The organism is Cohnella herbarum, from assembly GCF_012849095.1.
In the GTDB taxonomy this organism is placed as follows: Bacteria; Bacillota; Bacilli; order Paenibacillales; family Paenibacillaceae; genus Cohnella; species Cohnella herbarum.
Genome location: NZ_CP051680.1, coordinates 5,695,344 through 5,810,686, shown reverse-complemented (window position 1 = coordinate 5,810,686; position 115,343 = coordinate 5,695,344). Strand labels below are relative to the sequence as shown.

Below are 115,343 nucleotides of genomic sequence, written 5' to 3'. Positions count from 1 at the left end.
GGAGACCGAGGCGCGCGACGCCTACTCGTTCAAATCCCCGTATTCCCTTTCGACTTTGCATATTCTTACTTTATAATCCCGATACCACTCCCGTTTGCCTTTTTCTTGAGCAACTCTGTGGTCTTCGTTTCGTTTCCAATTCCTTATCGCCTCTAAGCTCTCCCAATAAGAAACCGTGATACCGTACCCGGAAGAATCCCTGACGCTCTCAACGCTAATAAAACCAGGCTGCTCCGAAGCCATTCGCACCATTTCGTCAGCCATGGCGCCATAGCCGTTATCGCCTTCCGTTCGCCGACTCGAGAAAATAACCGCATAATACGGCGCGTTCGCTTCCCGTTTCATTTCATACAAACCGATCGGCCCCTTTCATTGTAAAACATCTGCTCAACAATGGATTAAGATGAGGAAGGTAGAAGATAGACACCTCTTGGGTTACCATACCCGAAACAAGATAGTATAATCAACAGTGTGAAGGGAGCGTGCCATTTCCATATGAAAACATTAATCTTGGCAGAGAAGCCATCCGTCGCAAGAGAAATCGCGCGAGTGATGGGGAGCCATAATAAGAATAAAAGTTTTATCGAGGGGCCTAAGTATGTCGTGACCTGGGCGCTTGGTCATCTGGTAGGACTAGCCGAACCAGAGGATTACGATGCTAAACTCGGAACATGGGCGTTGGAAGATCTTCCGATCCTCCCGGGCCAGATGAAACTCAAAGTATTGCGGGAAAGCAGTCATCAATTCAAGGCCGTACAAGCCCTCATGCGACGGCCGGATATCGGAGAGCTGATCGTGGCGACCGACGCCGCTCGCGAAGGTGAACTGTTGGCCAGATGGATTATCGATATGGTCAAGTGGAAAAAGCCGTTTCAACGGCTGTGGATTTCTTCGCAGACAGACAAAGCGATCAAGGAAGGCTTCGCTTCCTTGAAACCCGGCAGCCAATTCGATCGCCTGTTCCATTCCGCGCGCTGTCGCGCCGAAGCCGACTGGATGATCGGTCTCAACGTGACTCGCGCCCTTACGTGCAAATTCGGTTCGCCGCTCTCCGCCGGCCGCGTCCAGACGCCGACCTTGGGCATGATTATGCAGCGGGAAAGCGATATTCTGGCTTTCCGCTCGGAAGAATACGGCGTTCTTCGCGTCAATGTAGGAACGTTCGAAGTGATCTGGAGAGGACCGAACGGCGACTCGAGAATATTCGACGCGGCAAAAGCGAAAGAACTGCAAGAGAAGCTTGCCGGACGTACCGGCAAAATCACCAAGCTCAAGAAAAGCGAAAAATCCGTACCTCATCCGCTCGCCTACGATCTGACCGAATTGCAACGGGATGCGAACCGCCTGCTCGGTTTTTCGGCAAAACAAACTTCGAATGTCCTGCAGAAGCTGTATGAGCAACATAAGCTCGTCACCTATCCCCGCACGGACTCCCGTTATCTGACTTCGGATATGACGGATACGCTGAAAGAACGTCTGTCAAACATCGCGATCGGCCCTTATGCACCGCTTGCTAGGCCTCTGCTTCGGGGAACGTTACCGCTTAGCAAAAGAATCGTAGACGACGGCAAGGTGACCGATCATCATGCGATCATTCCGACGGAGCAAGCCGTGCATCTAAACCTGCTTAGCACGGAAGAACGCAGATTATATGATTTGATCGTTAGACGGTTCATTAGCCTATTCTATGCACCGGCACGTTACGATCAAGTGGCCGTAACCGTGAACATAGCGGGAGAAGATCTGTTCGCCAAAGGCACGACGATCAAGGATAGCGGATGGCGCGCCGTCTATGACGGTAAAGTAATGGATGACGATGAGACGGATGAGGACGCGGAGGAAAGCACGGCGGTTTTGCCGGAGCTGCGCGAGGGGGAATCCCTCACCGTGAAGCAGTGCCGAATTCAAAGCGGACGAACGTCGCCGCCGAAAAGATACACCGAAGCGGCTCTCCTGACGCAGATGGAGAAACACGGGCTAGGCACTCCCGCGACGCGCGCGGACATCATCGAGAAGCTAGTAGGCTCCGATACGATTGAACGGCAGAGCAATCTGCTCCATCCGACGGGCAAAGGAAAGCAACTGATCCAGCTAGCGCCCACTGAATTGCGTACACCGGAGTTGACCGCTCGCTGGGAAGCGGAGCTGGAACGGATCGCCCGCGGACAAGGCAAGCCGGAGCCCTTCCTGAACGGCATACGGGAAATGGCGCAAGGTCTCGTATCCGGAGTCAAGAAAAGCGAAGCTTCTTACGTGCCGCACAACGTCTCCGGCAGCCATTGTCCAGAATGCGGCACTCGGATGCTCGAGAAAAAGTCGAAACGCGGAACCATGCTGGTCTGCCCGAGCGAAGACTGCGATTACCGTCGTTCCGACCAGAAACAGCTGTCCGGCCGCCGTTGCCCGCAGTGCCATAAGAAGATGGAGCTGAAGGACGGCAAAGCAGGGAAGTACGTGCAGTGCTTGCCTTGCGGCATTACGGAAATGATGAATAAAGATAGCACGCATATGAACAAGCGCGAGCAGCAACGTCTCGTCAGCCAATATGCCAAGAAACAAGAAGAACCGCTCGGTTCCAACCTTGGGGAATTGCTCAGAGCGGCCATGGAGAAGAAGAAAGATTAAGGTTGCGATAACTTTCGCCGGATTGGTCCAGTTTGATCGGACTATTCCGGCGATTTTGGGGTTTCAGAGCAGCGGGAGTGGTTGGATGGACCATCATGAGGTATCGTGATTTCCAATAACGGCACATCGTGCCGTTATTCTCCAATCATTCGGTAGTCTGGAAGCGTTAGCGGCATGGGGGAGGCTGTCGATTAACTGTTCATAACATCGAAAATCTGCAGGAGACCACAAGATATATGCGAAATATCATACATAATGAGCAGCGCGCACATCGAATCAGTCGATTCAATGCGAAATTTCATACACAAATCGCGATTTGAGCCCTGATTCTGTAATTTTATCCGAAAAATCACTTACATTCTATATGTGTCCTTTAAAGTTAAAAACTGCATATTTAATCGACAGCCTCCGAGGTTCCGTTATTCGATATTACAGCGGTGGATGTCAGTCCTCTACCACAATCTTCGCCAGTCACCCAGCCTTCCAACCCATCCGACCTTCCACTCTCTCGCTCGCCCAGTCACCCAACCTCAGTTTGAACATTAGAACGGGCTGCCCTCGCACCCCTACCAATAAGCCGCTACCCCTTCTCCCGTAAATATTCGGACAACCCCCTCGCTCAAAGCAACCACTCCTCCCCACTTCTTATCCCAATCCCAATTAAAACGTTTCATGCGCAGTCAAAATAGCAATCGAAAAGAAATAAATCCCATTCGAATCTGCTAAAGTTAAGCTGTCTGAAAAAATGTGAATAAATGGGATTAAATTCAGGCTTAGAGAGGGGTAAAAATGAGGAACTTAGGTGCTTCTAATGAGTTTGCGATTGAAGCTGACCGTCTGGTGAAGAAATTCGGAGATCTCCGCGTCGTCGATGGCATATCTCTGAAAGTTCCGCGAGGTTCGATTTATGGATTTCTTGGACCGAACGGTGCCGGCAAAACGACGACTATCCGAATGCTAACGACATTGTTACGTCCCGATGAGGGTTCGGCGAAGGTCATGGGCTATGATTTGGCCAAAGAAGCGAATCAAGTCAGGGAGCGCATAAGCTTAACCGGCCAGTTCGCATCCGTGGACGAGGATTTGTCGGGTATAGAAAATCTGATCCTCATTGCCCGCCTTGTCGGCTTTTCTCGAAAAGGAGCGCTATCCCGCGCGAATGACTTGTTGAGGGCATTCGAACTTGAGGATGCCGCCAAACGCCAAGTGAAAAAATATTCGGGAGGAATGCGAAGACGCATCGATATTGCCGCCAGTATCGTGACGTCTCCGGACTTGCTATTCCTAGACGAACCAACGACCGGACTCGATCCCCGAAGCAGAAATCAGGTATGGGACATCATTCGGGCGCTTGTCGATAACGGAACAACCGTTTTTCTAACGACGCAGTACCTAGAGGAAGCCGATCAGCTAGCGGATCGCATCGGAGTCATCGACCACGGTCGAATGATAGCCGAGGGAACCAGCAAGGAATTGAAAGCATCGGTAGGCGCAGGAAAACTGACGGTTCACATTCAATCCCTGGAAGGTCTGGCCAAAGCATGGCGAATTCTACAGGAAACAACGACTGAGCTTGTCGAGAGGGATGAGAGATTGCTTAAGCTAGTCGTCCATATTGCCAACCATGGCGAAGCCGCCTCCGCCATCGGCAGACTCGTAGCGGAAAATGTGCAAATCTCGGACTTCTCGATGGGACAGCCGAGTTTAGACGAAGTCTTCTTGACGCTGACGGGCAAGACAACCGGTCAATCCGAAACGAATGAGGAGGAAGCCAATGTCGGTCAAGCAGGATAATCAACCCGATTATAAAATATTGATACTGTCGCAGCGACCTAGTAAGCCCGGTCCGTTAAGCGCCTCCTTAACGCTCGGTTGGCGTGCCTTATTGAAGATCAAATACGTTCCGGAACAATTATTCGACGTTACCGTTTTTCCGGTCATCTTCTTATTGATGTTCACTTACTTGTTCGGCGGGGCAATCGCAGGATCCACGGGCGAATATCTGGACTTCGTTCTGCCGGGAATTCTTGTCATGTCGGTTACGATGATTACCATGTATACGGGAATGGATCTGAACAAAGATATCCAGAAAGGGATCTTCGACCGATTTCGAACGTTGCCCTTCTGGCGTCCGGCCGCATTAGTCGGGGCTTTGCTCGTAGATGTCGTACGCTACTCGTTCGCCTCGGCCATCATGATCGCGCTCGGTTATATTCTTGGCTTTAGTCCTGATAACGGATTCGGAGGCTTAGTTGTAGGCGTATTGCTCCTCTTAGTCTTTGCTTTCAGCTTATCTTGGATTTGGACCTTCTTAGGTCTCATAGTACGCACGGAAAAAGCATTAATGGGCATTAGCATGCTGCTGCTGTTCCCGCTTACCTTTCTGAGCAGCGTGCTGGTGGATACGTCGACTATGCCGGGTTGGCTGCAAAAGGTCGTGGATCTTAATCCCATTACTCTTGTCGTGGATGCCGTAAGAGGATTGACCCATGGTACGGTGACGAGCGGGCAGATCTCCGTCGTTCTGATCGTCTCGTTAGGCCTGGTTGTCGTTTTTGCGCCGCTGACTATGTACTTGTACAGGAATAAAAAATAACGCGCGATGACGGAGGGGAAAGTCAGACCGACCACCCCGGGCCGTCCCATCCTGACCACGAATTATTGGAGAGTAGAATCACTTTCACGCTTGAAGAGATGGGCAAAATGCGTCAAGCTGACGGTGGTCAACGACAATTGGACGGAAAACCATCCGATGATCGCGACAAGCGACGGTGCTTGGTGGATGATTCTAAGCAGCATTAAGACGTTAGTCGAGACGGGGAAAACGTTGGACTTGGGTTTCTGAAATTAGCAGTAAGATTGGAAAGTGCGAGTACTTCGAAAAAAAAGACCTGTCGCGCCAAGTTAGAGGCGGAACAGGTCTTTGATTCTAAAGGATATGTTTCTTACATTTCCATCCCGAAAACAGAGCGTTTCTCCTCTTACGTGGTGAGAGATAACGCTATGACATAACGTTAATTCGGATCTCCAGATGGCTTCGGGTCAATTTGCGGTATAGTATAACGTTATTTCTTTGAAATCTGTCCTTTTCCTTCTTCTGATGAGAGCTAACGTTATGGCATAACGTTATTGCGGCTCTCTGGGTAACTTTGGGGACGATTAGCGGTACGAGATAACGTTATTTTTTCTTTTCGATTTCTGCGCTCTATTCCACCATTTATTGAGCCCACTCATCCAAAATATGATAGGTTGAAGCATCCACCGCAATGCCGTGAGATTGTTTCTTGCCATCGCGAAGATCGAACAAGAACTGCTTCCGGTTCTCGTCGTAATCTACCGGAACGACCTTGGTCGTCCCTAGGTCTAGCTTCCCTTCGTAAGCTTGAAGCAATTGCCTGACAACGGATTTGGCTTCGTCCGTAGATTCGTCCATACCCAGGTGAATCGCTACGCTATCCCCGTCCTTCTGCGCCAAAGCCTCCACGTACTTACCCGCGTCTCTCACCATATAAGGATATAGACCGATAAGCGGGGAATCGAACAAAGGCTCACGGTTATTATCGCTTTGCACGGCGGCGAAACCGCCTTTCTTGGAGTACTTCACTTGGAAAGGAATAGAGCGTTCTTTCCCTGACTTCAACCCTGAAATCACGAAGTTCTCAACGTAATATTCCTCGGTCTGTTGATTCGAATCGAAGTTAAGCTTCAAGTCGGCTAGTTTATCGAAATACAATCGGAATCCTTCAATGACGGTTTTCATCGTATCAGGCCCATATTCATTCTCCGCATGCACCATAAGGCCGGACAATTTCTCCGTATCCTCCTTCTTCAGCACACCCAGGAATTTCTCCGCGTCTTCGGTCGCGATTACCTCCAAAGACCGGGGTTCGCTTGACGCTTGTTCCTCCGATTGACCGGGTGGCTGTACCGTTGATTCCGTCGATTCCGTCGCTTCCCCAACTTCGCCTGTTTCCTTCCCCGATTCCGAAGGAGACGCCGATGGCGATGGTTGCGAATTTTCCGTCTTGCTGCAAGCCGCTAAAGTCATCGCTAGCGTAATCCCTATAGCGAGGGCAATAATCCTTCTCTTCATGTTGTTTCCCATATCCTCATCCACCTCTGTCCATTCTTCTCTTTACCCATTAGACAGGGATACATGTCGAATGGTTCCCTTTTTCGCAAAAATATTTCTAGAAAATGGGTTCATAATATCCCACTATCCCTTATACTGATTCATTAAGAGCCTTGCGGCAGTTAAGAGAATCGGGAGGAAAGAACCGTGTCGAGCAGCATCGGAAATCCTTTTGCCCTGATTGCGAACCAATATCGGTCCGATCGCGCCGAGTATACGAAGATCATTCTTCTATTCGGCTATTTATTTTTCGTCGTTTCCGCTTCGACCCTCAGCCGCACGGCCGCGGACACCTTATTTCTGAGCCGATTCGACGCTTCCGCTTTATCTTATATGTATTTACCCCAAGCCCTAACTCTTCTCGTATCCGGATTTATCTATCAGAAATTATGCGGGCGCTACCGCACGGACCAGTTGGTCGTAGGGGTAATCGCCATGGCTTCCCTATTGGCGATCACGTCGCGAGTTGCCGTCGGGATCGGTTATGATTGGGTATTCCCCGTCATCTACGTCGGCTACGACGTATTGAACTTCCTGATGATCGTCTGTTTCTGGCAATTCGCAACCTCCATCATGGATCAACGCAAAGCCAAACGCACGATCGGCTGGGTCGGAAGCGGCGGTCTAGTCGGAGGCATCCTAAGCGGCTTCGGACTGAAGTTGCTTGTGCAACCGCTCGGAACGGAAAATTTAATTATCATTTATGCGGTCGCCCAACTGCTGTGTCTCGTATTCGTTCTCAAACTTATGCGAGGCATTAAGAACCCCTCCGAGACATTCGCCATTAAACCAGCTTCCAAGACTACCTCTTCCAAGACGAAGGTCAAAGAGAACCAAGAGCGGCAAGGCTTGTTTCGCAGCGTCCCCCATCTCAAATACGTCGCCATTATGGCCGGAACGTTAGTCATCTCCTTAACCCTCATCGACTACCAATTCAAAGTCATCCTGAGAGGCTCCTTGCAGAACGAAGAATTGGCCGGATTCATGGGAAGCTTCTACGGCTTCGCCGGGATACTGGCGCTTATCGTGCAATTATTCGTGTCCGGTAAATTAATTACTCGTTTCGGCGTCATGACGGCTATTCTCGTCTTCCCCGTCCTGCTGTTCACGGGAAGCCTCGCGCTATTGATTATGCCCGTCCTCGCCGTCGCGACGGCAGTCAAAGCGAGCGACAAGGTGTTGGGAGATACGATCTATTCCTCCGTTAGCCAGCTCATCATGTTCCCGATCCCTCCGGAATGGAGAGGCAAAGCCAAGGGTTTCCTTGATGGCATCGTGCGGAATGGCGCCAAAGGAATCGCCGCGATCAGCCTGATCGCGTTATCGCAGTGGTTTGCCGTCGAGCAATTCAGTTATTTTATTTTGGCATTGATCGCAGGCTGCATCTTCGCGGCGGTCAAGATCAAGAAAACCTACTTAACCATGCTGTTGTCCACTTTGCAATCCAAAGGCATGGACCTTCAAGACGAGCCCGACTTCGTCGATCCTGCCAGCATTCAGATCCTGACTTCCGCCATGTATAGCAAGGAGAAGCAGGAAGCACTGTACGCCTTCTCTATCCTAAGCGGAATTCGCGAATTCGATATGTTTGCGCAGTTGGAGCGTTTATTGGAGCATCCGGTTCGGGAAATGCGGATCGAAGCCCTGAAGTTCGTTCAGTCTTCCGTTCCTATCGGGGGAGAGCTCAAGCTTGAGCCCCTTCTTGCCGATCCTGTCGATACGGAAGTTCGCGCCCATGCCATCTTGGCGTTGTCCGCTTATGCCCGGGAAGAGCAACTGGATCGAATGATCGCCTATTTGGAACATTCCGAAGTCCCGATTCGCGCGGCTGCAATCGTCGGCTTAGTCAAGTATTACGGGATTGAGGGGATGTTCCATGCGGTCGGAGTATTGAAACAGTTGCTGGAAAGCGACCATGAAGAAGAACGAAAAGCGATGGCAAGCCTATTCGGGCAAATCGGAATCCAAAGCTTCTATAAGCCATTGATTCCCATGCTGCGGGATTCGTCCCCTTTCGTTCGGATCCGGGCATTGGAATCCGCCGCCCTGCTGCGCGTACCGGAACTGGTCCCTTCTATCGTACCGCTTCTTAGAGATAGCAAAGTCCGTCAGCAAGCCGTTGCCGCGCTGCAGGCCTACGACGAAGCGGTTATCATTCCGCTTCTTGAGCCCTATTTAATAGCCGCGGAATCTAATCTGCATTTGCCGCGCGTGCTGGAGAAAGTAGGAACGCAAGCCGCGTTGGATTCGTTGTTGCGGCATTATAGGGTCATGTCCGCCGAGCTTCGGGAGAAGATCCTCGAATCGGCCACCCGGCTCCATGCCGGCCTTGCTAAAGTAGACATGCAACAAGCGGAACAATTGATTTCCTTTGAAATCACTACCTACTGGGATTGGACGGGACACAGCCAAACTCTCGCCCGCACGACCGTGACGGCCGAACTAAGCGAAGCATTAGAACAAATGAGGATGCGCCACATCGGAAGGATCTTCCGATTGTTGGCTTTCTTGTACGACGCTAAAGCCATTAACGCCGTCTATACCAGTTGGACCAACGGTAACGCGAGGCAACAAGCCAATGCGATTGAAGTCGTCGACCAGCTTCTCGCCGGGAAATTAAGGGCCGATATCACTAGAATTATCTCGTCTCCTATCGCCGGAAGGAACGAATCCTCTTCGCCGGCGCTAGCGAATCAAGCCCTCGACTGGTTTTATGAACTCGGCGATTCCTGGATCAATCGAAATATCGAGTATTTGCGGGCATCCGAGGAACAACGCGTTACCGATAAACTAATGAACCAAGTCCAGCTTTTGAAGAAAGTGTCGCTGTTCTCCGAATTAACGGGACGGGATTTATTCAACATTGCGCAACAGCTGCAAACCGTAGAGAAGATCAAGGGGACGACCATCGTTCGCCAAGGCGATATCGGAGACTCGCTGTATCTGATCGAACGGGGGACCGCGGGCATCTACATCGACTCGACCTGCGTCAAGGTGCTTGGCGCCTATGATTATTTCGGCGAAATGAGCGTCATCACGCACAAAGCGAGATCAGCGTCCGTCATCGCGGAAGAGGATGTCACGCTCTACGAGCTGACGTCTAACGCCTTTTACGAGATTATCTTCGACCGCACGGAAATCGCAATGGCTATGATGAAGCTATTATCGCTCCGATTGCGCTCTACGAACGAGAAGATCGCTTCAACGGCCGCGGAGGCCGATCGGGAGATCGCCGCCGCGGACGGCGCCGCTCTGGATTCGCTAGATGCCAGCGGAAAGAACGAAACGATGATCAGGCGAATACTGGTGCTGCAGAAGATCAGCCTATTCGCCCATTGCTCTCAGGAGGACTTCGTCGCGCTTGCCCAGATGACCGAAGAATCCGTCTACGAACCCGGGGAGAAGGTTTGCTCGGTCGGCGATGACGGGGATACCCTGTACGGAATAATCGATGGAGCGATCCAAGTCCATAAAGGCCCCGAGAAACTGGCAATGCTTGGTATCGGTCAAATTTTCGGCGAAATGGCCCTGATCGACGGGCAACCTCGTTCTGCGGATTGCACGGCTATCCGACGGACCGTACTGCTGGAACTGACGAGAGAGCAAGCATTCGCTTTCTGCTTCCAGAAGATGCACATTCTGAAAGGGTTAATGCGAGTTTTAGCGGAACGGACTCAAGATACGGAGCGTCTGGCGTAACCGGGAAACGTCCGATTAATGGACGACATATAGACTTGTCTTCATATCGGCGGGACTTTATCATGAAGGAAATAGCCAGCGTCGCTGAGAAAAGAGGACGTCAAATGTCGGAGCAAAACCTGAGATTGGGTTTGATCGGCTTGGACACTTCGCACGTAGTCGCATTCGCGGAAATCTTGCACGACGAGTCTCAACCTTATCACGTTCCCGGCGGGAAAATCACCGCGGCCTACACTAGCGTTTCGACGGATTTCGAAATGAGCTATTCCCGCGCGGAGGGCTTTACGAAGCAATTACAGGATTCGTATTCCATTCCGTTGCTCGCTTCCCCGGAAGCCGTCGCCGAGGCATGCGATGCGATCTTGTTGGAATCCGTGGACGGCCGCGTGCACTATGAACAGTTCCAACGAATCGCAGGCTTCGGCAAACCCGTCTTCATCGATAAGCCGCTAGCCATTAGCTCCGAAGAGGCCAAAGCCATTATTGAACTAGCCGCCCGCCATCATGTGCCGGTGATGAGTTGTTCCTCGTTACGATACTCGCAAGCCTTGTTAGAAGCAAAAGCCGACGAGAGCAACGGAGCCATTATCGGCATGGACGGTTACGGCCCGATGGTTATCCAGCCCACGCAGCCGGGCTTGTTCTGGTATGGCATTCACGTGGTCGAAATGTTGTACGCCGGTCTAGGCAGAGGGTGCAGAAAGGTCACGGCCGTATCGAACGAGGACGGGGATTGCATCGTCGGGGAGTGGTTCGACGGAAGGATGGGAACTCTCCGCGGCAATCGAATGGGCAACGGTCAGTTCGGAGCTTTGCTGCATAGAAGGCAAGGTACTCAGTTCATTGACGTCTCCGGGCACCCTAAGCCTTATTATTCCGGATTGTTGGAGCATATCCTAGGGATGTTCCGTACGGGAATTTCCCCGATCGAACCCGAAGAAATGCTGGAAATCGTTCGTTTCATGGAAGCAAGCAATGAGAGCAGGGCTACGGGAAAGCCCGTGACCCTGTAAGATTCGGAACGAAAGCTCTAACTTACCCTGAAATAAACTACGGGGCTCAAACCCCCGCCTTTAGTTCGTCCAAAAGGCGGGGGGTCTTTTGTCTTTCGCATTAGTCGCCCGTATGACGATCTCGGCAAGAAGAAGCAGAAGTACGATCGACCCATAGACTCCGATCGTATAACTGGCAGGATACTCCATGTTCAATCCTTCGTGGACAACAAAGGTAATCGCATGAATGAACATATTCGTGAAGCAGAAGGCATAGCTTCGAATCATCCATTTCCGATGCTTATTGACTCGTTTCTTCTTAATCTGGACAATCGCCGCGATCGTCACGGATGGCCACATGATATTCAATAGATTAAACGCCATGCTGCTCGGCTTCCCCCCGGTCGCGTACGGGGCCATATATCCTGACGTAACGACGACTACCAAGACGAAGAGCACATAAGCGTAACCGTTGATTCTGTGGAACTTCCGGTGTTTCGCCGAGATGCGTTCCGCGAAATTAATCGCCCCCGAAATCATGGCCAAGCAGGCAAACGCAACATGGATATTCATCACGTTTAACCATACCGGGACGTTAACGGTCCGATCCAAGCCGGATTTATGGCTTAAAAATCCCTTAGCCTGAGGATCGCTAACGAAATTGGCATATACGACGTACAAAATAAAGGCAATGATAACCGCAAACATAATTAAATATAAAGATTTCGTTTTTGGCATATGCTTTCCCTCTCTCCGGATATCCGGCCTCTACCTGACAATTGCCAAGCAAGTTGTGCTATGATTTATGAAACGAAAAGCGGGATAACGACGGTTTCAACGAATCCGCGAAAGGAATTGGACCATGCGCAAGGGAGAAAAAACAAAAATTCATATCATCATGAAATCGGCCGAACTGTTCAATCGGAAGGGATACGCGGCCACTACGATGCAAGATATTATGGACGCCACCGGATTGACCAAGGGCGGGCTCTACCGGAGCTTCTCCAGCAAGGACGACATAGCGATCGAAGCGTTCAAATACGCGGGCGAAGTGTTATGGGCTCATTTCTCCGCCGCGATCGAAGGACCCCCAACGGCGACCGGCAAGATCCTCGCAATGTGCGGCGTATACAGCGATACCGTGCATAACCCTCCCATCCAAGGGGGTGCCCTTTCCTGAATACCGCCGTCGAGAGCGACCATTCCTTCCCCTTGTTGCGTAACCAAGCTCTTGAGGCATACGAGCAGATGCTGTCGTTTATCAAGAGCCTGCTTGCGCGGGGTGTAGATACCGGGGAATTCCGCCCCGACATGGATCTCGAATCGACGGCTTCCTTCATATTCTCGTCGATCGAGGGCGGAATCATGGCAAGCAGACTGACACGGGATAACAAGCACGTCGGCTTCGCAACGAATCAGATCGAGCGTTGGCTAGCCACGTTCAAGAGCGTTTAGGCTCGCTTGCTCCTAGGCTTGATGTGCGCTCGCCCGTCACCTTCGAAGCAGGAAGCATGCCTGCTCTGGCAATCCCGATCAATTCGTTGCCCTGCAGGGACATTTCGAACTTCAGATTCAAGCGCATCGGCTTTTTCACGCGCTGAGACCATAAGAGCCGGTTGCCCTTAACGACAGGATCGACGAGTTCCGCGACTTCGTCCCCTTGAACGGCTTTCCCCCATATACGGCCGTTTTCCTCGGAAATATGCAACGTCACGTTCTGTTTGCCGATCGGCGTTAAGATCACGATACTCCACACGCCTTCGAAGAGAGAAGCATTCGACGATAGGTTATCCGCAAGTCCCATGGGCGCTTCGTTAAGAGACTGTGCCGCGGCCGAATCGGAATTTGCCGCTTCCCTCAACGGGGGAATCCCGCCTGGTTGCCAAACTGTTCCCCGCCTTTCATACTCGAACAGCTTCTCAACCGCATGCGCGATTCTCGGGCCCAGTTCCCGTTCAACCAAATACAAGGCAACGTCAAGACCCGAAGTCACTCCCCCGCCAGTCACGAGATTACCGTCATCGACGACTCTTGCCGCAACGGGAATGGCTCCCATCGCCCCAAGCGCATCCATGCCGAGATGATTCGTAACCGCATGGCGACCCTCCAGTAATCCGGTCATGGCCAGCATCAGCGATCCCCCGCATACCGTCGCTACGGTAAAGCCGGGTTTCTCTAGCGCCTCGCTAACGAGCCCCGTCAGCCGAGTCTCGGACGCCCGTTGCAGTATGGATACCACGGAGTTCGGTCCATCTCCGGCGACGTCCCCTGAAGCTCCCGGCACAAGGATGATTCCGGCCCTCTCCAAATCGATCCCTCCGCTTGCGGGGATCGGAAGCTTGTTCGTTCCGCTGGAGACTTGCCGTCCGCCTTCCGCCGTTACGAGTTCAACCCGGATCGCTCCTCCCGAGTACATTTCTGCAGCCACGAATACCTCATACGGAGCTAAAGCATCCATCAGATCAAATCCGTCGAACAACACGATTTGCGCGAGCATGGGATCCCTTCCTTCTGCTATTTTGAGACCGTACGGTTCGGTCTCTTTTATGTTATTCCAGGAAAGGTACTCCTGTAAACCTTATAATTTGACGTTTCTGTGGATGGCTCCCTTTTTTTCATGCGCCGCGTATAATACCCGTCCAGTGGGAAATCACAAGAGTACGTCATTCGCGCATTCAAAGACGAACCTTGAAAATACAAACATCTTCTCCTAAGTAACTTCATTGTCCGCATTCCCCATTCATCGCATAATGAGAACATTCCAACCTCAAAGGGGACCTACAGATGAATAAGACTAGCAAAAGAGTGATTGGTACGATCTTGACCGGCGCGCTTGCCGTTAGCTTGGCCGCGTGCGGAAACAACGGAAACAATACTTCGAGCCCCGAAGCTTCCGGCACGAACGGCAATGCAGGCGGAAAAGAGAAAGTTACGATTACTTTCCAGAACATCTATCCCGACGCAACCGATCCGAAACACCAAATGATGAAAAAAATCGTCGCGCAATACGAAGCCGATCACCCGAACGTGAAGATCGAGCTCGATTCGCTCAATACGGACCAGCAGAAGCTGAAGTTGAAAACGCAAGCCGCTTCGAAGGAAATTCCGGATATTACGATCGTTAACCCGGCTGCTCAAATGAAGCCGTTCGTAGATGCCGACCTGTTCGCCCCGCTGAACGAAATGGTCGAGAAGAACGGACTTAAAGATACGTTCCAAGAAGGCATCCTCGATTACTATTCGTTCAACGGCAACCTATACGCCTTGCCTGACGGCAACAACGTCGGCCTGGTTTATTACAACAAAAAGATGTTCGAAGAAGCCGGCGCGAAAGTGCCGACAACGTTCGAAGAAATGGTCGAAGTCGTTAAACAACTGAAAGCCAAAAAAATTCAACCGATGGCGATCGGAGAAAAAGATACTTGGACCGGTTCGTTCCTGTTCATGAATATGCTTCTTCGCACGAACGGCGGCCCGGGCTTCCTGCAAGACGTCGTAGACGGCAAGAAAACGTTCGAAGATCCGGCGTTCGTCGAAGCCGTAGACGCATTCCAGTCGCTCGTACAAGCAGGTGCCTTCCAAGAAGGCGCGACTTCCTTCGACTATAATGCCGGCGAGAACTTATTCAAGACCGGTAAAGCGGCCATGTACTACATGGGCAGCTGGGCAACCGGAGGAATCGAGACTTCCACGGTCGGTACAAGCGGCGACGTAGGCGTCTTCAAATTCCCGACCATCAACGGCAAAGGCAACCCGGACGAGTTCATGCTGGCGCCGGGAAGCGGATTCGCCGTTTCCAAGAACAGCAAACATCTGGCGGAAACGCTTGATTTCTTGAACTACTTCATGCTGAACTACCCGAAAGAAACGTTCACGGCCAAAGGCGCCGTAGGTATCGCTCAGAAAGTAGAAGGCGACTTCAAAGCAGCCGGATATTCCGACATGGCGATGGATGTGCTCAGCATTTTCAAAGATGTTAAAGGCGGCGACCTGGCATTCGACAATACGATGAACCCGGGAACGGCTCAAGTTCATCTTTCCAGCATCCAAAACCTGTTCGTCGCTAAGAAAGACGCGGCTAGCGTAGCCAAAGAACACCAACAAGGGTACGAAGACAACAAATAATAACGATCGTGGATATTTCGGTACGAAGGGGGCGCCCAGCGGCCCCTTTCGTTATCGCAAAGAGAAGTTCGAAGGAGGCGCAGGCCTTGAAAGTATTAAAAGTATCCAGTTGGACGATCGCGGCGTTCGTGTTGCCGTGTTTGCTTCTATATGTATGTCTCGTGTTTGTACCGATAATCGTCTCCGTATACAGCGGTATGTTGGATTGGAACGGAATTGGCGCTTCCAAGTTCGTGGGGTTAGCGAACTTCGAGAAAATGTTCACGAACGACTCCGTATTCTGGCCCGCGGTCGGACGGACTTTCCTGCTTGCGGGATTCTCGATGCTTATCCAATTGCCGCTCGCTTTGTTCGTGGCTATTCTGATTAGCCGCTACGTTCGCAGAACGAGTTTTCTCGTATCGAGTTATTTTCTCCCCGTCATCCTTTCCGTTGCCGTTATCGGCCAGTTATGGAAGACGATTTATAATCCGGCTTCCATGGGCGGGATGATCAACCAGATCCTGATCAAGCTCGGTTTGGAATCGTGGACGCATTCTTGGCTGACCGAACCGAAGGTGGCTATCTACGCCATTATCGTAGTCGGCTTATGGCAATACTTAGGGTATCATATCCTCATTCAATTCACCGGCATTCAGAACATTCCGGCCGACATCTACGAAGCCGCCAAGATCGACGGCGCCGAAGGCTTTAAGGCCGATCGATATATTACGTTGCCATTGATCGTTCCGATTTTCAAAATATCCGTCGTGCTCTCCTTCATCGGCTCGCTTCAATCGTTCGATCTGATTATGGTCATGACCGGCGGCGGACCGGCGCATGCTACGGACGTTATCTCTAGCCACATGTACAACATGTCCTTCCTATCGATGAAATACGGATACGGAAGCGCCATCGCTTCATTCCTGGTCGTAGTCTGCCTCGCGGCTACAGTCATTATCAATTTCTTGTTCAACCGGTTAGACAAACGATTCAACTAAGGAGGAGGCGCTCCCCATGAGCCAATCCGCAAGCATGAAGATGAAACCGGCCGTCGCCCCTACCCGGCGCCGCCGCTTCTCTATAACGAAAGCCATCGTGTTCGTCATATTCGGCATCCTGCTCGTCACTCAGCTATATCCGCTCGTCTGGCTGTTCATCTACTCGCTGAAGACGAACGAAGAAATCCTGTCGGGCAATTTCTTCGCGTTGCCCGCCGTATTCCAATGGAGCAACTACACGGCCGCCATCGAGAGCGGCAACTATTGGAGGTATCTGACCAATAGCTTGCTCGTTACCTCGATCACGATGGTATGCGTCATTTTGTTGGCTTCGTTGACGGCATTCGCCATTACCCGATTCCGTTGGAAATACGGCCAAGTCGTACTTCTCGCCTTCTTGCTCGGCATGATGATTCCGATGCAGGGAACTTTGCTTCCGCTCATGATTATTTTCAAAAACATCAATATTCTAAACACGCATCTGTCGCTCATACTGCCTTATATCGCTTTCCAGACGCCGATCGCCGTTTTCATCCTGAGCGGCTTCATGAAAGCTATTCCGCAAGAGATCGAAGAGTCGGGAATCGTAGACGGGGCCGGCGTATTCCGGATATTCCGTTCGCTCATTCTTCCGATCTCGGTTCCGCCGATCGTAACGGTATGTATTCTAGCTTTCATTAACATCTGGAACGAATACATTCTGGCGGCTACTTTTATTTCTTCCGAAAAGCTCAAAACATTACCGTTCGGAGTCAACAGCTTCGTCAGCCAATATTCCGTCAACTACGGCGCGATCGGGGCTTTCCTGGTGCTCGGTGCTTTGCCGGTCATCCTGATTTATTTCTTGCTCAGCGAGAAAATAACGAAAGGAATGGTAGCCGGTGCCGTAAAAGGTTAAGCGGCTCGATCGGCAACCGATATGACTCGTTTTCGCACGATTCGCAGCCGGATTTTCCTCATTTTCTTATTCAGCATGTTAGGCTTGTTATTTATCGTTAGCTTGGTCTATTACGAAAGAACAACCGATCAGATCCGGGATAAAATCGGCGTAATCGCCGAGAAAAACATTTCCCAAACGGTCGGTTTGTTCGAGTTGATGCTCAAAGGGTACGACACCGTAACCAAGTCGCTGAATAGCAACAACGAACTCATGAAGCTGTTGCAGAGTCCGTCTTCGAATCCGGTAGAACGCGTGAATATCGATCGGCGAATCACCGACATTCTCGGCGCTATCTTTTACTCCAGGACCGATATCGTCGGTATCCATATCGTGACGTACCAAGACCAGGTATTCAGCTTCGACCGTTCCGCGGGCGCCGCCGTTCGCGGGTATTCGGAGAAAGAATGGTTCACGGCGCTGAAACAATCGACCGGCGAAATGATATGGCTCGGCGTATTCCCCGAGTCGCTAATGGGCAGCGGCGCTAATCGCCCCGTATTCGCGTTCGGGCGTCAGCTGTTCGAGCTGTCCGCATTGAAACCGATCGGTATCGTTCTCATTGAAACCGATGCGGATGCGATCGGCTCAGCGTTGACGAACGCCAGTCTCGGACCGGGAAGCAGCGTCATTATTCAGGGGCCCGAAGGCGATGAAATCATTCGAACGGGGCCTTCCGAAGAGGAAGTCACGGAGATACCCGCAGGTTGGCCCGGCCGATTGAAGAACGATGAGGTGCTTCTTCGGGAACGAGAGGATACGTTGATCAGCGCAGCGAGGATCAGCGTGGCGGATTGGACGGTCATCGGGATTACTCCGAATAGGGATTTCAAGCTGGAACTGAAAGAGACGCAGCAATTTCTCTTATCCGTCTCGATCGTTCTCGTAGCGGCGGCCATCGCGTTAGCGACCCTTATCGCCCGCTCCTTCTCGTTACCGTTCAAGCGGCTCATTAAACAGATGAAGCAGGTCGAGCTCGGTAACTTCAAGAGCCAAGTTCGGGTGCAGTCCTACCAGGAGCTCAACGTTCTCGTTGGCTCTTTCAATCATATGGTCGGCCAGATGGATGAATTGATCGAACGGATCAAGCTTGCTTCCCTAAGCGAGAAGAACGCCCAGCTTCAAGCTCTGCAATCCCAAGTGAATCCTCACTTTCTGTTCAATACGCTGGACATGATCTACTGGATGTTGGACGAGAGGGAGAATGACCGGCTCGGCAAAATGATCTTGGCTTTATCCCGCTTATTCCGGTACAGCAGCGAATGGAAAGAGGCTTCGCGCGTCCCCATTCGCCGAGAACTCGACCAATTGCGCCATTATTTATCTATTATAGAGGTACGGCTCGGGGGACGGGTTCAAACCCGAATCGAGGTAGAGGATCGTTGGTTGGATATCGAGGTTCCGAAGATGATTTTACAACCCATCATCGAGAACGCCGTCAAATACGGGCTGGAACCCGTTAATCGTCCGGGACTTCTGCGCATTCGTTCGGAAGAGCAGGACGGGAACCTAACGATAATCGTGGAAGATAACGGCGTCGGAATGGATAAGGACACTCTCGATTCGCTCGATCGGGCTCTCAATGATTCGAATGCGACCGAGACTAGACAAGAGGAGATTTCCGACGCGCATTCCAAGAGAGGCGGAATCGGTTTATTAAACGTCCACCGCCGTCTCCGCTTAATGTTCGGGGAAGGCTACGGCATTCGACTTGAGAGCAGGCAAGATCTCGGAACGACAGTCATCATGACGATACCGATTCCCACCGAGAAAGAAGGTCTGACATGAACATCCTTGTCGTCGACGACGAAGACATCATTCGGAGCGGCATCGAAAGGACGATCAGAAGAAGTTTCCCCGAGCATCGGGTGCTTCTTGCCACCAGTCCGGAGGAGGCCGTCCATTTGCTCCGAAGCGAAGCGATCGATCTCGTCCTCACCGACGTGCTCATGCCCGGAATGACCGGCCTCGAGCTCATGGAAATCTCCCGCAAAAATCATGCCCATGTGAAATGGGTCGTAATTTCCGCGCATTCCGAGTTCGCTTACGCCCGAGAGGCGGTTCGTCTCGGAGCCAGGGATTATTTACTTAAACCGATCGGAAAAGAAAGTCTGATCGACATGATCGGAACGTTAGGAGAAGAAATCGCCAAGGAGAACGAATGGTCCAAGGATGCTCATCTCCTGAAATCCAATCTGCGTTTCCTCAGAGAGGCCGTATTCTCCCGTTGGGCATCCGGTCTGGACCTAGGCGGCATCGATCCCTCTCCGTTCGCCGAGCATCACCCTCACTTCCATCTCGTCTTAGTGAGAATGGAGAGCGACCGCCCCGTCAAGCTGGAGCATTTTATCGTAGAGAACGTTCTTTCCGAACTTATCGAAGGCGCAGGAACAGGGTTCGTGGCCAGTATCGACGCGAAGAGTTTAATCGGCCTCATCACGTTGGAGGATGAAACCGGTCTGCATCGGCTCATAGAGCAATTGCGAACCCATCTCAAGAGATACGTTAAGATTCCGTTCCAGATTCTTCATACGGACCGGATCTCCGATTTCAACGAAGTACCCGCGAAAGTGCAACACATGCATAAAGCCGCGGCCTCTCAAGTGTACGAGCACTATGCGAGCAGCGGCGACCAATCGATCGCCGTCGCGCTCCAATATATCAAGGCTCATTTCCAATCGGAGCTTTCCTTGGAGAAAGTAGCCGCCATCGTCTATTTGAATCCCGTTTACTTCAGCCAATTGTTTAAGCAGAAGACGGGCACCGGATTCAAGGATTACGTTACCCATCTTCGGTTGGAACGTTCTATGGAGCTGCTAAGAACGACTGAGCTGAAGATCAGCGATATTTCCGAACGCGTCGGATATCCCGACGTACGCCATTTCTCGCAAATTTTTCGTAAGAAGACCGGCGTCACCCCGTCCGAATACCGTCATAATACTGGCGGAAAGTCCGACTCATGAGGCATTGTTCAGGAATAACGTTACGGCATCGCTCTATTCCGAGTCACGGAACCAAATGAACGTGGTATAGAGTTACGCCATCACCTTATTTCCTCCGGCACCTTCATTTTCGATCGTTTCGGGGGAAATAGCGTTATTCCATCACTCTACTCCGAGTGGCGGATCCTAATAAACGTGGAATAGAGTTACGCCATCATCTTATCGCTTCAACAACGATTCTAATTATTCCATAGCCGAGAGTCCCCCTTATGAAGAACGCTCCGTCATTCCGTCGGGGGCGAAGCTTTAATCAGGTCTTTCCTCCAGAAATCGATCACCGTATGATCCGCCAGCTCCATCGACGCCCACGAATTCTTATACTTCAAACCGAAACCGTCCATCAGCTCTATCGTGCTTTTAACTTCCGATTTCTCCACTCTCAGTTCCATGGAAACCACGTTTTTCATTATATTTTTTAATACTTCAATCTCGTTCGTTGCCATCGCTTCTCTTCAATCCTTCGCTTATAGGTTATGAGCTTACTATTCCACGATCGGCCGTTCATTCATCCCGAACACCGAATCTGCTCGCGTTCCTGGCACGGGCCCGCTCGGCTTCGACTTCCCGGTTGCGGGATTCCGCATTAGTGACGAGCGACTCCAACAAAGTTTTCGCGACCGAAGTCACTTCGTTAACCGCGTTATCGAAAGCGAGCTTATTCGCCTTGGAAGGTTCGTTGAACCCCGAGAGCTTCCTTACGAACTGGAGAGACGCCGCCCGAATCTCATCGTCGGTCGCCGGCGGTTCGAAATTAAATAGCGTCTTAATATTTCTGCACATGGTTCAAGTCTCCTTTGGATTGGCGTTGGAACTTTCGAGACATCGCCTAATTAACATTTCGAAGGCCAGCACCCGTTGAGGTACTGGCCTATTACGCAACTAGGAGGATCGAAATGCGATTTACGTCGGTCCGTCGACCTTACTTATGGCTTGCCTTCGCTTAACGAGACGACCGCCTTGGCAATTCTCTTCTGCCGAGTCTCCGCCGTCTTAGCTTCTTCGATAGAGAGAACGATCCTCCGTTTATTGCTGTAGGATAATCCTTCGAAGAACCGCTTCGCGTCTTCTTCCCGTTCGAGCGCTTCCGAGAAATCTACCGGCACGGCAACTTCGCGAGGTTCAAGATCCAGTTCGATGTCGACGTCCGCTTCATCGCCCGCGGCGACGCCGGCGCTTGTCCGATTTTCCGCGCTAAGCGGGATCATAAACCTGCCGCCCATGCTAGCCACCGTACTTCGATAAGTATAATTCCCAATGGTAATGCGGACTGCCGGCTTCTTACCGGAACCGAGGCTTGCCACGACTTCTTCCGGCACTTCGAATCCGGTTGCCGTCTTGCCCCTAAGTTCGATTTTCGTCCGAAACTTCATTCCGTTCCCTCCCGCGAAATGTAGCCAGCCTTGTAGACGCTAACCCGCTAAGATTTGCATAAGATCTATACCCCTATTATAAACCTTAACTTCGCCGTCTATAAAGCTAAGCTCCCATTATTTCCTTATTCTTAATATTTCTTAATTACGATAACCGCGTTATGTCCGCCGAAGCCGAAAGAATTGGACATCCCGACCTTGAGATCTGCCGAACGGGCCACATTCGGAACGTAGTCCAGATCGCAGCCTTCCCCTTTCTCCTCCTGGTTAACCGTTGGAGGGATGATGCCGTTCTGCAAGCTTTTTACCAGAGCAATCGCCTCTATGCCGCCCGCGGCTCCGAACATATGCCCCGTCATGGATTTATTGGCCGTAATGGGGATACGATAGGCCTCATCGCCGAATAATCTCTTGATCGCGGCCGTTTCCGACTTGTCTCCGAGCTCCGTGCCCGTGGCGTGCGCGCTGATAACGTCCACTTCGCCCGGAGCGATCTTGGCTTCATGAAGCGCTAATTTCATGGCCCGGTATGCTCCATCGCCTTCGGGGTGAGTCGCCACCATATGATACGCATCGGAAGTTGCTCCGTAACCGATGACCTCCGCATGTATTCTAGCGTTGCGACGCAACGCATGGGACAGCGATTCCAAGACCAGGATCCCCGCTCCTTCCGCCATGACGAACCCGTCCCTGCCCGCATCGAAAGGCCGGCTAGCCCGCTCCGGCTCGTCGTTCCTCGTCGACAACGCCGTTGCGTTCGAGAAGCTGGCCAGCGAGATTTCGGATATCGCCGCATCCGATCCGCCGGCGAACACGATATCCGATCGTCCCGCTTGAATGTGATAGAAGGCTTCTCCTATAGCCGTATTTCCGATGGAACATGCCGTCACCGGCGATAACGTGGAGCCTAACGCCCCCAGCCTGATGCTGATCAACGCCGCGGCCATATTGGATATCATCATCGGAACCAAAGTAGGACTTACCCTATCCGGCCCCCGTCCGCTTAGCAGGTCCTGCTGTTCCATTAAAGTTTGAATGCCGCCGATTCCGGAACCGACATACACTCCCAATCGTTCTTTGTCTATTCCTTCAAGATCGATTCCGGAGTCGCGCAAGGCTTGATCCGTCGCCTCCAACGCGAACTGGCTGAACCGGTCCATCCTTCGAGCTTCTTTGGTGCCGAACAATGTCTTCGCATCGAAATCCCGTACGACTCCCGCTATTTTCACCTTAAATCGCGAAGTATCGAACGCATCTATGGCGGATACCCCGGAATCGCCGCGTACAAGCCGCTCCCAGAAAGTATCTACATCGTTTCCGAGCGGCGTGATTGCGCCCATTCCCGTAATGACGACTCTTTCCATGTCGATGCCCTCCTTGAACGTTCTTGAATAAAACCCTATAATCATCATGTCACGTCGATTATCCTATTACAAGTTGTCGTTTATCCTATTATAAATAGTAATACGATATTTTCCCGCAAGGACGGTGACCTATGAATTCGCAAACCAGGCTTCAAGCGTTGTCCCAGTTCTTAAAAGCTCAGAGAGCCAAGCTCACCCCCCAATCCGTCGGGCTCCCGGAAGGTAGCCGCAGAAGAACGCCCGGCCTTAGAAGAGAAGAAGTCGCGCAATTGGCCGGCGTTAGCCATACCTGGTACACCTGGCTGGAGCAGGGACGGGACATTAAAGTATCGTCTTCCGTATTGGATAACGTGGCGATGGCGTTGCGACTGACCGTCGACGAACGGAAATACTTGTTTTCCCTGGCCTTGGAGACGACCTCGGGCACAAGCGCCCTTCGGGAAGAGCTTCCCGAAATCAGCCCGTCCCTAACAATCATTCTTCGAGAATTGACCTACTGCCCCACGATCATATCCGATCGCAGGTGCCGTATCGTCGGCTGGAACGAGGCGGCCGCCCACGTCTTCCTGAACTTCGAGCTCGTTCCGCCCGATCAGCGAAACATGATTCGTCTGTTATTCACGAGAAAAGAGTTCCAACGGCTAGCCGTGAACTGGGAACAATTCGCCAGCGGGTTTCTGGCGATCTTCCGGGCGTATTACGGGCAATACGTCGAGGACGAATGGTACGAGGAGTTTCTCGGAGAGATGAAAGCGACCCACCCTGATTTCAACCGGTTGTGGGAGCAGAGCAAAGTGAGCTCCGCGCCGGAGGTACTGCTCGAGTTCAGGCATGCCAAAGCACGGAAGATGCTATTCCAGCTCACGTCGCTGCAAGTTCACGGAGAAGCGGATTTAAGATGCAGCATCTATACTCCGGCTTCGGAAACTTCAACGAGATCTAAGCTCAAGCAACTCATGCAGGATGGTCTTTCTTCCGGGGGAGAAAACGATTGATATGCAAATCCCCATCTACGAGCGCATTGAAATTGCATATCAAGTCGGCCTTATTTTAGCAAAGAGAGCCTAGAAAAACGATGACAAAACGGTAGAAAAATAGCATGCGGAATGGCGAATCAAATGAAGGGAGGCATCCTAATAATGATATGGGGTACAGCGCTCTTGGCTGCCGTTCTTTTGGTTACGGGATGTTCAGCTCCGGCCCAAGTCAACAATCCAATAGAAACGAGCGTGAACGATATGAATGAGCAACTTATCGCGGCGGCGGAACGGGGAGATACGGCGACACTCCGGACGTTGGTGGAAGATGGCGCCGAATTGAACGCGCAGGATATGCAAGGAAGAACAGCCATTATGGCTGCGGTATACGAGAACAAAGTCGATGCGGTACGGGTACTGATCGAGGCGGGAGCGGATATCAATAAGCAGGACAATAGGCTGAACAATCCGTTCCTATACTCCGGAGCCGAAGGTCAGCTGGACATCTTGAAGCTGCTGATCGAGGCAAAGGCCGACACGAAGATGACTAACCGTTACGGGGGGAATGCGCTCATTCCCGCCGCGGAAAAAGGACATGTCGACAACGTGAGAACGCTGCTCGAAACGACGGACGTGAACGTCAATCATGTTAACCATCTCGGTTGGACGGCCCTGCTCGAAGCGATTATCTTAACCGACGGCGGAACGAAACACCAGCAAATCGTCCGGCTGCTCATCGACCACGGCGCGGACGTGAACATCGCCGACAACGACGGAGTAACTCCGCTCCAGCATGCCAAACGGCAAGGCTACACGGAGATCGAACGTATGCTGAGTGATGCGGGCGGGCGTTAATAACCTCGAGCGAGCCGTTCATTCTTCATGGCTACCCCAGTCTGCGGATTTAAAATAAAATGCCGATTTTACCGAAGTACGAATCTTCCCCGAGATGCCGAAGAGCGTTCACCGATTGCGCGAACGGGAACTCCTTATCGACTACGGGACGTAAGCCATGCCTTTCTATCGTCGCGTTCATTCTCTCGAACATCTCGCGGCTGCCGACATTAATCGCTTGAAGCCTGGCCCTCCTCAGGATCGCCGGGACAATGGACAAGCCTTCGACGCTAGCCCCCGATAGAATGCCGACGATACTGATTTGCCCGCCGACCTTTAATGCGGAGATGGAGCGATTAAGCGTGGTTCCGCCCCCAAGGTCGACGATGTGATCGGCTCCCTTGCCTTCGGTGATTTCCAAGACGGACTTGTCCCATTCGACGTTTTTCTTGTAATTGATGCCATAGTCCGCACCTAGAGCTCGCGCGCGTTCCAGCTTCTCGTCGCTACTTGACGTGACGATAACCTTAGCGCCTTGTAGCTTGGCGAACTGCAGGGCGAATATCGAGACGCCGCCGGTACCTTGGACGACGACCATATCTCCCGCTTCCACTTTGCCTTCCTCCACGATCGCGTGCCAAGCCGTTACCCCGGCGCAAGGCAATGTCGCCGCTTCGACGTCCGTCAAATATCCGGGTACTCGAACCAACCCTTCTTCGGGCAGTACGACATACTCCGCCAGCATTCCGTCGAGCGGGCTTCCTAGCGTGGATACCCAATTGTCTTGCGTAGCTTCGCCGGTCTTCCAGCTTTGCGTAAAGATTCCGCTCACGCGCTCTCCTAAGCGAAACTTAGCCGCTTGCTCTCCTAAAGCCACGATCTCGCCCACACCATCGGATACAGGGATAAGGGGCGCTTTGAGTTCGGGATTGTAAAATCCGGTAATAACCCCGATATCCCGCGAGTTCAAAGATGCGGCCTTCATGCGAATAAGTACTTCACCCCGCGCGGGGGTTGGAATCGGACGATCGACTTCTACGACGTGATTGAGTCCGAAACCGTCTTGAATCACGTAAGCTTTCATTGTGCATCTCTCCTTGTCGGGGGAATAGACACACAATAATCCATATAATAAGATGTAGCTAGACGGCACTTTAGAGTCGGTTACGAACCCAAAGGTGCGTAAGGAGGACGGATAAGCATGAAACCATCGGACATATCCATAACCGCATGCAGTTATAGTCATGTTCTCGAGATTTTATCCAACAAGTGGTCGGCATTGGTCATCTACGCCCTAGAGAGCGGCACAATCCGATATAGCGAGATTAAGAGGCGTATAGATGGCATATCGCAGAAAATGTTAACCCAAACCTTAAGACAACTGGAACGAGACGGATTGGTCAGTCGAAAGGTGACTCCTTCGGTACCGCCTATCGTAGACTATACGCTGACCCCGCTTGGGAACACCTTAATTCCATGCATGAAGATGCTTAAAGAATGGGCTTCCGAACATTACTCCGTCGTGAGGCAGGCAAGGGAACAGTACGACCTCGGGGAAGACGGCGCCGCCGTTCGGTAATATCGGGTCCGCCTTCCCTCTAGTAACGACTCTCATACCTCAACGAATCAATTCCTCAGTTCCTCATTTCCTCAATCCCTCGAGGCCTCGTATAGCCTTTTAGCTAGAAGGGCGGGTTCCGATCTGAAAAAGGTCATATGATCGCCGTGCGACTTAATCAGCCGGAATAACCCCAAGCGACCGGACATGTGGGGATGCCAGCCGTACCCTTCACCCTGAGGCAATACGTTGTCTTCCGTCAGGTAGAGATAACTCTTCGGGGTGTTAAGGCTATAAAATTTCTTCAAATCCAACTTCTCGAAAAGCGGCTTGGCCGGTTCGGGGCGGACTTCGCTATACAATTGCCGCGCTAATCCGAGATCTGCCAGGTTGACGAACAATTCACGAAAAAACGCGAAAGGCAGCAGGATCGTATCGTCTTTCGAATTCTGCCTAAGCTGCTCGAATGTCTGCTTTACGGATGGAGGAAGCTGATCCGCTACGGATTGCCCGTCGCCTAGCACGAAGCCGTCCATGAAGACAAGCCTTTTGATTCGATCCGGCACGAGCTCCGCCGTTTTCTGGATGACCGATCCGCCGAAGCTGTGTCCGACGAGCACGATATCGCGCAAATCATGGGCGACGATATAGTCGGCAACCGATTTTGTTATCATGGCGTGAGTTACGTTCTTATTCGGATCGTTTCCATGCCCTGGATATTCGGGGGCGTATACCGTATGGCCCATTCTTCTCAGTTCGGCGGCGACGCCATTCCAAAAGCTTGCGTCCGCCCACGAGCCGTGAATAAGCACGAAAGTGAGCGGCTGCACATGACCTTCATAGGCTTGGACGCGAGGATAACCGTAATAACCGGGAACGACCCAATAGGCACCGTTAGCAAAGTTTGAATACATCACTCATATTCCTCTCTCGGAAAAAGCGGATATAAGCCCAGTGTATGATTTCCCTAATTATTCGGTTCTCCTCCCAATACACGCCGAAGTGCATTTCGTTACCCAGCTTTTCCCAAAATAATTCTATTCGATAATATGGATATAAGTTACAATAGAGCAATGCATAACCATCGCGCCCATTAGAGAGGATGTCCGTGAATGTATCGCTATCTTCAAAAGAAAATTGTCTTCCTTTGCATGATCGTAATCGGGGTATCTTGCTTTATGCCTAATGCTATTTCCATTCAAGAAGCAGCAGCCTCTACTCCAGTCTTAACCGATGTATCCCTGAACACCGGCTCTAGGGTAGGCGCCATGCGGATTGATGAACAAAGAGGTTATTTGTATGCCACCGCACCCGAAACTAATGAACTGTTGTTTATCAGTATAGAAACGATGCAAATCGAGAAAAGACTTGCGATCGGGTCAAATCCGAGAGGCATGGATATTGTCGACAACAAATTATACGTGGCTTTAGGCGGTGCGACTTTCATCGCCGTAGTCAACCTTGATAGTCGATCAGTTGAGACTACTCTATCTACTGTTATTCAACCAACACAAGTCGCTGTTGATGGTAACAGTTTATTCTATACCGGTGGTAACCAGTGGACTGAAATCTATCGTAAGGATTTGACTACTGGTCTGGATTCGAAAATAGAGCAAAGCATATATCAACCTTTGCTGGTAGCAGACCGCATTACGCATCGGCTCTATGCAGGTGAGACAGGCACTTCCGGGCTTAACGCGTACAATACAAACGATGGAAGTAGGTTATGGTCCATCGAGCCTAATATGGGATTTCCCGCCTCGCTCTTAGTCAATGAAGGGGATGTTTATTATGGTGCAGCACGTATAGACCCGGAAACAAAACGGATTATCTCTACTTCCTCTACAGGTGTAGTAGTATCCGTTGACGATACCTACCTCTACACGCAGAATGGGATCCTTACTAAAGACGAAGGGATACTTGTTGCAACCTATGATTCGTTGTATCAACAAATCCAAGCTAAAGTCGACGGAAACCGTAATTTATACACCAACGAATTGGGAACGTCCGTCATTCGTAAACGTGCCTTCGATATACCTCCAGCACCTCAACCTGCAATTGAATACGAGAATGGCGAAAAGCAAATTACATTAAATCGCAATCTGGATTCATGGGCCGTAGGGAAGGACGAGAAATATTTATATGCCATTTCACGCGAGGTCAATCGCCTCCTGCAGATCGACATGGATACATTCGAGGTAATAGCCGATAGATACATCGGTTCTCTGCCTTCGGATGTAGACATTCGCGATGGTATTCTTTATGTCTCGTTAAGTGGCAGCACGCACATTGCTAAAATCGATACGAATAACGAAACCAATTTCATGGCACCCATAACCGAAATTGAAGTCGGATCCTTAACGGAGGATATAGCAGCTGGAATTGGGAAGGCGTATTATATTAAATATGGAAGTTTTCAAAATATTGGCGTGACGGACTCTGTATATTCAACGGAACGGGCAGACTACTACAAGCCAAAACTTACAATGAGTCCCGATGCATCTATCTTATACATAGGCGAGACCGATTCCTCTGGTGGTAAGCTCTATAAGATGAATACAAGTAGTGGCCAGATTATTGAGAAGACTGCAAATGGTTACAGTTATCCCTCAAAAAAAGCCATCCATGATGGTGATTATGTCTATTATGCTGCGCATAGATTTTCAGCTAATAACTTAAATCAGATCCACGGAGAATATAAGAACGGGTCCTATTCTGCCAAACTATTATCCGCTCGAGGAAATCACGTACTTGCCAGCAACGGCATATACGACCGGGATACCTTCAACCCGATACTCAAGTTCCCTATTTCGGTTTCTAATGGATATATACAAAGTGACGGCTCCTTCATTCTATTAATCGAAAACAAATCAGTAAGCAATGCACAATATTCTCTTCATAAATTCGATAACCTCGCTAGTATGAAGCAGAAATTCGAAGACGGAATACGACCTCAGGCAGCTTATTTCTTCGATGAGAATCCAGAGCCTCAGAAGATAAAAGGTAATCTTACGTTCCTACCTGGACTAATGGAACAGGCTGTTAGCAGCTATCAAATCCGATATTATGATGCCGCAGATCAAGTAGTCGAAAACGTCAGCTATGATTCTGTTTATTTAATCGAACCTGATGGTTCCTACTCACTTACGTTAAATAAGTCCCTTCCCGCTTCGGTGAAGAAGATCGGAATTATTCCTATCGTATCTCTAAATTACGAAATCATGGAAGACTATAAATTAATGATTCGGTTATGGGATGAAAGCACCTATTACGTTGATAATGCCTTACTAGTGGATACCGATACTTCCCCCAACTCAATCGGCGGTAAGGTAACTTTCGATGCCGCCGTCGGGGAAATTGCCGGTGACCGCTATGCCGTATATTTCGGAGGGGACAGCAATGTCATCGGGAACCCTATCGGTTTCGTAGCAGCCTCTGGACAAGCTCATTACGAGCTTACTATTCCGCAGGGCACATTAATTCCTCAAGATGCTTTTCTAATCGCAGTGCAACTGGTAAGCGAAGATGGAAGTGAAGCACCGGGTTACTACTTAACAGAGATTCCTGATCGAATGACCGTTGCCCCAGCCCCTAGTCAAATCCTAGTCGCAAATACGGTTGGCGGCGCTTCGGATTCAGTTACGGTAAATGGACTTAAGGCCGGCGACACTGTCAGAGTATACTCCGACGATTCAACGCTTTATGGACAACAGACCGTACCCGCGGGTTCGACTAGCGCCGTCGTTAAAAATCTGAATCTTAATGATATGGTAAAATATCTGTTCGTTACGGTTACATCCCCAGGTAAAAGAGAAAGCTTTTACGTCTACAAGAACTACCCTACGTCCACCGGTGGCGGTAGCAGTGGTGGCATCGTTGGTGGCGGTGGCGGTGGTGGCGGTGGTGGTGGTGGCGGTGGTGGCCAACTAGCCTCTACTCAAACCTTCAAAACCTCAAATGGATCTTCCTTAACTGCTGTGAGTCTAAACGATTCCGCTCTAGACGCTGAATTAGCCAAGTGGAAGGGCTCCTCAAATAAAATCGTAATCAAGATCGATAAGCAAACAGATCCAATTTCAGTGACGCTAAACGGCGCCCAAATCGCTAAAATAATCGGCAAAGACGGGGCGGCTTTTATAGAAATCGTTGGAGTTCAATCAGGGCTGGTTATTCCAGTTAGCGCCCTAGGATTGTCTGGCACCAATGCCGAAAAAACTAAATTTATTCTCACGATTGCACCCGTGAACGCTCCGGACTCCGATACGGTAAATAAGCTGATTAGCTCACAACTCATTCAGCAGGTAGGTCAATCCTACGAATTCTCCATTCGCAAAGAAACGGTGGGCGCATCACCCGTTGATATTCACAATACCGAAGAGTATATCGGACACATTATCGTGATCATGAAACCGAGTCAGTCCATTGAATCATTGTCGGCTGTTATGATCGATCCCACTAGCGGTGCGATTGTGCCGGTTCCGGCGACATTCCAAAAAGTAGGAGACAACATAACCGCGACAATCTATCGCAAAGGAAATTCTATATACTCCATAGTTTCCCAAGATAAGAAATTTAGTGATGTGAACTCGGAGGATTTTGCTAAGACCTCGATAGAAAAATTGGCCGTGAGAATGGTTGTGAAGGGATATGTAGACGGCACTTTCAAACCTAACGGACTTGTTACTCGTGCCGAAGCAGCTTCCCTATTGGTCAAAGCGCTTGGAATAGTACCATCGTCGGCAGCTTCTAACTTCAAAGATGTCAAGAATTCCGCTTGGTACTCCGATTCGGTGTCGGCAGCCGTTAGCGCCGGCCTCTTCAAGGGTTATACCGATGGAACGTTCAGACCGGATCAAACGATTACGCAGGAAGAAATGGTATCCATCATTTATCAATCCCTTCTCTATGGGGGATACAAGTCGAATACCTCCGATAATTCCATGCAATTTGATTCATCCGCGGGGTATAGAGCCTGGTCAGCGAAAGCCGTTCATGCAGTTATTCAGCAAGGCATTGTAAGCAACGATGATTCCTTTACGATTCAGGCAGATAAACAAACAACGCGTGCCGAAAGCGCCGAGCTTATCTATCGGATGCTAATAGCACTAAAATTGATTTAACTTAGGATATCCTAAGACAAGGCAAGGGCCGGCAAACACCGCTTACCTGGTGATTACCGGTCCTTTTTAGATAGTCATTCTTGCGATGTACAGATTCCGGCATGCTTGCGGATCTGAACAATCTATTAGAGGGGTTGTACTGCAGGATAAACGAAATTATGATAGATAAAGTGAGACGTTCACGGTTTTAGGAATAAAACGAATCGAAGGTGATCCTATTTTGTTTGAAAAACAAGATTATTCCACACCCTCTCTCGACAATAGCCGCCTAAGCCTGCGAGCCGACTGTGAGAGCTGCTTCGGCTTGTGTTGCGTCTCGCTGCCCTTCGCGGCTTCGGTAGACTTCGCAATGGATAAGGATGCCGGAAAGCCCTGCCAAAATCTGCGAGAGGAATTCCGTTGCGGCGTTCACGACAGCCTTAGAGAGCGCGGTTTTCGAGGCTGCACCGTTTACGATTGCTTCGGCGCTGGACAGCAGGTTTCCCAATTTACCTACAATGGCCGAGATTGGCGACAAGCCCCGGAATCCGCGAAGCAAATGTTCGAGGTATTTCCGATCATGCGGCAGCTTCATGAATTGCTCTGGTATCTGTCCGAAGCGCTTGCATTACAGCCCGCCCAAGCCCTGCACGATTCGATCCGAGAAGCTCTCGGCGAGACGCAACGGCTCACCCGCCTCCGTCCCGCCTCCTTAATGAATCTTGACGTGGCCGCGCACCGCGCGAACGTCAATTCCCTGCTCATGCAAACAAGCGAGCTCGTAAGAGAAGACGCCCGCCGCCGGCACAAAGGCCCTCTGAAGCAACGAAAAGGACTTGGCAGGGGAGTCGACCTTATCGGGGCCAATCTTAAGGGAGCCGATCTTCGATATGCCAATCTAAGAGGCGCATATCTCATTGCGGCCGATCTTAGAGGAGCGGATCTTAGAGTTTGCGACCTCATCGGAGCCGATTTCCGAGACACCGACCTTAGAGGTGCCGACCTTACCTCGTGCCTCTTCCTCACCCAATTCCAACTCAACGCCGCGAAAGGCAATGCCGATACCAAACTGCCGCCTTCGTTCGCTCGCCCGGATCATTGGTCCGCCTAAGGCTGCCCGGCAGAGGAGGAAGCGCCGTTGTCCCTTGCCTGATAATACGTACCGAGTTGCGAAGCGAAACGTTCGAGGCACCGGTCGATGCTCTCAGACATCCGACCGTCGCCCGCGTCTACGCCTTCCTCCCACCACCAGTTGCGGATCGTCAACGGTGCGTTCTTCCGATGCTTAACCGGATCAAACCGGGCGACGATTCGGTCGCCGTAGACGACGGGCAGCACATAATATCCGTACTTTCTTTCTGCCGCAGGCTTGTACACTTCCCAGCGGTATTCGAAATCGAACAGCTCCCGAATCAACTGCCTGTCCCACATCAGATTGTCCAGCGGAGCAAGCACGCTTGCCCGATCGTTCGGCCGATCGTCCGACAGGACTCTATCCATGATCTCCCGATCCGAGCTTCGCATGTAGAGCGGATGCTGTAGCCCTTCGACCTTCACGGCCAAGATTCGCCCCTCCTCCGCAAGCCTTGCGAACGCCTCGCTCCTCTCGAGACTCTTCATCCCGCGGATTCCGAGCCAAGCATCACTTGGCCTATTCCACAATAAACCAACGCTTCCGATGCGCCGCATGACGAACCAAGCGTAATATTGTCCTTCCGTCTCGAAAGGATCCTGTTCGGCGAGCAGCTTTTCCGGAATCAGACGTTCCGTCAGGTCGTAATACTTGCGGGTATGCGCTTTATGGTGGACGCTAAGTCTCCCGGCATGGTACATGCCCTCTAACGCGGCACGGGATAATCTCGTCGGCCCCCACGCCCAGTCGACTTTCTCGTTGTCTTCCAAATCCCCTGAACAGAGCGCTCCCCTGCTTTCGATTTCCGCGCGAACCCGTCCAGAGACCGCTTCATTCGAGCGACACCATGCACCGTAATGCTCACGCATCCGCGAGAAATAAGGCCAGTCCTCCGTCGGAAAAATCGACATGCATTTATCCCAATAATCGACGAGCTTCCGATCGGTATACAGTAGCTCCGAGAGCATGCCGAGATCGAAGTCCTCGACTTTCGAACGCAGCACGAGCTCCGGATTCGTTCCGACGACGTTAAGCGGATCGTACTGGATGCAACCGACTCTCCGAACGTAAGCCAGAACGCCCTCTTTACCGCGAAATTCGAACTCGTCGCTTAACCCGTGGTATTTCAGCAGAAATCTTCTTGCTTGAAGCTTCGTAATCGAGATTGTATCCATGTACGCGACTCTCCCCCTCTATTAACCGTTCGATTTTTATTTTAACGTAATTCCGCATCGTCTACCAAAAAAATACAGAGCCCCGAGGATATCCTCAAGCGCTCTGTATTTCTATTCCATATTAAATATCGGTCAATTACGATGGCAGCTCCAACCACATTCCCGGAGAAGCGGCGGCCTTGCGGGCATATTCGATGATGGTGATGACCGCAATCGTCTCCGCCGGATCTACCGGAGATTGACCGGTTTGGAAAAATCGTACGAGACTACGGACGAACGGCGCGAAGAAATCGGCCTCAGCCGTCGCTTGTAAGGCGACCCCTTCCTCGTACTGGTACGTCAATCGAAACGGGGAGCCCTCTAAGTGATGCATCGTTGCCCTGCGGCCGTCCGAGTATTCGATGACCAACGCAGGCGTCCTCTCCGTCCCGATGAATTGAACTCGCCGTGCATCCGCGCCCATGATCGACACGATCGGTTCGATCTGATGAATCGCATAATTGCCGAATTGACCCGGCCCTTGGCTGCACAACGTATCGATTCGCCGCCCCCCGGAACGGTTAAGCTCGTCGGTATATTCCGAAGCGAATCTCAGCGCCGATGAAGAGAATAGCGGAGTACCGGATCGACTTGCCGCGTCGAATAACCTAATCGCTGCAGCACGATCCGGCGCGAACGTCTTGTCGACAAACGTCGGTTTGGCCGATTGTAGCGGCAAGGCGGCTAGCCGTTCATGGAATTCAGGATGGTCCGGCGACAACACGGCAAGATAGTCGCTCCGTTCCACGACCTCCTCTATCGAGTCGAGCAATTCGATGCCGTGCTTGCGGCACCACTCGGCATTGCTGAGCCCATGCGGCGAATCGATCAGACCGTATGCGAATTTGACCTGCATGCCGTCGTTCGTAGCTTCCGCTATCCAGCCGGGAAGATTGTCCGCATGCCATTCGTCCAAGTAATAATCAATGAAACCGATCGTAGCCATAACACCCTCCGATTAGTCCAACGTGATTTCCTTATGCCGATCCGACGAGTCGTAGATTGCTTGAATAATACGGGAGGTCAGGATAACCGTGTCGATATGGGACGGCAGCTTCTCGCCCGTGCGAATACAGCGAAGGAAGCCGTCGATCTCGTTCTGGAACATATCGCTTGCGCGATATTTCGGGGTCGATTCCATCAAGGAGCCGTTGCGCGCGCTGAACAACTGAAATTCCTGGCCGTACTGAAGGCGGATGCCCGACTTGTCGCCCAAGAAATCGATATACATCTCGTCGATACCAATGTTCTGAGCCCAAGCTCCGTTTAACGTAACGGTCGGCCCCTCCGTCCGTATGAGCGCCGTAACGAAATCATCCACGTCGTAAGTCCCGTCAAGCTTAGGAGGGCCGGCCCACATATTGAGATAGGTGTACTCGTTCATGTCCTTGCCCAGCTTGCTATAGGCTTGACCCGTTACCGTCTTCGGCAGCGGATCGCCGAGGCAATACATCACGATATCCAGAAAATGCACTCCCCAATCGATCAGCGCGCCTCCGCCGGCTATCGCCTTCGTCGTGAAAGCTCCGCCTAGTCCGGGAATCGACCGATGCGCGCGGAAACTGACGTAGACATGATAGACTTCGCCCAACTCTCCCGTTTCGATCATGTCTTTAATGACGTTGACGCCGGAGTTGAATCGATTCACGACGCCAATATTTAAGACTTTACCGCTCTCCCGCTGCGCTTTCTGCATCTCGAGCGCTTCGGCATAAGTCCTTGCTGCCGGCTTCTCGCATAATACGTTCTTTCCGGCTTGCAAACAGGCGATCGAGAGCGACGCATGAAGGTGATTCGGCGTACAAATAGACACCGCCTCGACCTCGGGATCCTCTAGAATGATCCGATAATCGGTTATGGCTTGCCCGGTTCCGACATCCTTGACGGCCGCCTCGGCACGAGCCATATCAATATCGCATAAATATTTGATTTCTGCGTAGGGACTGTTCTTGTAAGCCTTAATGTGCTGACTGCTGGCGATAGCTCCGCAGCCGATCACCGCTACTTTGATCTTATTCATCATTGTTCACCGCCATCAATTGAGTGTTTATCCTTTAATTCCGGTCAACTTAATTCCTTCGATGAGCTGCTTCTGAGCGAAAAAGAACAGGATGATAATCGGTACGGTGAACATCGCGGCAGCCGCCATCAGTTTTTCCCACATAATATAATGCGTCTGCATGAACGCGTATAAGCCAAGGGACAACGTGTAATCCTTCTCGCTGTTCAGGTAGAGCAGAGGTCCGAGGAAATCGGACCATGTGGCCAAAAATAGCAAAACGCCTACCGTCGCGATGATAGGTCTGCTAAGCGGCAACAAAATTTGTATATAGATCCTTATCTCCGACGCACCGTCGATCTTGGCCGCTTGAATAAGCGACGCAGGCAGCGTCATGAAAAATTGCCTGAGCATGAAGATGTAATACCCGGCTCCCGCGCTTAAGAACGCAGGCAAGATAAGCGGTACGTACGTACCTATGAGTCCAAGCTTCCCCCATATGATATAAGTTGGAATCATCGTGACTTGGTAAGGAAGCAAGAGCGTACCGATGACGATCGCGAATACGATATTTTTCCCTCTCCACTCGATGTGCGAACAAGCATAGGCGACTAGCGGCGCCGATATGAGGACGCCGATAACGGACAACGCCGACACGAAGAAGGTGTTCCAGGTCATCCCCGGAAAATCGATCACTTTGAACACGTCGGCATAATTCTCCCACCGCGGATTCTTGGGGAAGAACACCGGAGGAACGGCGTACAAATCCTTGTCCGACTTAATAGACGTCACTAACAGCCACAGGATCGGAGTCACGAACACAAGACTGAACGCCGACAATAACACATGCGATACGAAGCGTCTATATTGGCCTCCCGTACGGAAACGACGGGAGAATGCACTTGTTGCTGAACTCATGTCAATCCCCCCCGTAAGTAACCCATCTGTTCGAAGTGCGGAAAATAAAATACGTGACGACGGACGTAATGACGAACAATACCCACGCCATTGCGCTCGCGTGTCCCATTCGGAAGTCCACGAAAGCTTCCCGGTAGAGCAGAATCGCATAGAACAGAAGCGATTTCTCGGGGCCGGCCATCGTCTGGACAGAACCCGAGTTAGACATGGAGGCGACCATGAACGCTTGCGCGAAGTATTGGAAGTACGTAATCAAACCCATAATCAGTTGGAACAAAATAATGGGAGATATCGTCGGTAAGGTGATGCTCATGAACTTTCTGATTTTACCCGCGCCATCGATCTCCGCGGATTCGTAAAGGCTCTTCGGCACATCCTGAAGCGCGGCGAGGAAGATGATCATCGTGCCTCCCGCACCCCAAGCTCCCATCATAATCAGCGCCGGTTTCGTCCACACCGGATCGAGCAACCAGTTAGGTCCGCGTATGCCGATATAATCGAGAGCCGTATTGATAAGTCCGCTCTTCGGATTAAGCACCCACATCCACACGAGCGAGGTAGCGATTGCGGGAACGATGGACGGAATATAGAACAAGGTGCGATAAATCGATTGACCTCGCACCTTAATATTCAGCATTTGGGCGAGCAACAACCCAACGATCAGGCTGACCGGCGTGGCGAACGCAACCATGTACAACGTATTCCGAATGCTTTTCCAAACTTCGTCTTCCTGGAATACCCAACGATAATTATCGAAACCGACCCAGGTAGGCGACTTGAACATATTGAAATCGGTGAAGCTGTACACGAGCGAAGCTCCGATCGGGTACAAAGTGAACAACGCGAAGCCGATAAGGAACGGGCTCGAGAACAACAGCCCGGTAATCGTCGCTTTCTTGATCATGCGGTCACCTCCGGTTCATGGAGTAGAGAGCCCCTCCGTCCATAGACGAAGGGGGCCTCTAAGCTGGTTTTTCCGATTTTCGGAAGTTGGGTTACTTCAAAGTCGCGGAGAGTACGCTTTCGAGCTTAGTCATCGTCTCTTCGGGCGTTTTCTTTAGATTGTACATGAGCTCTAGTTCTTCTCCGAGCGCCTTGTCGAAATCGCTGCGTTTCGCGAAGTGCGGAATGGATTTCAAGTTCGGGCTTTCGGTTAAAGGAATGACGAGATCGGAGTCGACCATATCCTTCATCGCCGGGCTAGCCATTGCGCTCTTGGTCGCCGGAACGTTGCCCATAAGGGATAAGAACTTCGCCAACGGTTCCGCGGAGTACAAATATTTCATGAACTCCCAAGCGCCGTCTACGTTCTTGGACGTCTTAGCGATGTAGAAGATCGAACTTCCCGTCAGCCCGCTGCCAGCCGTTTCCGGCTTGCCTTCGAGGTAAGGAAGAGCCGCGATGCCGTAGTCAATGTCGATTTGCTTGCTTTTGATCGTAGCGGAGAGCCATGGACCGTCGAAACGGATCGCTTGCTTACCGGTGAGGAACGGATCCGTCGGATCCAACCATTTGCCGGACGCTTGAATCTGACGAATGTTATCTACGCCGAATTTGGTATTGTAATCGCGGATCATATTCATTGCGGCTACGGTACCTTCGTTGTTGAAGGTAAGGGCTGACGCATCTTCGTTCACGTAAGTAGATCCGAACCCGTACGCAAGAGCGTTGAATAGGTAAGCCTCAGAAGGGTAGGAAGGCGAGCCCAGCACGTCAATCGTTCCGTTGTCGTTCACTTTCGTCGTCTTGACTATGACGTCGTACAGCTCTGCGCTGGTTTTTGGAGGTTCTGCAAATCCCGCATCGGATAACAGCTTCTTATTGTAGTACATTACGGAGAAATTAACGTTTAACGGCAGCGCATATTGTTTACCGTCGAAATTACCGGAAGAGAGCGCGGCCGGCACGAAGTCGGATACGTCGTATCCGTCCCTGGCAATCAGATCGTCAAGCGGCAATGCGATTCCTTGTTGCGCATACTGGGGAACGACGAAATCGAACGAGTCCGTAAGATCGGGGCCTTTGCCTCCGGCAATCGCAACTTTGATCTTCTGCTCGTCAGGTACGGATAGTCCTTCCACGACATACTTGTCTTGGCTTGCGTTGAAATCCTTGATAATCTGTTCAAGCGCTTCGCCTTCGGCGCCGCCCCACAAGTACCATACGGATACTTTAGACTTCTCGCCTGCCGGCTTGGAGGTTTCGCTCGCGGTTGTTGATGGTGAATTGCTGGCTCCGCCCTCTTTGTTGCCGTTGTTGTCGCTACATGCGGCTAACACCGTCGACAACATCGTCACTGCAACTAATACACTCGCCGCTTTTTTACCGTTCTTTGCTCGCATACTTTTTTCACCCTCGCCTCTTAATGTTATTTTATCTAACATATAACCTTGAAAACCCCCGCTCCAACACCTCCCTAAACTAGTCCACGTTCGATAATGTCAATATTACTCACATGCAATTAAAAATGATATATCTTTTTTGAAAATAATTAAAAAAAATAATTCCACCATATAATGTCATGATAACCCTTACATTTAATCGTTTGCCGCATTGGCAGACACCTCCTCGTTACGAGTCGTCTGCCAAATCGCTTAGGAAGTCTGCTTCTGACGGGCTGCTTCCAGTATCGCGGTCGCAAACCTGCGAGTGATTTCCTGAGGTCGCGTAATCGCGGTTCCGACGACGACGGCATACGCTCCCGCCTTCAGACACTCCGCCGCTTCGGATGGGGTCCATATACGCCCTTCCGCCAATACGGGAACGCCGCCCAACGCGGATAAGCGACGAACAAGCTCAATATCCGGCCCCTCGTTAGTCATGCTTTGCGGCGTATAACCGGACATGGTCGTCGATACAAGATCAACGCCAAGCCCCATCGCCGTTACGCCTTCTTCGTAAGTAGACACGTCCGCAACGATAAGCAATCCCGGACATTCTTCTCTAATGGACTGTACGAAATGCTCAAGCTTTTCTCCGCCGGGCCTTGTCAACGAAGTCGCGTCAATAGCGACAAACTCTGCTCCTGCCTCCGCGATCTCCTTGACTTCACGAATCGTCGGAGTGATGTACACGGCCGAATCCGGATAGTCCTTCTTGTAGAGCCCGATGATCGGAAGCTTACATTTCCGCTTGATCGCCCGGACATCCTGCGGGGTATTCGCCCGAATCGCGATAGCCCCTCCCTCTTCCGCGGCTACGGCCATAACGGCCATATGTTCCGGACCGTAGAGCGGTTCATCTTCCAGTGCCTGACAAGAAACGATAATGTTTTGCGCCAATTGTGCAATTAGATTTTGAGTCATTCCATCACCTGTTATCCTGAGTTTGCTCACGATTTGTTGTATCGTTATCGATGTGATGGGCTCATTATAACAACAGTTTTCGAATAAATAAAGATATTTTTTATTTACAAAAATAAAGTGGATTTATTCTCTAAAATTTATGATATACTTTGAGCATTCCTAATTCGACCACGCAGGAGGCTTGTACATGCCCGCAATCGTTTACGTTCCATTGGATGAAAGACCTTGCAATGCCGGTTATCCGGTTCAGATAGCCGCGGCTAGCGATGTCGACATGATCTCTCCGCCTCCGGAGCTGCTCGGCAACAAGAAGCAGCCCGCCGACACGGCTAAGCTAAGCTCTTGGCTGCTCGAGAACGCCTCAACGGCCGATAGGTTAATCCTATCTATCGACATGATCGTCTATGGCGGCATCGTGCCGTCTCGCCTCCATTCCTGGAGCTTCGAGCAATGCGCCGATCGTCTTCGGACGATTGCCGAATGCAAACGAATCAATCCTCATCTCCGTGTATACGCTTTCAACCTTATTATGCGCGCGCCATCTTATAGCAGCAGCGAAGAGGAGCCCGACTACTACGCGGAATACGGTGCCGAGCTGGCACGCAGCGGTTGGTTGCAAGACAAGCTGCAACGAGAGGGATGGACGGAGGAGGAGCGAGCGGAGAGCGTACGCATCGCGCAACGGCTTCCCGTCGAAGTACGGGATGATTTTATCAGTCGTCGGCAGACTAACGCTTCCGTTAATCGCTTGTCCGTCGATCTGGCGCGCGAGGGCGTTATCGACTTCCTGATCATCCCGTTGGACGATAACGCCAAGTACGGCTATACGGCGCAAGAGCAACGCAAGCTGCTCCAGATCATAGAACGGGATAGATTGATGGACCGCGTTCATATGTATCCCGGAGCCGACGAAATCGGATGCACGATGTTCTCTCGCGTTTTCTGCGAACTTAAAGGATACCGCCCCGAGGTGTTCATCCGACATGCCTCGACGAACGGTCCGTTCATCATCCCGAAATACGAGGACCGCTCTCTCGGCGAGAGCCTCAAGTCGCACTTAACCGCGGCAGGAGCCTTCATCTGCGATGGGTCCGCCGATGCCGATGTCGTGCTGATGGTCAATTCCCCACCCATCGGCGCTTACGACATGGCGGAGACGGATTCCGGCTACGAAGCCCGTCACGCCTCCTACTTCTCCGAAGTCGGATTGCGCGAATTCGTGCAGGCCATCCGCGCTTATTCCGACAAAGGCAAGCTGGTTGCCTTAGCAGACGTAGCCACCTGCAATGGCGGAGACGAGTCGCTCATGAATCTCGTGTCCGATTCCGGGCTTCTGCCTCGACTGTCGGCCTATGCCGGATGGAACACTTCAGGCAATACGCTTGGCACTGTCATCGCCCACGCCATCGTGGAGTCTTACTACCGACTTCCCGATCGCCAGCCAATTGAAGGCAGGGAACATAGCAGCAAGCTATTCTATTGGTCGCGACTGCTCGAAGATTGGGGTTACCAAGCAGTCGTTCGTACCGATATCGTCAAGAACGATCTAGAAGCCTTAGGCGGCAGCTATTTTCATATCGCCCACATACAGGATACGGTAATCGAATTGATTGACGAGAAAATGAAACGCTTCTTGGCAAAGAATGCAGCGGATTTGCCTCTAGAACGAATTCGGATCCGCGATATTCGACTACCTTGGGACCGAATGTTCGAAGTCGGATTCAGACTGGAAGCCGATCCCATCAAGCAAAGTTAATGAGCCAGGCCCCTTGCGCATGAAGCCATCGCTTCTCGTAAGGGGCCTGACTATTGCCGTACTGCCGTTGCATTAACCGTTCTCGTAAAGCCATACTTGACCGGCGGCTCCGATTACGCCCGCGTCATTCCCGACATACGCCGGAAGAAGGCGATATGCGGACCTGACGGCTGCGGACGTGCGGCTCTTGATTTCTTGATCCAACGCGTTCAAGAACGGCGCACCCGCCTCCGATACTCCGCCGCCCAAGATCACCGCTTGCGGATTGCACATATGAATATAGCCCGCGATCGCTGCCGCTAACGCTCGAATAGCAATATCCATCACTTGCGAGGCGTATCTCTCGCCCTGTAGCCATGCTTGCGCGATCTCCTTGGAATCCGGCTGCCAAGGAACCGCCCCGCCGCCCTCGGCTATTATTTTCCGGCCTATTCTCGCTATTCCCGAACCGGAAGCATAGAGCTCTACGCAACCGTTGTTGCCGCAATTCTCGCAAGTCGGGCCATTGAAATCTACTGATACATGCCCTAGTTCTCCCGCGCAACCCAACGCACCTCGAACAACGCGTCCCGCTTCCACGATGGCGCCGCCGATTCCCGTGCCCAGAGCAACGACGATAAAGCTGTTCATTCCGCGCCCCGCCCCGTACATTTGCTCCGCGACGGCAATCGCGTTCACATCGTTATCGGCATACGCCGGCAGATGAAACTTCTCTTTCAGAATCCTCGTAATCGGAGTTCCCGTCCAGCCCGGAAGTTGGGAGCCCGCATACTCCACCGTTCCCGTCTCGAAATTAATCTGACCGGCACTTCCTACGCCGATTCCCGTAGCTATCGCACCGCTGGGCAGTCGTTTGATCGTAGCGTCGACGCCCTTCAGCACGACGCTCATCACGTGATCCGCGCCTAATTGCGCTTCACTCGGCACCCGGTGACTATCGACAATACGCCCCTCTCGATCCACGGCTGCGAAATGGATCTTCGTTCCGCCGATATCCACCCCGATTGCGTATTCCATTCTTATTCACCTTCCATTGTAGGCAGATGCGATCTAGGTTGTTCAAGCACGATTCCCGCGCTCGCATTTCTTCCGATCAATATAGCTTATCCGCAACGGAACGGGCAGTTTTCTCCAAAGCTTGGCCCGCACCCTCCATCTTCAAAGACAAGATCGTCGTCAGAATGCTCAGCATATGAATCTGCATGAACTTCGTCGACAGAGCACCGCCTTCCGTAGGCATTTCACGAGAAGGAACCAGCAGAACCAGATCGGCATAAGCGACGATCGGGGAACGATAGTGGCTCGTCATACAGATGACGGATGCGCCGTTCTCCTTAGCCTCTTTCACGGGATCTACCAAGTCGCGCGTACTCCCGGACGTAGAGATGACAAAGACGAGATCGCCCTTCTTCAATAGCGAAGCCGACATGGCGATGATGTGCGAGTCCCGATGAGCTTCTACGTTAAACCCGGTCCGCATAAGTCGATAATGAAGATCAAGCGCCGTAATCCCCGAAGAACCTACCCCGTATACGTAGATTTTATTGGCCGCCAACATCAAGTCGACCGCAAGCCCCAAGCTATCCTCGCCGAGCAACTCGATCGTGTTCTTCAGCATCGTTTCGTGGTACATCGACACCTTGCGAGCAACGGTCATCATGTCATCCGCTTGATCGATGACCGCATCCGACAACGAAGACGGACGATCTACCAAATTTTGCGCGACGGATAGTTTGAATTCGTGATAGCCTCGAAATCCGAGCGTACGACAGAACCGAATGACCGAAGTTTCGCCCACTCCCGCCTGTTCGGCTAAATCCGTTACCGTAGCTAGAACCGCTTCCTCCGGATTGCTCAGGACCGCGTCAGCTACCTTCTTTTCGGCTTTCGATAAAGAAGAATACACGCTTGATATCATCAGCAATGTATTCGATTGATTAAGCTTAGGACCGACTCTAGCCAACCGTTACCCACCCGCTTCTAAGTTAAGATATAGATTAAGAATAGTAGATTCCAGACGTGATGACAAGCATAAAGGCAATTTAATTCTTTTTAAACGTATCTATCGGAGAATTTTTCCTTCAAAGTGAAGCCGCACTTTACCCTCGAGGCTCTGTTCCGTTTTGAAGTTACCTGAGCAAAGTGCACATATCGTTATCAACAAATTCCCTTCGAATCCCTCCAAGCTGGTACTGTAAATATATCACAATTCGACCTTTTACCAGATCACAAAAACGATCCTAAACTCAGCCTCGACCTCCCTTGAACTATTTTCCATGCTCGGCTACGATGTACTAGAGGGTCAATCGCCCCGACCATCCATGGGAGGAATATTCATGACTAGAATCGGCATTATTATCGGCAGCACCCGTCCGGGTCGCAAAGCCGAAGAAGTTGCGCGTTGGGTGTACGAGATTGCCGCCAAACGAAGCGACGCGGAGTTCGAGATCGTAGATATCGCGGATTACAATTTGCCTTTATACGACGAGCCGATTCCACCGGTTATGGGCAACTACAAGCACGAGCACTCTCGGGTTTGGTCCGCGAAAATCAAAAGCTTCGACGGTTACGTGTTCGTAACCCCAGAATACAATCACTCTACTTCGGCGGCGCTTAAGAATGCCATTGACTACCTCTACCACGAATGGAACGACAAAGCCGTCGGTTTTGTAAGCTACGGCAGCGCTGGAGGAACCCGCGCGGTGGAGCATCTGCGCCAGATCGCCGGAGAATTGAAGCTAGCCGACGTGCAAGCGCAAGTGTTGCTGTCGTTGTTCAATGACTTCGAGAATTACAGCACGTTTAAGCCCGGCCCCAAGCAGGAAGCTTCGGTCAACAATATGCTCGGCCAGGTCCTTGCATGGAGCGGCGCGTTGAAGTCTTTAAGAAGCTAACCTAGCATTCATATCGCAATGCCCGCCTCTGGCTCAACCTAGGGCGGGTTTTATTTTTAAGCGCGTGTCGATCTCTTGAAACCAACATATCCTCGCAACGTATTTATTCCCTGAGATGCTTTTCCACTAACCGCATAGAAATCCCCAACTCCAAAGGGAGTAGCTGCAACATAAAGCCGTCGCGAGAACCCGCAAAGGGCCCGGCTTTATACTCCGTATTACCGATACGGCGTTATCAGCGAGACCTTTGTCCTCATGGTTGAAGGTCTTTTGCGCATTTTGGGAAACACTAGGCAATAAAGTCAATATTTCAGTCCAGGGGGATGGCTTATGGATTTCGGTTTACTGTTGGAGTATGGTTGGGTACTGCTTGTACTAATCGCGCTCGAGGGGTTGTTGGCTGCCGATAACGCTCTTGTGCTTGCCATTATGGTCAAACATTTACCGGAGAAAGAACGAAAGAAAGCTTTATTCTACGGTTTGGCGGGTGCGTTCTTGTTCCGCTTCGCTTCGTTGTTCGTGATCTCGTTCTTAGTGGACGTATGGCAGGTACAAGCAATCGGAGCCTTATACCTACTGTTTATTGCCCTAAACCACATTTTCCGAAAGGTTCTCGTGAAGAAAGGCGAACAATCCGCGGACCCGAAATCGGAAAAGAAAAAGAGCGGATTCTGGATGACGGTTATCAAGGTGGAAATCGCGGATATCGCTTTTGCCATCGACTCCATTCTAGCCGCAGTAGCTCTCGCCGTTGCGCTGCCGACAACGACCTTACCTAATATTGGCGGGATGGACGGCGGACACTTCATCGTGATCTTCTTAGGAGGGTTTATAGGCCTTCTCATCATGCGATTCGCCGCGAATATGTTCGTGAAGCTGCTGGAAAGCAGACCTTCGTTGGAAATTGCCGCTTTCGTAATCGTCGGATGGGTGGGAGTCAAATTGGCCGTCCATACGTTGGCACATCCTTCCCTTCACGTGATCCCTCACGATTTCGCGGAATCGACGACTTGGAAACTGATTTTCTACGCCGTGCTTCTGATTATTGCCTTAAGCGGTTGGTTCTTATCCGGTAATAAGAGTAAGGATAGGGAACCATCCAAAGTCGCTTAACCGAGTAAAATAATCATTCGAATAACCTGCCCTTTCCGGGCAAAAAATAAAGCAACGGCGATCGTTCTCGCCGTTGCTTTTGTTATCTGGCTATGTGACTACCATCAAGATTCGGCGAATACGAACTCTACTTCATCGCGTTTGAGGTACAAATTCCAATATTCCTCGGCGATTCGATCCGGGTCGAAGAAAGTGCCCTTGGACACGTAGCCCCCGATCGTGACCGTACCTACGTAGACGTTATGCGGCTTCAGCTCTTGGGCTAAAGAATACGCAAGGGAACGAACCCCTGCTTTGCCTATCGACAACGAAGCATAATCCGGATTCGGATGAAGCGCAAGGCCCCCGCCCGTGATGAGAATCGTCCCTTCCTTCCGTTCCGCGAAATCCGCCGCGACCTGCTTAACGCTCGTCAACGCTCCGACGACGCTCACTTTGAAATCGTCGATCAACCGTTGCTCATCCAATTGGGTCACCTTAGAGGCAGAGATGGCGGCCGCATTATAGAGCAACGCATCCGGTACGCCGTATTGCTCGCGGATATCCTTGAAAGCTTCCTGGATCGATTCCGTCTTCGATGCATCCGCCGTGACGCTATACGTATCGATATCCCGATCCCTCAGTTCTTTCGATAACGCATCCAACGAAGCTTGATTGCGCGCGATAAGGGCAATCCGAAATCCTTCGGATCCGAATTTTCGCGCGACCGCCGCGCTCACTCCGGGTCCCGCTCCGACGATGACCAGCAACTGCTTGCTCATTTTAACCACTCCGTTTCCCTACCTTATTTTCCTATACTTTACTATACCTATCGGAATTTAACAATATGGAATTTGAAACTAGCGATTACCATTGCCAGGCGTCCAATTAACTAAGAATATTCCGACGAAAATACAGAGCCCTCCCACGTAAACATAGCTATGGATGACCTCCTCGAGAATAAGCCATCCTGAAAGCACCCCAAAGAACGGGGCTAAGAACAGAAAAGCGCTAGTTTTACCCGGATCGCCTCGGCTAAGCAGATAGTACCATGTAGCGAACTGTACGATGGAGCCTAGAATCGCAAGATACAGGATAACGCCGATAGAGGTTGCGTTCAGCTCTAACCGTGGCGACTCCGCAATCACGCTCAACAATAATAGAAGCAAACCGCCGAACAACATTTGATAAGCCGTAAGCACCCAATGATTGAACCGGGCTCCCCACTTTTTGACCATTAAGGTCGCAATTGCCCAAGAAAGCGCGGACCCCAAACCCAACAAGGTGCCCGTCGATAATTGCAAATGGAATCCAAGCGTGACGAATACGCCCGCGAAACCGACGAAAACTCCGATCCACTGTGACCATCGATACTTTAAGCCTAGAAATGCGGTACCCAGAATGACAACCAGCAACGGATTAACGAAAGTCAGTATGGAGGTTTCTCCTGACGAAATCGTTCGCATGCTCAGGAAAATGCATCCCATGACGATCGTCGTTTGGAATAACCCTATCAGCAATAATTTCATCCAATCTTGCTTCGATGCAGGTAGACGTTTCTTCCCGATCCATAATGACATGATTATCCCAGCCAGAGTAAATCTAATCCCTACGAGCAGCAGCGGCGAGACATGGGATAATCCGATCTTGCCGATCGCGAAAGAAGATCCCATCAAAGATGTGGCAAGTACGACAAGCATTCCGAATACGTAACGGTTCATTATTAACTCCTCTTCCAAACGGTATATCGCTATGATAGCATGGGAATACTTCGTTTGCCGTCGAATGATCTATGTTAGGAGATCTCGTCGATCTTCTTTAGAGGCTTGAATACTTAGAGATTTAGAAGTTCAGAGGCTACCCCCTGCAGAATGGAGGAAATAAGGTGAAAGCACTCCTGTTCGAGCATTTCGGAGAACCGGATGTTCTTCGTTACGCGGACATTCCCGATCCTGCCGAGCTAGCGGGTACCGTCCGGGTTCGGACGAAGGCCATCGGGTTGAACTTCGCGGACGTATATCGTAGACGGGGAAATTATCACCTTGTCGGCGATCCCCCCTACATCGCGGGATATGAAGGCTCGGGCGTCGTTGAATGGGTATCCCCGGACGCCGCGGGTATCCAGGTCGGCGATCGAGTCGCCTTCGCGGACGCGCCGTTCGCCAATGCCGAGCTAGTGTCCGTTCCAGCCGATAAGATTATCCCTCTGCCGGAAGACATTAGCTTCGAGCAAGCCGCGGCGCTATTGTTGCAAGGCTTAACGGCGCACTATCTGGCGCATGACAGCTATCCAGTCGGCCAAGGTGACGAAGTGCTCATCCATGCCGCCGCGGGAGGAGTCGGACAACTGCTGACTCAATTGTGCAAGAACCAAGGCGCGCGAGTACTCGGAATAACCTCATCTTCCTCCAAAAGGGAAGCAGCTCTGCGAGCCGGAGCGGACGAAGTGCTGCTCTACGGCAACGATTGGGTACAGGAAACGATTCGCTGGTCATCGAACGGACAAGGCGTGCGGGTCGCTTACGACTCCGTCGGTTCGACGCTCCTCGATAGCTTCGCCGCTACGCGGATTCGAGGCGCCGTCGTCTTCTACGGCATGGCCGGAGGCGATCCTCCGCCGATCGACCCTCGCATGCTGATGGACACCTCGAAAACGTTGACCGGCGGCGATCTATGGAATCATGTGACGACCCGAGAGAACCGAATCGAGCGTTCGAACGCGCTCTTCGAAGCGATACGCCGCGGCGAGCTGCGGTTGGAGACGCCGAAGCGGTTCGCGCTTGCAGAAGGCGCAGCCGCTCATGCTTTGCTGGAAAGCCGTGCCCATGCGGGAAAAATCGTGCTCATCCCGTAGGATCGACGAGTAAGGCGGTCTTGCGGTACGAAGTCTATATCCGTTAACGGAACCCAGTTCCGTTATCGCACTTGTCAGTATAAATTTTCACATCATAACGGAAATCAGTTCCTTTATTCTTACAAAAAACTCGACATTATCGCGATTTCATAAGATTTAACGGATCTCAGATCCGTCCCTCGTATTTAAGGGTTTTTCTCACGAATGCTCACTCATTCGCAGGATTTCAATGACTTAGATGTCAGGTGGGTCGATAGGGGCGTAGGGCTGACGGCCGTCGATGACACGTTCGGGGATGCGGGAACAGAAGTCGCGTTATATCGCACTTCGCATTAACGCTCTGCTGCACGCTCCACTTGTCCCCTTGGAGGTTCACCCTCCCATGACTCAACGGGTCTTTGCCCTTACATTCCTTCGTTGTACCTGTCCAAGGCGTGGAGACCGATTACGTTTAGAAGACGGGTCAATTGCCCTGACGGAACTGATACTCGGTTCTCTGTGCGTTCTTTGTCATTGAAGTCCCACGAATGGGTCAGTATTCGTAAGTTGTTCGGTGTGCTGGGTGTTGCTTGTGACTACGCGACCAACGTATCTTGCGATCCGCTGCTATACATTTCTCCACGTTGAATCATGCCAATTAAAATGCGTGCGAGCTTTCCAATGAGCTTGAAGATGGAATACATCTTCGACATGCCTTTAAGCTGGTTACGGGCGTGCCAATGTTTGAAGTCTGAATTCTGCCGCACTAAGCTCAGCATCCCTAAGTACAAATACTTGCGCAGCATGCTGTCGCCCCGCTTGGAGAGCTTAATCTGGCCCTTGTGTTTTCCCGATGTTCGTTCCGCCAGATTGAGACCGGCTCGGCGCAGCAGTTGCCTTCCATGGGCGTAGTGATGCAGACCGCCTGCGCAGCCAAGCAAAGAGGCAATGGTGATCGTGCCTAGACCGTGTAAGCTGCGGAGTTGCTGCACAACGGGCACCTGCTCCAAGAGCGCCTCTATCTCTCGCTGCATCTCTTCGAGTATGAGTTGCGTCTCTTTGTAGACATGCAAAAGGCGAAAGATATCGTGCCGCGCGGCATCGTTTGTATTGGATTTCCCAACACTGTGTGCTGCCGCGTTCAGCAGTTCTACAGCCTTTGCTTTGCCACTGGCTCCAGCTACGCGTCGCATCCCCTGGCTTCGCCATCCCTCCATCACCTCGTCAGCATTCAGTTGCTGTAGATCGACAGGCAGTGGAAAAGCCTTTAATGTTGCTAACGACCGGACACCGTCCCATTCTAGGAATACGCTTCGGAACTCAGGAAAGTACAAGTCTATCCAACGCACGATGCGATTACCTAAGGCGATGGACTGCCCCACCCAGTATTCCCGAGCGCTCATCGCGGCCTTGATTCCGTCAAATACAGGCTCTTGCGGCGCGTAGTTTGTGTAGTAGCCTCGGCTGACGACATCGGCGATGACGAGCGCGTCCTTCGGGTCGTTCTTAGATGGACTGTTGTCGCGGTTTTCCTTATTGCGATGCGTCGTTACCGGGTTCACCAGCACGACCTCGATGCCTTGCTTTAGCAGCCAGTCAGCGAGATTATGCCAGTAGTGGCCTGTAGGCTCCATGCCGACAAGGAAAGAAGTTTTGCCATGTTTGGCCCCCGCCTCCTGCATCCAATGGAGCAGCTTCTGGAATCCGGCTTCTGTGTTCGTAAAGGAAACGTGGCGCGGCGTTAGCGTCCGCCCGCGAAAATCCGTAACCTGTGCGGCATGTACATCTTTAGCGATATCGATCCCTACGATTGCATGATGACTGGTAATTCGTTCAATACGTTGATTTGTAGCGTCGTTTCGAGTAGACTTCATTTTAAGCGCCTCCATGATGGGTTTTAGGGCATTGACCCGTGACACCCCCATCATACGAGGCGCTCCTGTTTTTGTCTAAGTCCAAATCCTAGGCCCTACAGGAATGTTTATTAATCCATCTTACCGGTATAGTAATCCAGATAAAGGAACAGCGTTCCGTTAAATTCAGATACATGGTTACTCTCGGAGTTTCAGATGTGCAAAATCATACGACTTCGAACGATCGCCGAATCTTACAGTTTAATACCACCCTAAGCAGTAACGATTTATCCCGTTTATTCCCTTCCGAAGATCGTTATCCCTAAAATAAATGGAAAAATACAGTTGTTCTATGAGTTTGTTTCAGTCCGAATGAGAAGGGGAGCGAAATAACTGTACTTTTCCGCCTATTTGCTTATATTTGGGTCATCGCCCCGAATGCCCTGCGGCAGCAAGCTTCCCGCACCCACAACTATCTATGCTGCGAATACCGATTCGGCTTACTGAGACTGCGAATGAGCTTAACCTCTTCCTCCGACAGCTCCGGCACATCCGCGGCCTTCAGGTTCTGCACCAGTTGCTCGGGCGAACTGGCTCCCGGGATGGCAACGGCGACCGCCGGATGGCTAAGCGAGTAACGAATCGCAAGCGAAGTGAGACTCCGTCCAGCGTTCTCCAAAGCATGCAACTGCTCCCGAAGCGCAACCAGCTCGGTCAGCTCATAATCCAGAAAACCCTTGACGGGTTGCCTATTCGCCGCAAGCGATCCCCCGGCCAACGGCCCTCTCGCGATGATGCTAATTCCGTTCTCCTGAAGCAAGGGGATGACGGTCTCTTCGGCTCTACGATCGACGATGCTATAGGGATTCATAACGCTGACGATAGCGGACCGCGCAGCATATTCCCTTATGACGTTAGGCCGGATCGAGGAGATGCCGTATTCCCGAATCACGCCTTCCCGCTTCAACTGCTCGAACGCTTCGATCGTTTCGTCGATGGGATCGTCCAACGTTCCCCCATGGAGCTGATACAAGTCGATATAGTCCGTTCCAAGTCTCTTCAGGCTCTCTTTAACCGCCGATAAAATATATTCCCGGGAAGGATCCCATACCCAGCCGTCTTGCCCCGGAATCCGTCGGTTACCTACCTTGGTCGCAAGTATCACGCTCTCTCTGCGCCCCCGGATCGCCTGTCCTACAATCTCCTCGTTACGTCCGCCGTCATAGAGATCGGAGGTATCCAGCAGATTAACCCCTTGATCCAACGCCTCGTGGATCAGCCCGACCGCTTTCCCTTCTTCCGTTCCAAGCGACATACATCCGAGCCCGATCTCGCCGACAAGCAATGCCGATTGACCTATGCGGTTCTTTTTCATCTCATTTCTCCCCCGTTCTCCTCACGATTTGCCTTTATTATGAATCGTTTGGAATTCGTCCTGATTCCTCTATCGCTTCGATTCTGATCGATGAATGCGCTAAGAATCTCGAAATCTTCCCGAGCGTGCCCGAATCCGGGAATAATCGGAGTATGTTTCAACAAGAAAATCAAATCTTCGGGCGTCTGATAATATTCCGTTGAATCATATTCCAACGCCTGTATTTCGGTAAATCCCGCTGCCGATAAGTCTTGAACATACTTCCTCATTAATTTCCCGTCCGCATCCCCGTAGCTCTGGCCTCTTCCGAACGCTTGTTTTAGATTTGATTTGTCCCCTTCGCTCACTTGCTGGGTAAGAAATACCCCACCCCAGGATAGAACCTTTGCCACTTGGATTGCGCTAAACCCCGAGTGCCGGCAAGAAACCACGTCGAAAAACCGTTTCGGAAAATCGAGATTCTCCGCATCCATTTGCATGAATCGTACGTTTAGAGCTCCGGACTCCCTCAAGTTGGATTCCGCGGTCTGAACCATTCCGGCCGACAGATCAATTCCGACTAGGAGCAGCGCGGCTTCGCGCATGGCGAGAATAGCCTCGCCGCCGCCCATGCCGATATCGAGCCACAGATCCGAGCGTTTACAATGCTTCTTAACCTCCCCATATAAATCCGCCGCTTCTCCCTCGACCCGACATTTTAGCTTGCTGAAATCCCAACCGTTCGATTGTCCGACCCGGTCGTAGAAATCTCTATATTCTTGTTCATTCATCGCTAAGCCAGCCCCCCATTATGCTCTTATTGTACACCTATTGATGGCTTGATCATAAAAAATACAGAGCAACGGCGATAACCTCGCCGTGCCCTGTATTGTCGCAATCGTATGTATACTGCCAAGACGCCATCTTACGCTGCAATGATTCCTTGCGTTTGCAATGCGGCTTGAGCATGATCATCGGCTGGGTGATAACCCTTTTCCAACAATTCTTTGATGTACATTTTGTTGTAGATGAAGGAAAAGATTATGCCTGGGATCCATGCTCCGAAGCCTGCCGTAAAAATCGCGAATGCAACCGAGGTAATAAACATGATGACTGCCCACTTCAGATCTCCTCTGAATAAAGCCGGGAAAAACCCGAAAAAGAAAGTTGTCCAACTAAACCCGACTTTCACTTCTTTTAAGCCACCAGCAGCATTTTTCAATCGTACGCGCATACCGACAAACCTCCACGTCTCATAATTTTCCAGTTACAAGACAATTATAGGTACAAAGTATTATTTTGTCGATATTAAAATTATTGTGGAGATTCAGGATGATTTTAGGATGCTTGAGGATTCCGCAAAGGGAATGTCCCCTCCCATTTGCTACTCATCTTTTAGACCGGATAACCATTGGGCCAACTCTTCGGTTTGAGCAAGAACGGCGAGCGGATCATAATACCAAGACCGCGCTTCTGCGAATCCGTAACAGAGTCAAGTGAGCGCTGAAGGTACGGCCGGTATGCCTTCGGAAAATTCTCGAGAAATGCTCCGGGCTTACGTTGGCGTATTCGGCCATCCGCTCGCGCGTTAGTTCCTTGTTAAAGTGGGTTTCCATGTAATGAAGGACCTGCCCGAGCCACGAATCTGCGGGTCGCTGTCTGACATTCATCTCATTAATAAGCTCGGCGAGCCATTCAATGAATAGTTGTTGAGTCCGAACCGGATCGCCGGGTTGCGGCGCCTTCCAGGCACTCTCCAGTTCGGCGGCTAATCTTAATATCCCGGAAGCACATCGCTTAAGCGGGACAGGATGTTCCAATCCCCGAGGTTTGGAGCCATCGGCGGTTAGGATTCGATATTCGATTTGGATTCCGCGCAAGGCGGATTGAGGATCGGACCTCAGCCGCGGCATGGCATCGCATAGAAACACGCTTCCCCGGGACAGCTCATGCGGGACGTCGTTTACATAAAGCAAACCCTCTCCGCCCCACACGAGAATAACGCGGTAAAAGTTACCGGGCTCCTCCCGGTCGTTGAAAACCGATATTTTATCCAATCCGCTTAAGCGGACGGGCATGTATAAGGTATTAGGCGCCAAGAAGACTCCTTCGTTCGCGGAGGGGGGCTTAGACATCTTCGTCCTCCTATAGACTCTGCTCGCTGATTCCCGATACCGGGTCGAACGTGAGCATTTTGGTCCCGATTTTGTCGATGAAGAACCGATCATGGCTGACCGTAACGACGGCGCCCGGAAAATGGATCAACGCTTGCTCCATAACCTGAATGCTCGTGAGATCCAGATGATTCGTCGGCTCGTCCAAAATAATAACCGCGGCGCCCGAAAGAAGACATTTCGCCAACGCGACCCGGGCCATCTGTCCGCCGGAGAGGTGACCGATCGTCTTGCTTAGATCCATTTCCGAGAATTGCAGCATGGAGAGGAATTTGTTCACCTTTTTCCGCGGAGCGTCCAGCCCTAACCCATAAGTGTTCACCGCATGGCTGACGGTATCCTTAGGATTAAGCTCCTCCCACATCCGGTTAAAGTACGCGTAACTTACGCCCTTCTCCCAAACGACCTCGCCGGATTCGGGCTTCTCCTGCCCCGTAAGCACCTTAATAAGCGTGGACTTCCCGCTTCCGTTGGGACCTACGATCACTAAGCGATCTTCCTTCTGTATATCGAAGCTGACGTTCCGGAAAATCGTCCGACCTTCGTAGACTTGCCCGATCTTCTTCACTTCGCACAGCTTGTCCGGAAATCGCAGCCTCTCGTAAATGTCGGTGATCAGAACGTTAACGGGATGCGGCTCGATCCGTTTCTTATTATCCGCCAGTTGGCGGGAAAGGCGATCCTTGGAGCCGGATTTTCGCGTCGCCCGGCTGTCGATGGCTTCCGACTCCATAAGGAGCAGCTCTTCCTCCCACTCGAACTGACGGTCCAGCTCCTTCTTGCGCATCTTTTTCTTGCGGACGTAGTCGGTATAATTCCCTTCGTATTCTTGAAAATGATAGTTCTCGATCTCGATCGTTCGCGTAACGACCTTATCTATGAATTGCCGGTCATGCGATACCAGAATCATAGCGCCCTTGAATCGGTACAGCCATTGCTCCAGCCACGCTATCCCTTCGATATCCAAGTAATTCGTCGGCTCGTCGAGCAAGACGACATCCGGCGCCTCGATCAGCATCTTGGCGAGCGCCGCGCGGTTTCTCCATCCTCCGGACAACTCGTCGATCGGTTGATGCCGCGATCTATCGTTGAACCCGAGTTTCGTAAGCACCGTGTCGATCTCGACGGATACGTTCCACCCGTCCAAATGCTCCATTAGTTCGAACAGCTCCGCCTGTCTCGTCAACAGCGCGTCCATCTCGCCGCCATCGGTAACCGTTCCTAGCTTTTCCCCGACTTCCTGAAGTTCCCGTTCGATAAGCGCTACTTGCTCAAAGCACTTTTCCAGCTCTTGCTGAACGGACAGGTTTCCGCGCATTTCCGAAAATTGCGAGAAGTACCCTATTTTCACCTGAGGATCGATTTCCACTTTTCCGGACGTAGGCTCCTCTTTCCCCAAAATTAGCTTAAATACCGTCGATTTACCGGCACCGTTCCTTCCGATTAATCCGATACGCTCCTCTTTGCTTACGCGAAAATAGATATCCCGAAAGATCATTGAATCGTCGTATTTCTTCGTCACGTTCTCTAAGCGAATTACGCTCACGGCTATCACCTCAAGTTCAATCTATCTAGCGTGATTATATAAGAATATCGTTTGTTACGCGAACCTAGCACAATTCCGGAGCTCTCTTAAACCATGTTTAAATATGGGGTAAATGACAATATTGTGTACTTTGTTATTTTTTTCTTTATAAATATGATCTTTTGGGTTTTTATGGTGTATAGTTATTACATGACTAGAGACCTATATTTTCCACGCTTACCAGACAAAAAGTCCTATGACTATATATCTATGAATATTACACGTTAGAGGGAGAGCCTTATGAGATTAATAGTATTATCCGGCGGATCCGGAAAGAGGCTGTGGCCTCTGTCCAATGACTATCGTTCCAAACAATTTATCAAAGTGATGGATAGCGATACCTCTTCCGACGAATCTACCGATGAATATCGGACATCCATGATCCAACGCGTGTGGGCGAAATTACAGGAGCACAATCTTGCCGAATCCGCAGTTATTGCCGCTAGCAGGGCACAACAAGAAATCATTCAATCGCAGATAGGAGCAGAAGTTCCGCTTGTTCTTGAACCTACTCGAAGAGATACGTTCCCAGCAATCTGTCTAGCCTCTAGCTTCCTGCACTCGAGAATGAGTGCGGATGACGATGAAATCATTGTCGTAATGCCTGTCGATGTCGAAGCGGACGATAGTTTCTACTCCTCGATTAAACAACTAGCCCAGCTATTCCAAACCTCCTCCGCCAACTTAGGACTTATAGGCTTAAAGCCAACGCACCCTTCGGAAAAATTCGGTTATATTCTAACAAACGCAGCCCAAGAACAAGCAACTTTGCTTAACATAGATCGATTTGTAGAAAAGCCCTCTATTGAGGAAGCATCCGAATTAATCGAAAATGGCGCATTGTGGAATTGCGGCGTATTCGCTTTTCGATTAGGTTACATTTTACGTTTGTTGGATGAAAGATCTTTGCCCAAGGAGTATGGGAGACTCTCGTCGCAATATCATCTATTGCCTGCGATCAGCTTCGATTATCAAATCGTAGAACGCGAGAACAATATCGTCGTTCATCCCTATCAGGGGAATTGGAGCGATCTGGGCACTTGGAATGACTGGACGGAAACGATGCCGAATCGAATGAACGGCAAAGGCATCTTAAGCGACGATTGCGAGAATACATGCGTGATTAACGAGTTGCAAATTCCTATCGTTGTGATGGGAGTATCCAATGCTATCATTGCCGCCAGTCCCGACGGCATACTGGTCGTAGATCGGTCGGTTAGTTCTAAGATTAAAGACGTCATCCAAGATATATCGGCGCGCCCGATGTATCAAGAAACCGAATATGGCTGGTGTCGCGTAATCGATGAGGATAATCAACAGATTAACAGGCAGGTCGTAACAAAGAAAGTTCAAATATGGGCCGGCAAACATATTAGTTACCACGTCCACGCTCATCGCAATGAAATATGGACTCTAATTAGCGGTAAGGCCGAGATTGTCGTCGACGAACGGCAGTTCATCGCGCGTTCCGGAGACATTATCCACGTTCAGGCAGGGTCCAAACACGCGATAAAAGCCATCGAAGCCGTTAACCTGATAGAAGTTCAAATTGGAGAAAAGGTCGACGAAGAGGATATCACGAGATACGACATCGACTGGAACGATTACAAGCTAAGTTGGGAAGGATGACTACCGAATGAAGGCAGTACGAATTGGGGATGCCCTGTTAAAGGAAGGTCTCATTACAGGAAACCAATTACAAGCGGCCATTGAATACCAAACGAAATATGGCGGAAGACTTGGCGATATCATCGCCGAATTGTTTGGTCTCGATCGAGATACGATCCAAAGGGTAACTCAGAAGGTGGCTTCAAAAGGACGGCTTGGCGAATTCCTGGTCCAAACGAATGAAATTACGCAAGATCAACTCGACCAAGCGCTAGCATTCCAGCAAAAGAGCGGCGGCATACTTGGGGATATATTATTGTCTTTGCGTTTTATAGAACCCGATAGATTGTATCGCGCGATCGCAACGCAAAATCAAGTGGGACGAATCGGCAGCGAGTTCTCCTTCGAACAGGAAACCAAACTCCCGGAAGCGATGGCCCGTTCGTATAATGCAATCGTAATTAACAATGATAAAAAGCGCATTTTGTTAGCCGTAGGTTCCATCTTATCCGCGGAACAACTCGCTGAACTTGAACAACATCTAGGTCAAACGGTCGAACAAGTGCTGGCCACTCGCGAAGAGCTGGAATTTCTATGGAAAACCGCTTACGAGCATGAACTTATGCAAGAAAGCACAACGAAGCTGATGGTAGCGCAGCCCGAAAACTCGGCGCATATTACAATTACTCTAACTCAGTGGCTTACGTTTTTCATCTTCCTGGCCATACTGATCGCCGGATTCGTATGGGACTGGTTGTGGACGCTCATTATTGCGAATATCGTGATACAAGTCTCCTATATCGGGATGTCGATTTTCAAATTTATGATTATCCTATTCGGGATGAAGAAGACGGCCCAGCTTCGGTTTACCCAGGAAGAAGTAGACGCGATCGATGAACGCACCCTTCCCATCTATACGATTCTCGTTCCAATGTACAAAGAAAGCGCGGTTATTCCGCGGTTACTTCATAATATCGAGGGCCTGGACTATCCGAAGGCGAAATTAGATGTCCGGTTACTCATCGAGGAAGATGATACGGAAGCGCAGGTTATGCTCAAAGCCATGAATTTACCTGCTTATTATACGGTGCTTATCGTTCCGCACAGTCTTCCCAAAACAAAACCTAAAGCTTGTAATTATGGTCTCATCCGCGCATTCGGCGATTATGTCGTCATTTACGACGCAGAGGATCGACCCGATCCCGATCAATTAAAGAAAGTTCATCTCGCCTTTCTACAAGAGCCGGAGAACTGCTGTTGCATCCAAGCAAAGCTAAACTACTTTAACAGCGACCAGAACATCCTAACCCGATGGTTTACGCACGAATATAGCATGTGGTTTGAGCTGCTGCTCCCTGGAGTCATGCAGTTGGATATCCCTATCCCGCTCGGCGGTACTTCTAATCATTTTAAGATGAGCGTCCTTAAGAAACTAAACGCATGGGATCCATACAACGTTACGGAAGATGCGGATCTTGGCGTTCGGCTCTACAAAGAAGGCTACAAAACCGCTATCGTGGACTCCCGTACTTGGGAAGAGGCCAACAGCCGCTTGGGCAACTGGATTCGCCAACGCTCCAGATGGATTAAAGGGTACATGCAAACGTGGCTTGTTCACATGAGGAATCCCATTAAATTATGGCGGGAGATCGGCACCAAAGGATTCATCGGATTCCAAGTCATGGTTCTCGCGACGCCGTTGCTTCCCTTATTAAACCCTATATTCTGGGCGATGCTCGTCCTATGGTACTTAACCAAATCGGATATCATCTCCACCTTTTTCCCGGGACCGATTTATTACTTTGCCGCTATCGAGCTATTCTGCGGTAACTTTCTTTTCGTTTATAGCAATACCATGGGAATCTACCGAATTACGCAAGAACTGCAGAACACCGGGAACAAGGCTTTCTCGTTCGGCAATGTAAAGTACACGCTATTAACGCCGATTTATTGGATGTTAATTAGCATAGCCGCGGTGAAAGCCGGAATTCAATTAATTACCAAACCCTTTTATTGGGAGAAAACGACGCATGGTCATGATACCGTTCACTCAACGCCTACGAACATTGGTAAAGATATAAGCATGTAGGAGGAGCCTAGAACCAAATGATAAGTTTATCATCAAAACAGAGCACATTTAATAAGCTCATAGCTTGGGTATTGTTTTTATTTATAAGCATTTCCGCTTTTGCGATCGGTTTTTATGTTAGTTATATCGAAGGATATATGCATCTTGACTCAGCCAGCCGAGTAGCTAACGCTTTTTATGTTCTATACAGTCGTGATCCCCATTTGGCGGCAATCGGATTCGTATGGACCCCTCTTCCGAGCTTACTAGATCTCATTGTTCTCATCCTGTATCCGATTATTCCGTCGTTAGCTTCTCATTCGCTTGCTGCCGTCGTGGTAAGTAGCGTATTTTCCGGACTAGCTTCCGTGCTTCTATTTAAAACAGGCATTCGGTATGGGTTGCCCAGATGGTTAATCTTGAGCATCGTCATCTTATATTCCTTAAATCCGTTTATCTTTTTGTTCGGCGTTAACGGTTTAAGCGATTCCCCTTATCTGTATTTTCTTCTTTACGCTATGATTAATTTTACGTTTTGGATGGAAGAGCGGGATCCTACAAAATTGGTGAAATCAGGTTTCGCATTGGCACTTGCCTTCTGGACCAGATATGAAGCCGTTCCGGTAGGCGCTGCCCTTGCGTGCGCCGTGTTCATAATTATATGGTTTGCTGTTGGAAAGGCCGCTAATGCAAAACAAGAAAAACTCCTTCTTAAAGAACAATTAAATTATATAGAAGCCACATGGACACTTTTGCTGCTTCCTGTCGTTTTCTCAGGGCTCATTTGGATCTTTTTCAATTACACTACCATGGGTAATCCGTTATATTTCTTGAATTCCGAATATTCTAATGTGGCGCAGTCTGAATCGTTAAAAGCAGATGCTAATTTTGAGAGGGTTTTTACAAGTCCTCTTCTTGCCTTGATTCTCTGTATTAAGAAAACGCTATGGTTCTCTGTACCGCTCCTCGGGGTCCTATTACTTAGAATCATGAACAAGAGACTATTCAAATGGGACATACTGGTCATTATACTTGTATTTTGCTCAGTGCCCGCATTACAACTGCTGTTACTTATGAATTCCTCGTCATTCGCATGGTTCAGATACTTTATGTATGTATACCCGATAACGATAGCATGGCTTCCATACGAATTAAGCAAAGTTAAAATAAATTTTCGTAACTGCGCAGTCGTGTTAAGCAGTTTAGTTGTCACAATAGGGCTCCTCAGTTATGCATTAACAAATCCGATTATCGCGCCCGATGAAAATGCGTTTATTAACTTTAAGCAAGGGAATGACATCAAGAGAATTGAATTATCTCGTTCTGTAGCGAAGTGGCTGGATGAAAATGTTCCTCATGGAAATATTTTAACAGATAGTGCAGCGTCCTTTATGATCATCTTGAATAGCGACTATCCTAAGAGGTTTATGATTACGAGCGATTACGACTTCAAAGATGCCGTTAAAGATCCGCCGAGCAGCGATATTGACTACATCCTAGTTCCCCGGCTCCCCGTATACAGCACGATTAATAAATCGTATCCGTACTTGTTCGAACGCGGGAGCGACTGGGCTACTCTTTATAAAAGCTTCGAAGACCCTAAGCATCAATATGAATGGCGCTTATATAAAGTAGAGAAGAAAGAGGTGCCCGTGAATGAAGGAAATTGAAATTTCGGTCATTATTCCGGTCTATAATGAAGGAGTTCATATTTCTCGTTCTCTCTGCTTAATCGAAGAGGAGCTGCAAAACATTACGTCTTCCTTCGAAATCATCGTTATCGATGACGGTTCTAAGGATGCAACTTGGAGCCAACTCGTGCAGCTTAGTCAGAGATTGACCCGTTTGAGATCCTTTCGGCTTAGCCGTAATTTCGGCAAGGAGCATGCGCTCTGCGCTGGACTTGAACATGCGGAGGGACGAGCCATAATCATTATGGATTGCGATCTGCAGCATCCCCCAAGCTTGCTTTCCCGAATGGTCCATCTCTGGCGGCATGAAGGCAAAGAATTAGTGGAATGCGTGAAGATAAACCGGGGGAAGGAAAGATTCGACAAGAAGCTTAGCGCCTCGTTATTCTATAATGTTCTAAATAAGCTGTCAGGACTTGACCTTCGCGGGGCTTCGGACTTTAAGCTGCTTGATCGCAAAATCGTGCAAGCTTGGCTGCAGATGCCCGAACGCAATACGTTCTTTCGCGGAATGACGGCGTGGGTCGGATTTGAACGCGCGCAAATTCCGTTTGAGGTGCCCGAACGCGTTGACGGAAACACGCAGTGGAGTCTATTTAGCCTATTCAAGCTGGGAATTAAAGCGATCGTCGCCTTCTCCTCCCTCCCGCTTCGAATCGTAAATTTTTTCGGTTTCATCTTTTTGGTCGGCTCTGCTATTCTAACCATTCAGACGCTGGTTCGCTACTTTATGGGAACCGCCGTCAGCGGGTTTACGACCGTCATCTTGCTCTTACTCTTTACCGGCAGTTTGGTCTTGATCTCGCTTGGCATTATCGGCGAATACATGGCATCGATCTATCAAGAGGTCAAGGGCAGGCCTCGTTACTTAATTCGCGATCAGGCGCATGGGCAAATTCGCAACGAAAATTTTGAAGTTTACGCGGAAGTCGCCGCGAGCGCGGAGAAGCTATGAAATTCAAAGTGGTTATGAAGTACGGAATGGTAGGCGTTGTCGGAACGGTTATTCATTTTCTCCTGCTCATTCTATTGGTTGAAAGATTTAATATGAATCCCGTGTTGTCATCCGCTTGCGGTTTCTTGGTCGTTCTGCTCGTATCCTACTTATTGAACAAGTATTGGACGTTCCCCTCCTCTCAGTCGGGTTGGCGTTCCATAACGAAATATACAGTCGTTTCCGTAAGCGGATTATTATTAAACACGGGGATCATGTACGTCGCTGTCGAAAAGCTGCATTGGCGCTACACCGTTGGACAGGCCCTTGTGACATTGATTATTCCGGCGTTCAACTTTGCTCTGAATTATTATTGGACGTTTCGAAAGACGCCTGCCCGAACCTACAACGGATGATAGACATCGCGACCAATTGAAAATCCCGCGCTTTACCTCCTTGTCAGTTCAAGACGCGAATGAGCCGAACCTCTTCTTTAGACGGCTCCGGCACATTCGCGGCCATAATTTTACCAGCGTTTCTCCCGTTAAACCCCTCTTTACACACGCGAAAGTAATTATCCCGACAATCATCCAATCTCGTATTTCTTCATCAAGTTCTCCAACCGAATACTCCCATGGCTATCCCCCTTCTAAATCCGTTCAGGTTGATTCCTCGTATTTCATTGTACCCATTAAATATTTATGTAAAATAAAATTACATTATTGGTGGATTATGTCCAAAAACTTATAGGTCTTAATACTTATGTTATATTAAGTAACATTAAAGTACAATAAATTCAGCTTACGAAGCCAAATAATCACACATGGAGGTAATTATTATGACATCAACTAGAAAAGGATTAAAACAGCTTCTAACGACCTGCCTCGCCGCTACAATGCTCCTTACTATGGCAACGGGCGCATACGCGGCGGATCCGACTACGACTCCAACTGCTCCTGCGCCCGTTGTTGCCCCAGCTCCCGCTCCGGCGCCTCCTACTATTCCTGACGTCAAATTAAAAGACTTGTCCGCCAAACCTAACGTTATCGTCATCGCCACGGGCGGAACGATCGCAGGCCAGGTTGCCGACGGCGACCCGACGAATCTGCAAAACTATCGGGCGGGTACATATAAAATGGAAGATATGGTCGCCCAATTGCCGCGCAAAGATAAAATTGCGGACGTGTCCACTTACCAATTCGGCAACAAGGGCTCCGGCGGTTATCTCATTACCGAGCTATACGATCTGTCCCTCGCCGTGGATCAAGCATTGAAGACTTACGACGGCGTTGTCGTCACGACGGGTACGGACACGATGGAAGATATCGCGTATTTCCTTGATCTGACGGTCAGAAGCGAAAAGCCGGTCGTCATCACGGGCGCGATGCGTCCATGGGATGCCATCGGCACCGATGCTCCCGCCAACCTCTACAACGCAATCAAACTCGCGGCCAGCGGCAAGACGAAGTGGTTCGGAACCGTACTTATGCTGAACGACGTCATTCAAGCGGCTAGAGATGTAACGAAATCTAACTCCCACCGCATGGATACGTTCCAATCTCCGATTCTAGGAGCGCTAGGTTATATCGACCAAGATAATATTTCGATCTATCGCGCGCCGGGAAGAGTGAGCAAAGCCGGCAAAACAGCATGGACGACGCCGTTCGATCTGAGCAAAATCAAAAAAGAGGACCTTCCGATGGTCGAAATCGCTTATGCCTATCAAGAAGCCGGCGGCGGCGCGATCAAAGGGTTCGTGGCCGACGGTGCCAAAGGAATCGTGACGGCAGGAACGGGCGCCGGCGGCATTTCCGCCAAGATGGGCGCGGCGCGGACCGAAGCGATCAAGCAAGGCGTTATCTTCGTCACGACGACGAGAACGGGCTCGGGAACGATGTATCCGGGAAGTTCCGAAGGCATTATCGCGGGGGATAGTTTGAATGCGCAACATGCGCGCATGCTGCTGCTTCTCTCCCTGGGCTTCTCTAAAGATTTCAAAACGATTCAAGGCTGGTTCGCAACCTACGGAGCGCAAAACGTCGACACCGGAGCTCAAGCATCATAATTCCTTAGGAGGTACGACCATATGTCAGCAACTCGAACGGGTAAACTTCCGAAAGGACTTCTTATTCCTTCTTTAATCGCATTACTCGGCGTATCGCTTTTCGGCCTTGGAGGCGCGCAGGCATCGGCGGCGGAAGCCGCGACGGACTTTCCGATTCCGGCGCTGAGCGAGACGTCCAAGACCTCGCCGATGCCTAACGTCATCGTCATCGCGACTGGCGGAACCATCGCCGGGCAAGTGGCCGACGGAGATCCAACGAATTTGCAAAACTATCGCGCGGGCACTTACAAAATGGAAGACATGGTCGCCCAATTGCCTCGCAAAGATAAAATCGCGGACGTATCTACGTATCAATTCGGCAATAAAGGCTCCGGCGGCTATCTCATAACCGAGCTTTACGATCTGTCGCTTGCCGTGGATCAGGCGCTGAAAACTTACGATGGCGTCGTCGTCACGACGGGAACGGATACGATGGAAGACATCGCGTACTTCCTCGATCTGACGGTCAGGAGCGAGAAGCCAGTCGTCGTTACGGGAGCGATGCGTCCGTGGGACGCCATCGGCACGGATGCGCCGGCCAATCTCTACAACGCGATCAAACTCGCCGCCAGCGGGAAAACGAAATCGTTCGGAACCGTGCTTATGCTGAACGATGTCATTCAAACGGCAAGAGACGTGACGAAATCGAACTCCCATCGCATGGATACGTTCGAATCCCCGATTCTGGGCGCGCTTGGTTACATCGATCAAGATAACATTTCGCTCTATCGCGCGAATGAAAGAGCGTTGAAAGCGGGGCGCCCGGAATGGGGAACGCCGTTCGACTTAACCGCGATCTCGAAGGACGATCTGCCGTTAGTGGAAATCGCCTACGCCTACCAAGAAGCCGACGGCGGCGCGATCAAAGGCTTCGTAGCCGACGGAGCCAAGGGAATCGTGACGGCCGGAACCGGCGCAGGCGGCATTTCCGCCAAGATGGGCGCGGCCCGGACCGAAGCGATCAAGCAAGGCGTCGTCTTCGTTACGACGACAAGAACCGGTTCGGGAACGATGTATCCCGGCAGTACGGAAGGCATCATCGCGGGCGACAGCTTAAATGCCCAGCATGCCCGAATGTTGCTGCTGCTCTCTCTGGCTTTCTCGAAAGATTTGCCGACGATCGAGCAATGGTTCGAAGAATACGGCCGACAAGATATTAGCCAAGAAGATATCGGCGTCGTATCTAAACTCACGGATATCGAAGGTCATTGGGCGAACTCCTCGATTAAGAAGGGGATTTCCCGGGGCATCGTGAGCGGCTACTCGGACTACTCGTATAAGCCGGACCAGAACCTAACTCGCGCCGAGTTCGTCGTTATGCTGATGAAAGCCCTGAAACCCGCGGGTACCCTGGCCGAGCTTAGCTTCGCGGACGCCGATCAGATCGGCAAATGGGCCGAGCTTCCGGTTGCCCAAGCCGTTGGAGCCGGAATCGTCAACGGTTACTCCGACGGCACTTTCGATCCTTCCGGGCCAATTAGCCGAGCGGAGATGACTCTTATGATAGCCAAAGCGATGAAGTACGAGCTCGCGAAGGACGCGCAGCCCGGCTTTGCGGATGACGCCGCCATCCCGGCTTGGGCGAAAGGCGCCGCCAAAGCCGTTAAAGATGCTGGAATTATGAAAGGCCGCAGCGGAGGCTCCTTTGCTCCGGCAAGTTACGTATCGAGAGCCGAGGCGATTACGGCAATCGTGAAATTACCCGTTAAGTAAGCGCCACACGAACAAAAGAGCCGTAACCCCCTCGCGACGAGGAGGGTTACGGCTTTTCTTACGATAAAAACTTCAACTGCAAACCATAGCACCATGAGCTGCCGTGTATCGCGGGGATGCAAGCCCGTCGACGGCTCATCCAGCAAATACAGCGTATGGCGTTTCGCCCGCAGCGTCCCTTCGCCGACTACCCACGCCTATTATTGAGTAAGCTAAGTTTCTGGTAAGAGTTTAAGCTTCCCTTGCGATGTACCCGCGGCATCTTTACAAAACGACCTTAGATTGTTTTAATCGTTAAGAGCAATAATCGTGGAGGTGAATGGCTTGAAAGTTAGACCGATCGATATCGCCAAGCGCCTGAACATCAGCACTAGCTCGCTGAGACATTACGAGAGTTGGGGCATCCTTCCGCCCGTGGAACGAGGGGCCAATGGTTATCGGATATATACCGCAACGCATATCGCATACTTCGAATGCATTCGCGCCATGAGTCCCGGCTTCGGCGTGGACACGACGATCAAGGTGCTTCAACTGCTGCGCCGGCAAGAAATCGACGAAGCCCTATGGATCGTCAACGAAGCGCAAGCATCGCTCCAACGGGATAAAGACATGGCTGAAAAAACCATAAAAGTACTCGACACCAAGGAACTCGATAATGTAGATGCAAGGGGACGGCGGCGGTGGATGACGATCGGGGAGGTATCGAAGGAAACTTCGGTTCCCGCTTCGGCGATTCGCCATTGGGAGAAGATGGGCTTGATTTCCGTATCGCGTAACGGAGACAACGGATATCGTACGTTCAGCCCTACGCAAATTCGGCAAATTCTCATTATCGGCACGTTAAGAACGGCCATATGGTCTCTAGAAACGATCAAGAACGTGATCAAGGAGCTCGACCACAACAATCTCGAGCAAGCACGCCGGGTTGCGAGAGATTCGTTGCAATTCCTGAACAACACCAACCGCAGCCGCATGCGAGGTATTCGCTATTTATACCGTTTAATCGAACTATCGGAACCGGCGGACGGCAAATCTTAACACGGTATTCAGCTTCGTAACTTCCGTCTTGCGCGGATCGGACAAGTAAATTTCCCGGTGCGTATAATCGGAACGTACATATCCTTCCTCTTCGCAGAAAGCTTCCATTCTCGCAAAACTTTCCGGTTCATCGTCAAAACTACCAACGTGCATAATTTGGCAACACAAGCCCTCCGCAATCTCGCCGAACGTTAACTTCTCAAGATAAGGGTTTTGTTTTTTCTTCTTAGTCCGCTTTACGAATCTATCGAATAATTCATCCGTCAGAAAGTCCGGTTGGCGAATCATGATCGTGTATTTCAAGTTACTCTTATCCGTCGCCGGTTTTGACTTATCGACTAAATCCCATATCCCCTCAAGCGGGAAAACGGTATATTCATAGTATCCGGCTGGCACCTCGTTACTTTTATAAGACATTTTAACCGCATAGCTTAGACTGAATAACGCTTCCGACACGCGAGCGAACTCCTCTCCGTTCGGATCGCCTTCTCCGCTGATCATAACGTACTTCATCTTAGGCACATCGATGATGACGGGCATTGTTTTCGGCAAATAAATGTCCTTAAAATCTTTGCGATATTCGATTTTCGTACCCACGGACAACGACTCCTTATTCGCTTTTGACATCAGTATAAACCGCCATGCATGACAACAGTATGTCATATTATCTTTGACGATTATTTCAATATCTTATCGAATTCGTGGAGGAACCGGTTCTCTCGCGTGGCGAGTCGGTTTTTTGGGCATCCCGTAACGCCTAACTGGGCACTCGCATAGGATAATCCAAGATCGAAACGGAGGTTATGACCATGAGCTCGCCCACCCAGGCAAATCAGGCGCCGACGCCGACGCCAATCTATCAGTGCAATCCTAAGGTCCACCAGGCGCTAAAGTCCGTCAAAGACCATCTTCATAAGCTGTGCGCCGACCACTCCCATCGATTGGTGAAGGTCGAAACGATGGACGGGGATGTGTTCGAAGGTTACATCGTGCATTGCGACAGGGGAATTCTCCACCTCCGCTTATCTAATGAAGGTTACGCGCGCGGATTCTTTCCCGGCCCCCCGCCGCCCCCTTTCAACAATAACAGCAACTTTGTGCTGCCTCTCGTCCTATTTAACCTTCTCGCCATCTCGCTTATCTGATTAAACAAGGACAATACAACGACCAAAGGAGTGATTACCATGGCCTTTACGCCTCCCTTCGGACAGCAAGGCGGGATGCAGGCACCCTCTTCGCCGCCTCCGCAAACGGTCCCTCCGAAGCCCCTCACTTCAACGCTTGCCATTGATCCGGGTGCCATTTCCAGATGCATGTTCCGCTATACTTATATTTGGCCTCGAAGCGGCCCAGGCTTCTGGTTCTACCCCGTATTCATCGGCAGGACGTCCATCTCGGGGTTTAGGTGGAACGGCTTCTTCTGGATGTTCTCCGGCTTCGATCTTGAACGAATCGACTCATTCTCATGCTTCTGATGCGAAGCCGGGCACAAGCCCTCTCGTCAAATCTCTAGCCGCCAATCGTTACACTCCATGATGTTCCCTAGCGGGTATTCGAATTCACATGGACCCGCTAGCGTGAAGTTGAGCTTTCGGCAAACCGCGTTCGACGCCATGTTGCGTATAGATGGGAACGCATGTATAAACCGGTGCTTTCTTTGAATACGGGCACTTGCGATCGCTTCAGCTACAGCTGCGGTCGCAATGCCCCGACCTTGATAAGCTTGCAAGATACTCCAACCGATCTCATAGACGCTCTCTTCTCTCTGCTTGCTGTCCCAGTACCCGACGCTGCCGACGATATCCAATCCCGGTAATAAAATAACGCTGAACATGCGACCGGTTCCCCGCTCGCTTATTCCTAGATATCGCTTGTGACGAGCAACAATTTGCTCCTCGGTCTCCGGACCTCCGAGATGCTCCATCATCTCGGGAGCATTAATTAACCGCAACAAATCAAGGTTAGCATCGGACCACGGCTCTAATCTTACCTGCGGATGACTCATTCTCTTCGACATTTTAGTCCCTCCAAATAAGCAATCGCTATACTTTTCTATTTTCATCATAACACTGGAACATACGTTTGTATTGGGGGAATAAAAAAAACCGAGATTCTTAAAGTAATAAGAGCTTCCCACAATAGCAACTCCCCCGTCTTGCCCCAGCGCTGCCGCACCTCCCTTATTTCCCTTTGCTATTTTCGAAGGCCCGAAGAGCGTCATTCCTTACATAGCCAATCGATAAGCATTGCAATAAGATTACACACGATAAGCGTAGGAATACATCTTCAGCGGGAGATGTAACTGATTTATGCTAAGTGCGCCAGACCGTTATCATCCATCAAGATGTTCCATGCCCGATGAGTCTTACGATATTTCACGGCAAAGGAGGTAATAAGAAACGGCTTTCCGCCTTTGACAAAAATGAAAGCGCATTATCGGAATTTAAAAACATTATATTTGGAGGTTGTTTATGTTATCGATAAACGAATCGCTTAGAAAGAACTCCGTCGTCCTCTTGTTCTTGGCATTCGTTCTACTGCTATCGCAGCTTACGCTATACCCTTCCTCGACATCCGCCGCAGGCGGACCTAACCTCACTCTTGGCAAAACCATAACGGCAAGCGGCCAATCCGACGTATATACTCCGAATAACGTGAAAGACGGAAATCCAGCCACATACTGGGAAAGCACGAACAACGCCTTTCCGCAATGGGTTCAAGTCGATCTGGGCGCGAATACGAACATCGATCAGGTCATTCTGAAACTTCCTGTCGGATGGGAAACGCGGACGCAAACTCTAGCCGTCCAAGGAAGCACGAACGGCTCGACGTTCGCTGACATCGTAAACTCCGCCGGTTATGTATTTAACCCCGCGGTTGCGAACAACTCGGTTACGATTAATTTCGCCTCTACGAATACGCGTTACGTCCGCTTGAGCTTTACGGCGAATACCGGCTGGGCGGCGGGACAAATATCCGAATTCGAGATTTACGGCTCGACTTCGACTACGCCGACTCCAACTCCAACTCCTACGCCTTCGAACGTTTACCAAGCCGAGTCAGCGGCATTGACTGGCGGAGCGAAAGTAAACACGGACCATCCCGGCTACTCGGGGACGGGATTCGTCGACGGATACTGGACGCAAGGCGCCACGACGACCTTCACGGTTAACGTAGCGACTGCAAGCAACTACAATGTGACGCTGAAGTACGGCAACGCAAACGGCGGCGCGCAGACGATTAGCCTCTACGTTAACGGAACGAAAATCCGTCAATCTTCGTTGCCTAACTTGGCGAACTGGGATACATGGGGCAATAAAGCAGAGATCGTTACTCTGAATGCCGGCAATAACACGATCGCCTACAAATTCGATGCAGGCGACTCCGCCAACGTCAACCTTGACCAGATCGTTTTAGATCCAACGACACCAACACCTACTCCTACTCCTACTCCTACTCCTACTCCAACACCTACACCTACACCTACACCAACGCCTACACCTACACCTACTCCAACGCCTACGCCTGGCGGCAACATCGCTCCCGGCAAACCGATTACCGCTTCTTCCTCCATTTTCACGTTCGTAGCTACGAACGCCAACGATAACGACACCAACACGTATTGGGAAGGCGGCGGCAATCCCAGTCAGCTAACGCTTGACCTATTGGCCAATCACAACATTACTTCTATCGTGCTTAAATTAAACCCTGGCGCGGCATGGGCTACGCGGACCCAAACGATTCAGGTGCTCGGCCACAACCAGAATACGACGACATTCAGTAACCTGGTTTCGGCGCAAACGTATACGTTTAATCCGTCGACCGGCAACACCGTCACGATTCCGGTTACGGCGACGGTGAAACGTCTGCAGTTGAACATAACGTCCAACACCGGGGCTCCCGCTGGTCAAGTCGCCGAGTTCCAAGTTTACGGCACTCCCGCACCCAACCCTGACTTAACGATTACAGGCATGTCCTGGACGCCGGCTTCCCCGCTTGAAACAAGCGCGATTACCTTAAACGCTACCGTATCGAACATCGGCAACTCCGGTTCGCCTGCCTCTACGGTAAACTTCTACCTGAACAATCAATTGGCAGGTTCCGCCCCGGTTAGCGCGCTCGCGGCAGGCCAAACGGCAACGGTATCTTTGAACGCCGGGACCAAAAACGCCGCCACGTACGCCGTCAGCTCCAAAGTTGACGAGAGCAACGCGATCATCGAGCAGAACGACGCGAACAATAGCTTCGCGAATCCGACGTCGCTTGTTGTCGCTCCCGTTCCGAGTTCCGATCTCGTCGCAACGGCGACATGGAATCCCTCTAATCCAAGCGCCGGCAATACCGTAACCTTAACGGCGAATCTGAGTAATCAAGGCAACATCGCTTCCGCGGGCGGCGCTCACGCCATCACTTTGGTGATCAAGAACGCTGCCGGCGCAACCGTCCAAACCTTGAACGGTTCCTATAACGGCGCATTAGCGGCGGGGCAATCCGTCAACGTGAATCTGGGAACTTGGACGGCCGTTAACGGCAGCTATACGGTTACCACGACGGTTGCCGTAGATGCTAACGAAGTAAGCATTAAGCAGGCGAACAACACGAGCTCGACAAGCCTGTATTCGGGAAGGGGCGCTAATATGCCGTTTACCGTTATCGAAGCGGAGCTGCCTTCCAATGCGACGAACGGAACGAGATTGGTTCCTAACTTCACGATCGGCGACTATGCCGGCGAAGCTTCCGGACGTTCCGCGGTACACTTGGACGCGAATGGAGAATACGTCGAGTTTACGTTGACTTCTCCGGCCAACGCGTTCGTCCTGCGTAACGCCGTGGCGGAAAACACGACGGGAACCGTCAGTATTTACGCCGACGGGGTCAACAAAGGCAAATTCAACGTATCCTCCAAGTTCTCTTACTTGTATGCATCGCCTACTACGCTAGGTCGACTAGGTTACGACAATTCGGGTACGAAAGCTTACTGGCTCTACGAAGATGCCCAGTTGATGCTTGACCAAGTATATCCGGCGGGAACGAAGATCAAAATTCAAAAAGACGCCGGCGACGTCTCGTCGATATACGTAGACATGATCGAGACGGAAAACGTCGCTCCGGCGGCTTCAAACCCAGATCCGAGCAAATACGTTCAAGTTTCGGCAACCAAATCCATCGAGCAGGCGCTTAATGAATTCAGGCAAGATGCGACTAAGAAAGGGATCTTTATTCCAGCGGGTACGTGGACCATCACCAACAAAATCTTCCTCTACGGACGCGCGACCGAAATTATCGGCGCCGGTCCATGGCACACCAAGTTGACGGCTCCGCAAGACCAATCCAATACGGATGTCGGATTCAATATCGCTTCAAGCGCGAACGGCACGACCATCCGGGATCTGTCCGCTTGGGGTAACTATATCTACAGACAAGACGGACCGGGTAAATTCATCGACGGAAACGGCATGCAGAACGTAACGATTCAGAATGTATGGGCCGAGCACTTCATCTGCTTGTATTGGGGGGTCAATTCTTCCAACAATACGTTCCGTAACAACCGTATCAAAAATATGTTCGCCGACGGAATCAACATGACGAACGGTTCGTCCTACAACATTATCGACAACAACTATGCCAGAGCAACCGGAGACGATGCCTTCGCCTTGTTCAGCGCGGTCGATGCCGGCGGTTCCTACAACGTAGGCAACAAGTACACCAACCTAACTGCCGTTGCCACAAGACGCGCTGCCGCATTTGCCGTCTATGGCGGTTCGGATAACTTGTTCCAGAACCTCTACGGCGCCGACACGCTGACTTACCCCGGAATCACGATCAGCAGTTATAGCTTCGGATACAACACCTTAGGATTCGGCGACGTGGATACGGTATTCGACGGAATTACGTTGGATCGGACCGGCGGAGATTTCTGGACCAGCGTCGGAGCGGACGACAAGATCAACGATTACCAGAACTTCGGAGCGATCTGGTTCTACGTCGGCGATCGGGCTTTCAAAAACATCGTGGTCAAAAATATCGATATCAACAACTCGGTTTATTTCGGATTGATGTTCCAGACGATGTATCCGAATGCTCTTGCGATGCAGAACATCCGGGTAGAGAACGTCAACATCAACAATCCGGCCCGCTTCGGCATCAAGCTTGTCGTTAGAGCGGAACAAGGCCAAGGACCGGCTGTCGGATCGGCAAGCTTTACGAATGTTAAAGTGAATAACCCCGGTATTACATCCATCTACGGCGAATCCTCGAGCCCGAACTTTACGGTCAACAGGGTTTCCGGCAACAACTGGTAATGCGGCGTTATTAGCATGGCAAACAGCTTACTCGGGTAACCGAGTAAGCTGTTTTTCTTCATATCCATTTAAGCTGCTCCTCGTTTGATTAACCGTCCCCTAGAGCTTCTTTTAGTTCAACTAATCGTTCGGTCGCATCCCGCGCTTCCTCGAGTTCCCGATCGGATAACGATAGGTGACCCGCCTCTCCTTGACGGATGCACCGTAATGGATTGATCATTATGGACAGGCGCGGGCGAGGAATGCTTCTGGCCTATCAACAAGCGATTACCGGAGGGATCGATTAGATTAAACCTGCGGTCTTCCGCCAAATTATTGAGTTTTGTAATTCTTGGAAATCCCTTGGAGGGAACCTTTAGGTAAGCCTCTTTTAGTTTTTCGCAAAATTGTTTGTACACGGCATCCACATCCTCAACGCTTACATAGCACATGCTGTAAGAGTTTGATGGATCTAATTGTTTCAGTACGAAAAAATGCAATTCCACGACAGGGTGACGGACGCAAGCGTATAGGTTGGGTTTAGCTTGCCTATAGGTCACTTCAAAGCCTAATGCTTGGTAGAAATTCAATTGATCGTCTATGGACCTGCAAGGAAAAATAGGGATTGCTAATCCAGTCCGATTTATTGACAAGTTATTAACCCCCGTCTCATGGAAAATTTTATTCCTTAACCTCCTCTTTCTTAGCGAATATAACTTACCTCCTTATTGTACAACCTTCATGCAAATGCTAAAGTTTTAGGGGAATTGCCTTTGTATTAAAGCAAGAATCCGTCATTAAGTTTAAGGATTAATAGGAACCCACCCCGGTTACGGAGGCCACATGAAAACAGCCTACCCGGGTTATCGAGTAAGCTGTTTGTCTTCGCTTTCTATTTAAGCCTTTCTTTCGTTTTCCAGCATTTCTTTAAGTCGCGGAAGGCGTTCGTCCCACATGTCCCCTACCGACTTCGCCCAATCGCTCAGAACGCTAAGAGGCTCCGGGGTCAGGAAGTAGCGTTTCTCGCGGCCGCTTATACGGACGGTGACCAATCCTGCCTCCTGGAGCGCATTCAGATGCTTGAGAACGCCTTGGCGCGTAATCGGGAACAGTTCGGCCAGCTGCGTGGCCGTCTTCGGGCTTTCCTTCGCCAGCTTCTCGAGCAAATCCCTGCGAAGCGGATCTCCAATGGCCGTAAAAATTCGTTCGGCGTTCAGTATGGCAGCTCCCTTCCCTCAACGTAAGCCTTCAAGTTCTCCAGAGAAAACGAGTAGCCCTCCTCCGTTAGCTCCAGTTCCCGTTGCGTCTCGTAGCCCGATTCCGTAATCGTCACTCTCGTGCCGTCGTTCTCTTCGGCGAGGGCAAAGGTCATGACCCTGGACACGCCCGACTGTTCAGGTTCCCAGCGAATCGCAAAAAGGCGAAGAGGTTCTACCTTCTCGATGGTCGCCCGCAAGGTGACAACTTCCGTACCCTCATGGTAGCGATTGGGAGAGTGGTGGAACAGAACCGGAGCGCCCGCTTCCATTACGGGAATTTCCCAAGGAGATCCAGGGGCAAACCAGAGAGACAACTGCTTCGCTTCCGTAACCGCCTCCCAAGTCCGCTCCCGCGAGGCCTGAATCCAAATCGAACGCATGACTGTCAATTGGTCCATTTTATTCCCCTCCTATGTGAAACTTTTGAGTTGCACTCATTTTAACAGACATAGATTTAAAGTGCAACTCATCGGTTGCGAAATGATTCAATACTTGGACAAATGCCGAGCAACATTGACCCATTCGGAGTACAGACCCATTGAGTATGCTATAAGCATATATCCATTCTTTTAATAAAACTCCTTTTATGTCTGTCAATCGCGGAATCGGGTATTTCAAGAGAGGAGGGAGGATTGGTCAATGGAGGCACTTCAGCAGGAAACGATAAACCACCAGGGGAAGCTCCCCCTGACTTTCGTCGAGAATGTCGGACAGATTCACCCTGATATACGTTATTATTCGAACAAGAACGGCAACGAGACCTACTTCCTGGATGAAGAAGCGATCTTCTCGTTCAACGACGGCAGCACGGACGACCGAAGAAGCCTTCCGCTTGCACTCCGTTTTCTCGGGGCTAATCGCAAGGTCGATATTGTAGCCCGCGGCCTCCTTGAAGGGACGGTAAATTTTCTGGTGGGATCCGACCCGTCCCGTTGGAGGACCGGGATTACGATGTATCGGGAAATTGTCTATCGCGAATTGTGGCCGGGTACCGACCTTATTTTCTACGGGGATGGCAGTAAGCTCAAGTACGACTTGGTCCTTCAGCCGGGTGCCAAGCTAGATCTTATTTCCTTCCTGTACCGCGGCGCGGACAGCCTTGCCATCCATGAAGATGGAGGTCTTCGGGTTCGTCATGCGCTAGGAGAATGGACGGAGGATCGACCGGTCAGCTATCAAGAGATTGACGGCTCTAGAATTCACGTGGCCTGTCGCTTCGTACTTAAACGCTGCGAAGAGGGACAGTCCGGCTTCGGGTTTGAACTTGGAGCGGAGTATGATCCGAACTATCCCGTCGTGATCGATCCCTACCTCCTGTACTCCACTTTTCTAGGGGGGAGCGGAACCGACTCAAGCCAGGGTATCGCGCTCGATTCCTTCGGCAATGCCTACATTGTAGGGTTCACCGACTCCACCGACTTTCCTGTCACGGTAGGAACCGTTCAGCCGACCCAGCCTGGCAGCTATTCAGCGTTCGTCGCCAAACTTAATGCTTCGGGGTCCGCTCTGGTCTACTCCACCTACTTGGGCGGCAGCTTGTCGGATTCCGGTAGCGGAATCGCGGTCGATGACCTAGGCTATGCCTATATTGCCGGTAGCACTTCTTCTCCAGACTTCCCTACGACGGCTGGAGCGTTCCAGACTACTTTAGGCACCGCATCTCAAAGCGCATTCATTGCCAAGCTCAACGATACAGGCTCCTCGTTGATCTATTCCACTTACTTAGGCAGCAGCGATTTTCAATCGGGGAATGCTATAGCCGTTGATTCCTTGGGCAATGCCTTCGTTACCGGGACGACTACTTCAACCGATTTCCCGTTTACTCCAGGAGCCTTCCAATCTAATCTGACAGGATCGCAGAATGCTTACATCGTCAAACTGAACGAATTGGGTTCTGCATTAACGTATGCTACCTATCTAGGAGGATCAAGCACGGATCTCGGGTTCGGAATTGCCATCGACGGCTCGGGTAACGCCTACGTAACAGGGAGCACCTCCTCCCTCGATTTTCCCACGACGATCGGGGCTTTCAGTCGGACTTACAGAGGGGGAAGCCAAGACGCCTTCGTTACCAAGATCAACGATAGGGGTACGGCACTCGTATATTCTACCTATGTGGGCGGCGCGGGCATAGATCAAGGCAATGCCATAGCGGTCGATCCAACGAACCATGCTTATATTACAGGGTCCACTACATCTGCCGACTTCCCGGTCACTCCCGACGCATACCAGGTTACAATAAGCTTGTCGGTCAGCTCATTCATTACCAAGATCAACGATGCAGGGAGCGGGCTTGTATATTCCACGTACTTTACCGGAACCAGGGAAGGATCGGCAATAGCCGTAGATTCTTCCGGCAATGCTTACATTACGGGATCTTCGGACGGGGGGCTATCTCTCACTTACGGGGCCTTTCAATCTACCCTTCCGGGAAGCAATGGCGCATTCGTCGCCATCCTAAACTCTTCCGGAAGCCAGTCCGTCTATTCTTCCTACCTCGGCGGTCGCTTAGGTCAAGAAGGTAATGGAATCGCCGTCGACGATCTGTATAACTTCTTTGTAGTGGGGACCACCAATTCGGATAACTTTCCCGTTATCGTTCCGGCGCCCCAGACCGCCTATGGCAGGGGCCAAACCGATGTCTTCGTCACCAAATTCGGAACGCCGGTAGGATTGCCGGGACCCCAAGGCCTGCCGGGAATTCAAGGAATACAAGGAATCCCCGGCACGCCGGGATTGGAAGGTCCTCCGGGTCCCATCGGTATGCAAGGACCGCAGGGACTGCCGGGAGTCCAAGGCACTCCCGGTACGCCAGGCATGCAAGGACCACAGGGTACGCCAGGCATCCAAGGTCCTCCCGGTACGCCAGGCGTCCAAGGCCCTCCTGGATTGACGGTTCGAAGGGATCCGCCCGATCTGCCGAATCGCCAAGATCCTCCGCCGAGTAACCCGCCTTCAAAACAAGATGACCCGAAACCTTCGCATCCCGGCAAGAAAAATCGGAATCACAGGCGAAGACGCCCTCTACTCGGCCCTTCTCGCCCAAGCAAGCGTCGGAAAACATCGTTTCGTCGTCCACGCAATCGACGTAAATCTTGTTCTCCTAACCTTCTTCGGACAAAATCAAAATTACGCCATCCAGCAGCACGTTCACCCTCGAAGCGGAAAACCGTCTGATCGTCACGACAAACTTAAGATGCTAGGCTGGATCACGTTTCCTGCGAAAGGGGCGTCCCAGCCCTTTTTTGTATGGACCGACTCACCTTGGCGAGTTCTGACTCCCCAATTGGATGATTTATCCCTCAACATTGGAATTCCCGTTCAGGTCCGATAATAAGAAAGCACCCAGCACACACCATTCCGGTCGGTCACGATAGCCAGGAGTCCGTTAAACGGAGCTTCATACACTTCCCTTTGAATACTCCCGCCGACTGCGAATTGTCCATAAATGCTTCGGAACTGTTCCTCCGTCTCGATTTTCAAGAAGACTCTCACATAGTCGCCCTTCATTACCGGCTTCGCCGCGTGGGTATCGGCAAACTTAAGGATGGCACCCTCCACATTCAGATCCGCGTTAAGTACCTCTTCCCCTTGCTTACGCAATATCTCGATCTCGCCGCCAAGAACGCCTTGGTAGTACTTGATTTCCTCTTTGCAATTTTCCACTACGATAAACGGATGTACGATCATCATTACAGCCTCCTACTCGCTCAGATTGCGAAGCACTGTTTTTAACAGCCCCATCATTAATGCATATTCCTCGTCGGTAATACCCTTCCGGGTCTTATTCTTGACGCGATCCAAGGCTTCCTGCACCTTCGGCACCGCTTCGCGACCCGGTTCCGTCAAATAAAGCAGTTGGTAGCGATTGTCCGCGGGATCGGCTTCCCTCCGTACGTAACCTTCGGCTTCCAGCTTGGCTATCGCTTTGGCGGTAGTCGTTTTGTCAATGAGCAGCTTCTCGCTCAGCGATTTCTGCGTGATTGCCTCCTGAAAAGCAATTGCCATCAGAAAAATATACTGCCCGCTCCCGATCCGATAAGGCGCCAGCTCGGCTGAGATCAATATCTGCATATGGCGATAGATGGCCGAAATATATTGGCCGTGCGACTCCGTTGAACTTTTTCCGTTATCCGTCCAATTCTCCTTCAACGTACTCCTCCTTCAAAAAATATGATGCTATTGCAACTAATTGGAGTATAGACTAGATAGAGTGCTATTGCAACTAATTTTAAAAGCATACACAGGTGAAAATATTCCGTTAACCGAAAAAAAGCTGAAACAGGTCGTCGGTTAGCGACCTATCTCAGCCCACCCTCTTCGTCCGATGTACACCTTTAATCGACAATACCGCCGCAAGTAACGTTGGCAATCGCTCCTGTGATTGTACTGGCGCGATCGGATGCCAACAATACCGCCACGTCTGCCACTTCGGCCAGCTTCGGCAGCTTCTTCAGCAGCGTGCTCTCCGCATTGTTCGCCTCCAACTCCTCGATGGAGATACCGGCATTATTAGCATGAATACGCATGGCTTCTCTCACTCCGGGCATATCCCGCGAACCGCTTGACCTCAGACAAATGACTCGAATACCTTGCGGGCCGGCCTCACAAGCCAATTGACGAAACAATCCTTCGATTGCTCCATATGACGTACCGCCGCAGTCCCCATCAAGAATTGCGTACGCATGGCGTTAACGATAGGAAGCGAGAAGGCTTCCTGCGACATCTCGACAAGCGGAGAACCCATGATCGGTTCGATTCCGACACAATCCTCCTTCGTTTATTAACTTCAACCTCTCTCTCGCTCGCTGGTCTCTTCCGCTCTTTTTTACCAAATAATAGCATATTTTATTTCTTATGGATTGCTATTTTAAAATAAAAAGTCCGAGACGATCCCTTACGGGGGTCTCGGACTCTGACAATACAATTAAAGGCTCGTCAGCCAAGCGGCCAATTCTTCGGTCTGGCTCAGTATCGCTATCGGGTCCCAATACCCGGAGCGATCGCTTGTCCATACAAACACGCGATTGTTTCTGATGGCCGGCAGCGACTCCCAGATCGGTTCCGATTTAAGTTGATCCAGCGTTTTCGAATTGGAAGTCAGAATCATATAGTCTCCCGCATACTTCGGCAATAGTTCGACAGAGAAGGCGGCCCATCCGGGATCGGCCATTTGAGCGGCGAAATCCGCGGGAGGCTTGAAGCCGAATCCATTGTATATCGATTGTCCGCCTTTACCGAAGCTGGTTCCGACGGCCATAATCTCTTTGCCGTTTAATTCAAGTACCGAAAAGGCGCTGTCCGCAGGAATAGCCTTCAACACGTTTTCCTTGGCATTGGCGATGCGCTCATCATAGTCGGAAAGCCAAGCTTTCGCCTCTTCTTCTCGATCAAGCAGCTCGCCGAAATACGCAACCTCCTCGTGTACCGTTTTTAAGGATGCGTACGGAATGACGACCGTGGGCGCGATTTTCGACATCTGCTCGTTCAGCTCGGGATAGAAGTCGTCCACAATGATCAGATCGGGTTCAAGCGATAAGATTTTCTCTTTGTTGCCGTTACCTTCCCCTATATTCTCGACGTCTTTTAAGTACTCCTGAAAATAAGGATTTTTAATATGATGATCGGAGGTACCGATAGGCGTAACGCCAAGCGCGATCAGACTGCCGAGATACTCGCCCGCAACGATTCGTTGAGGATGCAGGGGAATCTCCACGTCGCCGTTAACCGTTTTGACGATTCTGGTTTTAGGTTGCTCCGATGCAACCGGCGTATTGCTGGGGCTAGGCTGCGCGGTAGTTGTCTCCGCAGCATCGTTCGTGCCGCATGCGCTCAGCGCCAGAACGAAGCTTAACAGCAATACCGATAACCTTATTGGCTTTGAATGATTAAACATGAATAAATCTCCCTCTCCGTCACCTTGATACTGATAATCGTTATCAATGGTATCAGTATAGTGAAATGAATCGAAGGGGACAATGGAGGATCCCATGGTTATGGACGGACTATCTTCTAGTCTCTTCTTCTCGGCATACCTTTCTCTATAGCGCATCGGGGAAACGCCCTTGTACTTTTTGAACAATCTACCCAAATAGCTTGGATCTTGATAGCCGACGCCCATGGCGATTTCTTTCAGCGTAGCATCTGTCTCGAGCAGCAGCGCCGCCGCTCTATCGATGCGCACCTTGATTAAGTAGTCGATCGGGCTGAGTCCTGTACGGATTTTGAAGTAGGAGGATACATGGGGAACACTATAGTTCAGGCTTTCCGATAAGGATTCCAGCGTAATAGATTCCGCATAATCCTCATGAATGATAGCGGCGATCTGAACGGCCAGATCGCGTTTAGCCGAACTGACTCCTTGCGCCTGCATTTGATGAAGCAACTCATGCACGAACTGATAGAATAAAGTCCGAACGCGCAAACGCGCAAGAGGCTGCCGTTCCCCCCAATGCTTAAACATCATGCCCATTATCCGATGCAGCGCTACCGGATTCTCCGGCGTTATGCTGTACGAATGATCAAAAGGGCGCTCCTGCTTCAATAGCGTGACAAGCTCTAAGGGTACCGGGTGATTCATAATCGCTTTATAATAAACGCTATAGTATTCTAGACCTTCGTTGCCCGCGTTAATGTCAAGAATTGTACCTTTCCCTGTATGAAGCACCGTAAAACGCTGCATGCGATGAAATTCCCGCCCCAGATTAGCTGTAGCATCACCGCGAATCGACAAGAGAAATAGGCTTGACGGCACATAATAGGAACTTATGGATTCGCCGGCTTTGATCGTGATGCGACGAATATCTATGATTTTACAATCCGCATGATTCCATAGAACAATAAGATCATTGATATCCATGCCGCGTCCTCACACCCCGCTATGTTCGGTAAGCTTTAACTTCACGCAATCGTCCTATTACCGATAATATAGCAAAATAACGGCGGCGGTAATCAATAAATTATTATGGAAATATACGATAACCGTTTCCGGTGAATGGGTGGCGGCAGGGATTCTGCGCGATATGTCGAACAACTTGTGATATAAAGGAGGTCTGTTATGTACTTCTATTTGATTATCGCGGCCGCTCTTGTCATCGATATAGCAACGAAAATCGCGATTCGCATGCACTTGGAGCTCGGAGAAACGACGGAAATTCTAGGAGGAGGTTTCCGGCTGATCCACCTCGTCAATACGGGATCTACCGGAAACCTATTTCACGGATGGGGAAGAGCTCTGGCGATTCTGGTTATTCTGTTGACGGGGATTGCTCTTTATATGCGTCGGCAAGGAAAACTACGCGGAACGTACATGCAAGTTTGCGTCGCGCTTATCATCGGCGGGGCACTCGGCAACGCCGTCGATCGGATCGTGTACAATCATGTGACCGACTTCCTCTTCTTCTCCGAGGCGGCGACGATGAATTTTGCGGATATTTGGGTATTTACGGGATTGTTCCTGCTGGTCGTCCGGCAATTATTCCTTACGTTCAAGCCTTCCTCGACTCAAGTAAAAAAGATGTAGGGCTTCCGCTCCATTTTTACACCCGATTGCTACTGCCTATTTGTTACCCATTCAAGATGACATGAAAGCAAGTTCCGCCATTTTCATTGTCGGTAACCGTAAGCGTACCTCGATGCTTTTTCATAATGCTGTCGACAATCGTAAGCCCTAAGCCAGCACCGGCCATTTGTCGGGAGCGTGATTGGTCCGCACGATAAAAAGGCTCCAAGATATGCTTTTTATCCGTTTCGGCAATGCCGATGCCTGTATCTTTAATCTGGATTGAAACCTGATCCTTACTTAATCTATTTACAACGACTTCAACCTTGCCTCCGTCAACATTGTAATTAATGCCGTTTTCCACAAGGTTGTAAAAAGCACGATACAGTAAGTCGATATTTCCGGTAACCATGCTGTTATCGCAATCTAAGCTCAACGTGACATGTCTATCTTTTGCTATGTGATCAAGCTCGGAAATCATTTCCTCGAAAATATCCTTTACGCAAATGCTGCTTTGCTCTCCGTTGTCGTCCATATTCGTCATGTCCAGCAGGTTGCCGACGAGTCCTCTCAAGCGACTCGTTTGCTTTTCGATAACGGAAATAAGAGCGTCGTATTCCTCGTTTGTATGATCTTCTCTCTTCTTAAATACATCAACCTTTGTTTGCAACACGGCAAGAGGCGTTCTAAGCTCGTGGGCCGCACTTGCGGAAAATCTGGCTTGCATCATAAAAGCATTATCCAGCTTATCCGTCATTTCGTTAAACGTGACGGTAAGCTCCGCGATTTCATCCTTTGTAGGCGGCACGGATAATGTTTCCGATAGATTATGCACATTTATGTTTTTCACTTGAGTATTTAGCATATCAAGAGGTTTTAATGCCTTGCCCGAAATGTAATAGGTTAAGAATCCGCCGCCAATAATAACTAAGAGCATATATATTATGCTGTCCATTCTAAAATCCATTCTTGCTCTTTGAGAATCAACAGAGGGAACAGGAGATATTATGCCGATTGCCGGTGATTGAGGGCTTTCATTAACCCGTCCATCTTCGCCGACCTCTTTTGCCGGTAATATCAAGGTTGCATCAATCTTTGTAGCCATTGTATCCGCAGAAATATTAAGTATGAAAGTAAGACCAACGCAACAAACTGTCAAAAGCGCTACGGTCATAACCGTAAGTCGCAGTCGAATTGACATTTTTTTAAGCATTCACATCGCCCCCCTTATCCGACAACCAGTATCCTTCGCCGATTTTCGTTCCAATGGGGTCATAACTTAAAATAGCTTTCAGCTTCTTTCGGAGAGTGGCGATATGAACTCGAATAGCACCGCTGAAGCTATCCGCATTCTGATCCCAGACATGCTCAATCAGTTCTTCTTGGCTAACCACCCTATCCTTGTTAAGCAAGAAGTATTCAAGCAATGCAAATTCTTTTTTTGTAAGCGAGATCTCATTCTCATTAACAAGTGCAATACGCTTTGACAAATCGACTTTAATTGCACCGCTGGAAAGCATACTGCTTTCTTGCACAAACTTTCGCCTTAACAAATTCCGTATTCTTGCTTCCAGCTCGGCAAAATCAAACGGCTTCGCCAAATAATCGTTTGCCCCTATATCTAACCCTTTTACTTTGTCATGAACGCTACTTCTGGCACTGAGAATAAGTACCTTCAACTCGGGCTTTTCATCTCGTATCTTTGCTAAAACCTCAAGCCCATCCATTTTCGGAAGGTTTAAGTCAAGTACGACCAAGTCATAATTTACTTCAAATAAAAGCTCGTAAGCGGCTTCACCGTTGTCACAGGTATCAACGGCATAACCCTCTATTCTAAGCCCATCTGCAATCGCTTCCTGCAAATCAAGCTCGTCCTCTACAATAAGGATCCTCATGTGCAAATCACCTCTTTTACTATTGTACCTAAGTATGTGTTAAATCAGTGTTAAGCATTTTATTCACACCAATGAAAATCACTTAACAGGGATTTAACATCGTTTGTTATACGATGGTTGCATCTTGTTTAGGAAATGGATGGTGATGCTGTGAGATTATCAATTTTGGCTCGCAAGGAGATTCTTGTGGCTCTCTGCTTCCTTGCTCCGAGCTTAATTGGTTTTGCTCTATTTTATTTAATTCCGTTTGGTCAAAGTATTATTTTTTCTTTTGAGAATCCAAGCGGAGAGGCAGGGTTGTCGCTTGCCAATTATGAGAGCCTATTAGCCAGTTCATCCTTTCAAAAGGCAATGGGGAATACGTTCTGGTTTACTATTATTGGCGTTCCCATTCTAATTGTATTGTCACTTGCCCTTGCCGTGATGCTTAACAAACGAGTCTTCTTTCGAAACTGGCTGCGCACCTCTTATGTACTACCACTGGTTGTTCCAGTAGCTTCGATCGTCCTCGTATGGCAGATCCTATTCGATTGGAATGGTTTTTTTAATCATGTATTGGAGTGGCTTGGAATCGATCGGATCGATTGGATGAAATCAGAGTGGGCGCAAGGAGTCATTATCGTTATCTATGTATGGAAAAACATTGGCTATAACGTGATTCTATTCTTGGCCGGTTTGCAAAATATCCCTGATCAATATTACGAGATAGCAAACCTGGAAGGAGCAAGCTGGGCTCGTAAGCTGCAGATCACCTTGATTTATTTAATACCGACCGGATTTTTAGTTATGCTGATGTCGATTCTGAACTCATTCAAGGTATTTCGGGAAATCTATTTGGTTGCGGGTGACTATCCACATGACAGCATCTATATGCTCCAGCACTATATGAACAATATGTTCTTATCGCTCGATATTCAGAAGCTGTCGGCTGCAGCATGCTTGATGGTGCTCTGCATTTTAGTTATTGTACTGATGCTCTTCAGCGTTGAACGAAAGTTCCGTTCATTTATGGAGTAAGGGGAGGTCTATAGATGAACAAGAAACAGATACAGGTAAGAACACTGCTACTCACGATCTTCTTAACCGTAATCGCACTTGTTATGCTGTTTCCTGTTGTACTGACAATTGTAAGCTCCGTGATGACGGAGAAGGAAATTATGCTGAATTACGGCATGTTGGGGAGTACGCAGGTAAATGATTTTGCGAATTTGAAGCTGATTCCAGATTGGGTTTCGTTCGAGCAATTTTTCAAGGTACTTATTTCAACCTCGCAATTTCTTCGTATGTTTTGGAATTCTGTATTTATGGTGGTTCCAATTATTATAGGTCAGGTCGTGGTGGCAACATTAGCGGCATTTGCATTTGCGAAGCTGCGTTTTCCTGGCAGAGAGTCATTATTTATTGTGTATCTGATCACTATGCTCATGCCGTTTCAGGTCACACTTGTGCCGAATTACATCATGTCTGATCGATTGGGGCTTATTAATAGCCCGAGTTCCATTATTTTACCAGGAATATTTGCAGCGTTTGGCGTGTTCCTGCTCAGACAATTTATGCTCCAGATTCCAAATGCTTATATGGAAGCTGCGAAAATGGACGGGGCGGGCTATTTCCGTTCCTTTGTCACGATCGTCCTGCCTATGGTGAAACCTGGCATGGCAGCGCTGGTTGTTCTGCTGTTTGCAGATTACTGGAATATGGTGGAGCAGCCGCTGGTCTTTCTACAGGATGCCGCTTTACAGCCCTTGTCCATTTTCCTATCTCGCTTGCAGGAAGATGCACTAGGGGTATCCTTTGCTGCTGCGGTCTTATATATGATGCCTATGATTCTCTTGTTTCTTCTTGCGGAACGGTATTTTATTGAGGGCATAGAACTTTCTGGAATTAAAGGATAGGGGGAATGAGATGACAAGCATATCTAAGCGACAACGTTTAACGGCTGTTTTGTTTATATTGTTCTTCGCGATATTGGCCGGCCTGACTTTCTTTAGTAGCACACTCGAAACGATGATGCTGCCCAAAGTGATTACGGAGAAGCTTGTTTCTAAAACATTGGTCCATCATGTTAACGGGAGTGGAGTCCTTACGCCGCGAAAGCAGGTGGAATTGCTGAATGAGAGTGGCTCTAAAATTTTGAAGATTCATGTTAAAGAGAATGATGAGGTAAAGAAGGGTCAGAAGCTCGTGACATTCGACAGCTCTGAACTGGATGAGCAGCTATACCAAGAGGAAATGGCGCTGAAAAAGCAAAATATGAATCGGGAGGTGTTGAAGGAGAACCTAAAGATTGCGCTTCGAGATGGTGATGAGCAAGCCATTGACAAAGCTAAGCGAGATTTTGAACTGGATAACATGGATCTTGAAATCGCGCAAAGAAAATTGAATAAGCTGCGTAAAGAAAAGGCGGACAAGCAAACGCTGACTGCCCCCTTTGATGGCAAAGTTACAAAGATTACAGAAGAGATCAGCATGAATGCCTCACAAGGCGGGGCAATACTGACACTTATGGATAGTGGCAAAGGCTTCGAATTTTTATTTGCTGTCGATTCGGGGAATACGGCATTATTCGAGATCGGGTCTCAGGTTTCCGTTCGATTGGTAAAAGATAATAGATTGGTTAACGGTACCATTCAAGAGATTGTAGTAGCAACGAAAGAAAATAGTGAAGATTCAACCGAAGAATCCAGTTATCAGGTTGTCGTTTCCATCACCGATGATGGAATTCAAGGCGGGGAACAAGTAAGTCTAGATATAAAGAAGGAATCGAATGAAAAAGGTTTTGCGTTACCAAAGAAATGGGTTCATAAAGATGCAACTGGAAGCTACGTCTATGTCGTTGAGGAGAAGAAAAGCTCACTCGGCAATACGTTCAATGCACGCAAAGCTTATATTTTAACAGGTGATTCAACCGAGGATGAAGTCGTAGCAGTGAGCGGGTTAAGTCCACAGGATGAGATCATTATTGAATCAAGTGAACCCCTGCAGGAAGGTAATCGAATCCGAATTTATTGAAGGGAATGAATGAATTTGAAGAGAAGATGGGCATTGGCCTTATTAGCATTGGTAGTCGTATTATCGGGATGCTCTAGCAGTAACGTGGGATCAGGTGGAGGAGGGTCATCTAATGAACATTCAGGTCAAGATGGCACAACGATTGAGATTTCAATGATGTCGGCAAATCCTTATTTGGATGAAGCCATTAAGCAATATAAAAAAATCCGTCCAGATATCCACATTGAAGTTAAAGAGTATAAAGCGACACCTCAAACGGAGGAAAATACATCGACTGAGCCCTTAACAAAAGGCGATATCGAGAAATATGTACAAACGGTCAGCACGCAGTTGATGTCTGGCAAAGGGGCAGACATTATCGTAATGAATGAACTGCCGAAGGACAAATATGTTGCCAAGAACATGCTGGTTAATTTCTATGATCTAATGGATGAAGACTCTAAATTTGATCGAAATCAGTACTATCAGAATATCTTTAAATACTCCCAGAATGGAGATGGTTTGTATGCTATGCCATTCTCATTTGCCCTTGACGCGTTTACTGGGAATAAAGAGTTGTTAAAACAAGCTAACAGTAAAATCGATGATCAGACCTGGACATGGGATGAGTTCAAAACAATTTCAAAGAAGTTTAAGGAACACGTTAGTGGGGATTATGCCACATTTGGTAATCTATTCCCAACTCAACTGTTATCTGAGTATATAGAGTCTAATTATGATAAGCTCATTGATCAAGGTCAAGCCAATTTCGATTCCGACCTGTTTCGAGATATGATGAAGCAAATCAAATCGATGTATGATGAAGGTGATCTCAGCGCCGAACCTATCGAATATTCCGAATCCTTGTTCAACAATGCTAACCTCCTAGATCCAACAACAGGCTTGGCTCAAGTCCTTGATCCCAAGTTTAATATTTATAAAAAGCCAACTGTAAATGGACAAAATAACGGAACGCCATTTAAGTCGTATTTCACTTTAGGCATGAACAGCAAGTCTAAAGTTCAAGATGAAGCTTGGAATTTTATTAAGTTCATGCTTTCCGAGGATATGCAATCTACGCCAATGGTAGGAGGCTTTGCATTGCATAAGGGAGTTGTGGAGAAACAGCTCAAGGATGCCAAGCAGCAGGCAGTAGCGGGTACACTTCTTGGACAGAAGGTTGATGCTAATACAGTAGAAAGCAAGATTAAAGAATTGCAAAAGCTCATAGAGGGGGCGAGTACGAATTTATCTAGTGATTTCAAGGTCGTTTCCATTGCGGTTGAAGAATTTGATTCCTATATGAGCGGCCAGAAATCAGTTGAAGATGTTAGCAAGCTGATTCAAAACCGAGTCAACACTTACATTAACGAGTAAATAGAACGTCCTAATAGAGCTATCTAAAACGTAACATTCCATTTTGCGAATTTTAAGGGCACCCTTTTTGGGGTTGCCCTTTTGTTTGGAATCATTACCTTACGCTAATGAAGCTTTGCTCCTTAACAGGGATTTAACATCGATTGTTATACGATGGTTGCATCAAGTTTAGGAGGAACAAAACAAATGTTTGAAATCAAGAACGTGACCAAACAATATAACGGCGAAATCGCTTTGAACGATATTTCCTTTTCAATCGGGAAAGGATTAAATTTTATAGTCGGTGCTTCGGGCAGCGGAAAAAACGACTCTTCTGAAAATCGTCAGCGGCATGGAACAAGATTACGATGGCGAAGTTTATTTTTGCGGCAAGAGCATTAAAGATTTAAATCCCAACGAAAAAAGCTATTATTACAACCATATTTTCGGATTTATTTGGCAGGACTTTAATTTGCTCGAGGATTTATCGGTCTTAGACAATGTGTTGTTACCCCAGTATCTAAAGAACAATGGGAATCAAAAGAACGCTGAAACCATTTTAAAAGACCTCGGAATATTTGACCTCGCACGCAAAAAAGTGAAATATCTCTCCGGCGGTCAAAAGCAGCGCGTTGCCATCGCAAGAGAGCTTATGAAAAATCCGCGAGTAATCATTGCTGACGAGCCAACAAGCGCCTTGGACGAAAAAACCGCGAAAACAACAATGGATATTCTGAAAGCTATCGCTAAAAACAGGACGGTTATCGTTGTCACCCACGATACCAATCTGATTGATAATAAATCAAACCTAATAAGCTTGGATAAAGGAGAGTTGATTGCATCACCGCAACCTATCGTAACGATAACGGCAAATCCTAAATACGATGAAAGTCATTCCTTATCTATCAAAAAAGCTTGTACGCTCACCAAAACGAATGTTAAAAGTAAATTCGGGCGATTTATCGTATCCACCCTGGCTCTAATGGTGGCTGGAGTATTATGTCTTACAACCGTAAGCGGGACAATCGGGGATAGCAGTCAAGGCGAGTTTGACAAGCTGATTAATACGTATGGCGAAGGACTCAAAGATATTAGCGTCGTTGGCAGTTTTATGAGCGCGGGGGGAACGGACGGCAATCAGGAAGAAAAGCCGAACGCTGACGTCACGCAGGATATTGGCGGATTATATGAGCAATATATCGGCGATAAGCGTGTTGATTTTACGGCTTTTTCACAAGCGTTTAATGATATCCAATTAACGGTTGGCGGCAAACAATATCAAGTACAAAGCACAGGCAGTACTCCTTCAATCAACAAGTTGTTAGCGGGAAAAATGCCGATGGGCAAAGTTAACGAGGTTGTTGTCCCGGAAGGTTTCGTTAAAACATTGGGACTATCGAACGAGCAAGCTATAGGGAAAGAAATTGATTTTAGCAGCACGATGTACAATTGGGACACCGGCGAGCCCGTTAAAAAAGACGCGTCCATAACCGCAACCATAGTCGGCGTTGCAGATACGACCGTCTATTATGACTATCAAGGGGAATTGAAGGAGTATTCCGTCGATGATGCCTTCTTTTTCAGCAAGGTCGCGCTTGACGATCTGAGACGGCAGGCAGACATTAAAAATAACAACATCAACTTTATTATCCGTGCCAAGACTCCTGCCGATATGATTTCGATTAAAGACGAGCTTAACGAGGATGGCATTGTCCCTCTTGGAAGATTCGAGCTTGTCGAGGATATCGTTAGATTAAATAAGCAAACAACCGAACAGTCAGGCTCTTCTAGCGTGATCATAGGCGTTTTAGCTGTCGTTATGGTGATTGCCGTCTTCCTTATCACAGGTTTTATGAGAAGAAGAGAATTTGCGATTTATAAAGTCAGCGGCTTTCACAATGCTCATTTGAGCTTGCTTAACTTGACGGATAGGATCTCCGAAACCATTACCGCGATCCTGTTAATGCTTGTTGCATCGCCGCTTATCAATGTAGCTACCAAAGGCTTGTTTAACGCAAGTATTCTTAATTCAAAGATGTTATTAACGGGGGCGCTGTTGATTGCTTTAGCAGCCGTCGCGGCTTACTTTACGACAGCTATCGCCATCCTAAAGACCCATACAATCACAGCCTTGAAGACAGGTGACCGATAATGATTCAGATCCATAACCTTAGCAAAAGATATGATGATACCCTAATTCTTAATCATACAAGCTTTACTTTACCCAGCAAAGGACTTATATGCCTACTTGGTGCATCGGGCTCTGGTAAAAGCACTCTGCTTCATCTACTTGCAGGCTTTGACAGCCAATACAGCGGTGACATTACGGTTTGGGGGACTTCGATCGGCAAACTGAACGCCGATGAACTGTGTGCCTATCGCAGAGACCATATCGGATTTGTCTTTCAAAACTACCATCTGCTCAGCGGATATACCGTACTCGAAAACATCTTGCTTGCATGTGAGCTAAATCCTTCGATCGAAGAGGAAAATAGAAAAAATGCCAAAGAGCTGTTAAATAAACTGGGATTATCGCAAAAGACGGATGCCAAAATCGAAAATCTTTCGGGCGGTCAAAAGCAAAGAGCCGCAATTGCGAGAGCGTTGATTCGTAATCCTCGCATAGTATTGGCCGATGAACCGACGGGAGCACTAGACCGGAGCAACTCAAACGAACTGATGGGGCTCTTAAAAGAGATTTCAAAAGACCGTTTGGTTGTTGTCATTACTCACGATCAGAAGATTTGCAGCTTTGCGGATGAAGTCATCCATATCGAGAACGGAAAAATGATTGCCAAAGGGATCGATGCTGGAACAGATCTTACCGATCAACCTGTACTCAGCTTAAATAAGACTGTCAAAGGTTCTGCGTTCAAGCGAGGACTTAAAAACTTCAATGTTCATCTCATACGCTATATGGCTGTCAGTCTGGCCATTTCCATTGGTATCCTTGCGTTTATGTTGTCTTTATCTTCGGGGAATAGGATGGAGGAGTCGATTTCGGACTTTAAGGATAAAAACACCGCCTATAACAACGGCTATATCAAAGGCGAGGATGACGGAACCGTTTATGAATTGTTGAATTCCGATGAGCGAATCGAAAATGTTTATAATCAATACAAAATAACGGATGTTACTCTAAGGCTGGGAGATAAAACCGAGGTTATGGCAGAAAAATACCCTCAGCCAAAAGCTACTGAAAGTATGTCTTACGGTACTATGCCCAAAGCAGGCGAACAGGAAATCGCGCTTAGTCCGAGCCTTGCCAAAAAGTTCGAAAAGGATATTCGTAACTTGCTTGGTAAAGAACTTGCCTTAGAATATGGCGAAAAAGAATACATGCTTACGATCAGCGGCATTTATAATGCAGGCTACGATGATTTCTTTGTAAGCTCCGATATTGAAAAGGAAATATATATAAATGCGGATAAAGAAAAAAGCTATTCCATTAGTTACGATGTAACAGACTTTGAAGATATCGTTGCAGTCAGTCAAATGCTTGCCGACCATAACATCGATAGTAAAACCTCGGCTAAAGAAGTCGGAGCTTTGCAAAGCACATTCAAAGGTCTTAACCGATTGTTCCTAATTGTTTCTATTTTAATTTTAGCTATTGGTTTATCTATCAGTACGGTATTGCTCATCAAGCTGCAAAATTCGAGATATAAGGAAATCGGGCTGCTGTCCGCTTTGGGTTTTAATCGAGGAACTATACGAAGAATAATTGTCAGCGAAAATCTGCTTTTATCGGCAATGTCGGTTATCTTTAATGCTGTCCTCGTTGGCTGTACTTATTTAATCGGTATGATCTTCGATGTAGCCATTATCATTACGCCATTACAAATCTTACTATCCATAATTTCCACAGGCGTTGTTGTTATTCTAATTAGCATCTTAGCCAGCTACAAGCTAATCCGTACGGAGCCTGCCGCCGCGTTGAGAAAGTAATCGAATATGCTTTCTAGGATGACTTCATTTCATACATTTTACAATCCGCAGCATGAAGCAAAGCATCCAATGTTCCGGCCTCATTCGGGTAGATTGCAGCTCCAATGGAGACGGAGACTTCAATATTTATCTCTTCGGACAATTTCTTCAACGCATCATTAATTCGTTTTATGATCGCATCCGGACTCTTTGCGACTGAAGAAGGAGAAATGATCAGAAACTCGTCTCCCGCCCAACGGGCAACAATATCCTTTTTTGTTGTATTCGAAACCAGGATGTTTGAAAGATATCGAAGCACCTTATCTCCCGTTTCATGGCCGTAGGTATCGTTAATCTTTTTGAAATCGTCTACGTCGATCAGAAACAAATTTAATTTTTCGTTTCTTTTATCCATTCGCACAAGAAGTTTAGGAATGGTTTGGAGGACGAATCTCCTGTTGTGGACTGAGGTCAAGATATCTTTTTCGGAGTAAAATTTAACCTTGTCGTATTGGCTGCCCAACCACCAACAGATCATTACGGAAACAATCCCGAAATAAGGCAAGTTAAAGAGAGGATAATCGTAATAGAGGTACCCATAAATCCTGGCAGTCGCTATCAACGCTATAATGATAGTCGTTATAAGGATTCTTCCCGTATAGTTCACTACACATCTTCACTCTCTGTACAGTGGGTTTCCTATAGTATAACAAAAGACCATCGGACCGTTTCAAAAAAATAATCGGCGACCCCTCCCGAATTGAATACCGGGAGAGATCGCCGATTTGACGAAGAGCCGTTAATTAAGATCGTAACGATCCGCATTCATTACTTTCACCCAAGCGGCAATGAAGTCGCGTACGAACTTTTCTTTGTGATCGTCTTGCGCATAAACTTCCGCAATCGCACGCAGAACGGAATTCGAACCGAATACGAGGTCAACCGTGGTCGCCGTGCGAACGACTTCGCCGGTCTTGCGATCGCTTCCTTCAAATACATCTCTGCCTACAGGGTTCCACTTTACTCCCATATCGAGCAAGTTAACGAAGAAGTCGTTAGTGAGCGTGCCTACGCGATCGGTAAATACCCCGTGTTTGGTGTCGCCGAAGTTCGTGCCTAGAACGCGCATGCCGCCAACAAGCACTGTCATTTCCGGTGCAGTCAGGTTTAGCAGCTGCGCCTTGTCTACTAGAAGCTCTGCCGGGCTTACGCTATAGTGCTTCTGCTGATAATTGCGGAAACCATCCGCGATCGGTTCTAGTACCGCGAAGCTTTCTACATCGGTTTGCTCTTCCGTTGCATCGCCGCGTCCGGAAACAAAAGGAACGGTTACGTTAAAGCCTGCATCGCGCGCGGCTTTTTCCACGGCGGCGCTACCGCCAAGTACGATTAAATCCGCGAGGCTGACTTTGACGTCCAGGTCGCTTTGAATGCCTTCCAAGATCGTAAGCACTTTGGCAAGCTGTGCAGGTTGATTCACTTCCCAGTATTTCTGCGGTGCAAGCCGGATACGGGCACCGTTCGCGCCGCCGCGCATGTCGGAACCACGGAAGGTGCTGGCCGAAGCCCACGCCGTAGTGACCAGTTCGCTGACCGTAAGACCGGAGTCTAAAATCTTTGTTTTAATATCTTCGATTTCCGCGTCCGTTAACGTATATCCAACTGCCGGTACGGGATCTTGCCAGATCAGAACTTCTTCGGGAACTTCCGGGCCTAGATATCTTGCGCGAGGACCCATATCCCGGTGAGTGAGCTTATACCAAGCACGAGCGAATACGTCCGCGAACTCTTCCGGATTCTCATAGAATCGACGGGAAATTTTCTCGTAAGCCGGATCGACGCGCAATGCCATATCCGCGGTCGTCATCATCGTCGAAACGCGAATCGATGCATCTTCCGCGTCCGGCGCGAGATGCTCTGCGGCAGGATTTATCGGAGCCCACTGATTCGCGCCTGCTGGGCTCTTCGTAAGCGTCCATTCGTATCCGAACAGAATTTCGAAAAATCCATTATCCCACTGCGTCGGATTGGCGGTCCAAGCCCCTTCAATCCCGCTTGTGATGGTGTCGCGTCCTTTGCCCGAACCATGCGTGCTGAGCCAACCTAAACCTTGCCCTTCGACGGAAGCGCCTTCCGGCTCGGCACCCACGAGCGCTGCATCGCCTGCACCGTGCGCTTTGCCGAATGTATGTCCGCCGGCTACGAGGGCAACGGTCTCTTCATCGTTCATGCCCATCCGTTTGAACGTATCGCGGATATCGCGAGCGCTTGCAAGCGGATCCGGATTGCCGTTCGGACCTTCCGGATTCACGTAGATAAGACCCATCTGAACGGCGGCAAGCGGATTCTCAAGCTCGCGATCGCCCGTATAACGCTTATCTCCCAGCCATTCCGTTTCCGCGCCCCAGTAGATGTCTTCTTCCGGGTGCCACACGTCCGCGCGTCCGCCGCCGAAACCGAATGTTTTACCGCCCATCGATTCGATAGCGACATTACCCGTAAGAATGAACAAGTCTGCCCAAGAGATTTTGTTTCCGTATTTTTGCTTAATCGGCCATAGTAGTCGACGAGCTTTATCAAGGTTGCCGTTATCAGGCCAGCTGTTAAGGGGAGCAAAACGTTGCGTGCCGGTTCCGGCTCCTCCGCGGCCGTCGGCCGTACGGTAAGTGCCTGCGGAGTGCCAAGCCATACGTATAAAGAATGGACCATAATGTCCGTAGTCGGCCGGCCACCAATCCTGACTGTTCGTCATCAGATCGTGTAGGTCTTGCTTAAGCGCTGGGTAGTCTAGTTTGCCGAATTCTTCTGCATAATCAAAATCTTCGCCCAACGGATTCGATTTACGGTCATGCTGATGGAGAATGTTCAAATTCAACTGATTTGGCCACCAGTTCCTATTCGTCGTACCACTGGATTTGTGACTTGCAGCACTTCCATGCGAAAACGGGCACTTTCCAGCATTAGCAGCAACCATATCCATTCGAATCTCTCCCTAGAATATAATAAATATCAAATAATAATTATTCTAATATACTATTTATTTGATTTCCAGTGAAAATCCGCTTCTTTTTATTTATTTGTCCGTTACAAATAACGAAGCCTTTGTCTTCTCATCCACTGGGTGGCTACCCATTTTTCCCCGACCGCAACGGGTTGTCCCGCATGCAACGTTAGTTCATTTATACGATTATCGTTATAAAAATATTCAAAATAGACGGCGCTGCCTTTTTTAGGCATTACCGAAAAACGAAGCGAAGGAAAATGCGTTTCGCCGCCCTCTTCCACATCGTTTAGATACATGACCATCGTGCTAATCCGATTGTTGGCCACATTCGCCGAAGTAAAATAGTCAAAATGAGACTGATACTGATCTCCGACATTATAATGTAAAATTTGCAGCGGTTCCGCATGCGAAATCGGTATATTCATCAGATTGGATACTCTAGTTTCGATTGTATGAATCAATTCGTTTTCGCTTTCCTCGAAGAACATGCTGCTGTTCGTTCTAATATCGCTGACGAGGTGAGATTTGCCGATTTTGGCTCGCTGCATCCTGTCTTTAGCCAGATCGATCAGAGTGTCGCATTCCGAAGAGCTCAATACGTTTTCCAATATCATAATAAGCGGTTCTTCTATTTTACCGACGATCGTAATCACTTTATCCGCTGTAACAATCTTGTTTCCAGATGAATTTACAATCGTTTGCTCTCTAATCGTCATCCATTGCATCCCTCGTTATTGACTACTGAGAAGTAATCGAATTTTCATTTTCGGTTAATTTATATAATTCCTCGTAGAATATGAAATACCTTCCACCTGTTATCGCGGAAATCCTGATCTTCTTTAATTTCGTATCATCAATTCCTCACATCAGAATTAGCCCAAGCAAAATGGCATCCATTGAATTTCATAAAATAAGGAATCGGAGAAGCAAACAATCGGAGGAGGAATCTCTTGTCCAAACCAGGCGTGTCCATTATCACGTGCACGAATCAGCCCGATTTTATCATGAACATCTTGAACAATTACCGCATTCAGCGCTACAAGCGCAAAGAGTTGATTATCATCATTAATAAGGACAGCATCAATCTAAAGGAATGGCGAAAAAAAGTCGCCAGCTATCCCAATGTAACCGTCTATCAAGTGCCTGAGCGACACTCGTTGGGCCAATGCTTAAATTGCGGCATCTGCAGAGCCAAATATCCCCTCATTACTAAATTCGACCACGACGATTATTATTCGCCCTACTATTTAAGGGAGCAAGTCGAGGCGCTCCTGCGCACGCGAAGCGAGGTCATCGGCAAACATGCATGTTTGGTCTATCTCGTTGCAAGCAACAAGCTTTTAATTCGATCTCCTCAATATAAGAACAAATTCGTTGGATTCGTACAAGGAGGGACCCTCTTGTTTCGGAAAAAAGTCCTCAAAAATGTACGCTTCTCCAATCTCTCTCTGGGCGAAGACGTCAAATTTCTACGAGATTGTACCCGTAAAGGTTATGCCATTTACGCCACCTCTCCCTACAATTACGTCTATATTCGTAGAAAAGATAAACGCACTCATACATGGCAAGTGGGCGATCGTCGCTTCCTGATAGGTAGCCGTCCTGTTGCCGTGACAAAGCATTTCCGCCGTTTCGCCGTGCGAAGATATTGAGTGAAACGGCCGGAAAGAGCTGGTAGCATTAAACTTCATAATCTCTTCCTCTACGTTATTTCGGGCAATAATTCGGATCTTAAATAGCAAAAATCCACAACCTCTCGCGGTTGTGGATTCACATGACGTTCAGATATATATCGAGCATTTGTTCTATAATCTCTTTAATTAACGATTTAAACCCGCTTTTTATACACCCTCATCGCGAAGAAATAGGCTACGAGCAAAATCCCGACGCACCACGCAAGAGCGACCCAAATATCATTGCCCACCGGTTGATCTGACAGCAGCGCACGAAGGGCTTCCACGATCGCGGTCACCGGCTGGTTTTCGGCGAAGACGCGAACGACAGTCGGCATCGACTCGGTCGGTACGAACGCCGAGCTGATAAACGGCAGGAAGATAATCGGGTAGGAAAAGGCGCTTGCGCCATCCACCGATTTGGCGGACAGTCCGGCAATGACCGCGACCCAAGTTAACGCCAGCGTAAACAGCATGAGGATGCCGGCTACCGCAAGCCATGGCAGTATTCCCGCCGACGAACGAAAGCCCATAATTAACGCTACGAGAATGATGACGACTACCGATATGGCGTTGGATACGAGCGAGGTCAGCGCATGCCCCCACAGTATGGTGGAACGTGAAATCGGCATCGTGTGAAACCGCTCGATTATCCCCTTCTGCACATCGAGAAACAGGCGGTAGGACGTGTAAGCAATGCCGCTTGCAATCGCAATCAGCAGGATGCCCGGCAATAAATAATTCACATAGCTATCCGTTCCGGCTTGAATTGCGCCTCCGAACACATAGACGAACAGCAGCATCATCGCAATCGGAGTGATGCAGACCGTGACGATCGTGTCCATGCTGCGGAAAATATGGCGCATAGAACGTTCGAGCATAACGCTCATATCGCTAAAAAAGTGTTTCTTTGTCGCTTCCATATTACGCGCCCTCCTTTTTGCCGATGATTGCGAGGAAGATTTCCTCTAAAGTCGGCTGTTTTTCGACATACTGCACCTCTGCTGGCGGGAACAGCTTTTTGAGATCCGCAAGTGTGCCGTTGGCGATAATTCTACCCTCGTGCAAAATGGCGATTCGGTCGGCAAGCTGCTCGGCTTCATCCAAATACTGCGTGGTGAGCAGTACGGTCGTGCCGCCGTTGGCAAGCGCCTTAACGATCTTCCAAACCTCGATCCGCGCCTCGGGGTCAAGCCCGGTAGTCGGCTCGTCGAGGAAAATGATCTGCGGATTACCGACAAGACTTAAGGCGATGTCGAGCCTGCGGCGCATCCCGCCCGAATACGTAGAAGCCCTACGGTCAGCGGCATCGATCAGGCCGAAGCGCGTAAGCAAGTCGTCCGCGACCTGACGCGGATTTTTGAGGTATCGCAGCTTGGCAATCATGATCAGATTTTCCCGTCCGGTCAATATTTCGTCCACGGCGGCGAATTGTCCGGTCAGACTGATCGCCTGCCGCACATGATCGGGTTTCGCCGCGACATCGAACCCGTTTACGGTCGCGGTTCCGCTGTCTGATTTGAGCAGCGTGGTGAGAATTTTGACTACCGTCGTTTTGCCCGCCCCGTTGGAGCCCAGCAGGGCGAAAATACTGCCCTTTGCCACCTCGAAATCTACGCCCTTTAGCACTTGAAGCTGCTTGTAGGATTTTCGCAGTCCTTTAACTTGAATGGAATTGGATTGCATACTGTTCCCCTCCCTTAGATAACCGTTACTTTTGACAAATCAACGACCCATAAGCCTTTAAGCGCCGCATAAGTCAGCTTATCCATCGTCGCGCCGTCAAAGCAGACGGTTTGGAAATCACGGTAAGATTTGTTCGTCATAGAAAAAGGTAGTCGGAATGACACATTCTTGAGTATCGCTCCACTAAACGAAGCGTCTTTCAGTGCAGACTTGTCAAACTTGACACCTATGAAGGTGTACCCGTCAAAACGCATTCCCCGCAGGTCGGAAGATTTGAAATCGACGCCGGTAAAGATACAACGATCAAAAATTGTTTGTCTAAGGTCGATCATGCTTAACTTCACGTCGGTCAGTTTTACGTCCGTAAATTTTGTTCCATCCAGCGACGACTTGCTGAAGTCGGTACGTACAAGGACGGATTTGCGGAAGCTCGCATCCGTAAGATCAGTGAGGGAAAAGGTGCAGTCTGTCAGATTTGCGCCGTCAAAATTGGCTTCCCGCACATTGCTGATTGCAAACGAGGTTCCGGTCAACTCGGCGCCGGCAAAGTCGGCTCCGCGCAACTCGGCCGCTTTGAATTCTCCTTTGTGTAAAGTAACGTCCGCGAAGTCACTCCCTTGAAGATCGATCGCACTCAGGTTTATCCGCACCTGCCGCTCCAGCGATCGGGAGACGTTAGCGACCTCCTGTACCGTTTGCTCAATGTCGCCAATGCTGTCAATGGTCATCTCAAAGGCTGTTTGATCGTCCTTGCCTTCGGCTTTGAGTTCACGATACCGCTCCTGCAAATCGGAGTGCAGATCAGCCTTTAATTCGGTGACGCTTTTTACCTCATCGTACGATGAGAAAACGCCGTTCAAATAGTTGGTTATTTTCTCATTCATCCTATCAACTCTCCTTAGATAACCGTTACTTTTGACACATCGGCATCCATGCCTTTTAGCGAAGCATAGGTCAACTTATCCATCATTGCACCGTCAAAGCAGACGGTTTTGATAACACGGAAATATTTTTTAGACAACGAAGAAGTCGGAAAAGATACGTTCTTGAGTGTCGCGCCCTTAAACGAAACTTCGTTTAATGCCGACTTGTCAAACTTGACGCCGATAAAGGTTTGACCGTCCAAATACAGCCCTCCCAGATTGGAAGATTTGAACTCCACTCCGTCAAAGATACAGTTTTCAAAGATTGTTTTACTAAGGTCGGTCAGGTTCAGCTTGACGTCGGTTAGTTTTACGCCTATGAATTTGGCTCCGGCCAGCCACGACTTGCTGAAATCGGTTCGTACAAGGATCGTCTTATTGAAGCTTGCATTTGCGAGATCAAGCGCGGACAGGCTGCAATCCGTCAGATTCGCTCCGTCAAAGTTGGCTTCGCGTACGTCGCTGCTCTTAAACGAACTGCCGGTCAAATCCGCGCCCGAAAAGTCTGAACCGTGAAGCGCGCTCCCCTTAAACAGTCCTTTACGGGCAGTAACGCCTGCAAAATCGCTCTGAGCTAGATTGCTTCCGCTAAAGTTTGTCACCACCTGCCGTTCCAGCGATCGGGAGACGTTAGCGACCTCCTGCACCGTTTGCTCAATGTCGCCGATGCTGTCAATGGTCATCTCAAAAGCGGTTTGATCGTCCTTGCCTTGGGCTTTGAGTTCACGATACCGCTCCTGCAAATCGGAGAGCAGATCGGCCTTTAATTCGGTGACGCTTTTTACTCCGTCGTAAGGTGCGAAAACACCGTTCAAATAGGTGGTCAATTTCTCGTTCATTACATCAACTCTCCCTATAGTAAGTTTTCAAGCACGCGCTTTGCGTACTCCCAGTTGCTTTTGTTGCGTTCGTAAGTCGTCTTGCCCTTTTCGGTAATCCTGAAATATTTACGCCGTCCGCCCTGCGATTCATCTCCCCAATACCACTCAATATCACCGTCGACCTCAAGCCGGCGGACACTGGAGTACATCGTCGCTTCCTTTAATTCATACTCGCCATCCGAGCGCTCGGCAATCAGTTTGACAATCTCGTAGCCGTAGCGGTCAGCTTCCGACAAGAGCCTTAAAATCATCGTATCCGTATGTCCGCGCAGCAGGTCGGATGTGATTTTGTTCTCGCTCATACAATCACCCTCCATATCTGCATGATACGACACACTACTGTGACTGTCAAGGTACTATTTTAATTACATTACCTTGTTAAGGAGGTGCCTTGAAAAATGGGCATGATCTTCGATCCACCCTCAACCGGAAGCGCTTTCAGTTTGCATCGAGCCCAGGCTAATAAGGTGCAATTGTACATATTAAAAAGCCCCCACCTAGTAATCAAGATGAGGGCGGGCTTCCATGTGCTCATATCAGGATATCAAAATCCATGGATTAAACTCCACATCCGTCTACGATGGCAAGGATTTTCAGGATCAACAGAGCAATTCATCAGCCATTGGGCTGCGTTCTCTCTTTGTTCGGGTGTGACCGGCACTCCCAAACAATCGGATAGCCTATCAATCATCTGGCAACATTTACCGTGGTCTCTTAAATCTTGAGATCGATGAGACCTAAGAATTCCGCAAACACGGTGAAAATTCATAGGATTCATGAATCTGCACCGAAACGTTCTCATTAAATACGGGTCAAGATAAGCCATAGTATCTCCAATTTCTCCTTTCGTATTAATCGTCTTTCTCACCATCAACGGCTTTCTCCCGCTTTGTGGCGGTTAGTCTAGCATATGTGAATGTCCAGAAAGGGGGCAGGGCTGCTTTCTCGTATAAGTGAAATTGATTATAAGCAGTAGCCTTTGTATTTCTTCATGTAGTGGCTTAACGTAAGCAAGGGCCAAATATGGGGATAACTGTGATAATGAATATAGAAATGCCCGGGCAGGCCGGCACCGGTCGGGTACGTTGATCGTTCGCTTTTCTGCCTGTTCCATTCCAATAAGTTGATCAGTCCTTTGTCGATCTCATCGGTTGGCTGATCATGGACGGCAATGAGGGTATCGAGTGCCCAAGCCGTATGAACAACCGTAGAGTAGGGAGCAGGAACATACCTTTTGCGTATATCGCTCTTGCAAGACTCGCCCCACCCGCCGTCCGATTGCCTGATCTTTAACAGCCAGTCGATCGCTTGTCGAATGATCGGATGATCGGCAGACATCCCGACTGCTCTCATTCCGGTGACCGCGGCCCATGTCCCATAGATATAAGAAATTCCCCACCGACCGTACCATGATCCATCTTTTTTTTGATTTTTGATAAGCCAGTGCACGCTGTCTTGAACCCGGAGATGAGTCATTGTCAATTTCAAGTGACTGCCCATAAATTCAAGGGTACGACCCGTTACATCCGCAGCAGAAGGATCTACAGCCGTATCCGCAAAGTTCTGTATGCGGAATAAGCGATTCATAGATGGGATGCTGTTCTTTTCAAAGGCGGCCCAGCCTCCATCATCATTTTGCATTCCTAACAACCAGTTAACTCCCGTTCTCCACGCCCCCCGATAATCTAATTGCTGGTCTGCAAACCGCGTAAGCGCCCGCAAAACGGCCTGCGTATCATCCACGTCCGGAATTGCGACGCTGCTTTCAGAAAATCCCCATCCTCCCGCGAGGCGAGCAAGGTTGTCTCCTCCCCCCTCCCTCAGATCTCTTTGCCGAAGGTCAAGTAAATATTGAGCAGCATTCTGAATCGCCGGATCTTCCGTCGTTAGTCCCGCTTCCTGTAAAGAATGACAAATCAGCGCCGTGTCCCATACCGTAGAAGGAGAGTTCTGAATATGGGCCTCATCGTTTAATTGGTGTCCAAAAGAGGTTAACCCCTGAATAGCATGCTGAATAACAGGAGAATCATGCTCGTAGCCGAGAGACAGTAACGCATAAATCATGAAAAAGGTAGCGCTCGCATAACTGCTTAAAGTGCCGTCCTGTTCTATATTTTGCAGCATATAACGCTCCGCTTTCTTAATTGCCGCCTTAGAGACAGGGTTGGCTGACCATCGTTCCGAGAACGCATGTAGCCAACGGCTCTTTGTATCCAGCTTTTTGTGTTTACGAGTTACGAATAAGTGGGTAATGTCCGGTGCGGATGGCTTCCTAAGCGAGAATTTTCGGTGGCAAAGAATCAATACGGGGGCAAAATGAGTGCGAACATAGGTGCTCCATCTGTAAAAGCTAAAGGGGATAAACTTAGGGATATGCAGCAAGAATAACGGAATCGGATAAAAAGCTGGCCAGGGATAAAGTCGATTTAAAGCCAGCATGAACTTGGTGGAAATATGAGCATTCTCAATTCCGCCGTTACGGAGGATAAAGGCTTCCGCCAACTTCATATGCCGGTCATGTCGATCTGAATAACCAGATAGCAACAGCCCGGTATAAGCCTCGATCGTAGAAGAGAGATGACCTTCATCATCGTCGTACTGCTTCCATGATCCATTCGCTGCCTGTTTGTTCAGCAAGCGCCGGCCGAGCAAGGGAATAAGCTCTTTGTCTGGGCTGTTAAGGGTGCTTAAGAGAATCATCATATAGGCATCTGTCACGGGTCCTGCTTCGAAACAATACTTCCAAGACCCGTTCGCCTGTTGTTCCGTCTTCAGACGGCTGATGTAACGTTCGATTTCTAATCGTACTCTCTCCAGCAGCTCCATAGTTGCACCCCGAAACAGGCGTTCACACCTTAGTTGGCTCATACTATGTACGGTGTGATCCTTTGGCAGAGGTTTTCACCTAGCAGGCTGATTTTCAATCATTTGCCTAGATGAGCATGGGCTGCGGACGACGCACTTATCAATATTTATCGGTAGCTAGGGGAGGACCAGCTAGAAGCCGAGTCCGTTCTCTTCTTGCCGGGTTCTTTCGTCATGGCTTATTACCTCCCTTTTGGTGTACAACAGAACAAAAGACGTTCGCCGAAGTTTGCTATACGACTTTGCGATATCTCGTTAGGAAAGTATATATAAGCTCGTCCATCAGAGGTTTGACGGCTTCAGTGTTTATCCCCTGTTGGAATAACGCCGGCCAAGTGAGAGCGCCTTCGATCATGGCGTAAAACACCCGCGCGGCAAGCGATGGATTGTCTATATGAAGTTTGTTGTCTTTGTGTGCAGCAATAAGCCACTTTATTAACAGTTCATGAGGAGAAGCGTACTTCGCCCTGGTCATTCTCGCGTAGTCGATATCTCTAATAAAAACGGAAGTAAGCACGCGCGATAATCCGAGCCTTGAGGGACTGTTAATCAAAAACAACTCGGCATTCGCAAATGCCGTTAATTGATCTTCCAACGATCTTGCAGGATCGTAGCTAATTTGCTTCAGAACTTGTTGCTCCTTGAGAAACATGGCAATCACCTCTTGAAAAAGATTCTCTTTATTCAAAAAGTGATTATAGACCGTGCGTTTGGAAACCCCTGCGAAATCAGCGATCCGATCCATGCTTGTATTGTCGTAACCCAGTTCGGCAAACACTTCCATGGCTCTGCTAAGTATGAGTTCACGCTTCTTGCTTGTATCTCTTTTCTTGGGAGCGGGTACGTTCATATCTTCGTATAATCCTCTCAAAATGACATCAAATAAACAACAATATGTAGCGTAATTACGCATTGACTGTTTATTAATTACACTGTACAGTGTAATTAAAGTTTGGAATAAATTCAATACCATTCCTTGCGGTTGGAGAGATCCGTATCTTCCGTATATCCCCTTTGAGTTTTTTGCCGGTATTTACATTCTGGTCAAAAGTTTCAAATTACAGCCCGGAAGGAATTGATTCCATGAAAGCGGTCGTGTGTACAAAATATGGCCCACCGGAAGTGCTTCGACTCGAGGAAGTAAACAAACCTTCTCCACAGCACGATGAAGTATGCATTAAAATCTACGCTACGGCAGTAACCGCAAGCGACATCTACATTCGGGGTTCGCAATTGCCGCTCCGGTTTTGGCTGCCGATGCGTCTCTTCTTAGGGCTAACAAAACCGAGAAAATCTATCCTAGGCATGGTGTTAGCAGGAGAAATCGAATCCATAGGCAAAGACATCAAACGGTTTAAACCGGGCGATCAAGTTTATGGGGTTACGGGTTTTGGACTCGGAGCCTATGCCCAGTACAAATGCATGAGAGAAACAGACTCTATGCACGGATGTCTATCGCTAAAACCCGAAAATATCAGTTACGAAGAGGCAACCTCCGCCGCGTATGGCGGACTGTTGGCGTTACAACGCATTGAGGAAGGAAATATTAAACCCGGTCATCAGGTGCTGATATTCGGAGCTTCGGGAACTTCCGGTACCGCGGCCGTACAACTGGCTAAATATTACGGCGCTGAAGTTACCGGAGTATGCAGCACTCGAAACTTGGAATTTATACATGCTTTGGGTGCGGATAAAATGATTGATTACGCCCAAGACGATGCGGTAAATCTCGTCGAGCGCTACGACTTCGTGCTCGATGCAGCCGGAAGATATAAAACTTCTAAATTGAAGGAAATATGCAAAAAGTCGCTTAAACCAAAAGGTAAATATATCTCCATCGATGATGGAAAATTAGAATTGAATTCAGAGCGTCTTGCGAAGATCAAAGCGCTAATCCAAGCCGGGCATTTTAAACCGGTCGTAGACGCAATCTATCCTATGGATCGAATTGTAGAAGCACATGAATATGTCGAAAGGGGACGCAAAAGAGGCGGGGTAGCCGTATTCATTGAACATTCCGACTAATGAGAACAAAAAAAGGCTGAATTTGCGTTTGCAATGCGGCAAATTCGGCCTTTTTCTGTCGAATCTCAATCAATCGTTTGCGCCGGTACGTGTAGAGGTCCGGTCAGCAGACTTATCTTCGAGAGCTCTTTATCTTTCCGACGACGTCCTTAATAGCGGCAATAATCGCGTCCGGGCGCTCCAACTGCATAACGTGGCTGGAGTCTGCAAGAACTTGATGCGTGCTGTTGGAAGACCAGCCGGCCTGCTCGGCCTGCATGCTTGCCCAAGCCGCTTCCGCATGATCGAACTGTTCGCGCGTGAGGCCGCTTGCGGTCCGTTCGGTTTCGCTGAAAGCGCTCCAAGGCTTTCCTCTGGAGAGCACGGCGAGGGGAAGGCTACCGAGGGTACGGAATGTTCCGGCTTCACGTAGCGAATCTTCGAATGCGGCTGCCTCCGCGAAGGCGGCCTTGAGCGATGTCGGTTGATAGGCCGTGATCGCTTTAGCCGTCTGGGGCGGCAACTCCGGGACCTCGGCATCGGGAAGCACGAGCCTTGGCAAACCGGACCACGCAACCGCCGCAAGGGCTCGAAACACGATTGGAATCGGATCGCTTTCCGGCTCGCCGGTGGCCCGAGCGAGGCGCGCGGTCTGTTCTGGATGCGAGGCATCGACCAGAACCATCCCGGCGACTTCTTTTCCGTAATGCTTGGTGAACGTCATGACGTACGGGCCGCCCATCGACGCACCGACCATAAGATAAGGCGGTTTTTCATTCGCGGCACGCATAACCTTGTGAAAATCTTCAGCAATGGCGAGACCGTTGCGCTGACCTTTAGCCGGATCGCTCCACATAATGCCGGCCCGGTCATAGGAGCATACTCGCGTGAACCGGGCGACCTGCTCCTGCACGGGTTGCCATAGCGCAGACCCGCTGGTGTCGGCACCCGCCTCGAGCACGACAAGCGGCGTGCCTTGACCTTCGCAATTCAGGTGGATCTGGCGACCGCCTATGTCCACAAGCCTTCCAGGCGGCGGGAAATCTTCGGCGGCTCGATTGCGAGACGATTGTTCGTACACGGAGCCGATTAAGACTAGAACCATTGCAAGGATAGCGAGGGCGATGGCCGCGCGCTTTGTCCAACGACGAAAAAATAGACGCATATTTCTCCTCCAACTGTAAACGTATTGTTTTTCCTACCTGTGACTGCTCTTCCGACGGTTAGCTAATTCATGTAAACTCTCTCTCCTTTTCTTTCATCTAGGCACACTATACTCGCCTTATTTAAATTGAAAATGAATGGAGAATTACAAAAAAACAATCGGAGGCCGAAAGCCCCCGATTGCTATGAAGGTAAGACGTGCTATGCGGTTGTTACGGGCTCATCCCGAGCGGCAGCTTCACGGTGAATACCGAACCTCCGTCCGGCGCTCCGTCCGCCCGGATTTCTCCTTCATGGATATCCACGATTTGTTTGACGATGGATAGTCCCAGTCCGCTTCCGCTGACGGCGCGGTCACGGGCCTTATCCGCTTTGTGAAACGGCTTGAAAATATCCGTCCGCTGATCCTCCGGTATTCCGATCCCGTTGTCCGTTATGCGGACGACCGCCGACCGGTCGTCGGTATAGGCGCGGATGCAAACCCTTCCGAGAACGGGAGTGAATTTAATGGCGTTGCTCAGTAAATTCGTCCATACCTGGCTGAGTTGATCCTCGTCCGCATGAACGGTTACCGGTTCCAGGTCCAATTCGACGGCGATTTCTTTGCCCGACCATTGCGGCTCTAGAGCGATGACAATATTGCGGAGCTGTTCGTCAAGCCGGTAAGCCGAAGATTGGACGGGATGACGATGATGCTGCAAGGAAGAAAGCCGCAGCAGGTTCTGGCTGATCCTGGACAACCTCTCGCTTTCTTCCTCGATAATCGTCAGGTAATACATTCGGCTTTCCTCGCTCATGCGTTTCTGCTTCAGCGCCTTGGCGAAACCCGAGATGGACGTCAGCGGCGACTGGATCTCATGCGATACGTTCGCCACGAATTCCCGCCTCATCCGGTCCAACTTGGCGACTTCCTGCGCCATATCGTTAAAGCTCGCGTTAAGCTGTCCGATCTCATCCTTACGATTTGTCCGGAGCTGCACGTCATAATGGCCTTGAGCCATTTGCCCGGCCGCGTCTCTCAGCCGAAGAAGCGGCTTCACAATGAATCTCGCGCCGACCAGAACGAGGAAACTTCCGATCAGAAAGACGGTCAACAGCTCCGTGTTGACTTCTTTGTTCGACTGCATCCACATTTCATTGCTCTTCAGCATGACGAATAAGGCATAGGACTTGCCGTCAACCGGGAACGGAAGTCCGACCATCGGATACCGCCCTTCGTTCCCGATTTCTCTGGCTACGCCGCCGGCCAGCACGCTGCGAACCCGTTCCGCCCCGGGAACGACGGGCTCCGCCCCGTCTTCCAGCAGCGGCTTGCCTGAGACGTCGAACAGTTGAATCGCGTAAATCGAGATGCTGGAAACGTTATTCATGAAAGGAATCAATTCCGTTCCGGGGGACGAACGGTAGGTCTGAATGATTTGCTTGCCGTTCGACAGTAGGCTATTCTCCAGCGTTCGTTCGAACGGTTTCTGGAACAGCAGCGCAGACGCGACGGAAGCGATGACGAGGCTGACGACGATAATGCCGATGAAGAGGAGAACCATGCGGGTATAGAGCGATTTAATCCCGGTACACCTCCAGGCGGTAGCCGAGACCTCGCAGCGTTACAATGCGGAAATCAGACTCGTGTTCGGCGAAGCGATCCCGAAGCCGCTTGATATGAACGTCCACGGTCCGCTCGCCTCCTTCATAATCCATTCCCCATATTTCTTCGATCAGACGATCCCTGGTGAACAACTGCACCGGATAACTCCCGAACTTGTAGAGCAGCTCGAATTCTTTCATCGGCAAGGTGATCTCCAGGCCGTCCTTGTTCACCACCTGGTAGCTTTTGCGGTCCAACTGCAGATCGCCAAGCCGAACCGTTTGGGAACAGGCTATGCGGTAACGTTTCAACAGCGCCTTGACCCGCAGCGTAAGCTCCATCGGGTCGAACGGCTTCGCGAGATAATCGTCGGTACCTAGCTTGAAGCCTTTGATCCGGTCCGCCGGCTCGCCTTTTGCGGTAATCATGAGAATTGGCATGTCGCCAAGCTCTCGGAGCTTGGCGCACAAGTCCCAACCGTCCATGCTCGGCATCATGATATCCAAGACGACCAGATCCGGCGAATGATTCTCGGCGTATTCCAGCGCTTCAACGCCGTTTCCCTTCTGCACGACTTCGATCCCTTCGTCTTCGAGGTAGAGCCGTACCAGTTCGCGAATGTGCGCATCGTCGTCCACAACCAGCACTTTGGGCATCCGTCTTCCTCCTTTCCGCCTGCGCCGTTACATTTTACGACAGTTGTTTAAACTCAGTATGAACGGAAGCCTCCGGCTGGATAAGCTGTCTAAATCCCGCGTCCGACGCTGGCCTCCGATATTCGATAAATTACTCAAGAGCTTGCAGTTCTTCACGAATCAACTTCAGCTCTTGTATTCCCTGATTAAGTATTTCTTTAGGCGGCTGAAATCGAATGTCTAGCTTCTTGCCTGTCCTGCTGATTTTCCAATCCCGTAATGCTTTACCAATAAACAAATCATACGTCTCGTCTAAATGTTGACCCAAGGCTACTAACTTTTCCTTATTCATTTTCGGTAATTTGAGTTTAAATTGATTAACGATTTCCTTGTACTCTCTATCAAATTGTTGAATGATCTCTAGATAATCATCGTAAAGCTCATAATCTGCTTTTACCTCATATGCAAAATCCATAATGATCGATTCTCCAGGCACGGCCAATATCCAATATAGATTGGATTGTTCTTCGCTAATAGGGAGATGCTCGCCCTCTTTCGCTGCTAATTCATTGACAAATGCCCTGAAATATCCCAATTCCTTTCCCCTATCAATATATTCATTCATGAGAATTCCTTTTTCAAGCGCAGCTTGATTTGATTTATGGTCAAAATACATTTTCAGCAAAAATGCATTTACTGCAATCGAAAGAATGAGACAAACAACAATCGCGCTATTTTTATTCATTCCTCTTCCTCCCTCGTAAAAGCGAACGCTATCAGGTTTCTCAATTCGCAGGCAGATTTGGCACCTTGATCCAAACTCCCCAGTATATAATTAGTTCTCTCACAATCCCTCATTGTCACACTTGCAGGGCAATCGCATTAGGAATCGCTTAGTTTTCTAGGTACACTACGTTGGCTTGAACCTAACGGAACCAGCGGCCGCTATTCTGCTCAAAAAGGCAATTTTTAAAATCTAACGGAAATGAGCGCTCTTATTTTATTGTTTTTCAGTGAAAGCATACCTATTGTGTCTAAATAGAGGCTGCTAGTTCCGTTAAAATTCTAGAACACTTCTTTTCGACGAAATAGAGGCTACGGCAGACGTTAGAAAAAAACGCTCGGCAACGGCAACGGACGATAGGCGGTTTTAAGTTTCAAAAGAATCGTTATGTCAGCGAATTTTTGCTGGATTTATACCTTTGGTGCAAGGTGACGTGAGTCAGGGTGCAGCGCGATGGCGATCACCCATGGCCCCGGGCTCAATTGGTAGTATAATTACTGACTTATATCTAAACTTAATAAATTCGTAGTACTTGAAGTATTCGTGGAATAATGATCATGTCCTGCTCGCTAGACTGCGTTGCTGCAGCTGACGCCTTGGTTCCTGTAACTGCCATCGCCGGGTTCTTGTTTGCATGCAAGCTGTTGAACGAAAACGCCAAAGAAGGCCGCGACGGTCCCCGAACGGCAACCTGTCACAGCCCTCCAACCCGCATCCAAGCGCGGCCTCTCTGAGATCTGGATTTATCGGTAAAAACTTCCCTGAAAGTGCGAATAAGCGTTGTGTTACAGTTAAAATACATGGCATACTCTTCCGGACTCGACTCCTTCAAGGCTATTCTAATCGTGCTTCCACGTTTCGCAATATAACTAGGTTCTCCCCTTCTTTCTCCTTGCATCAGATAAGAAAATTTTGATTACAATTTGGTCGCAGAGCTGTCTTCTACTTGTGGCATGATTTCAACGCGGTAATCTACAACTTTAACTGTTGACTCCATGTTGACTTCAACGCATAAAAATACAGAGCGGTGGCGGTCATCGCGCCATGCTCTGTATTCATAATCTACATACTGCCACATGTCTCTAATCCTTCTCTTCCCCCGTCGCGATCGGATTCTCGCTGTAAGAAATCCAATCGCTCCAGCTTCTTTTCCCCCACGAACCCCTATGCTAGAATAGTTCCAACGCCGAAAAGTAGAGGTTCCGATCAGCGCGGCGGGAATGCATCGGAGGATATGCCAGCGCTCATGTGCAAAGACCTCCCTTGGCTACGCTTGGGAGGACTTGTGGAGCAAGAAGCTCGTGGAGGACGGGGCTGGCGGAACAGTGTGGTTTGAGCCAAGGGGAAGTATCCACCTGTGGCTGGGTCAAGCCGAGCGGATCGCCTACAAAAGGCCAAGTGAAGCAAGGTAGCACCCGGAGGGTGGACGACCACAACGGCAATCATGTTTGCAGCCTGTTGGCGGTTGTTTGCAACTTCTTACTGCTCCTTCGTAACTTTCCATGAAGGAAGCTTAAAAATAGCCTGGAACACTTGTTCCAGGCTAAAGCCATAATCTCCATATAAAAAGATTACTGGCTTAAAGAATACAGATAAAAACCATAGTCTGTGGGTGTTCCCGGATGCCCCAATTGCCGAAGCATGGCGGTCACATTACCGCGGTGGTACGTTCCATGGTTCACAAAGTGCTGAATATAATCCACACACCGGGCATTGAACGTCCCGGAAGGATAAACGACTTCGATGTCCTCATGCTGTTCAATGAATATCCGAAATCGATCGGCCAGATCATTCATCATCTGACTTAACTCTTCTATGCGCTTTCCTTTAGTCTCTGCCACTATGGAATCGATCGAGTCTTTCAAGCGCTCCAAATATTCAACCGACATGTCAGTGACGCCACCCGCGACAAAGAATGACAGCCAACCTCGATCAATCACATAAATATGAACCATTGTGTCGAAGATAGTCGGAAATACGCTGACAATCTCCTTTCGGTATACCTCCTCTGAAAGCTCCTGTAAATATTCGCAAATCTTCCGGTTCGCCCAAACGTGATAATTGAACTGCTGCAATGCATACTTCTTCAAATCGGTTTCCCCTTTCGATTGGGGAATCACGCAGTTTAAGGGCGATTATGCGCTAATCCCCTAATAATTTGCCCGTAGTTGACTGTTGTTTTCATTTTAAACGCCTCCTGATATTCATCTGAGTCCATGCTAACACAATAGGTTATCAAGAACAATTGGGCAGGAAATGTTGACAGCACCAGCCTCAGTTCGCCATCATTTGATAGATTGCTCCGCACGAAAGGACTTGCCGCACCTGCTTGTGAATGGACAGAAGCAAAGCGCACGATCATTCAACAACCACCTGTCCCGAATGCCCAACTGTGGCTGGCTCCGGGGTTCTGTCAACTGCTTTCGCCAACTTCTTGTTTGCAAGCTGTTGACGGAAAAGCCAAAGGGGGCTGTGACAGGTTACTTGCTCCCACCCTGTCGCAGCCCCCTAAACCGCGCCCGACGCGGCTTTTCGGCTCTTACTCTTCCCCCACAGCCACCGGATTCCCCTCATAGCTAATCCAATCGCTCCAGCTTCTTATCCCCCCACTAACCCCTATCCTCAAAGGGTTCCAACGCCAAAAAGTAGGGGTTCGGACCATCGCTGCGGGAATGCCTCGGAGGATATGCCAGCGCCCATGTGCAACGACCTCCCTTGGCTACACTTGGGAGGACTTTGGGAGCAAGAAGCCCGTGGACGACGGGGCTGGCGGAACAGTATGGTTTGAGCCAAAACGAGGTATCCACCTGTGGCTGGGTCAAGCCGAACGGAACGCCAACAAAATGCCGTGAAGCGAGGTAGCACCCCAAAGGGTGGATGGGTTGGACACTGTTGTTTGCCGCTTGTTGGTGGTTGTTTGCAAAATTGCAGTCCTAGTTGACAGCTACATGGTAGGTTGTATAGTAATAGGTTTCATTTGAACCGTTATACTCTATTGTCCCACTTGACCAGATGTCTTTTTTTACATCCCTACCTAGGAAATCCTTTTCAGTTACGTATTTCAATCGATCTTCGAGGTTAGTGTAAACATAGTTTGATATACAAACATGGTTAGGAGAATGAGCTTTATCACTTAATACGACAGATTTGTTAACAGAGTTTCCAATCCAAATCAAGTCTTTATTATTGGAATCCCCACCAACCCCGATCTTTGTACAAAGAATTTTCCCATCATCTAAACCAATTCCAAAATCTATAGCTGAATACTTGGCTAAATAGTTATTTATTCCACTTTCAGAGTTGGTAATCATATATTTCATTTGCATTGCAGCTTGAACTGCATTAGTTAAAGTTGTTTTTGATGTGCCTTGGAAAAAGACTAGCATGCTGTCGCCATTAAAGCTCCTCACTTCTCCACCGAGCTTATCTGCTAATTTTATTATTGTATGAAAGTAAGCCATATGTATTTTGGCAACCGTAGATTTATTATGATTATTCAGTATCTTTGTTGAGCCCCGCATATCTATAAATAATACAGTTGCTTCAAACCTTAATCCTTTATTTCCAAATGTTAACTTAGCGTTATCAATAGAGGGAACATAGGTTACATCTTCAGTAACAAAATCCTCATCCATTATTTCCTTGACTTTTTTCTTAATGCTTTCTTTCAAAGACATTTGCTTCACCTCTTTATAATATTTGAATGAGTATAATGTAAACCGTCAGAAATCCAACAGTGTACAGGAGTCCATTAAAGACATACCCTAGACGATGTGTCTTAATAGTCATTATTTTTGCTACTTCGTGAATTTGCCCAGCTATCTCTTCGATAATTTGATCTTCCGAAATGGACTTCAGTCGAGAATTCAGAACATTTTTACGTATACTAGAGATATGTTCAAAGTAAAAGACAGAATGCTCGTCTTCTTTGTAGTTCATTGCAAGTCGAGGCTTAAGTATTTTTACAATGATAAAATATATCTGTCTAACAATATTTCCTAAAGTTAGAACACCAAATACAAATATAAGACTCGAACCAATACCCGGAACTAGGCTTAGCTTGAATGGATTAATAAACGATTGCGTTTTAGAAAACTCAATATAAGCAGTTATTATAAACCCATAAACAACCAGCACTGCAGCAGCTTTTTGATCAATAAAACGGATTAATTCTTGGATATTTTTAAAACTATCCATAGCAAATTGAATTTGCTTCGTCTTGTCTGTCTCATATATCTGTTGTGTATCGTCTGAACTACTATTCGACATTTTTCCCACCAATCCAAACTGGAAGATTGCTATGTACTTATTACCATCTTACCATTTAGGGCCAAAAAGAACCATCATTGTAAGACGCATCCTCCAAGTGATTTGCCATCATCTTGTTGAAATAAAACTAAACCTTTTAAAATCAAAATAGCCCGATTGCCGCCAACCTTGGCGGTATTTTTCGCGAAAGGAGATAATTATATGCCAACAGCAACTCGTGAACGGCTAGCTTCTTCTAAGATCACCCTACATCATCCGATTGATTATTACTTTGATATATTTTTTCGCGCCAAGAAAATCGAAGGGTTGAAGCCCCGGACGCTGAACGACCACAAAAGCCACTACCGTTACCTGCAACGCTGGCTGACTAAACACCACCCGACACTCAAACTGGAAGAACTGACCGCTGACCACTTTCGCCAGTACGTCGGGCACATGCTGACCGAACAGGCTCTATACGACGGACACCCGACGTTGCAAGACCACAACACAGCCCAAGGTTTGTCCCCCGCAACCGTGAACATCCGTACCCGGACGCTCAAGTGCTTCCTTCGGTTTCTCCACGACGAAGGCTACCTGCAAACTGACCTTGCTTCCCGTGTCAAACTGCAAAAGGTAAAAGAGGACACGCTTGGTGCATTCGAGAAAGAGCAAGTCCTCCAACTGCTAGCAGCGCCAAACCAGCGGGAGTATACCGGCTTCCGTGACTACGTGCTGCTCACCTTGCTTTTCGACACCGGATTGCGGATCAACGAAGCGCTGAACCTCACTGCGGATGACCTAGACGTTGCCAATAGAACAATCACTGTCCGCGCCACCGTTGCCAAGAACGGCACGTCAAGGGTTGTACCTGTACGCAAACGTACTGCGGAACTTCTCGCCGCACTCATCCAAGAGAACCGAAAGCAGTTTGCCACCCGCTGCCCTTCCACCGTGTTTCTGCTCAACTACGGCAAGCCCCTGACGTACAACCAAGCCTATGAGCGTATCCGTCTCCACGGCGACAAAGCTGGAATAACTGGCGTTCGAGTTTCTCCGCACACGTTCCGGCACACGTTCGCAACGCTGTACGTCCTTAATGGCGGCGACCCTTTCACGCTGCAAAAGATACTCGGCCACCATGATTTCAGTATGGTCAGGAAATACGTCCAAGTGAATCAACGTGACCTGCAAGAGAAACACGAACAAAGCAGTCCGTTGGCTGGCGTGTAACCAAAGCAAGCGCAGGTGCCGGACAAGTACAATGAAACATACTACCTTCCAATCTATACTTGAACCATAAATAATCGGGATTCTTTGAATGGTATCTGGAGAGCTTTTGTAAAATCGCTTTTCCGGTTGTGTGTTCAAATATCTTCGTGGAGTAGAATGTGAGGCCCAACGCCAATATAATCGATAGCTGTATACGACAAAACGAACGATGTCGCGAAAACGTCGGTGGTGCTTCTTGTATTGCCGCCGCTGTTCTCCAAACCGTAGAACCCGCCGCGTCAGGTGTTCCACCAGTCGAACAGCGACAAAAGGGACTGATACGACGGGTTCGTCGTTTTTCTGAGCTATTTTTCTGAGATTGCGTCAGTATATAGCAACCCGATTCAGTTGTTCGAAACCTGTTGGTTTGAAAGTTTTGCTAGTGTTGTTCGACTGGTCGAATCAGGTTGTACCCATATGATGAAGAGAAACGGAAAGGTGCTTTCGTTG

The 115,343-nt window shown here is 49.4% G+C and carries 104 protein-coding genes; 46 read left to right on the top strand and 58 right to left on the bottom strand.

Annotated features, from left to right (window positions below; genetic code table 11):
• Nucleotides 1-21 precede the first annotated feature (21 nt).
• Complete coding sequence (locus tag HH215_RS24775; RefSeq protein WP_169284563.1) at nucleotides 22-345, bottom strand: antibiotic biosynthesis monooxygenase family protein; 324 nt, start codon at nucleotides 343-345, stop codon at nucleotides 22-24.
• A 150-nt stretch (nucleotides 346-495) separates the two neighbouring features.
• Between HH215_RS24775 and HH215_RS24770 the strand changes: the two genes are divergently transcribed.
• From HH215_RS24770 to HH215_RS24755, 4 genes are all read left to right on the top strand, one after another.
• Nucleotides 496-2,625 carry a DNA topoisomerase III gene (locus HH215_RS24770; protein WP_169282324.1) on the top strand — a complete coding sequence of 710 codons (2,130 nt, stop codon included), beginning with the start codon at nucleotides 496-498 and terminating at the stop codon, nucleotides 2,623-2,625.
• Nucleotides 2,626-3,414: 789 nt separating this feature from the next.
• Complete coding sequence (locus HH215_RS24765) at nucleotides 3,415-4,419, top strand: ATP-binding cassette domain-containing protein (RefSeq protein WP_169282323.1); 1,005 nt, start codon at nucleotides 3,415-3,417, stop codon at nucleotides 4,417-4,419.
• Nucleotides 4,400-5,221 carry an ABC transporter permease gene (locus tag HH215_RS24760; protein WP_169282322.1) on the top strand — a complete coding sequence of 274 codons (822 nt, stop codon included), beginning with the start codon at nucleotides 4,400-4,402 and terminating at the stop codon, nucleotides 5,219-5,221. Before HH215_RS24765 ends, HH215_RS24760 begins: the two co-directional genes overlap by 20 nt.
• A gap of 90 nt (nucleotides 5,222-5,311) precedes the next feature.
• Nucleotides 5,312-5,470: an SRPBCC family protein gene (locus tag HH215_RS24755; RefSeq protein WP_169282321.1), complete on the top strand. Its 159-nt coding sequence runs from the start codon at nucleotides 5,312-5,314 to the stop codon at nucleotides 5,468-5,470.
• A 372-nt stretch (nucleotides 5,471-5,842) separates the two neighbouring features.
• On the opposite strand, the gene HH215_RS24750 is transcribed toward HH215_RS24755, so the two are convergent.
• Nucleotides 5,843-6,730 carry a hypothetical protein gene (locus HH215_RS24750; protein ID WP_169282320.1) on the bottom strand — a complete coding sequence of 296 codons (888 nt, stop codon included), beginning with the start codon at nucleotides 6,728-6,730 and terminating at the stop codon, nucleotides 5,843-5,845.
• Nucleotides 6,731-6,904: 174 nt separating this feature from the next.
• Here HH215_RS24750 and HH215_RS24745 point away from each other — a divergent pair, with 174 nt between their 5' ends.
• Both HH215_RS24745 and HH215_RS24740 read left to right on the top strand, forming a co-directional pair.
• Nucleotides 6,905-10,456: an Npt1/Npt2 family nucleotide transporter gene (locus HH215_RS24745; protein ID WP_169282319.1), complete on the top strand. Its 3,552-nt coding sequence runs from the start codon at nucleotides 6,905-6,907 to the stop codon at nucleotides 10,454-10,456.
• Between the two features lie 104 nt (nucleotides 10,457-10,560).
• Nucleotides 10,561-11,469: a Gfo/Idh/MocA family protein gene (locus tag HH215_RS24740; RefSeq protein WP_169282318.1), complete on the top strand. Its 909-nt coding sequence runs from the start codon at nucleotides 10,561-10,563 to the stop codon at nucleotides 11,467-11,469.
• Nucleotides 11,470-11,529: 60 nt separating this feature from the next.
• Here HH215_RS24740 and HH215_RS24735 read toward each other — a convergent pair whose 3' ends face one another.
• The gene (locus HH215_RS24735; protein ID WP_169282317.1) at nucleotides 11,530-12,186 is read right to left on the bottom strand and encodes a DUF2306 domain-containing protein; all 657 of its coding nucleotides are present in this window, start codon (nucleotides 12,184-12,186) and stop codon (nucleotides 11,530-11,532) included.
• A 124-nt stretch (nucleotides 12,187-12,310) separates the two neighbouring features.
• Here HH215_RS24735 and HH215_RS37200 point away from each other — a divergent pair, with 124 nt between their 5' ends.
• Nucleotides 12,311-12,628, top strand: a complete 318-nt coding sequence (locus HH215_RS37200) for a TetR/AcrR family transcriptional regulator (protein WP_445662476.1) — start codon at nucleotides 12,311-12,313, stop codon at nucleotides 12,626-12,628.
• Between the two features lie 32 nt (nucleotides 12,629-12,660).
• Nucleotides 12,661-12,903, top strand: coding sequence for a TetR family transcriptional regulator C-terminal domain-containing protein (locus tag HH215_RS37195; RefSeq protein ID WP_445662475.1), 243 nt, complete (start codon nucleotides 12,661-12,663; stop codon nucleotides 12,901-12,903).
• Here HH215_RS37195 and HH215_RS24725 read toward each other — a convergent pair.
• Nucleotides 12,890-13,945, bottom strand: a complete 1,056-nt coding sequence (locus HH215_RS24725) for a DJ-1/PfpI family protein (protein WP_169282316.1) — start codon at nucleotides 13,943-13,945, stop codon at nucleotides 12,890-12,892. The genes HH215_RS37195 and HH215_RS24725 overlap by 14 nt on opposite strands.
• Nucleotides 13,946-14,232: 287 nt before the next feature.
• Here HH215_RS24725 and HH215_RS24720 point away from each other — a divergent pair, with 287 nt between their 5' ends.
• The 5 genes from HH215_RS24720 to HH215_RS24700 all read left to right on the top strand — a co-directional run bounded on the left by HH215_RS24720 (nucleotide 14,233) and on the right by HH215_RS24700 (nucleotide 20,453).
• Complete coding sequence (locus HH215_RS24720; protein ID WP_169282315.1) at nucleotides 14,233-15,573, top strand: extracellular solute-binding protein; 1,341 nt, start codon at nucleotides 14,233-14,235, stop codon at nucleotides 15,571-15,573.
• Nucleotides 15,574-15,659: 86 nt separating this feature from the next.
• On the top strand, nucleotides 15,660-16,553 hold the full coding sequence (locus HH215_RS24715; protein WP_169282314.1) for a carbohydrate ABC transporter permease: 894 nt from the start codon (nucleotides 15,660-15,662) through the stop codon (nucleotides 16,551-16,553).
• Between the two features lie 16 nt (nucleotides 16,554-16,569).
• Nucleotides 16,570-17,451, top strand: a complete 882-nt coding sequence (locus HH215_RS24710; RefSeq protein WP_169282313.1) for a carbohydrate ABC transporter permease — start codon at nucleotides 16,570-16,572, stop codon at nucleotides 17,449-17,451.
• Nucleotides 17,452-17,472: 21 nt separating this feature from the next.
• Entirely contained in the window at nucleotides 17,473-19,278 is a 1,806-nt protein-coding gene (locus HH215_RS24705; RefSeq protein ID WP_169282312.1) for a sensor histidine kinase, read from the top strand.
• Nucleotides 19,275-20,453 carry a response regulator gene (locus HH215_RS24700; protein WP_169282311.1) on the top strand — a complete coding sequence of 393 codons (1,179 nt, stop codon included), beginning with the start codon at nucleotides 19,275-19,277 and terminating at the stop codon, nucleotides 20,451-20,453. Before HH215_RS24705 ends, HH215_RS24700 begins: the two co-directional genes overlap by 4 nt.
• A 263-nt stretch (nucleotides 20,454-20,716) precedes the next feature.
• On the opposite strand, the gene HH215_RS24695 is transcribed toward HH215_RS24700, so the two are convergent.
• The 4 genes from HH215_RS24695 to fabF form a co-directional block, all read right to left on the bottom strand.
• Nucleotides 20,717-20,935: a hypothetical protein gene (locus HH215_RS24695; protein ID WP_169282310.1), complete on the bottom strand. Its 219-nt coding sequence runs from the start codon at nucleotides 20,933-20,935 to the stop codon at nucleotides 20,717-20,719.
• Between the two features lie 58 nt (nucleotides 20,936-20,993).
• Nucleotides 20,994-21,272, bottom strand: coding sequence for a DUF2277 domain-containing protein (locus HH215_RS24690; RefSeq protein WP_169282309.1), 279 nt, complete (start codon nucleotides 21,270-21,272; stop codon nucleotides 20,994-20,996).
• A gap of 143 nt (nucleotides 21,273-21,415) precedes the next feature.
• Nucleotides 21,416-21,862 (bottom strand): YdeI/OmpD-associated family protein, encoded by a 447-nt coding sequence (locus tag HH215_RS24685; protein ID WP_169282308.1) that lies wholly within the window; start codon nucleotides 21,860-21,862, stop codon nucleotides 21,416-21,418.
• A 131-nt stretch (nucleotides 21,863-21,993) separates the two neighbouring features.
• On the bottom strand, nucleotides 21,994-23,226 hold the full coding sequence (fabF, locus tag HH215_RS24680) for a beta-ketoacyl-ACP synthase II (RefSeq protein WP_169282307.1): 1,233 nt from the start codon (nucleotides 23,224-23,226) through the stop codon (nucleotides 21,994-21,996).
• Between the two features lie 131 nt (nucleotides 23,227-23,357).
• Here fabF and HH215_RS24675 point away from each other — a divergent pair, with 131 nt between their 5' ends.
• Entirely contained in the window at nucleotides 23,358-24,221 is an 864-nt protein-coding gene (locus HH215_RS24675) for a helix-turn-helix transcriptional regulator (RefSeq protein ID WP_169282306.1), read from the top strand.
• A 144-nt stretch (nucleotides 24,222-24,365) separates the two neighbouring features.
• Complete coding sequence (locus tag HH215_RS24670) at nucleotides 24,366-25,058, top strand: ankyrin repeat domain-containing protein (RefSeq protein ID WP_169282305.1); 693 nt, start codon at nucleotides 24,366-24,368, stop codon at nucleotides 25,056-25,058.
• A gap of 49 nt (nucleotides 25,059-25,107) precedes the next feature.
• Here HH215_RS24670 and HH215_RS24665 read toward each other — a convergent pair whose 3' ends face one another.
• Nucleotides 25,108-26,121 carry a zinc-dependent alcohol dehydrogenase family protein gene (locus HH215_RS24665; protein ID WP_169282304.1) on the bottom strand — a complete coding sequence of 338 codons (1,014 nt, stop codon included), beginning with the start codon at nucleotides 26,119-26,121 and terminating at the stop codon, nucleotides 25,108-25,110.
• A 117-nt stretch (nucleotides 26,122-26,238) separates the two neighbouring features.
• Here HH215_RS24665 and HH215_RS24660 point away from each other — a divergent pair, with 117 nt between their 5' ends.
• A complete protein-coding gene (locus HH215_RS24660) occupies nucleotides 26,239-26,616 on the top strand; it encodes a winged helix-turn-helix transcriptional regulator (RefSeq protein WP_169282303.1) in 378 nt (125 codons plus the stop codon).
• A 71-nt stretch (nucleotides 26,617-26,687) separates the two neighbouring features.
• On the opposite strand, the gene HH215_RS24655 is transcribed toward HH215_RS24660, so the two are convergent.
• Nucleotides 26,688-27,509 carry an alpha/beta hydrolase gene (locus tag HH215_RS24655; RefSeq protein ID WP_169282302.1) on the bottom strand — a complete coding sequence of 274 codons (822 nt, stop codon included), beginning with the start codon at nucleotides 27,507-27,509 and terminating at the stop codon, nucleotides 26,688-26,690.
• A 198-nt stretch (nucleotides 27,510-27,707) separates the two neighbouring features.
• On the opposite strand from HH215_RS24655, the gene HH215_RS24650 reads away from it, so the two are divergent.
• Nucleotides 27,708-31,715, top strand: coding sequence for an S-layer homology domain-containing protein (locus tag HH215_RS24650; protein ID WP_169282301.1), 4,008 nt, complete (start codon nucleotides 27,708-27,710; stop codon nucleotides 31,713-31,715).
• 220 nt (nucleotides 31,716-31,935) lie between these two features.
• Nucleotides 31,936-32,805, top strand: a complete 870-nt coding sequence (locus HH215_RS24645; protein ID WP_169282300.1) for a pentapeptide repeat-containing protein — start codon at nucleotides 31,936-31,938, stop codon at nucleotides 32,803-32,805.
• On the opposite strand, the gene HH215_RS24640 is transcribed toward HH215_RS24645, so the two are convergent.
• From HH215_RS24640 to HH215_RS24610, 7 genes are all read right to left on the bottom strand, one after another.
• Nucleotides 32,802-34,001, bottom strand: coding sequence for a winged helix-turn-helix domain-containing protein (locus tag HH215_RS24640; RefSeq protein WP_169282299.1), 1,200 nt, complete (start codon nucleotides 33,999-34,001; stop codon nucleotides 32,802-32,804). The genes HH215_RS24645 and HH215_RS24640 overlap by 4 nt on opposite strands.
• Before the next feature lie 136 nt (nucleotides 34,002-34,137).
• The gene (locus HH215_RS24635; RefSeq protein WP_169282298.1) at nucleotides 34,138-34,986 is read right to left on the bottom strand and encodes a Gfo/Idh/MocA family oxidoreductase; all 849 of its coding nucleotides are present in this window, start codon (nucleotides 34,984-34,986) and stop codon (nucleotides 34,138-34,140) included.
• Nucleotides 34,987-34,998: 12 nt separating this feature from the next.
• Entirely contained in the window at nucleotides 34,999-36,060 is a 1,062-nt protein-coding gene (locus tag HH215_RS24630; protein WP_169284562.1) for a Gfo/Idh/MocA family protein, read from the bottom strand.
• 27 nt (nucleotides 36,061-36,087) lie between these two features.
• Nucleotides 36,088-36,957, bottom strand: a complete 870-nt coding sequence (locus HH215_RS24625; protein ID WP_169282297.1) for a carbohydrate ABC transporter permease — start codon at nucleotides 36,955-36,957, stop codon at nucleotides 36,088-36,090.
• Nucleotide 36,958: 1 nt separating this feature from the next.
• Nucleotides 36,959-37,861 (bottom strand): carbohydrate ABC transporter permease, encoded by a 903-nt coding sequence (locus HH215_RS24620; RefSeq protein WP_169282296.1) that lies wholly within the window; start codon nucleotides 37,859-37,861, stop codon nucleotides 36,959-36,961.
• A gap of 91 nt (nucleotides 37,862-37,952) precedes the next feature.
• Nucleotides 37,953-39,299: an ABC transporter substrate-binding protein gene (locus tag HH215_RS24615; RefSeq protein ID WP_169282295.1), complete on the bottom strand. Its 1,347-nt coding sequence runs from the start codon at nucleotides 39,297-39,299 to the stop codon at nucleotides 37,953-37,955.
• A gap of 252 nt (nucleotides 39,300-39,551) precedes the next feature.
• Nucleotides 39,552-40,262: an N-acetylmannosamine-6-phosphate 2-epimerase gene (locus HH215_RS24610; protein WP_169282294.1), complete on the bottom strand. Its 711-nt coding sequence runs from the start codon at nucleotides 40,260-40,262 to the stop codon at nucleotides 39,552-39,554.
• A gap of 187 nt (nucleotides 40,263-40,449) precedes the next feature.
• Here HH215_RS24610 and HH215_RS24605 point away from each other — a divergent pair, with 187 nt between their 5' ends.
• Nucleotides 40,450-42,018 (top strand): DUF4127 family protein, encoded by a 1,569-nt coding sequence (locus tag HH215_RS24605; RefSeq protein WP_169282293.1) that lies wholly within the window; start codon nucleotides 40,450-40,452, stop codon nucleotides 42,016-42,018.
• Nucleotides 42,019-42,090: 72 nt separating this feature from the next.
• On the opposite strand, the gene HH215_RS24600 is transcribed toward HH215_RS24605, so the two are convergent.
• Both HH215_RS24600 and HH215_RS24595 read right to left on the bottom strand, forming a co-directional pair.
• Nucleotides 42,091-43,035 carry an ROK family protein gene (locus tag HH215_RS24600; protein WP_169282292.1) on the bottom strand — a complete coding sequence of 315 codons (945 nt, stop codon included), beginning with the start codon at nucleotides 43,033-43,035 and terminating at the stop codon, nucleotides 42,091-42,093.
• A 76-nt stretch (nucleotides 43,036-43,111) separates the two neighbouring features.
• Complete coding sequence (locus HH215_RS24595) at nucleotides 43,112-43,981, bottom strand: MurR/RpiR family transcriptional regulator (RefSeq protein WP_169282291.1); 870 nt, start codon at nucleotides 43,979-43,981, stop codon at nucleotides 43,112-43,114.
• Nucleotides 43,982-44,354: 373 nt separating this feature from the next.
• Between HH215_RS24595 and HH215_RS24590 the strand changes: the two genes are divergently transcribed.
• Both HH215_RS24590 and HH215_RS24585 read left to right on the top strand, forming a co-directional pair.
• Nucleotides 44,355-44,912 carry an NADPH-dependent FMN reductase gene (locus HH215_RS24590; RefSeq protein WP_169282290.1) on the top strand — a complete coding sequence of 186 codons (558 nt, stop codon included), beginning with the start codon at nucleotides 44,355-44,357 and terminating at the stop codon, nucleotides 44,910-44,912.
• A gap of 330 nt (nucleotides 44,913-45,242) precedes the next feature.
• A complete protein-coding gene (locus HH215_RS24585; protein WP_169282289.1) occupies nucleotides 45,243-46,025 on the top strand; it encodes a MeeY/MeeF family manganese export membrane protein in 783 nt (260 codons plus the stop codon).
• Nucleotides 46,026-46,129: 104 nt separating this feature from the next.
• Here HH215_RS24585 and HH215_RS24580 read toward each other — a convergent pair whose 3' ends face one another.
• On the bottom strand, nucleotides 46,130-46,786 hold the full coding sequence (locus tag HH215_RS24580) for an SDR family NAD(P)-dependent oxidoreductase (RefSeq protein WP_169282288.1): 657 nt from the start codon (nucleotides 46,784-46,786) through the stop codon (nucleotides 46,130-46,132).
• 78 nt (nucleotides 46,787-46,864) lie between these two features.
• Nucleotides 46,865-47,725 (bottom strand): DMT family transporter, encoded by an 861-nt coding sequence (locus tag HH215_RS24575; protein WP_169282287.1) that lies wholly within the window; start codon nucleotides 47,723-47,725, stop codon nucleotides 46,865-46,867.
• Between the two features lie 164 nt (nucleotides 47,726-47,889).
• Here HH215_RS24575 and HH215_RS24570 point away from each other — a divergent pair, with 164 nt between their 5' ends.
• On the top strand, nucleotides 47,890-48,858 hold the full coding sequence (locus HH215_RS24570; RefSeq protein WP_169282286.1) for a quinone oxidoreductase family protein: 969 nt from the start codon (nucleotides 47,890-47,892) through the stop codon (nucleotides 48,856-48,858).
• Between the two features lie 204 nt (nucleotides 48,859-49,062).
• Complete coding sequence (locus HH215_RS36745) at nucleotides 49,063-49,194, top strand: hypothetical protein (protein WP_256376625.1); 132 nt, start codon at nucleotides 49,063-49,065, stop codon at nucleotides 49,192-49,194.
• 239 nt (nucleotides 49,195-49,433) lie between these two features.
• On the opposite strand, the gene HH215_RS24565 is transcribed toward HH215_RS36745, so the two are convergent.
• The 6 genes from HH215_RS24565 to HH215_RS24540 all read right to left on the bottom strand — a co-directional run bounded on the left by HH215_RS24565 (nucleotide 49,434) and on the right by HH215_RS24540 (nucleotide 55,764).
• Nucleotides 49,434-50,711, bottom strand: a complete 1,278-nt coding sequence (locus HH215_RS24565) for an IS110 family RNA-guided transposase (protein WP_169284195.1) — start codon at nucleotides 50,709-50,711, stop codon at nucleotides 49,434-49,436.
• A 451-nt stretch (nucleotides 50,712-51,162) separates the two neighbouring features.
• A complete protein-coding gene (locus HH215_RS24560; RefSeq protein WP_169282285.1) occupies nucleotides 51,163-52,065 on the bottom strand; it encodes an aldo/keto reductase in 903 nt (300 codons plus the stop codon).
• A complete protein-coding gene (locus HH215_RS24555; RefSeq protein WP_169282284.1) occupies nucleotides 52,062-52,835 on the bottom strand; it encodes a class I SAM-dependent methyltransferase in 774 nt (257 codons plus the stop codon). The genes HH215_RS24560 and HH215_RS24555 overlap by 4 nt, the downstream gene beginning before the upstream one ends.
• 134 nt (nucleotides 52,836-52,969) lie before the next feature.
• Complete coding sequence (locus HH215_RS24550) at nucleotides 52,970-53,278, bottom strand: DUF2628 domain-containing protein (protein WP_169282283.1); 309 nt, start codon at nucleotides 53,276-53,278, stop codon at nucleotides 52,970-52,972.
• Nucleotides 53,279-53,495: 217 nt separating this feature from the next.
• A complete protein-coding gene (locus HH215_RS24545; protein ID WP_169282282.1) occupies nucleotides 53,496-54,179 on the bottom strand; it encodes an AraC family transcriptional regulator in 684 nt (227 codons plus the stop codon).
• A gap of 10 nt (nucleotides 54,180-54,189) precedes the next feature.
• A complete protein-coding gene (locus HH215_RS24540; protein ID WP_169282281.1) occupies nucleotides 54,190-55,764 on the bottom strand; it encodes an ABC-F family ATP-binding cassette domain-containing protein in 1,575 nt (524 codons plus the stop codon).
• A 279-nt stretch (nucleotides 55,765-56,043) separates the two neighbouring features.
• Here HH215_RS24540 and HH215_RS24535 point away from each other — a divergent pair, with 279 nt between their 5' ends.
• The 8 genes from HH215_RS24535 (at nucleotide 56,044) to HH215_RS24500 (ending at nucleotide 66,959) form a co-directional block, all read left to right on the top strand.
• Nucleotides 56,044-57,432: a sugar phosphate nucleotidyltransferase gene (locus HH215_RS24535; protein ID WP_169282280.1), complete on the top strand. Its 1,389-nt coding sequence runs from the start codon at nucleotides 56,044-56,046 to the stop codon at nucleotides 57,430-57,432.
• A gap of 7 nt (nucleotides 57,433-57,439) precedes the next feature.
• The gene (locus tag HH215_RS24530) at nucleotides 57,440-59,500 is read left to right on the top strand and encodes a cyclic di-GMP-binding domain-containing protein, MshE-related (RefSeq protein WP_169282279.1); all 2,061 of its coding nucleotides are present in this window, start codon (nucleotides 57,440-57,442) and stop codon (nucleotides 59,498-59,500) included.
• Nucleotides 59,501-59,517: 17 nt separating this feature from the next.
• Nucleotides 59,518-61,149: an ArnT family glycosyltransferase gene (locus HH215_RS24525; protein ID WP_169282278.1), complete on the top strand. Its 1,632-nt coding sequence runs from the start codon at nucleotides 59,518-59,520 to the stop codon at nucleotides 61,147-61,149.
• Nucleotides 61,136-62,125 carry a glycosyltransferase family 2 protein gene (locus tag HH215_RS24520; RefSeq protein ID WP_169282277.1) on the top strand — a complete coding sequence of 330 codons (990 nt, stop codon included), beginning with the start codon at nucleotides 61,136-61,138 and terminating at the stop codon, nucleotides 62,123-62,125. The genes HH215_RS24525 and HH215_RS24520 overlap by 14 nt, the downstream gene beginning before the upstream one ends.
• On the top strand, nucleotides 62,122-62,520 hold the full coding sequence (locus HH215_RS24515; protein ID WP_169282276.1) for a GtrA family protein: 399 nt from the start codon (nucleotides 62,122-62,124) through the stop codon (nucleotides 62,518-62,520). Before HH215_RS24520 ends, HH215_RS24515 begins: the two co-directional genes overlap by 4 nt.
• Before the next feature lie 419 nt (nucleotides 62,521-62,939).
• Complete coding sequence (locus HH215_RS24510; protein ID WP_375140531.1) at nucleotides 62,940-64,169, top strand: asparaginase; 1,230 nt, start codon at nucleotides 62,940-62,942, stop codon at nucleotides 64,167-64,169.
• 21 nt (nucleotides 64,170-64,190) lie between these two features.
• Entirely contained in the window at nucleotides 64,191-65,921 is a 1,731-nt protein-coding gene (locus HH215_RS24505) for an asparaginase domain-containing protein (protein ID WP_169282274.1), read from the top strand.
• A gap of 324 nt (nucleotides 65,922-66,245) precedes the next feature.
• Nucleotides 66,246-66,959, top strand: a complete 714-nt coding sequence (locus HH215_RS24500; protein WP_169282273.1) for a MerR family DNA-binding transcriptional regulator — start codon at nucleotides 66,246-66,248, stop codon at nucleotides 66,957-66,959.
• On the opposite strand, the gene HH215_RS24495 is transcribed toward HH215_RS24500, so the two are convergent.
• Complete coding sequence (locus HH215_RS24495; protein WP_169282272.1) at nucleotides 66,930-67,586, bottom strand: GyrI-like domain-containing protein; 657 nt, start codon at nucleotides 67,584-67,586, stop codon at nucleotides 66,930-66,932. The two genes, HH215_RS24500 and HH215_RS24495, sit on opposite strands and share 30 nt — an antisense overlap.
• 182 nt (nucleotides 67,587-67,768) lie before the next feature.
• Between HH215_RS24495 and HH215_RS24490 the strand changes: the two genes are divergently transcribed.
• Nucleotides 67,769-68,104 carry a hypothetical protein gene (locus HH215_RS24490; RefSeq protein ID WP_169282271.1) on the top strand — a complete coding sequence of 112 codons (336 nt, stop codon included), beginning with the start codon at nucleotides 67,769-67,771 and terminating at the stop codon, nucleotides 68,102-68,104.
• Between the two features lie 39 nt (nucleotides 68,105-68,143).
• The gene (locus HH215_RS24485) at nucleotides 68,144-68,434 is read left to right on the top strand and encodes a transporter (protein ID WP_169282270.1); all 291 of its coding nucleotides are present in this window, start codon (nucleotides 68,144-68,146) and stop codon (nucleotides 68,432-68,434) included.
• Between the two features lie 26 nt (nucleotides 68,435-68,460).
• Here the strand turns inward: HH215_RS24485 and HH215_RS24480 are convergent, their stop codons facing one another.
• On the bottom strand, nucleotides 68,461-68,976 hold the full coding sequence (locus HH215_RS24480) for a GNAT family N-acetyltransferase (RefSeq protein WP_174887639.1): 516 nt from the start codon (nucleotides 68,974-68,976) through the stop codon (nucleotides 68,461-68,463).
• 454 nt (nucleotides 68,977-69,430) lie between these two features.
• Here HH215_RS24480 and HH215_RS24475 point away from each other — a divergent pair, with 454 nt between their 5' ends.
• Nucleotides 69,431-73,261 (top strand): discoidin domain-containing protein, encoded by a 3,831-nt coding sequence (locus tag HH215_RS24475; RefSeq protein ID WP_169282269.1) that lies wholly within the window; start codon nucleotides 69,431-69,433, stop codon nucleotides 73,259-73,261.
• Nucleotides 73,262-73,377: 116 nt separating this feature from the next.
• Here the strand turns inward: HH215_RS24475 and HH215_RS37230 are convergent, their stop codons facing one another.
• From HH215_RS37230 to HH215_RS24465, 3 genes are all read right to left on the bottom strand, one after another.
• Complete coding sequence (locus tag HH215_RS37230) at nucleotides 73,378-73,893, bottom strand: bleomycin resistance protein (protein ID WP_510549635.1); 516 nt, start codon at nucleotides 73,891-73,893, stop codon at nucleotides 73,378-73,380.
• Nucleotides 73,894-74,136: 243 nt separating this feature from the next.
• Entirely contained in the window at nucleotides 74,137-74,442 is a 306-nt protein-coding gene (locus tag HH215_RS24470; protein ID WP_256376744.1) for an ArsR/SmtB family transcription factor, read from the bottom strand.
• An 11-nt stretch (nucleotides 74,443-74,453) separates the two neighbouring features.
• A complete protein-coding gene (locus HH215_RS24465; protein WP_169282268.1) occupies nucleotides 74,454-74,897 on the bottom strand; it encodes an SRPBCC domain-containing protein in 444 nt (147 codons plus the stop codon).
• Between the two features lie 241 nt (nucleotides 74,898-75,138).
• Here HH215_RS24465 and HH215_RS24460 point away from each other — a divergent pair, with 241 nt between their 5' ends.
• Nucleotides 75,139-77,676 carry a DUF7948 domain-containing protein gene (locus HH215_RS24460; RefSeq protein WP_169282267.1) on the top strand — a complete coding sequence of 846 codons (2,538 nt, stop codon included), beginning with the start codon at nucleotides 75,139-75,141 and terminating at the stop codon, nucleotides 77,674-77,676.
• A gap of 144 nt (nucleotides 77,677-77,820) precedes the next feature.
• On the opposite strand, the gene HH215_RS24455 is transcribed toward HH215_RS24460, so the two are convergent.
• The 5 genes from HH215_RS24455 to HH215_RS24435 all read right to left on the bottom strand — a co-directional run bounded on the left by HH215_RS24455 (nucleotide 77,821) and on the right by HH215_RS24435 (nucleotide 81,358).
• On the bottom strand, nucleotides 77,821-78,192 hold the full coding sequence (locus HH215_RS24455; protein ID WP_254450211.1) for a VOC family protein: 372 nt from the start codon (nucleotides 78,190-78,192) through the stop codon (nucleotides 77,821-77,823).
• Nucleotides 78,193-78,201: 9 nt separating this feature from the next.
• Entirely contained in the window at nucleotides 78,202-78,651 is a 450-nt protein-coding gene (locus tag HH215_RS24450) for a MarR family winged helix-turn-helix transcriptional regulator (protein WP_254450210.1), read from the bottom strand.
• Between the two features lie 185 nt (nucleotides 78,652-78,836).
• A complete protein-coding gene (locus HH215_RS24445; protein ID WP_254450601.1) occupies nucleotides 78,837-79,115 on the bottom strand; it encodes an SDR family oxidoreductase in 279 nt (92 codons plus the stop codon).
• Nucleotides 79,070-79,246 carry a hypothetical protein gene (locus HH215_RS24440; RefSeq protein WP_169278028.1) on the bottom strand — a complete coding sequence of 59 codons (177 nt, stop codon included), beginning with the start codon at nucleotides 79,244-79,246 and terminating at the stop codon, nucleotides 79,070-79,072. Before HH215_RS24440 ends, HH215_RS24445 begins: the two co-directional genes overlap by 46 nt.
• A 180-nt stretch (nucleotides 79,247-79,426) precedes the next feature.
• Nucleotides 79,427-81,358 carry an AraC family transcriptional regulator gene (locus HH215_RS24435; protein ID WP_169282265.1) on the bottom strand — a complete coding sequence of 644 codons (1,932 nt, stop codon included), beginning with the start codon at nucleotides 81,356-81,358 and terminating at the stop codon, nucleotides 79,427-79,429.
• A 198-nt stretch (nucleotides 81,359-81,556) separates the two neighbouring features.
• Here HH215_RS24435 and lspA point away from each other — a divergent pair, with 198 nt between their 5' ends.
• The gene (gene lspA, locus HH215_RS24430; protein WP_169282264.1) at nucleotides 81,557-82,021 is read left to right on the top strand and encodes a signal peptidase II; all 465 of its coding nucleotides are present in this window, start codon (nucleotides 81,557-81,559) and stop codon (nucleotides 82,019-82,021) included.
• A gap of 43 nt (nucleotides 82,022-82,064) precedes the next feature.
• Here the strand turns inward: lspA and HH215_RS24425 are convergent, their stop codons facing one another.
• Together HH215_RS24425 and HH215_RS24420 are read right to left on the bottom strand one after the other, a co-directional pair.
• Nucleotides 82,065-83,213, bottom strand: a complete 1,149-nt coding sequence (locus HH215_RS24425; protein ID WP_169282263.1) for a sensor histidine kinase — start codon at nucleotides 83,211-83,213, stop codon at nucleotides 82,065-82,067.
• Nucleotides 83,206-83,895 carry a response regulator transcription factor gene (locus HH215_RS24420; protein ID WP_169282262.1) on the bottom strand — a complete coding sequence of 230 codons (690 nt, stop codon included), beginning with the start codon at nucleotides 83,893-83,895 and terminating at the stop codon, nucleotides 83,206-83,208. Before HH215_RS24420 ends, HH215_RS24425 begins: the two co-directional genes overlap by 8 nt.
• 150 nt (nucleotides 83,896-84,045) lie before the next feature.
• Between HH215_RS24420 and HH215_RS24415 the strand changes: the two genes are divergently transcribed.
• The 7 genes from HH215_RS24415 (at nucleotide 84,046) to HH215_RS24390 (ending at nucleotide 92,190) form a co-directional block, all read left to right on the top strand.
• The gene (locus HH215_RS24415; RefSeq protein WP_254450209.1) at nucleotides 84,046-84,912 is read left to right on the top strand and encodes a carbohydrate ABC transporter permease; all 867 of its coding nucleotides are present in this window, start codon (nucleotides 84,046-84,048) and stop codon (nucleotides 84,910-84,912) included.
• Nucleotides 84,913-84,926: 14 nt separating this feature from the next.
• Nucleotides 84,927-85,790 (top strand): carbohydrate ABC transporter permease, encoded by an 864-nt coding sequence (locus HH215_RS24410; RefSeq protein WP_169282260.1) that lies wholly within the window; start codon nucleotides 84,927-84,929, stop codon nucleotides 85,788-85,790.
• A 10-nt stretch (nucleotides 85,791-85,800) separates the two neighbouring features.
• A complete protein-coding gene (locus HH215_RS24405; RefSeq protein WP_169282259.1) occupies nucleotides 85,801-86,907 on the top strand; it encodes an efflux RND transporter periplasmic adaptor subunit in 1,107 nt (368 codons plus the stop codon).
• A 9-nt stretch (nucleotides 86,908-86,916) separates the two neighbouring features.
• On the top strand, nucleotides 86,917-88,263 hold the full coding sequence (locus HH215_RS24400; protein ID WP_169282258.1) for an ABC transporter substrate-binding protein: 1,347 nt from the start codon (nucleotides 86,917-86,919) through the stop codon (nucleotides 88,261-88,263).
• Between the two features lie 186 nt (nucleotides 88,264-88,449).
• Nucleotides 88,450-88,644, top strand: coding sequence for a hypothetical protein (locus HH215_RS36530; RefSeq protein WP_254450208.1), 195 nt, complete (start codon nucleotides 88,450-88,452; stop codon nucleotides 88,642-88,644).
• Complete coding sequence (locus tag HH215_RS24395) at nucleotides 88,595-90,394, top strand: ABC transporter ATP-binding protein/permease (protein ID WP_254450207.1); 1,800 nt, start codon at nucleotides 88,595-88,597, stop codon at nucleotides 90,392-90,394. Before HH215_RS36530 ends, HH215_RS24395 begins: the two co-directional genes overlap by 50 nt.
• Entirely contained in the window at nucleotides 90,394-92,190 is a 1,797-nt protein-coding gene (locus tag HH215_RS24390; protein WP_169282257.1) for an ABC transporter ATP-binding protein/permease, read from the top strand. The genes HH215_RS24395 and HH215_RS24390 overlap by 1 nt, the downstream gene beginning before the upstream one ends.
• Nucleotides 92,191-92,203: 13 nt before the next feature.
• Here HH215_RS24390 and HH215_RS24385 read toward each other — a convergent pair whose 3' ends face one another.
• From HH215_RS24385 to HH215_RS24375, 3 genes are all read right to left on the bottom strand, one after another.
• Complete coding sequence (locus HH215_RS24385; RefSeq protein ID WP_169282256.1) at nucleotides 92,204-92,836, bottom strand: GGDEF domain-containing protein; 633 nt, start codon at nucleotides 92,834-92,836, stop codon at nucleotides 92,204-92,206.
• A 132-nt stretch (nucleotides 92,837-92,968) separates the two neighbouring features.
• Nucleotides 92,969-95,149 (bottom strand): catalase/peroxidase HPI, encoded by a 2,181-nt coding sequence (gene katG / locus HH215_RS24380; protein ID WP_169282255.1) that lies wholly within the window; start codon nucleotides 95,147-95,149, stop codon nucleotides 92,969-92,971.
• 104 nt (nucleotides 95,150-95,253) lie between these two features.
• The gene (locus HH215_RS24375) at nucleotides 95,254-95,889 is read right to left on the bottom strand and encodes a 2OG-Fe(II) oxygenase (protein ID WP_169282254.1); all 636 of its coding nucleotides are present in this window, start codon (nucleotides 95,887-95,889) and stop codon (nucleotides 95,254-95,256) included.
• Between the two features lie 234 nt (nucleotides 95,890-96,123).
• On the opposite strand from HH215_RS24375, the gene HH215_RS24370 reads away from it, so the two are divergent.
• The gene (locus HH215_RS24370; protein WP_254450206.1) at nucleotides 96,124-96,825 is read left to right on the top strand and encodes a glycosyltransferase family 2 protein; all 702 of its coding nucleotides are present in this window, start codon (nucleotides 96,124-96,126) and stop codon (nucleotides 96,823-96,825) included.
• Between the two features lie 176 nt (nucleotides 96,826-97,001).
• On the opposite strand, the gene HH215_RS24365 is transcribed toward HH215_RS24370, so the two are convergent.
• From HH215_RS24365 to HH215_RS24335, 7 genes are all read right to left on the bottom strand, one after another.
• Nucleotides 97,002-97,769, bottom strand: coding sequence for an ABC transporter permease (locus HH215_RS24365; RefSeq protein ID WP_169282253.1), 768 nt, complete (start codon nucleotides 97,767-97,769; stop codon nucleotides 97,002-97,004).
• Nucleotide 97,770: 1 nt separating this feature from the next.
• Complete coding sequence (locus HH215_RS24360) at nucleotides 97,771-98,532, bottom strand: ABC transporter ATP-binding protein (protein WP_169282252.1); 762 nt, start codon at nucleotides 98,530-98,532, stop codon at nucleotides 97,771-97,773.
• Between the two features lie 14 nt (nucleotides 98,533-98,546).
• On the bottom strand, nucleotides 98,547-99,416 hold the full coding sequence (locus HH215_RS24355) for a pentapeptide repeat-containing protein (protein ID WP_169282251.1): 870 nt from the start codon (nucleotides 99,414-99,416) through the stop codon (nucleotides 98,547-98,549).
• Between the two features lie 14 nt (nucleotides 99,417-99,430).
• Nucleotides 99,431-100,294: a pentapeptide repeat-containing protein gene (locus tag HH215_RS24350; protein ID WP_169282250.1), complete on the bottom strand. Its 864-nt coding sequence runs from the start codon at nucleotides 100,292-100,294 to the stop codon at nucleotides 99,431-99,433.
• A gap of 14 nt (nucleotides 100,295-100,308) precedes the next feature.
• Nucleotides 100,309-100,638, bottom strand: coding sequence for a PadR family transcriptional regulator (locus tag HH215_RS24345; protein ID WP_169282249.1), 330 nt, complete (start codon nucleotides 100,636-100,638; stop codon nucleotides 100,309-100,311).
• A 661-nt stretch (nucleotides 100,639-101,299) separates the two neighbouring features.
• Nucleotides 101,300-103,162 carry a terpene cyclase/mutase family protein gene (locus tag HH215_RS24340; protein WP_169282248.1) on the bottom strand — a complete coding sequence of 621 codons (1,863 nt, stop codon included), beginning with the start codon at nucleotides 103,160-103,162 and terminating at the stop codon, nucleotides 101,300-101,302.
• 271 nt (nucleotides 103,163-103,433) lie between these two features.
• Nucleotides 103,434-104,051: a TetR/AcrR family transcriptional regulator gene (locus tag HH215_RS24335; protein ID WP_169282247.1), complete on the bottom strand. Its 618-nt coding sequence runs from the start codon at nucleotides 104,049-104,051 to the stop codon at nucleotides 103,434-103,436.
• A 233-nt stretch (nucleotides 104,052-104,284) separates the two neighbouring features.
• Here HH215_RS24335 and HH215_RS24330 point away from each other — a divergent pair, with 233 nt between their 5' ends.
• Complete coding sequence (locus tag HH215_RS24330; RefSeq protein ID WP_169282246.1) at nucleotides 104,285-105,226, top strand: NAD(P)-dependent alcohol dehydrogenase; 942 nt, start codon at nucleotides 104,285-104,287, stop codon at nucleotides 105,224-105,226.
• Nucleotides 105,227-105,338: 112 nt separating this feature from the next.
• Here the strand turns inward: HH215_RS24330 and HH215_RS24325 are convergent, their stop codons facing one another.
• The 9 genes from HH215_RS24325 to HH215_RS24285 form a co-directional block, all read right to left on the bottom strand.
• A complete protein-coding gene (locus HH215_RS24325; RefSeq protein WP_169282245.1) occupies nucleotides 105,339-106,310 on the bottom strand; it encodes an alpha/beta fold hydrolase in 972 nt (323 codons plus the stop codon).
• Nucleotides 106,311-106,581: 271 nt separating this feature from the next.
• Nucleotides 106,582-107,934, bottom strand: coding sequence for a sensor histidine kinase (locus HH215_RS24320; RefSeq protein WP_510549642.1), 1,353 nt, complete (start codon nucleotides 107,932-107,934; stop codon nucleotides 106,582-106,584).
• On the bottom strand, nucleotides 107,930-108,610 hold the full coding sequence (locus HH215_RS24315; protein ID WP_169282243.1) for a response regulator transcription factor: 681 nt from the start codon (nucleotides 108,608-108,610) through the stop codon (nucleotides 107,930-107,932). The genes HH215_RS24320 and HH215_RS24315 overlap by 5 nt, the downstream gene beginning before the upstream one ends.
• A 130-nt stretch (nucleotides 108,611-108,740) precedes the next feature.
• A complete protein-coding gene (locus HH215_RS24310) occupies nucleotides 108,741-109,334 on the bottom strand; it encodes a hypothetical protein (protein WP_169282242.1) in 594 nt (197 codons plus the stop codon).
• A 955-nt stretch (nucleotides 109,335-110,289) separates the two neighbouring features.
• Nucleotides 110,290-110,451, bottom strand: a complete 162-nt coding sequence (locus HH215_RS24305; RefSeq protein WP_169282241.1) for a hypothetical protein — start codon at nucleotides 110,449-110,451, stop codon at nucleotides 110,290-110,292.
• A gap of 493 nt (nucleotides 110,452-110,944) precedes the next feature.
• The gene (locus HH215_RS24300) at nucleotides 110,945-111,463 is read right to left on the bottom strand and encodes a DinB family protein (RefSeq protein ID WP_169282240.1); all 519 of its coding nucleotides are present in this window, start codon (nucleotides 111,461-111,463) and stop codon (nucleotides 110,945-110,947) included.
• A 35-nt stretch (nucleotides 111,464-111,498) separates the two neighbouring features.
• Entirely contained in the window at nucleotides 111,499-111,735 is a 237-nt protein-coding gene (locus HH215_RS24295) for a hypothetical protein (RefSeq protein WP_169282239.1), read from the bottom strand.
• A 571-nt stretch (nucleotides 111,736-112,306) separates the two neighbouring features.
• Nucleotides 112,307-113,050: an adenylate/guanylate cyclase domain-containing protein gene (locus HH215_RS24290; protein ID WP_169282238.1), complete on the bottom strand. Its 744-nt coding sequence runs from the start codon at nucleotides 113,048-113,050 to the stop codon at nucleotides 112,307-112,309.
• Between the two features lie 13 nt (nucleotides 113,051-113,063).
• Nucleotides 113,064-113,642: a Pycsar system effector family protein gene (locus HH215_RS24285; RefSeq protein ID WP_169282237.1), complete on the bottom strand. Its 579-nt coding sequence runs from the start codon at nucleotides 113,640-113,642 to the stop codon at nucleotides 113,064-113,066.
• Between the two features lie 201 nt (nucleotides 113,643-113,843).
• On the opposite strand from HH215_RS24285, the gene HH215_RS24280 reads away from it, so the two are divergent.
• Entirely contained in the window at nucleotides 113,844-114,854 is a 1,011-nt protein-coding gene (locus tag HH215_RS24280; protein ID WP_169282236.1) for a tyrosine-type recombinase/integrase, read from the top strand.
• Nucleotides 114,855-115,343: the final 489 nt, after the last annotated feature.

What these genes read in the sequence shown, in the direction of transcription:
- HH215_RS24775 (WP_169284563.1), bottom strand. Translation starts at nt 345, where the DNA reads ATGAAACGGGAAGCGAACGCGCCGTATTATGCGGTTATTTTCTCGAGT.
- HH215_RS24770 (WP_169282324.1), top strand. Translation starts at nt 496, where the DNA reads ATGAAAACATTAATCTTGGCAGAGAAGCCATCCGTCGCAAGAGAAATC.
- HH215_RS24765 (WP_169282323.1), top strand. Translation starts at nt 3,415, where the DNA reads ATGAGGAACTTAGGTGCTTCTAATGAGTTTGCGATTGAAGCTGACCGT.
- HH215_RS24760 (WP_169282322.1), top strand. Translation starts at nt 4,400, where the DNA reads ATGTCGGTCAAGCAGGATAATCAACCCGATTATAAAATATTGATACTG.
- HH215_RS24750 (WP_169282320.1), bottom strand. Translation starts at nt 6,730, where the DNA reads ATGGGAAACAACATGAAGAGAAGGATTATTGCCCTCGCTATAGGGATT.
- HH215_RS24740 (WP_169282318.1), top strand. Translation starts at nt 10,561, where the DNA reads ATGTCGGAGCAAAACCTGAGATTGGGTTTGATCGGCTTGGACACTTCG.
- HH215_RS24735 (WP_169282317.1), bottom strand. Translation starts at nt 12,186, where the DNA reads ATGCCAAAAACGAAATCTTTATATTTAATTATGTTTGCGGTTATCATT.
- HH215_RS37200 (WP_445662476.1), top strand. Translation starts at nt 12,311, where the DNA reads ATGCGCAAGGGAGAAAAAACAAAAATTCATATCATCATGAAATCGGCC.
- HH215_RS24725 (WP_169282316.1), bottom strand. Translation starts at nt 13,945, where the DNA reads ATGCTCGCGCAAATCGTGTTGTTCGACGGATTTGATCTGATGGATGCT.
- HH215_RS24720 (WP_169282315.1), top strand. Translation starts at nt 14,233, where the DNA reads ATGAATAAGACTAGCAAAAGAGTGATTGGTACGATCTTGACCGGCGCG.
- HH215_RS24710 (WP_169282313.1), top strand. Translation starts at nt 16,570, where the DNA reads ATGAGCCAATCCGCAAGCATGAAGATGAAACCGGCCGTCGCCCCTACC.
- HH215_RS24705 (WP_169282312.1), top strand. Translation starts at nt 17,473, where the DNA reads ATGACTCGTTTTCGCACGATTCGCAGCCGGATTTTCCTCATTTTCTTA.
- HH215_RS24700 (WP_169282311.1), top strand. Translation starts at nt 19,275, where the DNA reads ATGAACATCCTTGTCGTCGACGACGAAGACATCATTCGGAGCGGCATC.
- HH215_RS24695 (WP_169282310.1), bottom strand. Translation starts at nt 20,935, where the DNA reads ATGGCAACGAACGAGATTGAAGTATTAAAAAATATAATGAAAAACGTG.
- HH215_RS24690 (WP_169282309.1), bottom strand. Translation starts at nt 21,272, where the DNA reads ATGTGCAGAAATATTAAGACGCTATTTAATTTCGAACCGCCGGCGACC.
- HH215_RS24685 (WP_169282308.1), bottom strand. Translation starts at nt 21,862, where the DNA reads ATGAAGTTTCGGACGAAAATCGAACTTAGGGGCAAGACGGCAACCGGA.
- fabF (WP_169282307.1), bottom strand. Translation starts at nt 23,226, where the DNA reads ATGGAAAGAGTCGTCATTACGGGAATGGGCGCAATCACGCCGCTCGGA.
- HH215_RS24675 (WP_169282306.1), top strand. Translation starts at nt 23,358, where the DNA reads ATGAATTCGCAAACCAGGCTTCAAGCGTTGTCCCAGTTCTTAAAAGCT.
- HH215_RS24670 (WP_169282305.1), top strand. Translation starts at nt 24,366, where the DNA reads ATGATATGGGGTACAGCGCTCTTGGCTGCCGTTCTTTTGGTTACGGGA.
- HH215_RS24665 (WP_169282304.1), bottom strand. Translation starts at nt 26,121, where the DNA reads ATGAAAGCTTACGTGATTCAAGACGGTTTCGGACTCAATCACGTCGTA.
- HH215_RS24660 (WP_169282303.1), top strand. Translation starts at nt 26,239, where the DNA reads ATGAAACCATCGGACATATCCATAACCGCATGCAGTTATAGTCATGTT.
- HH215_RS24655 (WP_169282302.1), bottom strand. Translation starts at nt 27,509, where the DNA reads ATGTATTCAAACTTTGCTAACGGTGCCTATTGGGTCGTTCCCGGTTAT.
- HH215_RS24650 (WP_169282301.1), top strand. Translation starts at nt 27,708, where the DNA reads ATGTATCGCTATCTTCAAAAGAAAATTGTCTTCCTTTGCATGATCGTA.
- HH215_RS24640 (WP_169282299.1), bottom strand. Translation starts at nt 34,001, where the DNA reads ATGGATACAATCTCGATTACGAAGCTTCAAGCAAGAAGATTTCTGCTG.
- HH215_RS24635 (WP_169282298.1), bottom strand. Translation starts at nt 34,986, where the DNA reads ATGGCTACGATCGGTTTCATTGATTATTACTTGGACGAATGGCATGCG.
- HH215_RS24630 (WP_169284562.1), bottom strand. Translation starts at nt 36,060, where the DNA reads ATGAATAAGATCAAAGTAGCGGTGATCGGCTGCGGAGCTATCGCCAGC.
- HH215_RS24625 (WP_169282297.1), bottom strand. Translation starts at nt 36,957, where the DNA reads ATGAGTTCAGCAACAAGTGCATTCTCCCGTCGTTTCCGTACGGGAGGC.
- HH215_RS24620 (WP_169282296.1), bottom strand. Translation starts at nt 37,861, where the DNA reads ATGATCAAGAAAGCGACGATTACCGGGCTGTTGTTCTCGAGCCCGTTC.
- HH215_RS24615 (WP_169282295.1), bottom strand. Translation starts at nt 39,299, where the DNA reads ATGCGAGCAAAGAACGGTAAAAAAGCGGCGAGTGTATTAGTTGCAGTG.
- HH215_RS24610 (WP_169282294.1), bottom strand. Translation starts at nt 40,262, where the DNA reads ATGACTCAAAATCTAATTGCACAATTGGCGCAAAACATTATCGTTTCT.
- HH215_RS24605 (WP_169282293.1), top strand. Translation starts at nt 40,450, where the DNA reads ATGCCCGCAATCGTTTACGTTCCATTGGATGAAAGACCTTGCAATGCC.
- HH215_RS24600 (WP_169282292.1), bottom strand. Translation starts at nt 43,035, where the DNA reads ATGGAATACGCAATCGGGGTGGATATCGGCGGAACGAAGATCCATTTC.
- HH215_RS24590 (WP_169282290.1), top strand. Translation starts at nt 44,355, where the DNA reads ATGACTAGAATCGGCATTATTATCGGCAGCACCCGTCCGGGTCGCAAA.
- HH215_RS24585 (WP_169282289.1), top strand. Translation starts at nt 45,243, where the DNA reads ATGGATTTCGGTTTACTGTTGGAGTATGGTTGGGTACTGCTTGTACTA.
- HH215_RS24580 (WP_169282288.1), bottom strand. Translation starts at nt 46,786, where the DNA reads ATGAGCAAGCAGTTGCTGGTCATCGTCGGAGCGGGACCCGGAGTGAGC.
- HH215_RS24575 (WP_169282287.1), bottom strand. Translation starts at nt 47,725, where the DNA reads ATGAACCGTTACGTATTCGGAATGCTTGTCGTACTTGCCACATCTTTG.
- HH215_RS36745 (WP_256376625.1), top strand. Translation starts at nt 49,063, where the DNA reads ATGCTCACTCATTCGCAGGATTTCAATGACTTAGATGTCAGGTGGGTC.
- HH215_RS24565 (WP_169284195.1), bottom strand. Translation starts at nt 50,711, where the DNA reads ATGAAGTCTACTCGAAACGACGCTACAAATCAACGTATTGAACGAATT.
- HH215_RS24560 (WP_169282285.1), bottom strand. Translation starts at nt 52,065, where the DNA reads ATGAAAAAGAACCGCATAGGTCAATCGGCATTGCTTGTCGGCGAGATC.
- HH215_RS24555 (WP_169282284.1), bottom strand. Translation starts at nt 52,835, where the DNA reads ATGAATGAACAAGAATATAGAGATTTCTACGACCGGGTCGGACAATCG.
- HH215_RS24550 (WP_169282283.1), bottom strand. Translation starts at nt 53,278, where the DNA reads ATGCGCGTACGATTGAAAAATGCTGCTGGTGGCTTAAAAGAAGTGAAA.
- HH215_RS24545 (WP_169282282.1), bottom strand. Translation starts at nt 54,179, where the DNA reads ATGTCTAAGCCCCCCTCCGCGAACGAAGGAGTCTTCTTGGCGCCTAAT.
- HH215_RS24535 (WP_169282280.1), top strand. Translation starts at nt 56,044, where the DNA reads ATGAGATTAATAGTATTATCCGGCGGATCCGGAAAGAGGCTGTGGCCT.
- HH215_RS24530 (WP_169282279.1), top strand. Translation starts at nt 57,440, where the DNA reads ATGAAGGCAGTACGAATTGGGGATGCCCTGTTAAAGGAAGGTCTCATT.
- HH215_RS24525 (WP_169282278.1), top strand. Translation starts at nt 59,518, where the DNA reads ATGATAAGTTTATCATCAAAACAGAGCACATTTAATAAGCTCATAGCT.
- HH215_RS24520 (WP_169282277.1), top strand. Translation starts at nt 61,136, where the DNA reads ATGAAGGAAATTGAAATTTCGGTCATTATTCCGGTCTATAATGAAGGA.
- HH215_RS24515 (WP_169282276.1), top strand. Translation starts at nt 62,122, where the DNA reads ATGAAATTCAAAGTGGTTATGAAGTACGGAATGGTAGGCGTTGTCGGA.
- HH215_RS24505 (WP_169282274.1), top strand. Translation starts at nt 64,191, where the DNA reads ATGTCAGCAACTCGAACGGGTAAACTTCCGAAAGGACTTCTTATTCCT.
- HH215_RS24495 (WP_169282272.1), bottom strand. Translation starts at nt 67,586, where the DNA reads ATGTCAAAAGCGAATAAGGAGTCGTTGTCCGTGGGTACGAAAATCGAA.
- HH215_RS24490 (WP_169282271.1), top strand. Translation starts at nt 67,769, where the DNA reads ATGAGCTCGCCCACCCAGGCAAATCAGGCGCCGACGCCGACGCCAATC.
- HH215_RS24485 (WP_169282270.1), top strand. Translation starts at nt 68,144, where the DNA reads ATGGCCTTTACGCCTCCCTTCGGACAGCAAGGCGGGATGCAGGCACCC.
- HH215_RS24480 (WP_174887639.1), bottom strand. Translation starts at nt 68,976, where the DNA reads ATGTCGAAGAGAATGAGTCATCCGCAGGTAAGATTAGAGCCGTGGTCC.
- HH215_RS24475 (WP_169282269.1), top strand. Translation starts at nt 69,431, where the DNA reads ATGTTATCGATAAACGAATCGCTTAGAAAGAACTCCGTCGTCCTCTTG.
- HH215_RS24465 (WP_169282268.1), bottom strand. Translation starts at nt 74,897, where the DNA reads ATGGACCAATTGACAGTCATGCGTTCGATTTGGATTCAGGCCTCGCGG.
- HH215_RS24460 (WP_169282267.1), top strand. Translation starts at nt 75,139, where the DNA reads ATGGAGGCACTTCAGCAGGAAACGATAAACCACCAGGGGAAGCTCCCC.
- HH215_RS24455 (WP_254450211.1), bottom strand. Translation starts at nt 78,192, where the DNA reads ATGATGATCGTACATCCGTTTATCGTAGTGGAAAATTGCAAAGAGGAA.
- HH215_RS24440 (WP_169278028.1), bottom strand. Translation starts at nt 79,246, where the DNA reads ATGGGTTCTCCGCTTGTCGAGATGTCGCAGGAAGCCTTCTCGCTTCCT.
- HH215_RS24435 (WP_169282265.1), bottom strand. Translation starts at nt 81,358, where the DNA reads ATGGATATCAATGATCTTATTGTTCTATGGAATCATGCGGATTGTAAA.
- lspA (WP_169282264.1), top strand. Translation starts at nt 81,557, where the DNA reads ATGTACTTCTATTTGATTATCGCGGCCGCTCTTGTCATCGATATAGCA.
- HH215_RS24425 (WP_169282263.1), bottom strand. Translation starts at nt 83,213, where the DNA reads ATGCTTAAAAAAATGTCAATTCGACTGCGACTTACGGTTATGACCGTA.
- HH215_RS24420 (WP_169282262.1), bottom strand. Translation starts at nt 83,895, where the DNA reads ATGAGGATCCTTATTGTAGAGGACGAGCTTGATTTGCAGGAAGCGATT.
- HH215_RS24410 (WP_169282260.1), top strand. Translation starts at nt 84,927, where the DNA reads ATGAACAAGAAACAGATACAGGTAAGAACACTGCTACTCACGATCTTC.
- HH215_RS24405 (WP_169282259.1), top strand. Translation starts at nt 85,801, where the DNA reads ATGACAAGCATATCTAAGCGACAACGTTTAACGGCTGTTTTGTTTATA.
- HH215_RS24400 (WP_169282258.1), top strand. Translation starts at nt 86,917, where the DNA reads ATGAATTTGAAGAGAAGATGGGCATTGGCCTTATTAGCATTGGTAGTC.
- HH215_RS36530 (WP_254450208.1), top strand. Translation starts at nt 88,450, where the DNA reads ATGTTTGAAATCAAGAACGTGACCAAACAATATAACGGCGAAATCGCT.
- HH215_RS24395 (WP_254450207.1), top strand. Translation starts at nt 88,595, where the DNA reads ATGGAACAAGATTACGATGGCGAAGTTTATTTTTGCGGCAAGAGCATT.
- HH215_RS24390 (WP_169282257.1), top strand. Translation starts at nt 90,394, where the DNA reads ATGATTCAGATCCATAACCTTAGCAAAAGATATGATGATACCCTAATT.
- katG (WP_169282255.1), bottom strand. Translation starts at nt 95,149, where the DNA reads ATGGATATGGTTGCTGCTAATGCTGGAAAGTGCCCGTTTTCGCATGGA.
- HH215_RS24375 (WP_169282254.1), bottom strand. Translation starts at nt 95,889, where the DNA reads ATGACGATTAGAGAGCAAACGATTGTAAATTCATCTGGAAACAAGATT.
- HH215_RS24365 (WP_169282253.1), bottom strand. Translation starts at nt 97,769, where the DNA reads ATGGAAGCGACAAAGAAACACTTTTTTAGCGATATGAGCGTTATGCTC.
- HH215_RS24360 (WP_169282252.1), bottom strand. Translation starts at nt 98,532, where the DNA reads ATGCAATCCAATTCCATTCAAGTTAAAGGACTGCGAAAATCCTACAAG.
- HH215_RS24355 (WP_169282251.1), bottom strand. Translation starts at nt 99,416, where the DNA reads ATGAATGAGAAAATAACCAACTATTTGAACGGCGTTTTCTCATCGTAC.
- HH215_RS24350 (WP_169282250.1), bottom strand. Translation starts at nt 100,294, where the DNA reads ATGAACGAGAAATTGACCACCTATTTGAACGGTGTTTTCGCACCTTAC.
- HH215_RS24345 (WP_169282249.1), bottom strand. Translation starts at nt 100,638, where the DNA reads ATGAGCGAGAACAAAATCACATCCGACCTGCTGCGCGGACATACGGAT.
- HH215_RS24340 (WP_169282248.1), bottom strand. Translation starts at nt 103,162, where the DNA reads ATGGAGCTGCTGGAGAGAGTACGATTAGAAATCGAACGTTACATCAGC.
- HH215_RS24335 (WP_169282247.1), bottom strand. Translation starts at nt 104,051, where the DNA reads ATGAACGTACCCGCTCCCAAGAAAAGAGATACAAGCAAGAAGCGTGAA.
- HH215_RS24330 (WP_169282246.1), top strand. Translation starts at nt 104,285, where the DNA reads ATGAAAGCGGTCGTGTGTACAAAATATGGCCCACCGGAAGTGCTTCGA.
- HH215_RS24325 (WP_169282245.1), bottom strand. Translation starts at nt 106,310, where the DNA reads ATGGTTCTAGTCTTAATCGGCTCCGTGTACGAACAATCGTCTCGCAAT.
- HH215_RS24315 (WP_169282243.1), bottom strand. Translation starts at nt 108,610, where the DNA reads ATGCCCAAAGTGCTGGTTGTGGACGACGATGCGCACATTCGCGAACTG.
- HH215_RS24310 (WP_169282242.1), bottom strand. Translation starts at nt 109,334, where the DNA reads ATGAATAAAAATAGCGCGATTGTTGTTTGTCTCATTCTTTCGATTGCA.
- HH215_RS24305 (WP_169282241.1), bottom strand. Translation starts at nt 110,451, where the DNA reads ATGTGGCAGTATGTAGATTATGAATACAGAGCATGGCGCGATGACCGC.
- HH215_RS24295 (WP_169282239.1), bottom strand. Translation starts at nt 111,735, where the DNA reads ATGATCGTGCGCTTTGCTTCTGTCCATTCACAAGCAGGTGCGGCAAGT.
- HH215_RS24290 (WP_169282238.1), bottom strand. Translation starts at nt 113,050, where the DNA reads ATGTCTTTGAAAGAAAGCATTAAGAAAAAAGTCAAGGAAATAATGGAT.
- HH215_RS24285 (WP_169282237.1), bottom strand. Translation starts at nt 113,642, where the DNA reads ATGTCGAATAGTAGTTCAGACGATACACAACAGATATATGAGACAGAC.
- HH215_RS24280 (WP_169282236.1), top strand. Translation starts at nt 113,844, where the DNA reads ATGCCAACAGCAACTCGTGAACGGCTAGCTTCTTCTAAGATCACCCTA.